At 67.9% G+C, this 113,675-nt stretch carries 99 protein-coding genes and 1 pseudogene (1 of these 100 running past the window's edge); 45 read left to right on the forward strand and 55 right to left on the reverse strand.

Annotated features, from left to right (window positions below; translation table 11 throughout):
- The 4 genes and pseudogenes from J8I82_RS38525 to J8I82_RS26465 form a co-directional block, all read left to right on the forward strand.
- Positions 1-165 (forward strand): annotated as a pseudogene (locus tag J8I82_RS38525) (allantoinase); the annotation flags it as partial.
- An 89-nt stretch (positions 166-254) separates the two neighbouring features.
- Positions 255-1,061: a GntR family transcriptional regulator gene (locus J8I82_RS26455; RefSeq protein ID WP_209761804.1), complete on the forward strand. Its 807-nt coding sequence runs from the start codon at positions 255-257 to the stop codon at positions 1,059-1,061.
- 100 nt (positions 1,062-1,161) lie between these two features.
- Complete coding sequence (locus J8I82_RS26460) at positions 1,162-1,581, forward strand: cupin domain-containing protein (RefSeq protein WP_209761805.1); 420 nt, start codon at positions 1,162-1,164, stop codon at positions 1,579-1,581.
- Between the two features lie 8 nt (positions 1,582-1,589).
- Positions 1,590-1,943: a hypothetical protein gene (locus tag J8I82_RS26465; protein WP_209761806.1), complete on the forward strand. Its 354-nt coding sequence runs from the start codon at positions 1,590-1,592 to the stop codon at positions 1,941-1,943.
- A 14-nt stretch (positions 1,944-1,957) separates the two neighbouring features.
- Here the strand turns inward: J8I82_RS26465 and J8I82_RS26470 are convergent, their stop codons facing one another.
- The 5 genes from J8I82_RS26470 to J8I82_RS26490 form a co-directional block, all read right to left on the reverse strand.
- Positions 1,958-2,344, reverse strand: coding sequence for a DUF427 domain-containing protein (locus J8I82_RS26470; protein WP_209761807.1), 387 nt, complete (start codon positions 2,342-2,344; stop codon positions 1,958-1,960).
- Positions 2,345-2,438: 94 nt separating this feature from the next.
- The gene (locus J8I82_RS26475; protein WP_209761808.1) at positions 2,439-2,963 is read right to left on the reverse strand and encodes a gamma carbonic anhydrase family protein; all 525 of its coding nucleotides are present in this window, start codon (positions 2,961-2,963) and stop codon (positions 2,439-2,441) included.
- 94 nt (positions 2,964-3,057) lie between these two features.
- A complete protein-coding gene (locus tag J8I82_RS26480; protein WP_209761809.1) occupies positions 3,058-4,047 on the reverse strand; it encodes a tripartite tricarboxylate transporter substrate binding protein in 990 nt (329 codons plus the stop codon).
- Positions 4,048-4,117: 70 nt separating this feature from the next.
- Complete coding sequence (locus J8I82_RS26485; protein WP_209761810.1) at positions 4,118-5,275, reverse strand: CaiB/BaiF CoA transferase family protein; 1,158 nt, start codon at positions 5,273-5,275, stop codon at positions 4,118-4,120.
- A gap of 8 nt (positions 5,276-5,283) precedes the next feature.
- Positions 5,284-6,237, reverse strand: a complete 954-nt coding sequence (locus tag J8I82_RS26490; RefSeq protein ID WP_209761811.1) for a hydroxymethylglutaryl-CoA lyase — start codon at positions 6,235-6,237, stop codon at positions 5,284-5,286.
- Positions 6,238-6,451: 214 nt separating this feature from the next.
- Between J8I82_RS26490 and J8I82_RS26495 the strand changes: the two genes are divergently transcribed.
- Together J8I82_RS26495 and J8I82_RS26500 are read left to right on the forward strand one after the other, a co-directional pair.
- A complete protein-coding gene (locus tag J8I82_RS26495; protein WP_209761812.1) occupies positions 6,452-7,420 on the forward strand; it encodes a LysR family transcriptional regulator in 969 nt (322 codons plus the stop codon).
- A 188-nt stretch (positions 7,421-7,608) separates the two neighbouring features.
- Complete coding sequence (locus J8I82_RS26500; RefSeq protein WP_209761813.1) at positions 7,609-8,301, forward strand: SDR family NAD(P)-dependent oxidoreductase; 693 nt, start codon at positions 7,609-7,611, stop codon at positions 8,299-8,301.
- Between the two features lie 48 nt (positions 8,302-8,349).
- Here J8I82_RS26500 and J8I82_RS26505 read toward each other — a convergent pair whose 3' ends face one another.
- The gene (locus tag J8I82_RS26505; protein WP_209761814.1) at positions 8,350-9,261 is read right to left on the reverse strand and encodes a LysR family transcriptional regulator; all 912 of its coding nucleotides are present in this window, start codon (positions 9,259-9,261) and stop codon (positions 8,350-8,352) included.
- Between the two features lie 114 nt (positions 9,262-9,375).
- Here J8I82_RS26505 and J8I82_RS26510 point away from each other — a divergent pair, with 114 nt between their 5' ends.
- Entirely contained in the window at positions 9,376-10,053 is a 678-nt protein-coding gene (locus J8I82_RS26510) for a type 1 glutamine amidotransferase domain-containing protein (protein WP_209761815.1), read from the forward strand.
- 124 nt (positions 10,054-10,177) lie between these two features.
- Here J8I82_RS26510 and J8I82_RS26515 read toward each other — a convergent pair whose 3' ends face one another.
- From J8I82_RS26515 to chrA, 7 genes are all read right to left on the reverse strand, one after another.
- Positions 10,178-12,616 carry a penicillin acylase family protein gene (locus J8I82_RS26515; protein WP_209761816.1) on the reverse strand — a complete coding sequence of 813 codons (2,439 nt, stop codon included), beginning with the start codon at positions 12,614-12,616 and terminating at the stop codon, positions 10,178-10,180.
- Between the two features lie 115 nt (positions 12,617-12,731).
- Complete coding sequence (locus J8I82_RS26520) at positions 12,732-14,351, reverse strand: sulfite reductase subunit alpha (protein ID WP_209761817.1); 1,620 nt, start codon at positions 14,349-14,351, stop codon at positions 12,732-12,734.
- Positions 14,348-15,367 carry an FAD:protein FMN transferase gene (locus J8I82_RS26525; RefSeq protein ID WP_209761818.1) on the reverse strand — a complete coding sequence of 340 codons (1,020 nt, stop codon included), beginning with the start codon at positions 15,365-15,367 and terminating at the stop codon, positions 14,348-14,350. Before J8I82_RS26525 ends, J8I82_RS26520 begins: the two co-directional genes overlap by 4 nt.
- Positions 15,368-15,394: 27 nt before the next feature.
- Positions 15,395-16,261 carry a DUF4198 domain-containing protein gene (locus J8I82_RS26530; RefSeq protein WP_431831580.1) on the reverse strand — a complete coding sequence of 289 codons (867 nt, stop codon included), beginning with the start codon at positions 16,259-16,261 and terminating at the stop codon, positions 15,395-15,397.
- Positions 16,262-16,280: 19 nt separating this feature from the next.
- Positions 16,281-16,805, reverse strand: coding sequence for a DUF2271 domain-containing protein (locus J8I82_RS26535; RefSeq protein WP_209761819.1), 525 nt, complete (start codon positions 16,803-16,805; stop codon positions 16,281-16,283).
- Positions 16,806-16,880: 75 nt separating this feature from the next.
- On the reverse strand, positions 16,881-17,537 hold the full coding sequence (locus J8I82_RS26540) for a PepSY-associated TM helix domain-containing protein (protein WP_209761820.1): 657 nt from the start codon (positions 17,535-17,537) through the stop codon (positions 16,881-16,883).
- Positions 17,538-17,826: 289 nt separating this feature from the next.
- The gene (chrA, locus tag J8I82_RS26545) at positions 17,827-19,050 is read right to left on the reverse strand and encodes a chromate efflux transporter (protein WP_209761821.1); all 1,224 of its coding nucleotides are present in this window, start codon (positions 19,048-19,050) and stop codon (positions 17,827-17,829) included.
- A gap of 335 nt (positions 19,051-19,385) precedes the next feature.
- Between chrA and J8I82_RS26550 the strand changes: the two genes are divergently transcribed.
- Both J8I82_RS26550 and J8I82_RS26555 read left to right on the forward strand, forming a co-directional pair.
- The gene (locus J8I82_RS26550; protein WP_209761822.1) at positions 19,386-20,942 is read left to right on the forward strand and encodes a methyl-accepting chemotaxis protein; all 1,557 of its coding nucleotides are present in this window, start codon (positions 19,386-19,388) and stop codon (positions 20,940-20,942) included.
- Positions 20,943-21,063: 121 nt separating this feature from the next.
- The gene (locus J8I82_RS26555; protein ID WP_209761823.1) at positions 21,064-21,315 is read left to right on the forward strand and encodes a GlsB/YeaQ/YmgE family stress response membrane protein; all 252 of its coding nucleotides are present in this window, start codon (positions 21,064-21,066) and stop codon (positions 21,313-21,315) included.
- Here J8I82_RS26555 and J8I82_RS26560 read toward each other — a convergent pair.
- Positions 21,288-24,545 carry a transglycosylase domain-containing protein gene (locus J8I82_RS26560; protein WP_209761824.1) on the reverse strand — a complete coding sequence of 1,086 codons (3,258 nt, stop codon included), beginning with the start codon at positions 24,543-24,545 and terminating at the stop codon, positions 21,288-21,290. The two genes, J8I82_RS26555 and J8I82_RS26560, sit on opposite strands and share 28 nt — an antisense overlap.
- A gap of 258 nt (positions 24,546-24,803) precedes the next feature.
- A complete protein-coding gene (locus J8I82_RS26565) occupies positions 24,804-25,838 on the reverse strand; it encodes an aldo/keto reductase (RefSeq protein ID WP_209761825.1) in 1,035 nt (344 codons plus the stop codon).
- Positions 25,839-26,127: 289 nt separating this feature from the next.
- Here J8I82_RS26565 and J8I82_RS26570 point away from each other — a divergent pair, with 289 nt between their 5' ends.
- Together J8I82_RS26570 and fabG are read left to right on the forward strand one after the other, a co-directional pair.
- On the forward strand, positions 26,128-27,357 hold the full coding sequence (locus J8I82_RS26570) for an NAD(P)/FAD-dependent oxidoreductase (protein ID WP_209761826.1): 1,230 nt from the start codon (positions 26,128-26,130) through the stop codon (positions 27,355-27,357).
- Positions 27,358-27,402: 45 nt separating this feature from the next.
- Entirely contained in the window at positions 27,403-28,134 is a 732-nt protein-coding gene (gene fabG / locus J8I82_RS26575) for a 3-oxoacyl-ACP reductase FabG (protein ID WP_133095610.1), read from the forward strand.
- Positions 28,135-28,253: 119 nt separating this feature from the next.
- Here fabG and J8I82_RS26580 read toward each other — a convergent pair whose 3' ends face one another.
- From J8I82_RS26580 to argG, 3 genes are all read right to left on the reverse strand, one after another.
- Positions 28,254-28,907 carry a glutathione S-transferase family protein gene (locus tag J8I82_RS26580; protein ID WP_209761902.1) on the reverse strand — a complete coding sequence of 218 codons (654 nt, stop codon included), beginning with the start codon at positions 28,905-28,907 and terminating at the stop codon, positions 28,254-28,256.
- A gap of 38 nt (positions 28,908-28,945) precedes the next feature.
- Positions 28,946-29,899 (reverse strand): prolyl aminopeptidase, encoded by a 954-nt coding sequence (gene pip, locus J8I82_RS26585; protein ID WP_209761827.1) that lies wholly within the window; start codon positions 29,897-29,899, stop codon positions 28,946-28,948.
- Between the two features lie 186 nt (positions 29,900-30,085).
- A complete protein-coding gene (gene argG / locus J8I82_RS26590; protein WP_209761828.1) occupies positions 30,086-31,411 on the reverse strand; it encodes an argininosuccinate synthase in 1,326 nt (441 codons plus the stop codon).
- A 303-nt stretch (positions 31,412-31,714) separates the two neighbouring features.
- Between argG and J8I82_RS26595 the strand changes: the two genes are divergently transcribed.
- Genes J8I82_RS26595 through J8I82_RS26605 form a run of 3 tightly spaced genes read left to right on the forward strand, consistent with a single transcriptional unit; the run spans position 31,715 to position 34,719 of the window.
- On the forward strand, positions 31,715-32,878 hold the full coding sequence (locus J8I82_RS26595; protein ID WP_209761829.1) for a CaiB/BaiF CoA transferase family protein: 1,164 nt from the start codon (positions 31,715-31,717) through the stop codon (positions 32,876-32,878).
- A 59-nt stretch (positions 32,879-32,937) separates the two neighbouring features.
- A complete protein-coding gene (locus tag J8I82_RS26600) occupies positions 32,938-33,909 on the forward strand; it encodes a Bug family tripartite tricarboxylate transporter substrate binding protein (protein ID WP_209761830.1) in 972 nt (323 codons plus the stop codon).
- Positions 33,910-33,942: 33 nt separating this feature from the next.
- Positions 33,943-34,719: an enoyl-CoA hydratase gene (locus J8I82_RS26605; protein WP_209761831.1), complete on the forward strand. Its 777-nt coding sequence runs from the start codon at positions 33,943-33,945 to the stop codon at positions 34,717-34,719.
- 20 nt (positions 34,720-34,739) lie between these two features.
- On the opposite strand, the gene J8I82_RS26610 is transcribed toward J8I82_RS26605, so the two are convergent.
- Positions 34,740-35,675, reverse strand: a complete 936-nt coding sequence (locus tag J8I82_RS26610) for a LysR family transcriptional regulator (protein WP_209761832.1) — start codon at positions 35,673-35,675, stop codon at positions 34,740-34,742.
- A gap of 268 nt (positions 35,676-35,943) precedes the next feature.
- Between J8I82_RS26610 and J8I82_RS26615 the strand changes: the two genes are divergently transcribed.
- The 3 genes from J8I82_RS26615 to J8I82_RS26625 all read left to right on the forward strand — a co-directional run bounded on the left by J8I82_RS26615 (position 35,944) and on the right by J8I82_RS26625 (position 37,350).
- Entirely contained in the window at positions 35,944-36,369 is a 426-nt protein-coding gene (locus tag J8I82_RS26615) for a VOC family protein (RefSeq protein WP_209761833.1), read from the forward strand.
- A 97-nt stretch (positions 36,370-36,466) separates the two neighbouring features.
- On the forward strand, positions 36,467-36,670 hold the full coding sequence (locus J8I82_RS26620; RefSeq protein WP_209761834.1) for a SlyX family protein: 204 nt from the start codon (positions 36,467-36,469) through the stop codon (positions 36,668-36,670).
- 110 nt (positions 36,671-36,780) lie between these two features.
- The gene (locus J8I82_RS26625) at positions 36,781-37,350 is read left to right on the forward strand and encodes a DUF1439 domain-containing protein (RefSeq protein ID WP_209761835.1); all 570 of its coding nucleotides are present in this window, start codon (positions 36,781-36,783) and stop codon (positions 37,348-37,350) included.
- On the opposite strand, the gene J8I82_RS26630 is transcribed toward J8I82_RS26625, so the two are convergent.
- The 5 genes from J8I82_RS26630 to J8I82_RS26650 all read right to left on the reverse strand — a co-directional run bounded on the left by J8I82_RS26630 (position 37,347) and on the right by J8I82_RS26650 (position 40,441).
- Positions 37,347-38,261 (reverse strand): DMT family transporter, encoded by a 915-nt coding sequence (locus J8I82_RS26630; RefSeq protein WP_209761836.1) that lies wholly within the window; start codon positions 38,259-38,261, stop codon positions 37,347-37,349. The genes J8I82_RS26625 and J8I82_RS26630 overlap by 4 nt on opposite strands.
- Positions 38,262-38,667: 406 nt before the next feature.
- Positions 38,668-39,495 carry an NAD-dependent protein deacetylase gene (locus J8I82_RS26635; RefSeq protein WP_209761837.1) on the reverse strand — a complete coding sequence of 276 codons (828 nt, stop codon included), beginning with the start codon at positions 39,493-39,495 and terminating at the stop codon, positions 38,668-38,670.
- Positions 39,492-39,707 (reverse strand): oxidoreductase-like domain-containing protein, encoded by a 216-nt coding sequence (locus tag J8I82_RS26640; RefSeq protein ID WP_284183163.1) that lies wholly within the window; start codon positions 39,705-39,707, stop codon positions 39,492-39,494. The genes J8I82_RS26635 and J8I82_RS26640 overlap by 4 nt, the downstream gene beginning before the upstream one ends.
- Before the next feature lie 119 nt (positions 39,708-39,826).
- Positions 39,827-40,153 carry a hypothetical protein gene (locus tag J8I82_RS26645; protein ID WP_209761838.1) on the reverse strand — a complete coding sequence of 109 codons (327 nt, stop codon included), beginning with the start codon at positions 40,151-40,153 and terminating at the stop codon, positions 39,827-39,829.
- A 51-nt stretch (positions 40,154-40,204) separates the two neighbouring features.
- Positions 40,205-40,441, reverse strand: coding sequence for a hypothetical protein (locus tag J8I82_RS26650; RefSeq protein ID WP_209761839.1), 237 nt, complete (start codon positions 40,439-40,441; stop codon positions 40,205-40,207).
- Positions 40,442-40,680: 239 nt separating this feature from the next.
- On the opposite strand from J8I82_RS26650, the gene J8I82_RS26655 reads away from it, so the two are divergent.
- The 4 genes from J8I82_RS26655 to J8I82_RS26670 all read left to right on the forward strand — a co-directional run bounded on the left by J8I82_RS26655 (position 40,681) and on the right by J8I82_RS26670 (position 45,150).
- Positions 40,681-43,026, forward strand: a complete 2,346-nt coding sequence (locus J8I82_RS26655) for a patatin-like phospholipase family protein (RefSeq protein ID WP_209761840.1) — start codon at positions 40,681-40,683, stop codon at positions 43,024-43,026.
- A 269-nt stretch (positions 43,027-43,295) separates the two neighbouring features.
- Positions 43,296-43,730, forward strand: coding sequence for a YeeE/YedE family protein (locus J8I82_RS26660; RefSeq protein WP_209761841.1), 435 nt, complete (start codon positions 43,296-43,298; stop codon positions 43,728-43,730).
- Position 43,731: 1 nt separating this feature from the next.
- On the forward strand, positions 43,732-44,154 hold the full coding sequence (locus tag J8I82_RS26665) for a DUF6691 family protein (protein ID WP_209761842.1): 423 nt from the start codon (positions 43,732-43,734) through the stop codon (positions 44,152-44,154).
- A 147-nt stretch (positions 44,155-44,301) separates the two neighbouring features.
- Positions 44,302-45,150, forward strand: a complete 849-nt coding sequence (locus J8I82_RS26670) for an IclR family transcriptional regulator domain-containing protein (protein WP_209761843.1) — start codon at positions 44,302-44,304, stop codon at positions 45,148-45,150.
- A gap of 112 nt (positions 45,151-45,262) precedes the next feature.
- Here the strand turns inward: J8I82_RS26670 and J8I82_RS26675 are convergent, their stop codons facing one another.
- Both J8I82_RS26675 and J8I82_RS26680 read right to left on the reverse strand, forming a co-directional pair.
- Positions 45,263-46,030: a flagellar brake protein gene (locus J8I82_RS26675; protein ID WP_209761844.1), complete on the reverse strand. Its 768-nt coding sequence runs from the start codon at positions 46,028-46,030 to the stop codon at positions 45,263-45,265.
- 204 nt (positions 46,031-46,234) lie between these two features.
- Entirely contained in the window at positions 46,235-47,158 is a 924-nt protein-coding gene (locus J8I82_RS26680; RefSeq protein WP_209761845.1) for a LysR substrate-binding domain-containing protein, read from the reverse strand.
- 154 nt (positions 47,159-47,312) lie between these two features.
- Here J8I82_RS26680 and J8I82_RS26685 point away from each other — a divergent pair, with 154 nt between their 5' ends.
- Entirely contained in the window at positions 47,313-47,933 is a 621-nt protein-coding gene (locus J8I82_RS26685) for a LysE family transporter (RefSeq protein ID WP_209761846.1), read from the forward strand.
- Here the strand turns inward: J8I82_RS26685 and thpR are convergent.
- From thpR to J8I82_RS26700, 3 genes are read right to left on the reverse strand one after another with little or no spacing between them, the layout of a single operon-like run.
- Complete coding sequence (thpR, locus tag J8I82_RS26690) at positions 47,917-48,486, reverse strand: RNA 2',3'-cyclic phosphodiesterase (RefSeq protein ID WP_209761847.1); 570 nt, start codon at positions 48,484-48,486, stop codon at positions 47,917-47,919. The two genes, J8I82_RS26685 and thpR, sit on opposite strands and share 17 nt — an antisense overlap.
- Positions 48,487-48,495: 9 nt before the next feature.
- Positions 48,496-48,999, reverse strand: coding sequence for a methylated-DNA--[protein]-cysteine S-methyltransferase (locus J8I82_RS26695; protein WP_209761848.1), 504 nt, complete (start codon positions 48,997-48,999; stop codon positions 48,496-48,498).
- The gene (locus tag J8I82_RS26700; RefSeq protein ID WP_209761849.1) at positions 48,996-50,480 is read right to left on the reverse strand and encodes a DNA-3-methyladenine glycosylase 2 family protein; all 1,485 of its coding nucleotides are present in this window, start codon (positions 50,478-50,480) and stop codon (positions 48,996-48,998) included. Before J8I82_RS26700 ends, J8I82_RS26695 begins: the two co-directional genes overlap by 4 nt.
- Positions 50,481-50,651: 171 nt before the next feature.
- Between J8I82_RS26700 and J8I82_RS26705 the strand changes: the two genes are divergently transcribed.
- Together J8I82_RS26705 and J8I82_RS26710 are read left to right on the forward strand one after the other, a co-directional pair.
- Positions 50,652-53,501, forward strand: a complete 2,850-nt coding sequence (locus J8I82_RS26705) for a M16 family metallopeptidase (RefSeq protein ID WP_209761850.1) — start codon at positions 50,652-50,654, stop codon at positions 53,499-53,501.
- Between the two features lie 197 nt (positions 53,502-53,698).
- A complete protein-coding gene (locus J8I82_RS26710; protein WP_209761851.1) occupies positions 53,699-54,076 on the forward strand; it encodes a PHA-granule associated protein 4 in 378 nt (125 codons plus the stop codon).
- Positions 54,077-54,176: 100 nt separating this feature from the next.
- Here J8I82_RS26710 and J8I82_RS26715 read toward each other — a convergent pair whose 3' ends face one another.
- From J8I82_RS26715 to J8I82_RS26725, 3 genes are all read right to left on the reverse strand, one after another.
- The gene (locus tag J8I82_RS26715) at positions 54,177-54,746 is read right to left on the reverse strand and encodes a hypothetical protein (protein ID WP_209761852.1); all 570 of its coding nucleotides are present in this window, start codon (positions 54,744-54,746) and stop codon (positions 54,177-54,179) included.
- A 32-nt stretch (positions 54,747-54,778) separates the two neighbouring features.
- The gene (locus J8I82_RS26720; protein ID WP_209761853.1) at positions 54,779-55,936 is read right to left on the reverse strand and encodes an acyl-CoA dehydrogenase family protein; all 1,158 of its coding nucleotides are present in this window, start codon (positions 55,934-55,936) and stop codon (positions 54,779-54,781) included.
- 119 nt (positions 55,937-56,055) lie between these two features.
- The gene (locus tag J8I82_RS26725; protein WP_209761854.1) at positions 56,056-57,852 is read right to left on the reverse strand and encodes an OPT/YSL family transporter; all 1,797 of its coding nucleotides are present in this window, start codon (positions 57,850-57,852) and stop codon (positions 56,056-56,058) included.
- Between the two features lie 192 nt (positions 57,853-58,044).
- On the opposite strand from J8I82_RS26725, the gene J8I82_RS26730 reads away from it, so the two are divergent.
- Genes J8I82_RS26730 through J8I82_RS26740 form a run of 3 tightly spaced genes read left to right on the forward strand, consistent with a single transcriptional unit; the run spans position 58,045 to position 60,427 of the window.
- Positions 58,045-59,754: an FAD-dependent oxidoreductase gene (locus tag J8I82_RS26730; RefSeq protein WP_209761855.1), complete on the forward strand. Its 1,710-nt coding sequence runs from the start codon at positions 58,045-58,047 to the stop codon at positions 59,752-59,754.
- On the forward strand, positions 59,744-59,923 hold the full coding sequence (locus J8I82_RS26735; RefSeq protein ID WP_209761856.1) for a hypothetical protein: 180 nt from the start codon (positions 59,744-59,746) through the stop codon (positions 59,921-59,923). The genes J8I82_RS26730 and J8I82_RS26735 overlap by 11 nt, the downstream gene beginning before the upstream one ends.
- Before the next feature lie 33 nt (positions 59,924-59,956).
- Complete coding sequence (locus tag J8I82_RS26740) at positions 59,957-60,427, forward strand: MarR family winged helix-turn-helix transcriptional regulator (RefSeq protein WP_209761857.1); 471 nt, start codon at positions 59,957-59,959, stop codon at positions 60,425-60,427.
- Positions 60,428-60,433: 6 nt separating this feature from the next.
- Here the strand turns inward: J8I82_RS26740 and J8I82_RS26745 are convergent, their stop codons facing one another.
- Positions 60,434-60,889 carry a YccF domain-containing protein gene (locus tag J8I82_RS26745; RefSeq protein ID WP_151070132.1) on the reverse strand — a complete coding sequence of 152 codons (456 nt, stop codon included), beginning with the start codon at positions 60,887-60,889 and terminating at the stop codon, positions 60,434-60,436.
- Between the two features lie 399 nt (positions 60,890-61,288).
- On the opposite strand from J8I82_RS26745, the gene J8I82_RS26750 reads away from it, so the two are divergent.
- Positions 61,289-62,224 carry a 2-hydroxyacid dehydrogenase gene (locus J8I82_RS26750; RefSeq protein WP_209761858.1) on the forward strand — a complete coding sequence of 312 codons (936 nt, stop codon included), beginning with the start codon at positions 61,289-61,291 and terminating at the stop codon, positions 62,222-62,224.
- A 37-nt stretch (positions 62,225-62,261) separates the two neighbouring features.
- Here J8I82_RS26750 and J8I82_RS26755 read toward each other — a convergent pair whose 3' ends face one another.
- The 5 genes from J8I82_RS26755 to zwf are packed head-to-tail and all read right to left on the reverse strand — an operon-like array spanning position 62,262 to position 67,514.
- Positions 62,262-63,590 (reverse strand): sensor histidine kinase, encoded by a 1,329-nt coding sequence (locus tag J8I82_RS26755; RefSeq protein WP_209761859.1) that lies wholly within the window; start codon positions 63,588-63,590, stop codon positions 62,262-62,264.
- Positions 63,590-64,285, reverse strand: a complete 696-nt coding sequence (locus J8I82_RS26760) for a response regulator transcription factor (protein ID WP_209761860.1) — start codon at positions 64,283-64,285, stop codon at positions 63,590-63,592. The genes J8I82_RS26755 and J8I82_RS26760 overlap by 1 nt, the downstream gene beginning before the upstream one ends.
- Positions 64,286-64,287: 2 nt before the next feature.
- Complete coding sequence (gene glk / locus J8I82_RS26765; protein ID WP_209761861.1) at positions 64,288-65,322, reverse strand: glucokinase; 1,035 nt, start codon at positions 65,320-65,322, stop codon at positions 64,288-64,290.
- A gap of 29 nt (positions 65,323-65,351) precedes the next feature.
- Positions 65,352-66,032 (reverse strand): 6-phosphogluconolactonase, encoded by a 681-nt coding sequence (gene pgl / locus J8I82_RS26770; RefSeq protein WP_209761862.1) that lies wholly within the window; start codon positions 66,030-66,032, stop codon positions 65,352-65,354.
- Between the two features lie 15 nt (positions 66,033-66,047).
- A complete protein-coding gene (gene zwf, locus J8I82_RS26775) occupies positions 66,048-67,514 on the reverse strand; it encodes a glucose-6-phosphate dehydrogenase (RefSeq protein WP_209761863.1) in 1,467 nt (488 codons plus the stop codon).
- 197 nt (positions 67,515-67,711) lie between these two features.
- Here zwf and edd point away from each other — a divergent pair, with 197 nt between their 5' ends.
- Positions 67,712-69,547, forward strand: a complete 1,836-nt coding sequence (gene edd, locus J8I82_RS26780; RefSeq protein WP_209761864.1) for a phosphogluconate dehydratase — start codon at positions 67,712-67,714, stop codon at positions 69,545-69,547.
- Here the strand turns inward: edd and J8I82_RS26785 are convergent.
- The 3 genes from J8I82_RS26785 to J8I82_RS26795 all read right to left on the reverse strand — a co-directional run bounded on the left by J8I82_RS26785 (position 69,544) and on the right by J8I82_RS26795 (position 73,168).
- Positions 69,544-70,506, reverse strand: coding sequence for a mechanosensitive ion channel family protein (locus J8I82_RS26785; RefSeq protein WP_209761865.1), 963 nt, complete (start codon positions 70,504-70,506; stop codon positions 69,544-69,546). The genes edd and J8I82_RS26785 overlap by 4 nt on opposite strands.
- A 284-nt stretch (positions 70,507-70,790) precedes the next feature.
- Positions 70,791-71,681 carry a helix-turn-helix domain-containing protein gene (locus J8I82_RS26790; protein WP_209761866.1) on the reverse strand — a complete coding sequence of 297 codons (891 nt, stop codon included), beginning with the start codon at positions 71,679-71,681 and terminating at the stop codon, positions 70,791-70,793.
- A gap of 239 nt (positions 71,682-71,920) precedes the next feature.
- Entirely contained in the window at positions 71,921-73,168 is a 1,248-nt protein-coding gene (locus tag J8I82_RS26795) for an MFS transporter (protein ID WP_209761867.1), read from the reverse strand.
- A 324-nt stretch (positions 73,169-73,492) separates the two neighbouring features.
- Here J8I82_RS26795 and J8I82_RS26800 point away from each other — a divergent pair, with 324 nt between their 5' ends.
- Positions 73,493-75,646, forward strand: a complete 2,154-nt coding sequence (locus J8I82_RS26800; protein WP_209761868.1) for a TonB-dependent receptor family protein — start codon at positions 73,493-73,495, stop codon at positions 75,644-75,646.
- 65 nt (positions 75,647-75,711) lie between these two features.
- Here the strand turns inward: J8I82_RS26800 and J8I82_RS26805 are convergent, their stop codons facing one another.
- Together J8I82_RS26805 and J8I82_RS26810 are read right to left on the reverse strand one after the other, a co-directional pair.
- Positions 75,712-77,325 carry a peptide chain release factor 3 gene (locus J8I82_RS26805; protein ID WP_209761869.1) on the reverse strand — a complete coding sequence of 538 codons (1,614 nt, stop codon included), beginning with the start codon at positions 77,323-77,325 and terminating at the stop codon, positions 75,712-75,714.
- A gap of 115 nt (positions 77,326-77,440) precedes the next feature.
- Positions 77,441-78,457, reverse strand: coding sequence for a YihY/virulence factor BrkB family protein (locus J8I82_RS26810; protein WP_431831581.1), 1,017 nt, complete (start codon positions 78,455-78,457; stop codon positions 77,441-77,443).
- Positions 78,458-79,708: 1,251 nt separating this feature from the next.
- On the opposite strand from J8I82_RS26810, the gene J8I82_RS26815 reads away from it, so the two are divergent.
- Positions 79,709-80,116: a hypothetical protein gene (locus J8I82_RS26815; protein WP_209761870.1), complete on the forward strand. Its 408-nt coding sequence runs from the start codon at positions 79,709-79,711 to the stop codon at positions 80,114-80,116.
- Between the two features lie 160 nt (positions 80,117-80,276).
- Here J8I82_RS26815 and J8I82_RS26820 read toward each other — a convergent pair whose 3' ends face one another.
- From J8I82_RS26820 to J8I82_RS26830, 3 genes are all read right to left on the reverse strand, one after another.
- The gene (locus J8I82_RS26820) at positions 80,277-81,644 is read right to left on the reverse strand and encodes a sigma-54 dependent transcriptional regulator (protein WP_209761871.1); all 1,368 of its coding nucleotides are present in this window, start codon (positions 81,642-81,644) and stop codon (positions 80,277-80,279) included.
- A 119-nt stretch (positions 81,645-81,763) separates the two neighbouring features.
- Positions 81,764-82,120, reverse strand: a complete 357-nt coding sequence (locus tag J8I82_RS26825) for a hypothetical protein (RefSeq protein WP_431831582.1) — start codon at positions 82,118-82,120, stop codon at positions 81,764-81,766.
- A 924-nt stretch (positions 82,121-83,044) separates the two neighbouring features.
- A complete protein-coding gene (locus J8I82_RS26830; RefSeq protein ID WP_209761873.1) occupies positions 83,045-84,409 on the reverse strand; it encodes an NCS2 family permease in 1,365 nt (454 codons plus the stop codon).
- A gap of 414 nt (positions 84,410-84,823) precedes the next feature.
- Between J8I82_RS26830 and J8I82_RS26835 the strand changes: the two genes are divergently transcribed.
- Both J8I82_RS26835 and J8I82_RS26840 read left to right on the forward strand, forming a co-directional pair.
- Positions 84,824-85,027 (forward strand): cold-shock protein, encoded by a 204-nt coding sequence (locus J8I82_RS26835; RefSeq protein WP_010811149.1) that lies wholly within the window; start codon positions 84,824-84,826, stop codon positions 85,025-85,027.
- 1,643 nt (positions 85,028-86,670) lie between these two features.
- On the forward strand, positions 86,671-87,765 hold the full coding sequence (locus tag J8I82_RS26840; RefSeq protein ID WP_209761874.1) for a replication protein RepA: 1,095 nt from the start codon (positions 86,671-86,673) through the stop codon (positions 87,763-87,765).
- 104 nt (positions 87,766-87,869) lie between these two features.
- On the opposite strand, the gene J8I82_RS26845 is transcribed toward J8I82_RS26840, so the two are convergent.
- Positions 87,870-88,073, reverse strand: a complete 204-nt coding sequence (locus J8I82_RS26845; RefSeq protein WP_029045138.1) for a cold-shock protein — start codon at positions 88,071-88,073, stop codon at positions 87,870-87,872.
- 382 nt (positions 88,074-88,455) lie between these two features.
- Here J8I82_RS26845 and J8I82_RS26850 point away from each other — a divergent pair, with 382 nt between their 5' ends.
- Positions 88,456-89,115, forward strand: a complete 660-nt coding sequence (locus J8I82_RS26850; RefSeq protein WP_063237647.1) for an AAA family ATPase — start codon at positions 88,456-88,458, stop codon at positions 89,113-89,115.
- A 3-nt stretch (positions 89,116-89,118) separates the two neighbouring features.
- A complete protein-coding gene (locus J8I82_RS26855) occupies positions 89,119-90,132 on the forward strand; it encodes a ParB/RepB/Spo0J family partition protein (protein WP_209761875.1) in 1,014 nt (337 codons plus the stop codon).
- A 155-nt stretch (positions 90,133-90,287) separates the two neighbouring features.
- Here J8I82_RS26855 and J8I82_RS26860 read toward each other — a convergent pair whose 3' ends face one another.
- Positions 90,288-91,991: a phage integrase family protein gene (locus J8I82_RS26860; protein ID WP_284183167.1), complete on the reverse strand. Its 1,704-nt coding sequence runs from the start codon at positions 91,989-91,991 to the stop codon at positions 90,288-90,290.
- Positions 91,992-92,560: 569 nt separating this feature from the next.
- Between J8I82_RS26860 and J8I82_RS26865 the strand changes: the two genes are divergently transcribed.
- The 7 genes from J8I82_RS26865 (at position 92,561) to J8I82_RS26895 (ending at position 100,595) form a co-directional block, all read left to right on the forward strand.
- A complete protein-coding gene (locus J8I82_RS26865) occupies positions 92,561-93,382 on the forward strand; it encodes a helix-turn-helix transcriptional regulator (RefSeq protein ID WP_209761876.1) in 822 nt (273 codons plus the stop codon).
- A 320-nt stretch (positions 93,383-93,702) separates the two neighbouring features.
- The gene (locus J8I82_RS26870) at positions 93,703-94,167 is read left to right on the forward strand and encodes a response regulator transcription factor (RefSeq protein ID WP_209761906.1); all 465 of its coding nucleotides are present in this window, start codon (positions 93,703-93,705) and stop codon (positions 94,165-94,167) included.
- A gap of 157 nt (positions 94,168-94,324) precedes the next feature.
- A complete protein-coding gene (locus J8I82_RS26875) occupies positions 94,325-94,603 on the forward strand; it encodes a hypothetical protein (RefSeq protein ID WP_209761877.1) in 279 nt (92 codons plus the stop codon).
- Between the two features lie 695 nt (positions 94,604-95,298).
- Positions 95,299-96,282 (forward strand): DUF1839 family protein, encoded by a 984-nt coding sequence (locus tag J8I82_RS26880; protein WP_431831583.1) that lies wholly within the window; start codon positions 95,299-95,301, stop codon positions 96,280-96,282.
- The gene (locus J8I82_RS26885; protein ID WP_209761879.1) at positions 96,279-97,058 is read left to right on the forward strand and encodes a hypothetical protein; all 780 of its coding nucleotides are present in this window, start codon (positions 96,279-96,281) and stop codon (positions 97,056-97,058) included. The genes J8I82_RS26880 and J8I82_RS26885 overlap by 4 nt, the downstream gene beginning before the upstream one ends.
- A gap of 297 nt (positions 97,059-97,355) precedes the next feature.
- Positions 97,356-98,078, forward strand: a complete 723-nt coding sequence (locus J8I82_RS26890; protein ID WP_209761880.1) for a Crp/Fnr family transcriptional regulator — start codon at positions 97,356-97,358, stop codon at positions 98,076-98,078.
- Between the two features lie 87 nt (positions 98,079-98,165).
- Positions 98,166-100,595 carry a polysaccharide biosynthesis tyrosine autokinase gene (locus J8I82_RS26895; protein ID WP_209761881.1) on the forward strand — a complete coding sequence of 810 codons (2,430 nt, stop codon included), beginning with the start codon at positions 98,166-98,168 and terminating at the stop codon, positions 100,593-100,595.
- Between the two features lie 149 nt (positions 100,596-100,744).
- Here J8I82_RS26895 and J8I82_RS26900 read toward each other — a convergent pair whose 3' ends face one another.
- The 4 genes from J8I82_RS26900 to J8I82_RS26915 all read right to left on the reverse strand — a co-directional run bounded on the left by J8I82_RS26900 (position 100,745) and on the right by J8I82_RS26915 (position 106,422).
- Positions 100,745-102,292: a right-handed parallel beta-helix repeat-containing protein gene (locus J8I82_RS26900; RefSeq protein WP_245180145.1), complete on the reverse strand. Its 1,548-nt coding sequence runs from the start codon at positions 102,290-102,292 to the stop codon at positions 100,745-100,747.
- Between the two features lie 238 nt (positions 102,293-102,530).
- On the reverse strand, positions 102,531-104,768 hold the full coding sequence (locus J8I82_RS26905) for a polysaccharide biosynthesis tyrosine autokinase (protein WP_209761882.1): 2,238 nt from the start codon (positions 104,766-104,768) through the stop codon (positions 102,531-102,533).
- Positions 104,765-105,238, reverse strand: a complete 474-nt coding sequence (locus tag J8I82_RS26910) for a low molecular weight protein-tyrosine-phosphatase (protein WP_209761883.1) — start codon at positions 105,236-105,238, stop codon at positions 104,765-104,767. Before J8I82_RS26910 ends, J8I82_RS26905 begins: the two co-directional genes overlap by 4 nt.
- Positions 105,239-105,252: 14 nt before the next feature.
- Positions 105,253-106,422 carry a polysaccharide biosynthesis/export family protein gene (locus J8I82_RS26915; RefSeq protein WP_284183171.1) on the reverse strand — a complete coding sequence of 390 codons (1,170 nt, stop codon included), beginning with the start codon at positions 106,420-106,422 and terminating at the stop codon, positions 105,253-105,255.
- A gap of 607 nt (positions 106,423-107,029) precedes the next feature.
- Here J8I82_RS26915 and J8I82_RS26920 point away from each other — a divergent pair.
- Together J8I82_RS26920 and J8I82_RS26925 are read left to right on the forward strand one after the other, a co-directional pair.
- Complete coding sequence (locus tag J8I82_RS26920; RefSeq protein WP_209761884.1) at positions 107,030-108,283, forward strand: lipopolysaccharide biosynthesis protein; 1,254 nt, start codon at positions 107,030-107,032, stop codon at positions 108,281-108,283.
- A gap of 56 nt (positions 108,284-108,339) precedes the next feature.
- Complete coding sequence (locus J8I82_RS26925) at positions 108,340-109,521, forward strand: hypothetical protein (RefSeq protein WP_209761885.1); 1,182 nt, start codon at positions 108,340-108,342, stop codon at positions 109,519-109,521.
- A gap of 142 nt (positions 109,522-109,663) precedes the next feature.
- Here the strand turns inward: J8I82_RS26925 and J8I82_RS26930 are convergent, their stop codons facing one another.
- The 3 genes from J8I82_RS26930 to J8I82_RS26940 form a co-directional block, all read right to left on the reverse strand.
- Entirely contained in the window at positions 109,664-110,746 is a 1,083-nt protein-coding gene (locus tag J8I82_RS26930; protein ID WP_209761886.1) for an acyltransferase family protein, read from the reverse strand.
- Positions 110,747-110,812: 66 nt separating this feature from the next.
- Positions 110,813-112,126 (reverse strand): NAD(P)-binding domain-containing protein, encoded by a 1,314-nt coding sequence (locus J8I82_RS26935; protein ID WP_209761887.1) that lies wholly within the window; start codon positions 112,124-112,126, stop codon positions 110,813-110,815.
- The gene (locus tag J8I82_RS26940) at positions 112,123-113,331 is read right to left on the reverse strand and encodes a carboxylate--amine ligase (protein ID WP_245180146.1); all 1,209 of its coding nucleotides are present in this window, start codon (positions 113,329-113,331) and stop codon (positions 112,123-112,125) included. Before J8I82_RS26940 ends, J8I82_RS26935 begins: the two co-directional genes overlap by 4 nt.
- Before the next feature lie 321 nt (positions 113,332-113,652).
- Here J8I82_RS26940 and J8I82_RS26945 point away from each other — a divergent pair, with 321 nt between their 5' ends.
- On the forward strand, positions 113,653-113,675 hold the start of the coding sequence (locus J8I82_RS26945; protein WP_245180147.1) for a glucosamine inositolphosphorylceramide transferase family protein. The gene runs 1,570 nt beyond the window's last position; the window shows 23 of its 1,593 coding nt (coding positions 1-23); it begins with the start codon at positions 113,653-113,655; its stop codon lies beyond the right edge, outside the window.

Here is a 113,675-nt window from a genome sequence, read left to right on the forward strand (position 1 = left end):
TTCCGCGCGCTGCAGCGCTTCCTCGACTACGTGCAGGGCCATGACAAGGTGTGGATCTGCCGCCGTGTCGACATCGCGCGGCACTGGGCGCAGGCGCACCCGTTCCGCCCCGCGACGACTGCCGCTGCCGTTGCCAACCCGGCGCGGGAAGCCGCCACGGCCTGACCCGCGACGTCCGCGTCGCCATATTTGTGTACGATATAGCCGTGTTTCGTCGCCACTTCCGGCGACACCCCGACTGTCCGTACCCCGATATGGCAACCACATCGAAGAAGACGGCGCCCGGCGCGGCGGCGAAAACGCCGCGCCGGCCCGCATCCAAAGCCGCACCCAGGCCCGCCCCGCCAGACACCCCGGAGGAAGCGGCCGGCAACGAGTCCGCGGCCGGCGAGGCCTCCGCCACCGAGGCCATCTACCTTGGCCTGCTCACAGCGATCATGGAGCATCGCCTGCTCGCCGGCACCAAGCTGGTGGAGGAACGCCTGTGCGAGGTCACCGGCGCCAGCCGCGCCCGCATCCGGCAGGTGTTCGCCCGCCTTGCGCATGAAAAGCTGGTGACGCTGGTGCCTAACCGCGGCGCCTTCGTGTCGAGCCCCACGGTCGACGAGGCGCGCGAGGTCTTCCAGGCCCGCCGCGTGGTCGAGCCCGCGCTGGCCGCGGAACTGGCGCTGCGCGCCACGCCGGCCAAGGTCCGCAGCCTGCGCCGCCATGCCATGGAAGAAGACAACGCTCGCGCCCGCGGCGACCGCGCCGCGATGATCCGGCTGTCCGGCGAATTCCATATCCTGCTGGCCGAGATGGCCGGCAATGCGATCCTGGAGAAGCTGATCCGCGAGATGGTTTCGCTGACCTGCCTGATCATCACGCTGTACGACCGCCCCGGCGCACCCGCGTGCGCCGAGCACGAGCACCGCCAGCTGATCGATGCCATCGAGCAGCGCGACGCCGCGCGCGCGAGCGCGCTGATGGCCGAGCACCTCGAGCATATCGAAGGCTCGCTCGACCTGAGCATGCCCGACAGCGGCGCGCCGGACTTCTACAGCATCTTCAGCAAGGGTTGATTGAAGCACCGGCTGCGCCGGCCTGGTATTGCACTCGGCGCATGGCAGCCTAGACTGCCTGGATAACAACCCGCGCTTGCAATGCGCCGCAGGGGGTGCCATGGCCGCCACTGCCGAAACCGTCACAACCCAGCGTCCGCCGCTGGCCTTCGAGCGTCTCTATGCCGATGCCGAGGGCGAATCCCACTTCGGTCCTGTTTCCGCGGCCGTCACGGAGCGGCTGTTTGCCCCGCCCGCGCGGGCCTTCTGGGTATCGCCGCTGGACAAAGCGGCGCGGCAGGGGTTCCTGCTGGTGCCGGCAGGCTGGGTCGGTGCGCTGCACCCATCGCCGATACGCATGCGGATCTTCGTGCTGGCCGGTACGATGGAGTTCGAAGCCAGCGATGGCGAGCGCCGCCCGCTTTCTGCAGGCAGCGCGCTGTTGCTGGAAGACACCGCGGGCAAGGGGCACGTCAGCAGGGTCATTGGCACTGACGACGCCACGCTGGCCGCCGTGCAACTGCCGGAAGGCCGGGGCTGAGGCGCCCGATGGAACCTCCCGCCGAACCCGCTCCACCACCGACGCCCGTGCCGCCGGTGGTGCCCAGCGGCTACCGCCAGGGCATCATCACCGCCATCACGGTGTTGCTGGGCTTCTCGCTGGCGTTCTGGCGCTTCTGGGGCTTCGAAAGCCCGGGCCACTGGAACGTGCGCGCGGTGTTCGCTGCGATCTCGCTGCTGGCGGCGGTCTCGCTGCAGATCGTGGCCCTGTTCCGCGCGCTGCGCATCGAGGACGATGTGGTGGAGGAATACCGCAAGACCGTGCGGTGGTTTATCGCTTCCGCACTGGCGTTGCTGACGGGACTCGCCGTGGCAATGGTCGACGCGGCGCTGTCATCCTGACTCCGCCGGCACGTTCAGCCCCCTGCCTTGCCAATGTCGATGCTGTCGACGCGGTCCGGGTAGAAGGCCACGTGCGACGCAATCGCGGCGACCGCCTCGTAAGGCGCCTCGTAGCTCCACACCGCATTGCGCCCATGCTCGCCGGCGGCCGGGATAGAGAAGTAGCTGCAGTCGCCCTTGTACGGGCAGTAGGTGGGGTGCTCGCTGCGCGCGAGCTGCGCCATGTCGACATCGGCGCGCGGGATGTACTGCACCGGCGCGTAGCTGGCTTCCTGCAGCGTCAGCGCCGCGGTGCTGTCGGCGACAACGCGGCCCGCCGCCTTGACCACCACGCGTCCTTGTGTCGGCGTGATAGTGATGGGGTGGTCGGGGCCTGGGATCCTGACGGGCTTGCCTGACATCGTCGTGCTCCTGCATGGCGGGATGCAGGACATTCTAGGCGCTTGCCGGACAACCTGCCGGCGCGGCCCCCGGAGGGGCCGTGGCGCTTGCGGCTCAGGAGACCTTCTCCAGCGCCGTGCGATAGTGCACGGCACGGCGTGCATAGTCCTCCGCGTTGGCGCGCAGGTTCTTCACTTCGTCATCGGTCAGCTCGCGCACCGCCTTGGCGGGCGAGCCCAGGATCAGCGAGCGCGGCGGGAACTGCTTGCCCTCGGTCACCAGCGCCCCGGCGGCAACCAGCGATTCGGCGCCGATCGTCGCGTTGTTCAGGATCACGGCCTGGATGCCGATCAGCGCGCCGTCGCCCACGGTGCAGCCGTGCAGCATGGCCTGGTGCCCCACGGTCACGCCGGCACCGAGCGCGAGCGGGCAGCCAGGATCGGTGTGCAGCACTGCGCCTTCCTGCACGTTGCTGCCGATGCCAATGGTGACCGGTTCATTGTCGGCCCGGATCACGGCGCCAGGCCAGACCGACACGCGTTCGGCCAGTTCCGCGCGGCCGATGATGGTGGCTTCGGCCGCGACAAAGGCGCTGCCGGCGATGGCGGGCGCGAGCTCGCCAAGCTTATAGAGAGTCATGATGGATCTGGTGAGGACAAAAGGCCGCCACCGCGGCCGCCCTGGATAAGGCACAGGCCACGCTGGCAGCAGGAAAGCAGGAAAATCTTCTGGCTTATTCGACCTTGACGTTGGCCTTCTTCACCAGCGCGGCGTAGCGCGCGGCTTCGCTGCGGAAGAACGCTGCGGCAGCCTCCGGCGTGCCGGGCTCGACCACCGTGCCCTGCTTCTTCATCGCTTCCAGCACTTCGGGCGACGTGAAGGCCCTGGCAAAGGCATCGTGCACGCGCTTGACATCCGGCGCCGGCATGCCGGCCGGGCCGATGACAGCGAACCAGCCCGCGACGTTGTAGCGCGGCAAACCCTGTTCGGCGATGGTGGGGATCTCCGGCGCGGCGGCCGTGCGCTTGTCGCCGCACAGGCCGATCGCGCGCAGCGTGCCCGCCTTCAGGTGCGGCGCCACCGCATTGAGCGCGACCACACCCATTTCCACCTGTCCGGCAAGCAGATCGTTGACCATCGGGCCAGTGCCCTTGTATGGCACATGGCGTGCCGTCACCCCCGCCTCGTCCAGGAACATCTCGCCGGCCAGGTGGATGATGGTGCCGTTGCCCGACGACGCGTAGTTGTAGCCATCGGGCCTGGCCTTGAGCAGCGCCACCAGCTCTTTCACGTTCTTCGCCGGCACCTTGGGGTTGACCACCAGCACCAGCGGCGTGGTGCCGATCACGCTGATCGGCGTAATGTCCTTGATCGCGTCGAACGGCATCGCGCGGAACACGCTGGGGTTGATCACGTGGTTGTTCGATACCAGCCCCAGCGTGCTGCCGTCGGGCTGCGCCTTGACCACCGCGGCGGCGCCGGTGATGCCGCCGGCGCCAGGCAGGTTCTCGATCACCACCGGCTGGCCGAATGCCCTGCCCAGCGCGGGGCCCGCGGCACGGGCGATGGTGTCGACGCCGGAGCCGGCGCTGATCGGCAGGATCAGGCGCACGGGCTTGCCCGATCCGCCCTGTGCGAGCGCTTCGAAGCCGGGGGCGGCGAGTGCGGCGGCAAGCGTGGCGGAAAGTGCCAGCGCGGACTTGAGCAGGGTGCGACGTTGCATGCTTTGTCTCCGTTTCGTTATCGTCGGGCTTTGCTGGCGCCGCTGTAGCGCGGCTTGCCCGTCAGGCGCCTCAGCCGCGGCCTTTGCCGAGCTGCGCCAGGATCTCTTCGTTGTGCTCGCCGGCGCGGGGCAGCGGGCTGCGCACGCCGGGGCGGCGGCCGCCCATCAGCAGCGGCAGCAGCACCGTGGGCGTGGTCGAGCCGTCGTCTGCCTGCATCGGCACCAGTCCGCCACTGGCGAGCAGGTGCGGATCGTCGAGCAGCTGGTCCGGGCGCACGATCGGCGCATAGGGAATGCCGGCCGCTTCGAGCTTTGGCGCGAGTTCCGCGGAACGATGGTGGCGCAGGATCGCGCCCAGCTCTTCCAGCAGTTGCGGCCGCACGGCGACGCGCGAGGTGTTGCTGGCGTACTCCGGCTTGTCGATCAGCTCCGGATGCTCGAGCACGTGGCACAGCGTGACGAACTGCTTGTCGCTGACCGCGCCGATAAAGAGCTGCTCGTCCTGCGCCAGCGTGAACACGTCATACACGCTCCACGCCGACACGCGCGACGGCATCGGCGGCGGCGGCTCGCCGGTCATCGCGTACTGCTGCATGTGCTGCGAGGCCAGGAACACGCAGTTCTCGAACAACGCGCTCTGGATTTCCTGCCCCTTGCCCGTGCGGTCGCGCTCGCGCAGCGCGGCCAGCACGCCGATCGCGCCGAACATGCCGCCCATGATGTCGTTGACGGAGGTGCCGGCACGCAGCGGCCGGCCGCTCGGTCCGGTCATGTAGGACAGGCCGCCCATCATCTGCACGACTTCGTCCAGCGCCAGCCGGTTCTCGTACGGGCCGGGCAGGAAGCCCTTGTGCGACACATAGATCAGATGCGGATAGTCGCGCGACAGCGTGGCGTAGTCCAGACCCAGCTTCTGCATCAGGCCGGGGCGGAAGTTCTCCAGCAGGATGTCGCTCTGGCCCGCCAGTTCGGCCGCGGCGGCGCGGCCATCGTCGGTGGTGATGTCGAGCACCACGCTTTTCTTGTTGCGGTTGAAGGCGCGGAAGAAGCCGATGCCCAGGCCCGGCAGGTTGCGCGTCTTGTCGCCGCCGGGCGGCTCGACCTTGATCACCTCGGCGCCGAGGTCGGCCAGGATCATGCCGCAGGTGGGACCCATCACCATGTGCGTGAATTCCACCACGCGGACGCCGGCGAGCGGCAGGGAATTGCTGTTGCTGTCTTGGGGCATGTTCGTTCTCAGGCGGTGGCGGCGGCGTTGGCGCGCGGGGCCGCGAAGGTCTTGGGCAGGCCGGCGCGCCACAGCGTGCCGTGCAGGGTTTCGTCGCGCAGCCAGCCGGCCACGTCTTCACGCAGCGCCAGCAGGCGCCCGATATCGATGCCGGTATCGATGCCCATGCTGCCTAGCAGGTAGGCAAGATCCTCGGTGGCAACGTTGCCGCTGGCGCCGGGCGCATGCGGGCAGCCGCCGATGCCGGCCAGGCAGGCGTCGAAGCGGGTCACGCCGGCTTCGAGCGCGGCATAGGCATTGGCGAGGCCGAGCCCGCGCGTGTCGTGGAAATGGCCGCACCAGAAGCGCTCGCCGGCGATGGCGATGGCACGCGCAAACAGCTCGCGCACCATGGCCGGATCGGCGTAGCCGACGGTATCGGCCAGGCTGACGCGGTCGGCGCCGGCATCGAGCAGCGCCTGCATCAGCCGCAGCACTTCATCGGCATCGACATGGCCCTGCAGCGTGCAGCCGAATGCCGTGCCGACGCCGCCTTCGATCAGCGTCTTCGCGCCGCTGGCATCGCGCGCGGCGCGAATGCGCGCCACGTCGGCAACGACTTCATCGGGCGTCTTGCGCAGGTTGGCGAGGCTGTGCGCATGGCTGGCCGACAGCGGCACGATCATCAGGTCGGCGCCACACGCCAGCGCGTCCTGCGCGCCGCGCAGGTTGGGCACCAGCACCGACGTGAACATGCCGGGCAGCGTGCGCGCGAACGCGACCAGTTCGGCGGTGTCGGCCAGTTGTGGCAACAGGCGCGCGGGGACGAACGAACCGACTTCCAGTTCGCGCAGTCCGGCGGCGTGCGCGCCGCGGATCCACGCCAGCTTGCTGGCGGTGGGCAGGATGGTGCGAATGCTTTGCAGTCCGTCGCGCAGACCGACTTCGCGGATCACGGCTTGGCTGGGGAAGGAATGGGTCATGGTTCTCGGGGACTGGCGAGGCGTCCCGACGGGGGCGATGGAAGAACTCTATGAGTTTCTGCGGGCAAGCTGAAGCGATGATTTACGCATTCAGGCATGCCGAAACGGAAAGTCAGAAAGATGCCGCCCGCTGCGCTACGGGATTTCCCGGATGCGATGTCATGGGTCCTTCAACGAGCGTAGCATTCCAGTCCGGAAACATTGCGCCCCCGCCATGCGAGACCTCGACCTCACCACGCTGCGCCTGTTCGTCGCCGTCTGCGAAACCCGCAACATGGCGCGCGCGGGCGAACAGGAACACATCGTCGCTTCCGCCATCAGCAAGCGCCTGGCGCAACTGGAAGAGACCGTCGGCGCCACACTGCTGGAACGACGCCGCAGAGGCGTCATTCCGACTCCTGCCGGGGAAATCGTGCTGGCCCATGCGCGCGCGATGCTCGCCGCGGCCGATCGCGTAACGCGCGACATGGCCGACTACGGCTCCGGCGTGCGCGGGCAGGTGCGCCTGCTCGCCACGGTGTCGACCATGGCGGAATCGCTGCCGGACGACATCGCCGCCTTCATGCAGATGCCGGCGCACCGCGACGTGCGCGTGACCATCGAAGAGAGCCTGAGCAGCGAAGTGGTGCGCGCGCTGCGCGACGGCACGGCTCCGCTGGGCATTTGCTGGGACGCAGCAGACCTGGAAGGCTTCCAGACCCGCCCCTACCGCACCGACCATCTCGCCGCCGTCGTGCATGCGGGGCATCCGCTGGCGCGGGCGGATACCTGCCTGTTCGAAGACACGCTGGACTACGACCAGATCGCCATGCCGGCGCAGACGGCGGTGCAGATCATGCTGGCGCGCTATGCCGCGATCCTGGGCCGCCGCATCGCGCATCGCGCGGTGGTGTCTACCTTCGACGCCGCGCTGCGCTGCGTGCGCGCCGAACTTGGCATCGTCATCATCCCGGCGGAGATCGCCACGCTCGTCGCCACGGCCTTTGGCCTGCGCGTCATCCCGCTGCGCAACGACTGGGCGCGGCGGCGCTTTGCGATCTGCTGCCGCGACTTCTCGCTGCTGTCGCCGGCAGCACAACTGCTGGTGCAGTTCCTGGAGGAAGCCGCGGCGAAGGAAGCGACGGCTGCAGGCGCTGTGCCTGCGAAGACCCCGGCCCGGCCAAAGCGGTCAATCTCGCGTTGAGTCCCGCGCGCAACTTCCTGTGCGTTTCGAGGGTTAGCCCGAGGCGTTTTCGCAAGCTTATGTTGCGTGCCGTTGCGTAGACTGGCTTGCGTTTTTCGCTGCGGGCCACGATGGTTAATAAGAAAAAAAAAAGCCGGGCGAAGCCTGATCACGACAATGCGCGCCGCCACGGCGCAGGAGAGACGCAAATGAACTTTAACGGCAAGAACGTACTGGTCACCGGCGCACGCGGCAACCTGGGCCGCGCGGTCGCGCACGCCTTCGCGCAGGCAGGCGCGCGCGTGGTGCTGCTGGACCGCCATGCCGCACCGCTGCCTGAAGTGGGCAGCGGCCACCTGGCGCTGCAGGCCGACCTGCTCGACGCGGACAGCCTCGGCACGGCCATCGGCGCAGCCATGCAGGCGTGCGGGCGCATCGACGTGGTGTGCAACCTGGCCGGTGGTTTTGCGATGGGCACGGGTATCCACGAGACCAGCGCCGATGACTGGAACCGCCTGTTCGACATGAACGTGGGCACGGTGCTGAACATGGCGCGCGCGGTGGTGCCGCACATGCTGGCCGCCGGCGGCGGCGCCATCGTCAATGTCGGCGCCAATTCGGCGGCGCGCGGGCTGGCGCAGATGGGTGCCTACTGCGCATCCAAGGACGCGCTGGCGCGTGTCACCGAATCGATGTCGGCGGAGCTGCGCGACCAGGGCATCCGCGTCAATGCGGTGCTGCCCAGCATCCTCGACACCCCCGAGAACCGACAAGCCATGCCGGATGCCGATACCTCGCGCTGGGTCGGCCTGGACGCACTGGCCGACGTGATCCTGTTCCTCGCTTCCGACGCCGCCCGCGCGGTGCAAGGCGCACTGGTGCCGGTAGTCAACCGCGCCTGACCGCTCGCCGGGCCGGCTTGCGCTGCGGCTGCGGCCGCGGCCCCGCGCCTACAACGAGCCGGCCACTTCCTGGATCTGCTGGCGCAGCCAGCGCCGCAGCCGGTCGGCATCGGTGCGCGCGTGCCAGATCTGCATCATCTCCACCCTGGGCAAGGCGAACGGCACCGGCAGCAGCAACAGGTCCGGGTCGCGCGCGACCGCCTCTTCCGCCACCGAGCGCAGGCAGGTCAGCAGCAAGGCCGTGCCGCGCACCAGCCGGCTCGGCGCCAGGAAGCTCGACAGTCCCGCCACCACCGTGCGCTTCAACCCCTGCGCCGCCAGCGCGCGGTCAACCACGCCGTTGAGGTCGCCGGTCAGCGTCGTCAGCAGGTGCTCGCAAGCCAGGAACGCATCGAGATCGAGGCCGCGCGCCAGGTGCGGGTTGGATTTCGATGCCAGCACGACGAAGTCTTCGCTGCACAGGCGCTGCTGGTGGAAGGTATCCGGCAGGTCTTCGTAGAAGCCCGCGATCGCCAGGTCACAGGTGCCCTTCTCCAGTTCTTCGCGCGGCAGCTCGCCGCGGGTGTTGTGCGTGACCACGACCAGCCCGGGCGCATCGCGCCGCAACCGCGGCAACAGCGCGGGCAGCAGCAGTTGCTCCATGTAGTCGGTGGTATAGAGATGGACGGCCTCGCTGCGCGCCAGGAAGTCGCGGCCATCGCAGGCGTCGTAGAAGGCATCCAGTTCCGCGACCAGCCGTTGCACCTGCGGCGCCAGCTCATGCGCGCGCGGCGTCGGCGTCAGGCCGCGCGGCGCGCGCACGAACAGCGGGTCGCCCAGTTCGTCGCGCAACCGGTTCAGCTTGTGGCTCAGCGCCGGCTGGCTCAGCGCCATGCGCGCCGCCGCGCGCGAGGCGTTGCCTTCCTGGTAGAGCACATGGAAGACGTAGAGCAGATTCAGGTCCTTGCCCACGATATTCATTTTTTGGATGGCAGAAATCGAATATTCGAAGTTTTCGAATCATAGCCAGCTGCGTAGGATGTTGCCAATGCCGGGGCTGCCCCGGCCGACGTGGATGCAAACCGGAGAACGAACATGAAAATCCTGATGGTGCTGACCTCGCACGACCAGCTTGGCAATACGGGCAAGAAGACCGGCTTCTGGCTGGAGGAATTTGCCGCGCCCTACTACGTCTTCAAGGATGCAGGCGCTGACCTCACGCTGGCCTCGCCCAAGGGCGGCCAGCCGCCGATCGATCCCAAGAGCGACGATCCGGATGCACAGACCGATGCGACCCGACGCTTCCGTGCCGATGCCGCCACGCAGCAGGCGCTGGCCAGCACGCTGACGCTCGACCAGGTGAAGGCCGAGGACTTCGACGCACTGTTCTATCCCGGCGGCCATGGCCCGCTGTGGGACCTGGCGGAAGACAAGCGTTCGATCGCGCTGATCGAGCAATTCGACCGACTCGGCAAGCCGGTAGGCGCCGTATGCCATGCGCCGGGGGTGCTGCGGCACGTCAAGGGCGCGGACGGGCAGCCGCTGGTAAAGGGCAAGGAAGTGACCGGCTTTACCAACAGCGAAGAAGCGGCGGTGCAGCTGACCGAGGTGGTGCCGTTCCTGGTGGAGGACGTGCTCAAGGCCAGCGGCGCGCGGTTTACGCGCGGGGATGACTGGGCCAGCCACGTTGCGGTGGCCGGAAAACTGGTAACGGGGCAGAATCCGGCGTCGTCGGAGGCGGGGGCCGAGGCGGTGTTGGGGTTGTTGAGGTAAGACCCTGCAAATTCACACCGCTGCCGGTTTGCACCCCTCTCCCGCTTGCGGGAGAGGGGTGCGTTTGCCAGTGGCGTCAGCTTGCGGCAGACGGTCGAGCTTGCGATGCGCCGGTTGAAGGTTCTTACTGCGGCACCAGCTCCAGCCTCTCCCTGCTCGCCTTCTCCACCGCCTTGCGCGTATAGACCAGCGGGAAATACTCCCCCTTGGCCCACAACGGCGCCAGGTCGCGATAATGCGCGCTGGCCGGATTGCCTGACTGCCCCGGCGTGTTGATCACGCGCGAGCCATCCCAGTTGCCCACATCCAGCACCATGCGGAACGATGCCCCCGCGGTCAGCCGGAAATCGTTGTTGCGGTAGCTGGTATTCATCGGCGTAAAGGCCGAGCCGCCGATCGGGCCGGCGTTGACGTTGAACTGCTGCCGCTCGGCGTCATTCAGGATCGGGTCCATCGGGTGCGTGAACACCGCGGTGTGCAGCTTGCCCCATTGCCAGCCGCGCGGGTCCGGGCCGAGCTTGCCTTCCACCTCCGCCATCGCGGCCTTCAGCGATTCGAGCATCACCGCGTTGCGCTGCCCCACCGGCATCCACGGGTCGGGCTGCTCCAGCACCGCGACCACGCGCGCGGCATCGCCGGCGCCGACCAGCCGGGCGGCATCGGCGGGCAATGCCGCGCGCACCACTGCCGGGCGCAGGTGCTTGCTGAACCAGACCTCGAACAACGCTGCCGCGGCGCTGTCGGCGCGTTCGTTGCCGTCCCAGCCGCGCAGCAAATCCAGTCCCCGCGCCAGTTGCGCGTCATCGCTGCGCAGGTCGCGCAGCAGCGCCACCACGCGCTGCGCCGGCAGCGACACCGTGTCGTTCTGCCACGCCATCGAGTCCTGCACCGAGCTGCGCGCGTTGGCGCCCACCACCGCCTTCAGGCGCCGCGCGCGCGAGCTGTCGCTCCATTCATAGCCCACGCCCAGCTTCGCCGCCGGATGCTCGGGCGGGATGTTGTTCTCGTTGGCGGTGACGATATAGCCGGGCGCCGGGTTGTAGGCCCACGGCAGTTCATCCATGTTGCGGTAGCCTGCCCATTCATAGCGCCCATCGCCCGGCACCGGCGTCAGCCCGTCCCAGTTGGGGCGCTTGACGGTCAGGCCACCGGGAATCCAGCCGATATTGCCGCCGGTGTCGGCATAGACCTGGTTTTCGCCGGGCGCGCCCCAGCGGTTCATGGCGGCGCGGAACTGGTCCCAGTTGCGTGCGCGCATGTAGTCCATCGAGCCGAAGTACGGCGCCATGCCATAGTCGAGCCACGCCGCGCGCAGTACCCAGGCGCGTGCGGCGTCGGCGTGCAGCACGGGGCCGTGGCGGGTGAAATCGAGGGAAACCTTGCGCGGCGCGGACTCGCCCTTGACGACGATCTCCTCGGTGACGGTCTCCATCGGCTCCCAGCGGCCCTCGTACTTGTATTCGCGCGGGTTGGCCGGGTTGAGCTCGTAGCCGTAGAGGTCTTCCTGGTCCATGTAGAAGCGCGTCAGGCCGAACGCGATGGTGCCGTTGTGCCCGATCGAGATGCCCGGCAGGAACGGCTCGCCCGCGCCGATCACCGACATGCCGGGCGCGTTCAGGTGGCTGATGTAGCGCAGGCTGGGCGCGCCATGCGAGCGGTGCGGGTCGTTGGCCAGGATCGGCCGGCCGGTGGTGGTGCGCTTGCCGCCGATGACCCAGTTGTTGGAGCCGAGGCTGCGGCCGGTGTCGCTGTTGGGATCGACCAGTGCATAGAGCTGGTCGAGCGGGATGCTGGCGTTCTGGACGCCGCTCCATGCGTCCTTGGGAAAGCGCGCCGCGGCGGTGGCCAGCTCATAGGCGCGGCGCAGTTCGGCGGCGGGCACCGTGCAGGGATCGAGGCCGGCGCTGAGCCTGGGCTCCACCGGTGGGTCGAGCTCGCGCCGGATCCAGTCGGCGCGCACGGCATCGGCCTTGGCTTCGCAGAACAGCCGGGCGCGATCGATCTCACCGGCGAAGTTCAGCGTCAGGCCGTGGTGGCGGATGCGCACGATGTCCTCGGCCTGCCAGCGCGCGGGCTTGTAGTCGAGCTTGCGGAACTCGGGCGGCAGCAGTTCCGGCTTCTGCTCGGTCAGCGCCACGTAAGCGTTCACGCCCGCGACGAAGGCCTCGGCGACGCGCTTGGCGTCGGAGCCGTAGGCCAGCCATTCGCGGTACATGTCGCCGCGGAACAGCACCGCGCGTGCCATGCGGTCGCCGTCGGCGTAGGCGGGGCCGAAGTCCTTCGCCATCTCGCCGAGGCCGCGCTTGCGCCACAAGTCGATCTGCCACAGGCGGTCGCGCGCCGCCATGAAGCCCTGCACGTAGAAGGCGTCGTAAAGCGTGCCGGCGTAGATATGCGGCACGCCCCAGCGGTCGACCAGCACTGTCGCGGGTTTCTCCAGGCCGGGAACGGCGAGGCGGTCGCCGCGCGCGGGTGCCTCGGCCATGGCGGCGGGAATGGTGGTAGCGATGGTGGTGGCAACCAAAGCCAGCGCGGCGGCTAGGCGGCAGGGGGTGCGTCGCATCAGGTCTCCTCGGTTTTGTGTTTGCTGCAAATGCTTTGCAGTCCACACCGAAGATAGTGCATGCGCGGCCGGGGCGCGAGCCGCGTGGCCGATCTCCGCACGGCAGCTGGCGTAATCAGTAGACGTCGCGCCGGTAGCGGCCGTCGTCGGCAAGCTGGCGCAACGCGGATTCGCCGAGAATTTCCGTGAGGGCCTTGTTGACGCCGCCGGCCATGCCTTGCAGGCTGCCGCAGACATAGATCGCCGCGCCTTTCTGCACCCACTCGCGCACCAGCGCCGCCTGCGCGCGCAGGGCGTCCTGCACGTAGCGCGGCGTACCGCCGTCGCGCGACCAGGCGTGGTCGAGGCGCTGCAGCGTGCCGTCGGCCTGCCACGCGGCCAGTTCATCGGCGAAAAAAGCGTCATGCTGTGCCGAGCGCTCGCCGAACAGCAGCCAGTTGCGGCGCCGTCCCGCCGCGGCGCGCGCCTTCAGGTGCGCGCGCAGGCCAGCCAGACCGGTGCCGTTGCCGACCAGGATCAGCGGCCGGTCGTCGGCGGGCGGATGGAAGCTGCGGTTGGCGCGGATGCGCAGCGCTATGCGCACGCCAACGGCCGCATGCTCGGTCAGCCAACCGGAAGCCAGCCCCAGGCGGCCGTCGTCGCGGCGTGCCTGCCGCACCAGCAGTTCGAGGCAGCCGTCCTGCGGCAGCGAAGCGATCGAATACTCGCGGTGCGGCAGCGGCGACAGCGCATCGACCAGGTGCTGCGCCGGCACGCCCTGCATCGCGGCAAAGTGGGCATCGGGCAGTGGCATGCGAGTGGCCAGCGCCTCGGCCAGCGACAGGTCGCGGCCATCGCAGCGCACCGGCGTGGCGCCGTCCAGCGCGAGCCGTGCCAGCAGCCGCGCGACCTCGGCCGGCGCATGGCATGGGCCGACTTCGGCGATATCGCCCGGCTGCCAGTCGAGCACGCTGCGGTCCTGCGGCTCCAGCACCAGATGGAATGCCGGCGCGCCCTGGCTGCCGGGATTCAGGTGGCGGCGCCGGTCCAATACCCAGTCGCCGTAGCGCGGACGCTCCCAGTCGACAATCTCGGCGCCGCCGCTGAGCGCCGACAGGTGGTTCTGCCAGTGGCGCAGCGCGCCGGCATCGCCGTTGTCGACCTCGATCAGGTCGAACAGCGGCTGCGCGCGATGGCGCTGCAGCCAGTGGTCGAGCGCGTGGCCGAAAGCGCAGAAGCGCGCGTAGCTGCTGTCGCCGAGCGCAAGGATGCCGTAGCGCAACTCGCGCAGCCCGTCCGCGCGGCCCGCCAGCAGCCGGCGCGCAAACCCTGACGCGCTGTCGGGGGCGTCGCCCTCGCCGGTGGTGCTGACCACGAACAGTGCCTGCCGGCAGGCGGCCAGCCGCCCGGCATCGACCTCGGCCAGCGACAGCAATTGCACCGGCATGCCGGCGCCCTGCAGCGCGGTCGCGGTCTGCAGCGCCAGCTGCTCGGCAAACCCGGTCTGGCTGGCATAGGCAACCAGCGTGGCGCCGTCCGTGGTGTCCGTGGCATTGGCCAGTGCCGCCACGCGCGCGCGCCGCTGGCGGTGGTGTGCCAGCACCGTGCCGCAGAACCCGGCATAGGCGGCGACCACGCCGGCGGCGATGGCGCTGCGCGACGGCCCCGCCAGCGACAGCGCCACGCCGCCTGCCAGCGCGAGCCAGCTGGCGCCGGCGAAGGGTGAAACAAGGACTGAAAGCGTGGAGCGGCTCATGCCAGCATCGCGGCAAAAGCCGGGGAAAGATGTTCGTCGAAACCGCCCGGCGTGCGCACCAGAAAGCGCGCGGCAATACCGTGGCGGCGCGCGTGTGCCTTGCCGGCATCCGGTCCGAGCACGGTCAGCGCGGTCGACAGCGCATCGGCCAGCATGCACTGCGGGTGGATCACCGTGACCGAAGCCAGCGCGTGGCTGGCCGGATAGCCGGTGCGCGGGTCGATGGTATGGGCATAGCGCCGGCCGTCGCTGTCGAAGTAGCGGCGGTAGTCGCCGGAGGTGGCGACCGACAGGCCATGCAACGCCACCAGGGTCTGCCCTTCCTCATTGTCCTGTGCGTCGTTGCCGAGACCGGGCGGCGCTTCCAGCGCGACCCACCACGGCATGCCGTCAGGCTTGACGCCATGGCCGCGCAGTTCGCCACCGATCTCGGTGAGGTGATGGTCCACGCCCTGCGCGTCGAGGTAGCGCGCCACCGCGTCGACGGCAAAGCCCTTGGCGATGGCGCAGAAATCCAGTGACACGCCGCCGGGCTGGCGTGCGCGCAGTGCGTCGGCATCGAGTCCGATGCGCGACCAGCCGCAGCGGCCGCGTGCCGCCTGGACGGCGTCGGGCGACGGCGGCGCGCTGCGCCGCGGTGCCGGGCCGAATCCCCACAGGTCGACCAGCGGCCCGGCGCTCGGGTCATAGGCACCGCCGCTGTCGCGCGCCACCTGCAGCGCGCATTGCAGCACGGCAAAACAATCGGGCGGCAGCGCGTGCCAGCTGCCCGCCTCGGCGCGGTTGAAGCGGCTGATATCGGAACCCGATTCCCAGTTGCTCATCTGCGCGATCACGCCGTCGAGCACGGCGACGATGCCCGCGCCGATGGCTTCGGCGTCCGCCGCGGGCGGCAGCAACGCCACGACCGACCAGGTCGTGCCCATGCTTGCGCCGCCCCAGCGGTGCTGCCGCGCATCGCGCGCGGGCGGCACCGGGGGCGCTTGCAGCGCGACGGGGACCAGGATGCGGTTCAAACCGGATTCAGCCGAGCCAGGCGACGCTTATTGCGGCAGCACTTCCACTGTCACCGCGTAGGTCGCGCGGCGCGACTTGGCCTGCCTGAAGGTGGCCTTGTCGTCGCGGACCTCGGCTTCCATCCAGTACATGCCAGGCGCCGGCCACTTGACGCTGAACTTGCCGTCGGCGTCGGTGGTGGCGCTGATCTCCTGCAGCTTGTCGCGATAGCGGATGCCACCCGGCACCACCTCGACCTTCAGGTTGCTCGCGGGCTTGCCATCGAGCAGCAGGCGGAAGCTGGCGGTGTCGCCGGCAACCAGGTCGTTGGGATGCGTGATCGGCGCCAGTTCCAGGCCGCGGCCGGTGATGCGCAGGCCCTTGTCGCTGGGCTTGCCGGCGGTGACGAAGGACTCGACCCGGCCTTCGGCCTGCGTGACCGTCAGGTCCTGCGCGCTGGCCGGGACTTCTTTGGCGAAGTTGTCCGCCGAGCCGCGCCAGCGCTTGGCCTGGCCATCGACCTTGTAGCTGGCGAACAGGCCCTGGTTGACCACCGCCACGCGGTAGGTGCCCGCTTGCGTCAGGTGCAGGTCGAAGGTGCTGCGGTACTTGCCGGTCGCCGCGTTCTCGGCCTTGACGGCGCTGCCGTCGGGGGCGGTCACCTGCAGGTTGTCGAGGCGCAGCGGCACGTGCTCGAAGTAGAACAGGTCGTTGGAGACGGCGGCGTCAACGGTCACCCACGGGTCATTGCCCGACAGCACGGTGGCCGACGGCAGCAGCCACTGGCGGTGCGCGTGCGCGGCCAGCGGCGCCAGCGCGGCGAGGGCGAGCACGGCCATGTTTGTGGCCATGCGGGTGGCCATGCGGGAACGGGTGGGGGACACGATGGCAGACAGGATCGCGGCAGGTTTCATCGTCAGGCTCCGGGAAGGATTACGGCTTCAGGTCGACGGTGACACCGCCGAGTTCGTGGTCGCCCCTGGCGCGGGCGGTCTGTGCGGATTGCGGCGGCCAGGTGAACGGCACGCGCACCAGTTCGCGCCCGCCGACTTCACGCGCGGCTTCGACCACCAGCTGGTAGTCGCCCGCCGGCAGCTTGCCCAGCGGGTTCTTGCCGTCGCGGAAGCTGACGTTGTGCTCGCCCGGCGCGCGGGTCGCGCCCGAGATGCCGTCGGCCGGCATGTTCAGGTCGCGGCCGGCCTTGCGCCACCACTGGCGCATGTCCTTGAGCCACTTGGTGCCCTCGTTTTCCTTGAGCTTGCCGTCGTACCAGACCGCCAGGGTCTGCACCGGGCCCTGGTCGGCGCGCTCGACCCACATCGCCACGTAGGGCTTGTGGTACTCGGCCACGTTGAGTCGCGGAATTTCCACCTTGACGTTCAGGTCGGCGGCCAGCGCAGGGCCCGCGAACGGGACCGTGGCCATGCCGGTCAGGGTGACGGAGAGCAGTCGGCGCATATTCGGAGAAACCTCGTCAGTGAGATGCAGCAGGAAAATCGTTCGGGATGCGGGCGTGCCTGGCGCGGGCCATGCTCAGTGAATGAACAACACCGCCAGCACCAGCGGCACCACCAGCCCCAGGCCGACCAGCGGCCAGGTCGCCAGGCGTCCGCCCGCGTGCAGCTTGAGCAGGAACAGGCCGGTGACGCTGAAGACCAGGCATGCGAATGCGAACAGATCCAGAAACAGGCTCCATGCCTGGCCGGTGTTGCGGCCCTTGTGCAGGTCGTTCAGGTAGGAGATCGCGCCGCGCGTGGTCTTCTCGTACTGGGCCTCGCCGCTGTCGAGCTCCAGGCTGACCCAGGCATCTCCGCCCGGGCGCGGCAGCGCCACGTAGATCTCGTCGGCCGACCATTCGGCCTCGCGTCCGCTGGCATCGACATCGAGCGCCTGTGCCAGCCATGCGGCCAGCGCTTCGGGCACCGGCGCCTTGCGCTCGCGGGACTTGCCTGTGGCGGCGGACTCCTGTTCACGCAGCGTGTCGAGCAGCGCGGCGGGCGCCGTGGCGTGGCGCGTCTCGACCGCGGGCTTTGCCTCGATCTGTGATGCGTGGTTAAGCGTGAAACCGGTCACGGCAAACAGCATCATCCCGATCAGGCAGATCGCGGAACTGATCCAGTGCCACTGGTGAAGGTGCTTGAGCCAGAACGCGCGGCGCTGCTGGCCGGAAGCTGGCTGGGATTCGGTCATTGCGGTGGTAGGCGGCTGGCCCCGGTCGGGCCGGCGGCCGGCCCTGCTGGGAATCCTGGGAAGCTGGAGCGCCGTCCCGCGCATCGGACGCGGAAGTTGTGCCATTGTCATCACAATGACCGACGCAGGAGAGAAGGATAATCGTTCGCATTTGAATGCGCAAACGGTTCCGTGGCGCTCCAGGTTACGGCGCATTACAAGGGTCAAGCTGCGGCCGCTGGTGTGCGCGCCGCTGCACGGATGCGCCCCTCCGATCGCTCCGATCGCTCCGGCCGCTGGCGCAGCGGCGCTACAGCCACACGCCTGCCAGCCACCCCGCCACGCCGCTGGCCAGCACCACCAGCCAGGGCGGCAGCTTCCACACCATCAGCGCCGCCAGCGCCAGCGCGACCAGCACGATATCGAGCGGCCCGCGCACCGCGCTGACCCACACCGGCTGCCACAGCGCCGCCAGCAGCAGCCCGACCACGGCTGCGTTGACACCGGCCAGCGCGGCCTGCGCCCGGCGGTTGCGGCGCAGGCTTTCCCAGTAAGGCAGCGTGCCGGCCACCAGCAGCGCGCCGGGCAGGAAAATTGCCACCGTGCCCAGCAGCCCACCGGCCCAGCCGGCCGGAGGCACCTGGGACGAGGCGCCCAGGAAGGCGGCAAAGGTAAACAGCGGGCCGGGCATGGCCTGGGCCACGCCATAGCCGGCGAGGAAGGTTTCCTTGCCGACCCAGCCGGGCGCCACCACTTCGGCGTCCAGCAGCGGCAGCACCACGTGGCCGCCGCCGAAGACCAGCGCCCCGGCTCGGTAGAAGGCGTCGAACAGGCGCATGGAAGGATCGGCGCTCAGTTGCGCCAGCACCGGCAGACCAGCCAGCAGCAAGGCGAACGCCACCAGCAGCAGCGCGCCGGCACGATGGCTGACCGGCAGCCCGAGCGGCTCATGCGTGCCAGCCAGCGCCGGCCGCAGCAGCAAGGTGCCGGCCAGCGCCGCAACGCCCATCACCGCCACCTGCGTCCACGACCCCGGCAGAGCCAGCACCGCGACTGTGGCAGCAACCATGATGGCAATGCGCACCGGACCACGGCACAGCGTGCGCGCCATGCCCCACACCGCCTGCGCCACCACTGCCACCGCGACCAGCTTGAGCCCGTGCAGCACCCCGGGTGCCGCCACCATGCCGTAGTGGGAGACACCCAGGGCGAACAGGATCATCAGCAATGCCGACGGCAGCGTGAAACCCAGCCATGCGGCGAGCGCACCGGCGTACCCTGCGCGCGCGAGTCCCAGCGCGATCCCGGTCTGGCTGCTGGCGGGGCCGGGCAGGCACTGGCACAGCGCGACCACGTCGGCATAGGCGGCCTCGCTCAGCCATTGCCGGCGCCGCACCAGTTCCTCGCGGAAGAATGCCAGGTGCGCGACGGGCCCGCCGAACGAAGTCAGCCCCAGCCGCAGGAACGTGAGAAATACGGCAAGCGGGCCGTCATGGCGGCGGCTGTCTTCGGAGGGACTTGGCAAGGTGGCCATACGTGTGTGCGACAGGCGTGAGGAGGGTTGCGTCGGTACAACGCGCAGTCTGCCCGATTTCAACGGTCAACGGCGTGACAGGAGTCGCCGGAATCACGTCCCGTACGCCAACGGCAGCCGTGAGGGACCGCTGCATCACTTTAGTTTCGGAGTTGTTAGAACCAATCAACCATATGCCCAGCATGGGCGGTATTACCCCAATCAAGTTAGTTTCCCGCCCCGCCGTTAGCCCGCAGACGCACACGCATGCCCGACAGGCGTCAGCCATGAATGACGCCGCAGATTGCGTGTCACCGATGTGCAATGCGCAATGCGCTGAAGGAGGAATGGAAAGCATGCTGGACAAACTGAGCCTGAAGAAAAAACTGCTGCTGCCGCTGGTGCTGAGCTGGGTCTGCCTGCTCGGCATCACGCTGTGGAACGCCTGGCACATACGCACGCTGCGCATGGATGAGCGCCGGCTCGACCTGGCTCACGTCACCGACACCGCGGTCTCGGTGGTGGCCGAGTACGAGGCGCTGGCCAGGGCGGGCAAGCTGCCGGCCGACGAGGCGAAGCAGCAGGCCATCGAGCGCGTGCGCGCCATGCGCTTCGGCGCCGACGGCTACTTCACGCTGATGCGTTCCGACACCGTGGTGCTGATGCACCCGTTCAAGCCGGAGATGAACGGTAAGGCGATGGAGGGGATGAAGGACCCCAACGGCGTCTACCTGTTCCGCGACATCGCCACGATCGGCAAGGGCGCCGGCAAGGGCTTCGTCGAATACCAGTGGCCCAAGCCGGGCGCCGAGGCGCCGCAGCCGAAGCTGAGCTACGTGGCCAACTTCCGCCCGTGGGACTGGAACTTTATCGCCGGGCTGTACCTGGATGACATCGAAGCGGCCTTCCGCGCCGAGCTGTGGAAGGCGCTGGGCCTGCTGCTGGCGGTCGGCGCGCTGATGTCGCTGGTGATGGTGCGCGTCTCCGCCAGCCTGCACCGCCAGCTCGGCGGCGAGCCGGCCGCCACCGCGCAGATCGCCGGCCGCATTGCCGAGGGCGACCTCGCCGGCCATGTCGAAGTGCGCCCGGGCGACGAGCACAGCGTGCTGTTCGCGATGCAGCGCATGCAGGCGCGCCTGACCGGCGCGATCGGCAGCATCCGCGGCTCGGCCGATGCAATCGCCGGCGCCGCCAAGCAGATCGCCGCGGGCAACGCCGACCTGTCGCGCCGCAGCGAAGAGCAGGCCGCCTCGCTGCAGGAAACCGCCGCGAGCATGGAGCAGCTCACCAGCACCGTGCGCCAGAGCGCCGACAACGCGCGCCAGGCCAGCCGCCTGGCCGAGGGGGCTTCGGACATCGCCGTGCGCGGCGGCACCATCGTCAACCAGGTGGTCGGCACCATGGGCGAGATCAAGCAGGCTTCGGGCAAGGTGGTTGACATCATCGGCGTGATCGAGGGCATCGCCTTCCAGACCAACATCCTGGCGCTGAACGCCGCGGTGGAAGCCGCGCGCGCCGGCGAACAGGGCCGTGGCTTCGCCGTGGTGGCCGGCGAGGTGCGCACGCTGGCGCAGCGCAGCGCCACCGCCGCCAAGGAAATCAAGGCGCTGATCGGCGACTCGGCGCAGCGCGTGGAAGACGGCGCGGTGCTGGTGGAAAACGCCGGCAAGGCGATGGACGAGATCGTGGAAGCGGTCAAGCGCGTCACCGACCTGATGGGCGAGATGCGGGCGGCCACCGAAGAGCAGACCGGCGGCATCGAGCAGGTCAACCAGGCGGTGTCGCAGATGGACCAGATGGCGCAGCAGAACGCGGCATTGGTGGAAGAGGCGGCCGCCGCGGCGGCGTCGCTGGAGGACCAGGCCGACATGCTGCACCAGGCCGTCGGCCAGTTCCGGCTGGCGCGCGCCTGACCCCGGCGGCGCGGTCACGTCAGCGTCATACGTTGCCGCCGGCTGCGTGTATCATGAAGCGCAGCTTGCTGCACCATGCAGCCGGCCCCCATCCTAAGCAGTCCACTACCGGGAGCGCACCATGATGGCATTCATCGGCACCGTGTTCGTTGGCCTAATCGTCGGACTGATCGCGCGGGCGGTGAAGCCCGGCGACGACAAGATGGGTTGGATCATGACCATCATCCTCGGCGTGCTCGGCTCGGTGGTGGCCGGCTACGTCGGCCGCGCGATGGGCTGGTACCAGCCAGGCGAACCGGCTGGCTGGTTCGCCTCGGTGATCGGCGCAATCGTTCTGCTGGTGATCTACGGCATGGTCCGCCGCAAGGGCTGACTGGCCTTGCGCACGATGGCATCGTTGGCATCGGCCAGGCTCGGCGCCTCGGGCTTGGCCGGCGCAGGCGCGGGCTGAGCCACCGCGTCCGCGCGGGGCGGCGCCTCCAGCCCTTGCGCCAGCGTGGCGCCCGGCACGGCTTCGGCCGGTGCTGCCATGGTCGGCATGCGCGGCGTGCGCAGGCCCGGCGCGGCATCGCGGCAGCGCAGCAGCGCGCGGTCGCCGCCCGGCGCCATTGCCGACACCTGTGGCGCAATCGCGCGCAGCACCCGCACCGCCAGCGCGCTGGTAAAGCTGTAGCGCACCGCGTACGGTTCGCGCACGTTGACCACCACGGTGCCGAAGAAACGCTCGCCCAGCGTGAAGACGAAAGTCGCCGAGCGGTTCACCGAGCGTGACGAGATCAGCCGCCCGCCCGGCCCGTACACCTGGAAGCGCTGGTCGCCGGTGCCGGTCTTGCCCGCCACCGTCAGCGTCGCGCCGTCGCGGCCCGGCACCGTGAAGGCGCCGCGGATCGACTTGGCGGTGCCGCGTTCCACCACGTCCAGCATCGAACGCCGCGCCAGCTCGGCCACCTCGGCCGGCAACACGCGCTTGCCCGGCCCCGGCTGCAGCACGTAGCGCGTGGCGTATGGCGTGCCGTCGGCAAAGGCCAGGCTGCGCACCGCGGCGCTCTGCGTGACCACGCCACCGGCCAGCAGGATGCCGGCCAGTTCTGCCAGCGCCGCCGGACGGTCGCCCGCCGCGCCGATCGCGCTGGCGTACGACGGCGTCAGCGAATCGAATGGATAGCCCACCCGCTGCCAGCGCCTGGCGATGCGGGTGAAGGCGTCCTGTTCCAGCAGCGTGCGGATGCGGTTGTCCTGGCCCGCCTTGCTGCGCGTCTTGAACAGCCACTTGTAGACTTCCTGGCGCTCCGCCGTGCTGGCGCGCAGCAGTTCCGTCAGCGTGGCGTCGGGGTGCTGGTCCAGGTACTCCACCATCCACAGTTCCAGCGGATGCACCCGTGACAGGTAGCCGCGGTCGTTCAGGTTGAACTTGTCCTTGCCGTACTTGCGGTACAGCGCCGGCAGGTCTTCCTTGGCTAGCTGCTTGTCGCCCAGGCGCGCGCGCATGATGCGGATATAGCTGTCCTCATCCAGGTACGGACGCGCGCTCAGCAGGGTCACCGACATGCGCACTGCATTGATGTGCGGGATGGTCATGCGCACGCGGCCCAGCAGCGTGTCCAGCCGCTGACCGGAGGTCTTGCCACGGTAGCGCTGGTAGAAGCTGACCATGTAGGCGCTGCCTTCCTGGTCGGCGAAGCGCTCCAGGTACTCGCGCCGGCCCGGGGCATAGCGGTCCTCGAACAGGTCGCCGATGTCCGGATTGGCGTGGAAGGTCTCGTAGCGCACGATGTCGCGCATCATGCGGATAAAGACCAGGTTGACTGAATGCTGGAACGCGATGCGCACCGTCATGTTGCGCTCGCCCGCCTCGCGCTCGAAGTTGGTGAAGCTCTGCAGCCCGCCGCCGGTGTAGAAGCCTTCGCCGGCGCTGCCGGAGTACTTGCGCTCCATCGCGGCCTCGAGCATCGCCATCAGTTCGCGCTCCTCTGGCTTCTTCGCCTTGGACAGGTAATCCACCGCCCAGTGGGCCAGCGCATCCTGCCGTGCCAGCCGCACCGCGGCCAACTCCGCGCGGCCCATGCCGGCGTACTGCGCATGCAGCTCGCTGATGATTTCCAGGTAGGTCACCAGCGTGCGCAGCTTGGCCGTCGAACCGAGGTTCAGCCGCGCGCCGCTGTTGATGTCGAACGGCTGGTCGATGTTGTCGGCCTGCACCCGTACCACGCTGGCGTTGCCGACACGCTCGAACAGCGTGAAGCTGGTCATCAGCTTCGACGGGTCGTCGTTGTCGCGCAGCAGGTTGTGGCCGTACAGGCCCATGGCGCGCGCATCGGCCTTGTTGTTCACGCGCTGCAGCGTCTCGGTGACGATGCGCTGCGCTTCGCGGTTGATGGTGCTGTCGACCGTCAGGTCGAGCCGGTCCATGTCGTAGCGGCTTTCCACCCCGGTCAGGCGCGTGACATCGGCGCGCACGCGGTTGACGGCCTTGCGCGTGACGAATGGCTCCTGCGGCCCGCGCTGCGGCGGCGCGGCCTTGTCCAGCGGCTGCGCCAGCGCCGCGTCGCGCAGCTCGGCGGTGATGACGCTGTTGGCGGCCAGCAGGCGCAGGTAGCTGGCCGTCAGCGCATCCAGGTTGGTGTCGTCGCGGCGCAAATGGTAAGACGGACGGCGCTGCGAGATGATCAGCGACAGGGCTCGCTTGAAGACCTGCGCCTGGCGCGGCTCGGGCGCGCGCTGGTCCATTTCCTTGAGCAGCCGGTTGACCTCGCCGAAGTCCTCGCCGTACCACACCCACAGCGCGTCGCCGATGCCGTTGATCTCGCCGAACCCCTCGCGCGCCGACAGCGGCACGGTGTTGAGGTAGTCGACCACGATGCGTTCGCGCGCGCGCTGCGTGTCGGGCCCGTCCAGGTAGGCGCGCAGCGACGCCGACGCCATCTGCCGGAATTTCTCGGGGATCGACGCGGTGCGACCCTCGGGAGAGTGGCGGTACTTCTCGATCTGCGTGGCCAGCGTGCTGCCGCCGGGTGCGTCGTGCGATCGGTCGGCCAGCCGGATGAACTGGTCGAGCACCGCGCGCGACAACCGGCGCCAGTCAAGCGCCGGATTCATGTTGGGGTATTCGGGGTTGAGCAGGCCCTGGTTCTCGACGTACAGCAGCGCGCTGACCAGCAGCGGCGGCACCGTGGCGAAATCGGGATACTGGCGCTGCGGATAGCGCTCGAACGCCAGCGTCAGCCCGTTGCAGTCGCGCAGCAGGATGCCGGCCTGGTTCTTCTCGCGGTAAGGCGCGAACAAGCCCTGATCCATCAGCCTGACCATGTCGGGCGACATGCGCGCCTGTTCGGCGGGAACGTAGCCGCGCTGCTGCAGCCGCTGCGCGAACTGCGGCAGCAGTCCGTAGCCCATGCGTGCATCATACGGACCGGAATGCGGGAAGCGGATGCTGTCGCTGGCGCCAGGCTGGATCTCGAAGGTCAGCCGCTGGCCGAGTTCGCCGATGAGCCGCGACTGCCAGTGCGAATTGCGCACTTCGCTCGCGACAAAGCTATACACGACGTAGACGCCCCCGGTGAGGGCGACCGCCAAGCCAGCGAAAATCCAGCCACGACGCGACACGTTTGGGCTTCCCTGTTTGGCCGGCGTTGCGCGCATCGGAATCCGCGCACCAGCTCGAAGCGCAATGTTCTCGCGGCACGCGCATAGCGCGTGCCGCCTGTCTTGATATTAGTAGGAGTCTGGCCGGCGTGCATCAACATGCGTGGAGTCGTCCCTTTATTGACCTCGCCGCGCATTGCGCCGTAGTTAACGCGCGTCATTCGGAGACGCGCTTGCGCCACATGCCGGCGTGCCCTGCACGGCCGGCGTGCGTCGTTGTCACGCCTTGTGCGCGCGTGCCACCGGCCTTCCCCCGAACGGGTAGCCCGGGTCGTTGTAGCCGTGGGTCGACGCATGGCCCGGCACGACCAGCGCATCGATCATCGATTCTTCCTCGGGCATGATCGCGGCCCCGAGCGCACCGAAGTAGTCTTCGAACTGCGCCAGCGTGCGTGGCCCGGCGATGACCGACGAGACGACGGGGTTGGCCAGCACCCACGCCGTGGCGAACTGCCCCGGCGTCAGGCCGCGCGCCTCGGCATGCGCCTTGAGTTGCTGCGCGATCACCAGCGATTCCTCGCGGAACTCGGTTTCCATCATGCGGCGGTCTGCGCGTCCGGCGCGCGTGCCCTGTCCCGGCACCTGGCCGGGCGCGTACTTGCCGGTCAGCACGCCGCGTGCCACCGGGCTGTAGGGCACCACGCCCAGGCCGTAGTGCTCGCAAGCCGGCAGGATTTCGACCTCTGGCACGCGGTTCAGCAGGTTGTAGTACGGCTGGCAGGCCACCGGGCGCGGCACGCCCAGTTCGCCGCACAGTCGCGCGATCTCGGCGATGCGCCAGCCGCGGAAGTTCGACACCGCCCAGTAGCGGATCTTGCCGCTGCGCACCAGGTCGCCCATCGCGCGGACCGCCTCTTCCAGGTTTTCGCCAGGATAGTCGCGGTGCAGGTAGAGAATGTCGATGTAGTCGGTCGCGAGCCGGTGCAGGCTGTCCTCGACCGCGCGCGCGATCCACACGCGCGAGTAGTGCGAATGGTTGGGGGCGGCCTGCATGGCGTTGCCGAGCTTGGTCGCCAGTACCCAGTCGTGGCGGTTGGCGGTCAGCAGCCGGCCGACCATCTGTTCCGACGCGCCCTTGGTGTAGACGTCGGCGGTATCGATGAAATTCACGCCGTGGTCACGCGCGCTGGCAACGATGCGCGCCGCCTCGGCTTCGTCGGTCTGGTCGGCAAACATCATGGTGCCCAGGCACAGCGCCGAGACGCGCAGGTTGCTGGCGCCGAGGCGGCGGTAGGGCATGGTGGTGTCTGGCATGGGTTCTCCGGAAAGGTTGTGTGACCACGGTCCCACATTTTGCCGGGAGTTCGTCCAGCTTGCCGGCAAGCACACCGGCCGGCGGCATACAGCGCAATAAACGCGGGTGCCACGCTGCTTTTATTGCGTGCTTTGCTGGACCTTTGCTGCACGCCCGATTCCGCGCGACAGCGGCCTGAAATGGTTTCAAGATGTTGCTGGCACGCCAACTGGGCGCGTTTTGCCGCCATATTCTTGCGTTTGCCGGCGCCCTCCCGCCGGCCTGACCAGAAACAAGGATCGGACACCAATGCAAACGGAAACCACGGATGTCGTCATCATCGGCGCAGGCCCTGCCGGCTCGGTCGCGGCGGGCTTGCTGCGCAAGCACGGAATCCCGGTACTGGTGATCGAGAAGGAAATCTTCCCGCGCTTTTCGATCGGCGAGAGCCTGCTGCCGCAGAGCATGGCCTATATCGAAAGCGCTGGCATGCTGCGCGCCGTGGTGGAAGCCGGCTTCCAGTATAAGAACGGCGCGGCGTTCTCCCGCGCCGGCCAGCACACCGCCTTCGACTTCCGGGAAAAATTCTCTCCCGGCTGGGGCACGACCTACCAGGTGCAGCGCGCCCGCTTCGACGATGTGCTGATCCGCGAGGCGGCACGCCAGGGCGCCGAAGTCCGCTTCGCGCATCTCGTCGAGAACGTCGATGTCGGCGGCGCGCAGCCGGAGGTGACGGTGCGCGCGCCGGACGGCAGCCAGTACCGGGTCCGCGCGAAATTCCTGCTCGATGCCTCGGGCTTCGGCCGCATCCTGCCGCGCCTGCTCAAGCTGGAGTCGCCGTCGGGCTTCCCGGTGCGCAGCGCGCTCTTCACTCATGTCGAAGACCGGGTCGCCCCGGGGGCCTTTGACCGCAACAAGATCCTGATCAGCGTGCATCCGCAGCACCCGGATGTCTGGTACTGGACCATCCCGTTCTCGGACGGCCGCTGCTCGCTCGGCGTGGTCGCCGAGAAGGCGTTCCTGGACAACTACACCGGCACCGAGACCGAGCGGCTGCGCGCGCTGGTGGCCGAGGAGCCCGGGCTGGCCAGCCTGCTTGCGGATGCCTGCTGGGACACCCCGGCGCGCCAGATCGCGGGCTACTCGGCCAACGTCAGTTCGCTGTGGGGCAATGGCTACGCGCTGCTGGGCAATGCCGGCGAATTCCTCGATCCGGTGTTTTCCTCCGGCGTCACCATCGCCTTCAAGTCGGCCAGCCTGGCCGCTGACTGCCTGGTGCGCCAGCTCGGCGGCGAAACGGTGGACTGGGAGAAAGATTTCGCGAAGCCGCTGCGCGCGGGCGTGGATTGCTTCCGCGTCTTTGTTGAAGCATGGTATGAAGGCCGCTTCCAGAAGCTGATCTTCCACCCCAATGCCACGCCTGAGATCCGCGGCATGATCAGCGCGGTGCTGGCCGGCTATGCATGGGACCGCAACAACCCGTTCGTCGCCGATCCGCGCCGCCGCATGGCGGTGCTCGAAGAATTCTGCAACGTCTGACGGCCGCCGCCGAGCCGGCACGGCTTTTCTGCAAGGACAACAAGCATGACCAATCCGACCGTACTGGTCACCGGATCGTCGCGCGGCATCGGCCGCGCCATCGCGCTGCGCCTGGCGCGCGACGGCTATGACGTGGTGGTTCATTGCCGCGCACGCCGCGACGAGGCCGAAGCCGTGGCCGACGCGGTGCGCGCCCATGGCAGCAGGTCGCGCGTGCTGTGCTTCGACGTCAGCCGCCGCGACGAGGCAGCGGCCACGCTGCTGGCCGACATCGCCACGCACGGCTGCTACTACGGCGTGGTCTGCAACGCCGGGCTGGCCCGCGACGCGGCGTTCCCGGCCATGACCGGCGCCGAATGGGACGAGGTGGTGCACACCAACCTCGACGCCTTCTACAACGTGCTCAACCCGGTGGTGATGCCGATGGTGCAGCGCCGCCAGCCTGGCCGCATCGTCACGCTGTCATCGGTCTCCGGACTGGTCGGCAACCGCGGGCAGGCCAACTACAGCGCCGCCAAGGCGGGCATCATCGGCGCCACCAAGGCGCTTGCCATCGAACTGGCCAAGCGCGCCATCACGGTCAACTGCGTCGCACCCGGCCTGATCGACACCGACATGGTCGAGGCGCACGTGCGCGAGGAAGCGCTGCGCCTGATCCCGGCGCGGCGCATGGGCACGCCGGACGAGGTTGCCGCCACCGTCGCCTTCCTGCTGTCGCCCGATGCCGGCTATATCACGCGGCAGGTGATTTCGGTCAACGGCGGGATGTTTGGGTAAGGCACCGTCATTCCGCCGTCCTTCCGCCGGCGCTGTCCCTGGCAGCGCCGGCAGCGACCCGCAAGGGCGGCGGCGTCCGGCGAGAGCAAGTGCTGGCTGACGCGGACGCGCGCTTGCTTTCAGTCCCGGTCCGGAGCGCCCGGCGGAAACAACGGGCGGTAGGGCCGCGCCTCGTCGACGGCCCGGCTGAAGGATGGCCGGGCCAGCAGCCGGGAGCGGTACGCGCGCACATGGGGACACGCCGCAGGAACGGGATGCACCCAGTCCGCATAGAACAGCGACGGTGCCGCCGCGCAATCGGCCAGCGTGAAAGCAGCCCCCGCAGCCCATTGGCGGCCGGCGAGCCTGGCGTCCAGCCAGGCGTAGGCGCTTTCCAGCAGCTTGTGCGCCTCGGCCACGCCATAGGCATCGCGGTGGTCAGCGGGGCGGAGATAGTCGAGCACGATGCGCTGCATCGGCGTCATCACGTACTGGTCAAAGAAGCGGTCCAGCAGGCGGACCTCGAGCGCGTCATCCGGCGCCTCGGGCAGCCAGCGCACTGCGCCCCGGTGATGCTGGTCGAGGTATTCGATGATGATGCTGGATTCGAATACCGTGCGCGGGCCATCGACCAGCACCGGCATCCGCTGCAATGGCCATAAGCGCGCATGTTCGGCTGCATGCTCGGGATGGTCGGGCGACAGCATGCGAAACTCGAACGGGATCGCGTTCTCGTACAGCGCAATCAGCGCCTTCTGGCAGTAGGAGGAAAACGGGTGGGCATAAAGCTGCATCGTGGGCTGCATTGCGGTCTCCTGTTGGCCCGCCCGGGCTACGCCGCGGCGAAGCGGTCGGTGGCGGCGAGCAGCTGATCCATGATCCCCGGTTCCGTCCACGCGTGGCCTGCCCCTTCGATCAGGTGAAAATCCGCCTTCGGCCACGCCTTGTGCAGGGCATGGGCATAGCGCACCGGGCACGGCATGTCATAGCGCCCATGCACGATGACGCCGGGGATAGCGGCCAGCTTGCCTGCATCGCGCAGCAGCTGCCCATCTTCCAGCCAGCAGCGGTGCGTGAAGTAATGGTTCTCCAGCCGCGCGAACGCCAGCGCGAAGTGGCTCTCGTCATGCCTGGCGCTGTTGCCGGCATCCGGCAGCAGCGTGATGGTCTCGCCTTCCCACACGCTCCAGGCACGCGCGGCTTCGATCTGCTTGTCCTTGTCCTCGCCGGTCAGCAGCTTGCGATAGGCCGCCATCATGTTGCCGCGCTCCGCCGCGGGCACTGGCGCCTGGAAGCGCTCCCATTTCTCGGGGAACATCTCGGACACGCCGTACTGGTAGTACCAGTCCAGCTCTGCCTGCGACACCGTATAGATGCCGCGCAGCACCAGTTCGCTGACGCATCGGGGATGCTTCTGCGCATAGGCCAGCGCCAGCGTCGAGCCCCAGGAACCGCCGAATACCAGCCAGCGCTGCACGCCGGCAAGTTCGCGCAGCCGCTCGATATCGTCGACCAGGTGCCACGTGGTGTTGTTTTCGAGCCCCGCATGCGGCGTCGATCGTCCGCAGCCGCGCTGGTCGAACAGCAGCACGTCGTAGCGCGCCGGGTCGAACAGCCGCCGATGGTCGGCCGAGATCCCGCCACCGGGCCCGCCGTGCAGGAACACCGCCGGCTTGGCGCCCGGCGTGCCGACACGCTCGTAATAGAGGACGTGGCCGTCGCCGACATCGAGCGTACCGGTGTGGTAGGGCTCGATTTCGGGGTAGAGGGCGCGCAGGGAGGACATGTGGTGGCTCCGGTGGTCTCGAGGCCACAGTGTACGACGCCAGAACGGAGGATCGCGTCTGCCGGCGATCAGCCTTGTTCCATCTTCGTGCCATCCAGCAAGCATCGCTTGAGGTGGCAAAAAAAATCGGCACCCAAAGGTGCCGATTCCTTACGTGGCAAATCGCGCCAACCGGCGCGGCCCCGCTCAGTCTTCCAGCTTCGGCAGCGAAGCGCTCACTTGCGTCGACAACAGGCCCGTCTTCGCATACGTCTGCAGCTTCTCGCGCGTATCGACGATATCCAGCGTACGCATCGTCAGCTGGCCGATGCGGTCCAGCGGGGTGAACATCGACTCGCCCTTTTCCATGGTCAGCCGTTCCGGCTTGTAGGTCAGGTTGGGCGAGGTGGTGTTCACGATCGAGTAGTCGTTGCCGCGGCGCAGTTCGATGGTGACTTCGCCGGTGATGGCGCCGGCCACCCAGCGCTGGGCGGTTTCGCGCAGCATGATGGCTTGCGGGTCGAACCAGCGGCCCTGGTACAGCAGGCGGCCCAGGCGGCGGCCGTTGTCGCGGTATTGCTCGATGGTGTCTTCGTTGTGGATGCCGGTGATCAGTCGCTCGTAGGCGATGAACAGCAGCGCCAGGCCCGGGGCTTCGTAGATGCCGCGGCTCTTGGCCTCGATGATGCGGTTCTCGATCTGGTCGCTCATGCCCAGGCCATGGCGGCCGCCAATGCGGTTGGCTTCCATGAACAGGTCGACGGCGTTGGCGAAGGTCTGGCCGTTCAGCGCGACCGGCTGGCCTTCCTCGAAGCGCACGGTGACTTCCTCGCGCTTGACTTCGACGTCATCGCGCCAGAACTGCACGCCCATGATCGGCTGCACGATGCGGATGCCCGAATCCAGGTGCTCCAGGTCCTTGGCCTCGTGGGTGGCGCCCAGCATGTTGGAGTCGGTCGAGTACGCCTTTTCGGCCGACATCTTGTAGTCGAAGCCGTTCTGGCGCATGAACTCGGACATCTCGGCACGGCCGCCCAGCTCGTCGATGAACTGCTGGTCCAGCCACGGCTTGTAGATCTGCAGGCCGGGGTTGGTCAGGAGTCCGTAGCGGTAGAAGCGCTCGATGTCATTACCCTTGAACGTGCTGCCATCGCCCCAGATGTTGACGCCATCTTCCTTCATCGCGGCGACCAGCATGGTGCCGGTGACGGCGCGGCCGATCGGGGTGGTGTTGAAGTAGGTGATGCCGGCGGTGGAGATGTGGAACGCACCGCACTGCAGGGCGGCGATGCCCTCGGCCACCAGCTGCGTGCGGCAGTCGACCAGGCGGGCTTCCTCGGCGCCGTAGGCCTTCGCGCGGCGCGGGATGTCGTCGTAGTCGGGCTCGTCGGGCTGGCCCAGGTTGGCGGTGTAGGCGTAGGGGACGGCGCCCTTCTGGCGCATCCAGAGGAGTGCCGCGCTGGTGTCAAGGCCGCCGGAGAAGGCGATACCGACGCGCTCGCCGGTAGGAATGTGCTGCAGGATGGTAGTCATCGCCAGAAATCTAAGTGAATTTGTCGGCTCTTGGGCGGGCTTCCGCCACGTTGCCCGGAAAGGCGCCAGCGCGCGCGGAAGCACGGCGACGCGGCCGGCCGAGTCACGGGCCGAGTCAGTGCCAAACGCGAATTGTGACACGGCAGCGCCCACGCGCCAAACGGCCGCCGCCGCCGGGCCGTTGGCGGCACCCCGGCGCAGCGTTGAAATGCCGCGAACGCGCCCTTCAAAACTCTCGACTGGTTCGCTCCCGGGACCCCTCCCTATACTGCGCCGCATCGTTGTTTTGAGAGCGGAATCGTCATGCTGCATCGCGCCCTGCAAGGGATCCGGGTCCTGGACCTGTCGCGCATTCTCGCCGGTCCCTGGTGTACCCAGAACCTGGCCGACCTTGGCGCCGAGGTGACCAAGGTCGAACATCCCCGGCGCGGCGACGACACCCGCGGCTGGGGCCCGCCCTACCTCGACGCGCCGGCCGACACCGAAGGCGATCCGCGCCTGTCGGGCTATTTCATCTGCTGCAACCGCGGCAAACGCTCGGTGGCGATCGACTACAGCACACCGGAAGGTGCCGCGCAGGTGCGCGAGCTGGCGCGCGAAGCGGACGTGCTGGTCGAGAACTACAAGGTTGGCACCCTGGGCCGCTACGGGCTCGACTACGAAACCCTCAATGCGATCAACCCACGCCTGGTCTACCTGTCGATCACCGGCTTCGGCCAGGACGGGCCGATGGCCGACAAGCCCGGCTACGACTATGTGTTCCAGGGCATGGGTGGCTTGATGAGCTATACCGGCCAGCCCGACGGCGCACCGGGCGCGGGGCCGCTGCGCACCGGCGTGGCGGTGGTCGACCTGAGCACCGGCATGTATGCGACCTCGGCGGTGCTGGCCGCGCTGTACCAGCGGCAGTCGACCGGAGCCGGCGCACACCTCGATATCGCGCTGCTCGACGTGGCCGTGGCGATGAACGCCAACCAGGCCGCCAACTACCTGGTCTCGGGCCAGAATCCGCAGCGCAGCGGCAATGCGCATCCCAACTGCGCGCCGTATGAAGTGTTCCGCTGCGCCGACGGCCACCTGATCCTGGCGATCGGCAATGACGGCCAGTTCGCGCGATTCTGCGCGGTGGCCGGCATGCCCGAGCTGGCGCAGGACCCGCGCTACGCCACCAATTCGGCGCGCATCGAGCACCTGCCGGCGCTGCGCGCGCTGCTGACCGAGCTCTTCCCCACGCGCACGCGCGCCAGCTGGACTGAAGCATTCGACGCCAACGGCGTGCCGTGGGGCCCGATCCACACCATGGACGAAGTCTTCGCCCATCCGCAGGTGCGGCACCGCGGCCTGATGCGGGTGGCGGAGCACCCCGTCATGGGCCGCGTGCCGATGGTGCGCAACCCGATGCTGGCGGGCCACGACGGCCCGCTGATGCCGCCGCCGCTGCTGGGCGAGCACAGCGTCGCCAGCTGATGCCCTGCCCCCTGCAAGACTCCTACCAAGACTGATAAACCCTGCTCCGGAGACACCCGATGAAGCCAGTCCTTTCCACCGTGGCCCTGTTCGCCGCGTTCGCCACTGCCGGCGCCGCGCAGGCCAGCGCCTACCCCGACCGCCCGATCAAGCTGATCGTGCCCTACGCCGCCGGCGGCACCACCGACATCATCGCCCGCATCGTCGGCACCCATCTGGGCCCGGTGCTGGGCCAGCCGGTTGTGGTCGAGAACCGCCCGGGTGCCGGCGGCGCCGTGGGCAGCGCCTATGCCGCCAAGCAGCCTGCCGACGGCTACACGCTGGTGATGGAGGTGGAAAGCTCGCATGCGGTCAATCCCAACGTCTACGTCAAGACCGCGTATGACCCGGTCAAGGACTTCGCGCCGATCAGCAACCTCGCCGACGTCCCGAACGTGCTCGTGGTCAACCCGTCGTTCCCGGCCAGCGACCTGCAGTCCTTCATCAAGCTGCTGAAGGCCGATCCCGGCAAGTATTCGTTCGGCTCGTCAGGCAACGGCGGCCTGAGCCACATGAACGGCGAGCTGTTCATGAACGCCACCGGCACGCGCATGCTGCACGTGCCCTACAAGGGCCTGGGGCCGGCGCTCAACGATGCGGTCGCGGGCCAGATCCAGGTCGTGTTCGACAACATCCCGTCGTCGTCCGCGCTGATCCAGGGTGGCCGGCTGAAGCCGCTGGCGGTTGCGGCGAAGCAGCGCCTGAAGGTGCTGCCCAACGTGCCGACCTATGCCGAAGCTGGCCTGCCGGCGATGAACAATCCGTCCTGGTTCGGCCTGGCCGCGCCGGCCGGCACGCCCGCCCCCATCCTCGACAAGCTGAACCAGGCCGTGCGCAAGGTGCTGGCCGAACCCGACGTGATCGCCGCGATCGAGAAGCAGGGCGCAATCCCCGCGCCCACCTCGCGCCAGGCCTTCTCCGAACTGGTGCGCGGGCAGAATGCGCACTGGAAGAAGGTCGTCGACGATATCCAGTTCACCAGGCTCCAGTAAGCAAGCCACAACATGCAAGCCACAAGGAACGACATGAGCGAAACCATCCGGGAACAGCACGCCGGCGTCGACATTGACGCGCGCGGCATTGCCACCGTCACCATCCGCGACGCGGGTTCCCTCAACATCCTCGGCACGCCGGTGATCGCCTCGGTGACGCGCGCGATCGAGGCGCTGGCCGCCAACGATGCCGTGCGCGTGGTGGTGCTGCGCGGCACCGGCGACAAGGGCTTTATCGGCGGCGCCGATATCAAGGAAATGGCCGCGCTGGACCGCACCAGCGCACAGGCATTCATCAGCGGCCTGCGCCGCCTGTGCGACGCGGTGCGCCATTGCCCGGCGCCGGTGATCGCGCGCATGCCGGGCTGGTGCCTGGGCGGGGGGCTGGAGCTGGCGCTGGCGTGCGATATCCGCATCGCCGCCGACAATGCGCAGCTCGGCATGCCAGAGGTCAAGGTCGGCATTCCGTCAGTGATCCACGCGGCGCTGATGCCGCGCCTGATCGGCAATGCGCGCGCGTCATGGCTGCTGCTGACGGGCGAGATCGCCAACGCCGAAGACGCGCTGCAGTGGGGACTGGTCAGCCGCGTGGTGCCGCTCGATGCGCTGGATCAGGAGGTCGAGCGCGTGGCCGCGCTGCTGGCGGGCTTCGGTCCCGTTGCCGTGCGCCAGCAGAAGCGTTTGCTGCGCGAGTGGGAAGACGCGCCGATCGATGTGTCGATCAACAACAGCGTGGCGGAATTCGGCAGCGCGTTCGACACCGGCGAGCCGCAGCAGCATATGGCCACGTTCCTGAACCGCAAGCGCTGAGCCGCGCCTTTGGTTCGCTATTACGGCGCCGTACTGGCCACGGCGCCACCCTCGCGTGTGGCCACCACGCGCGGATCGTTGAGCAGGAACTGCGCGAACGCCTCGGCAAATGACGGCAGCTTGCCGTCGGCGCGCACGATCAGGTTGAGTTCGCGCAGTGCCCAGGGCTCGGCCAGCCGCACCCCCACTACGCGCGCCTCGCGCAGTGCCTGTGCCGCCACGCTGCGCGGCACGAGGGCCACCCCTACCCCCGCCTCGGCCAGCGACAACACTGCGTCGAAGCTGTGCGCATGCAGCCGCACGTTCGGGCTCTTGCCCGCGCGCTGCGCCATGTCGCGCAGGAACAGAAAGTTGCTGCTGGTGCGGCTCATGCACACGAAGTCGAAAGCCAGTGCCGCGCCGAAGCGGACCTCCGGCTCGCGCGCCAGTGGATGCTCGGCCGCGACCGCCAGGATCAGTTCGTCGCGCGCATAGCGCACCGAGCGTACCCCGCTGGTCTCGAAGTCGCCGGCGAGAATGCCCACGTCGGCCTCGTGCGCCGCGACCGCGGTCAGGATCGACTGGCTGGCGCGTTCTTCGAGGTCGATGTTCACGTCCGGGTTGGCCAGCAGAAAGCGGCTCACGCTCGGGATGATGAAGCCGTTGAGCGAGCTGCTGTTGGCCAGCAGCCGGATATTGCCTTTCAGGCCCGCCGAAAAACGGCCCACCTCGCCGTGCATGCGCTCGACGCCGAGCAGCAGTTCGCGCACATGGACCAGCAATGTCTCCCCGGCCGGCGTCAGCTCCATGCCGCGCGCGGTGCGCACGAACAGCGGCGTGCCCATCGCATGCTCGAGGTTCTTCAGCCGGTAGCTGGCCGCCGATGCGGTGATATGCGTGGCCGAAGCGCCCCCGGAGAGACTTTGTGCATCGGCGATCGCCTGGAACAGGCGCAGGTCGGTCAGTTCGTAACGCAAGGCAGCCCCGGGTGTCTAAGTGGTCAGGCGAGAGCCGGCTAGCGACGGCTCGCGGGCATTCTAGTGCAGGCCGGCACACGCCTTCGCCGAAGGCGGCCCCGGATTCATGTGGACACCATTCACTTGGTTTGCTATCGTATGTGTACGGCGTACACAAAAGCGCCTGGCCGTTGCCGGATCCCGGAAGCTATCGTCTGACGACGGTCCGGACGATGGCTACGTTTTTCCTGGTTGCCCCGCCCGGGCAGCCCTCTCTACAGGAGTTGTCATGCAAGTCCAGCCCTATCTCTTTCTTGAAGGTCGTTGCGATGAAGCTGTCGAGTTCTACAAGAAGACCCTTGGCGCCAAGGTCAATATGCGGATGACGTTCAAGGAGAACCCCGAGCCCGAAAAGGCCGACCCCAGCTGCCAGGCGCCGCCGGGAACGGAAGACAAGGTCATGCACATGGAATTCCAGATCGGCGACAGCGTGATCATGGCTTCCGACGGCCGCTGCTCGAACCAGCCCAAGTTCGAGGGCTTCGGCCTGACGATCAGCTTTGCCGACAAGGCCGGGGTGGAAAAGGCCTTCAACGGCCTGAAGGAAGGCGGCCAGGTGGTGATGCCGCTGGACAAGACCTTCTTCGCCGAGCAGTTTGGCATGGTCAGCGACCGCTTCGGCGTCATGTGGATGCTGATCACCGAGCAGAAGTAAGCGCGGCGCGCGCGGTTTCGCCGGCGGCAGCGGCATACGGGATTACAATGCGCGCCGCCAGCCGGAGAAACCGGCGAACCCACGACAGCCACGCGCCATGGACGAACGCATCACGGAACTCGAAATCAAGCTCGCCTTCCAGGAAGACCTGCTCGAAACGCTCAACACCACGGTGGCGCGCCAGCAGCAGCAGATCGACCTGCTGCAGGAGCAGTTCCGCGCGCTGTACCAGCAGTTGCGCAGCGCCACGTCGACGGCGTCAGAGTCCGATCCCCTGCAGGAAATCCCGCCGCATTACTGATGCCGCGCGCATGCGCGCCGGCGCAATGTGACGGAACGCCATCCCGCGCGCGCGGTCTGACTGGCTGACTCCATCCACGGCGCGCCGGCGAGGCGCGCACCATCCGCCACATGCGCCTGCGCCCCTCCCTGCTCCTTGCCGCCGCGGCCGTCCTTGCGACCGTCTGCACGGCCGCCACGCCCGCGCTGGCCGGCTACAACGTCTGGACCGGCGAATACACGCTGACCCGCCAGGAACTGCAGGCCGCGCTGGAGCAGCGCTTTCCCGCCACGCTGCGCTATGCGGAAGTGGTGACCGTACAGCTGAGCCACCCCCGGCTGGTGCTCGACGAGGCCAGCAACCGGCTCATCACCCATGTCGACGCCCGCCTGACCAATGCGCTGCTGCCCTCGCCGCCGGTTGACGGCAAGCTGGCACTCAACAGCGGCGTGCGCTACGACTCCGGCAAGCGCGCCGTGCTGCTCGACAACCCCACGGTGCAACAAGTCGAGGTTGCCGGCATGGCCCAGTACCGCGAGCAGCTCAATGCCATTGGCGCGGTCGTTGCGCAGCAGCTGCTTAAGGACTATCCGGTCTATACCTTCAAGCCCGAGGAACTGCGCTTCGGCGGCAAGGAGGTCGAGCCGGGGACGATCACGGTCGGCAAGGACGAAGTGCGTGTCGAAGTGAAGAACCGCTAACGCTGCAGCGTATCCCGCTTGCCGCGGAACACCAGCGACAGTCCCGCCAGCACCGCCGCCATCCCTGCAATCGCCAGCGGCGCCATCCGGTTGCCCAGCAGCAGGTAGTCCAGCACCGCGGTGCCGGCAGGCACGAGGTAGAACAGGCTGGTCACATTGACCAGGTTGCCCGCTTGGATCAGCCGGTAGAACAACAGCGTGGCGCCGATCGAGATGCCGAGCGTCAGCCACAGCAGCGGCAGCGCGAACGCCAGCGATACCTCGAAAGCAAAGGGCTGGAACGGCAGGCACAGGAGGCATGCCGCGAGGCTGGCGCCATACTGCAGCGGCAGCACCTGCGCCGGCTCGCGCGTGATGCGCTTCTGCAGGATAGCGCCGACGGTCATGCAAGCCAGCGATGCCAGTCCGCACAACACGCCCGCCACGGAAAGCCGTGCCAGCAGCAGGCTGTCCGCGACCACCAGCGCCAACCCGGCGAGCGCGAGCGCCAGACCCGCCATGCGGGTGGTGCTGTAGCGTCGCTCGGTCAGCAACAGGGTCAGCATCGGTTGCGCGCCCAGCACGGTGGCCAGCACACCAGGCGTCATGCCATGGTCAAGTGCAAGGAAGTAGAACACGGCGTAGCCGCCGATCAGCAGCAGGCCGGTCAGCGCCACATGCAGCCGTTCGCCGCGCGGCGGCAGTAACTGGCCCCGTGCCAGGCCGATGGCGCCGAGCACCGCCAGCGTCATGGCAAAACGCAGCGTCAGCAAGGCAAAGGGCGTGGCATGGTCAAGCCCGAGGCGTGCCGCGATGGCGCCGCTGCTCCACAGCAGCACGAATAGCGGTGTGGCCCAGAACGCGGCGGATACCGCATGCCGGGAGTCGGTCGCGGCGCCCAGTTGCGCCGCGCAATCTTTTTCGGTAGTCATGGATGTCATCTGTCGAAGGCATGGCAGACCCCGGCGCGCAGGCACGCGCATCGACTGGCAGCGGTGCGCGCGACGCGCGGCTACCGTGCCGTCAGGCACGCGCAGGCGTGAATACCGGGGACGAGAGTGCCGAAGTGCGGTCCAGGTACGGGCCGCGATGCGCGCCCGTCAGCCGCGTGGCGGCGGGGGCGGATGCGCGCCGCCGGAGAACGGCGGCGGCGGTGCGACAGAGACGAACGCAGGCTGGCGACGCACGCACGGCAACGCGTCGCACGGGGGCGCGGCGTTGACGGGGCGATGGCGGTCTGCGCTCATGACGAAATCGGGAATTGGATGCGAAGGTCTGGCGATGCTATGCCTGTGCGGCGGTCGCGTCAACGGGTGGCTTGCATGATGCGGCCAATGCTCACTTTGCAGCGCCTGAATCCAGCTGCGCCACCAGCGCCTGCAGCGCACGTGCGCAGCCGGCTTCGACCTTCAGCGCCAGCATGTCGTCCGCGCGCGTGGTGCCGAGATTGAGCGCCGCCACCGGCTTGCCCATCTGGCCGGCCCAGACACAGAAGCGGTAGCCCGAGTAGACCATCAGCGACGAGCCCGCCACCAGCATTGCATCGGCGGCCTCGAGCGCCGCGCGCGCGGCATCGACGCGTGTGCGCGGAACCGACTCGCCGAAAAAGACCACGTCAGGCTTGAGGATGCCGCCGCAGCGCGCGCACTCGGGCACGCGGAACTGCGCGAACAGCGGCGATTCGAAATGCACGTCGCCATCGGCGGCAGGCTCGGCAATCACGTCGCGCAGCGCGGCGTTCCGGTCCAGCAGCCAGTCCTGCAGGCCGGCGCGGTCATGGCTCGCGCCGCAGTCGAGGCAGATGGCGCTGGCGAGGCTGCCGTGCAGCTCGATCACGTCGCGGCTGCCGGCACGCTGGTGCAGCCCGTCCACATTCTGCGTGACCAGCGCGCTCAGGCGGCCCTGCTCACCCAGCCGGGCCAGCGCATGGTGCGCGCCGTTGGGCCGCGCCTGCCACGCCACCGGCCAGCCCAGCATGCTGCGCGCCCAGTAGCGCTGGCGCCCGGCGTGCGAGCCGAGGAAGGCCTGCAGCGTGATCGGCTGCGAACGCTGCCACTGGCCGCGCGCGTCGCGATAGCCGGGGATGCCGGAATCCGTGCTGATACCAGCGCCGGTCAGCACGAACAGGCGCGGGTGGCGCCGCACGAAGTCGAGAAGTTCGTTCAATTGGCCGGGTCCTCCGCGTGCCGCGCGGCCTGGCGCGCTTCCCACGCGCGCAGTTCCTCGCGGTAGCGGTCCAGCTCCTGGTAGTAGAAATCGAAGATGCACGGATCGCAGCCGGAGCCGCAGCATTCGTTGTCGCCGGGCCGCTCTGGCGGCACCGGGCGCGGGTCGTCGGCTGGGTTGGCGGCAGGGTTGACGGAAGACGCTTGGGACACGGACTGCACGCCGCTGCGGGCGCAATTGGCGGATCAGCCGCCAGTATATGCCGCCGGCGCCAACCACGTCGCCGACCCCGCTGCGTCGCTGCGTCGCTGCAGCGCCGGGGCAGTGGCGCTCAGTGACCCAGCAGCACGCTTCCGACCGGGATCACCAGCGCCGTGCCGGACAGGCAGGCGATGTCATCGTCGGCAAGCCAGCGCGCCACCAGGTCGGCCAGCCGTGCACCGATGCGGGCCAGCTCGGCCGGGTCGGCCAGGTAGACGGCGTCGATCACGTCCTGGTCGAACGCCAGCGACGCGCTGATGCGGCAGCGGCCGGGCGAGCCGGGCGGCTCGGCCTGCCAGCTCACCTGCACCTCGGTGCCCCCGGTACGATGGTACTCGGCTGACATCGGGAACAGCCGGCAGGTATGTTCGCGGGTCCACTCCACCAGTGCGGTCATGGCGATTCCCCTCTGTGCGGGCTGCGCCGCCGAGTGCGCCGCTGAGCTGCTTCAGCGGCTCAGTACATGGTAGAGCCAGTCGTGCGCGCGTGGCGGCACGCCCAGAGCGCTGGCGTCGATACGCCGGCCCTGCACGCATATCGCGCCGTCGAACAGGGCGTCCACCGCTGCCTGGGCATTCGGGTACCGCCCCATCACGCCATTGCCCAGCATCAGCATCCAGTCCCTCTCACGGGGAATCAGCGTCAGTTGCCCCGCGGCGGTCTGACAAAAGAAATAACCGTACATGCTCCCCACCCGCCTTGGCCTGCGTTCATCTTAGTCACTGCACGCGGCCTGCGCAGTGCGCTCCGGCAGCGGATGCCGATCTGAACGCTTCCGAAAGGCGTGATGAATTGTTTTGCGGCGCGCGCGGCAGCCGGCCCGTGCGCCGCGTTTTGCCCGAAGATAAGCCGACGCCCATCCCGGCCGCGCACAGACCGGGCAACCGGCGCCGCATTGCGGCTGCCTGCTGAACGGACGACGACATGAAGGCAGCCACACCCCTGGGGTTGCGGATCCTGCGGCTGGCAGCGCTTGCGCTGGCGGCTTGCCTTGCCGTTGGCGCCCCTGCCGCGCCCGGTTCGGCGCCAGGTTCGGCGATGGACGCAGCGCCCATACCGGCGATCGCGGCACCAGCGATCGCGCCCCCGGCTCCCGCCGCGATCGACACGCCCGCCGCCACCGCCACCGCCGCCACGGCCCGCGGCACGCGTCCGCGCATCTGCCTGGTGCTGTCCGGCGGCGGTGCGCGCGGCGCCGCGCATATCGGCGTGCTCAAGGTGCTGGAGGAATTGCGCGTGCCAGTGGACTGCATCGCCGGCACCAGCATGGGTTCACTGGTCGGAGGGGCCTATGCCACCGGCATGTCGCCCGCCGAGATGGAGCGGCTGGTGAGCGGGCTGAGCACCGAAAAGCTGTTCAAGGAACGCCCTCCGCGCAAGGACCTGACCATCCGCCGCAAGCAGGACGACTTCACCAACCTGTTCACGCCCGAGATCGGCGTGCAGGCGAGCGGCCTGCTGCTGCCCAAGGGCGCGGTCTCGGGCGTGCAGCTGGAAACGGTGCTGCGCCAGCTGGCGCGCACACCCGGCTACCGCGACTTCGACAAGCTGCCGATCCCCTACCGCGCCGTCGCCACCGATCTGGTCGCCGGCACGCCGGTGGTGTTCAACGCCGGCGAGCTGGCCAACGTGATGCGCGCCAGCATGTCGGTGCCGGGCGCGGTGGCCCCATCGGAATACCAGGGAAAACTGCTGGTCGATGGCGGGCTCACCGACAACCTGCCGGTCGGCGTCGCGCGCGCGATGGGCGCCGATGTCATCATCGCCGTCAACCTCGGCACGCCGCTGATGAAGCGCGAGGAGCTGACCTCGGTCATCGGCGTGACAGGCCAGATGCTCAACATCCTGACCGAGCAGAACGTGCGCGCCTCGCTGACCTCGCTGGGCCCTGCGGACGTGCTGATCGAGCCGGCGCTCGGCGATTTTTCCGCGACCGATTTCGACCACCTGGCCGCCACCATCCCCATCGGCGAAGCCGCTGCGCGCAAGGTGGCCGAACGCCTCGCACCGCTGGCGCTGCCGCCGGCGCAGTACGCGCAGCTGCGCGCGACGCAGCAGGCGGTGCCCCCGCCGGACACGCGGCCGGTCGATGCGATCGAGATGGCGCCGCTGCACCGCGTCAACCCCGAGTTTGCCACGGCGGTGATGGAGACCAAGCCGGGCGAGCCGCTGCACCAGGCCACGCTTGACCAGGACATGCGGCGGCTGTTCGGCACCGGCGACTTCGAGCACGTGAACTACGGCATCATGGAAGAGCCGGGCAAGCGCATCCTGGTGGTCAATGCGGTCGAGAAATCGTACGGGCCGGATTATCTGCGCTTCGGCCTCGGGCTCAGTACCGACTTCCGCGGCGATGCATTCTTCAATCTGGTCGGCAGCTACCGGCGCACCTGGCTCAACTCGCTTGGCGCCGAATGGCGCACCGATGCCCAGGTGGGCCAGACCACTTCGCTGATGAGCGAGTTCTACCAGCCGCTGGACACGCGCCAGTTTTTCTTCATCGCCCCGCGCGTCGAGCTGGAACGGCGTCCGGTCAACGTGTTCCAGGGCAGCACCCGCCTGGCCACCTATGACCTGCGCCGCTTTGACGTAGCACTGGACGTAGGCAGCCAGTTCACCAAGTACGGCGAGCTGCGGGTGGGCGTGCAGACCGGCACGCTGGACGCCACGCTGAGCACCGGCCCGGAGGCGCTGTCGCCAGGCCCCGGCAGGATCAAGCGTGGCGCCATTACCGGCCGGCTCTTCTTCGACCAGCTCGACAGCGTCGACTTCCCACGCTTCGGCTATTCGGGCTCATTGCGCGTCTATGCCTCGCAACCGGGGCTCGGTGCCGACGATTCCTATGTCAAGGCGCAGGCCGAAGCGGTGTACGCGCATTCGTTCGGCAACCATACCGTCTCGTTCGGGTTCAAGGCCGGCACCAATATCGGCAACCCGCTGCCGCGCTATGACCTGTTCCAGTGGGGCGGCTTCCTGCAGCAATCCGGCTATGCGACCGGGCAGCTGCTGGGCGGCAACCTGCAGTTTGCGCGGCTGGTCTACTACAACAAGCTGGCGCGGCAGACGCTGCTGCAAGGCATCTACGCCGGCTTCTCGCTGGAGGCGGGCCGCATGGGCGCGCCGCTGGTGCCGGGCAGCCCGACCGGGCTGCTCAAGTCGGGATCGCTGTTCCTGGCGCTGGACAGCCCGCTCGGGCCGCTCTACTTCGCCTATGGCCGGGCCGCGGCCGGGACGTACAGCTTCTACCTCTACCTCGGCAAGCCGTTCTGAGGCGCGAGGCCTCCGCAGCGAGAAGGCCGACATGTGCTGCATGCGCACCCCACCAAAGTTGTATGCAATGTCTTAATTCAAATGTCTATACTTTGCCTGTCAGCAAGACCCCTCTTGATTGACAGACCCTTCCCCGGTCGCCGCCACCCCAGCGGCGACTTTTTTATGGCCGGTCGCCGCATCCTGGCAATGACCGCGAGTGCATGAGCGCACGACTCCTATAATCCCCGCCTCGGGCCGCGCTGCCGGCCGCCATCGCGGAGATGTCCATGCAGATTGATTTCACCCATTTCACGCCGTGGCTGTCGCTGGCCGGCGGGCTGGTCATCGGGCTGGCCGCGGCGCTGATGATCCTTGGCCTGGGCCGGATTGCCGGCATCAGCGGCATCGTCGGCGGCATGCTGTCGCTGCCGCACGGCGATACCGCCTGGCGCGCCGCCTTTGTCGCCGGGCTGTTGCTGGCGCCGTGGCTGGCCGGCGCCTTCGGGGCCATGCCGCAGGCGCGCATCGACGCGGGCTGGGGCACGGTGCTGGCCGCGGGGCTACTGGTAGGGATCGGCACGCGCTATGCCGGCGGCTGCACCAGCGGCCACGGCGTATGCGGCTTGTCGCGCGGTTCGGTGCGTTCGCTGGTGGCCACGCTGACCTTCATGGCGGCGGGTTTCCTGACGGTGCTGGTGCAACGCCACCTGCTCGGAGGCTGACATGACTGTCTGGTTTGCGCTGCTGACCGGGCTGGTGTTCGGCATCGGGCTGATCGTGTCTGGCATGGCCGATCCGGGCAAGGTGCTTGGCTTCCTGGACCTGGCGGGTGCCTGGGATCCGTCGCTGGCATTCGTGATGGCTGGCGCCGTGCTGGTGGGCACGCTGGCGTTTGCGCTGGCGCGCCGGCGCTCGCGTGCGTGGCTGGGCCAGGCCATGCAGTGGCCCACTGCGTCCGCGATCACGCCGCGGCTGGTGCTGGGCAGCGCCGCGTTCGGCGTGGGCTGGGGGCTGGCCGGTTTCTGTCCCGGCCCGGCGCTGGTGGCGCTGGGCGCGGGCTATGCCAAGGCGTGGGGTTTCGTCGGCGCGATGCTGGCCGGCATGGCGTTGTTCGAGGTGGCGGAGCGGATACGCTGCCGGCGCTAAGCCAAAAGCTTCAGGCAAAGCATCGATCACAAAACTGGCGTCGTGCCCATCGGGACACACTTGGATGCACGCAATGCTGGCCCGTTGCGGCAACCCGGTTTAAGATTGCGCGATTATCGAACAACGAACCCGGACAAGCACAGCACCATGGAAGTCCTCCGCCCCATCGGTCTCGGTCATGCACAGGCCGACACCGTCCGCGTCGCCCGGCCGCACGCCGATTTGCTGAGCAGCTTTGCCGGCGATCCCAATTTCATGCTGTCGCTGGCGCGCGGGCTTACCGTGCTGGAGGCCTTCTCGGAACGCAAGCGTCCGCTGACCATCTCGCAGGTGGCACAGCGCACGCAGCTGTCGCGCGCGTCGGTACGGCGCTGCCTCTATACGCTGGAACAGCTCGGCTATGTCAGCCAGCAGGACGGCCAGTTCGCGCTGCGCCCGCGCGTGCTGCACCTGGGGCATGCGTATTTCTCTTCGACTTCGCTGGTGTCGCTGGCGCAGCCGATCCTGGACAACCTGAGCGCGCGCATCCACGAGACCTGCGCACTGGCCATCCTCGACGGCACCGACATCCTCTACCTGGTCCGTTCCGAAGTGCAGCGCGTGCTGAACTACTCGCTGGGCATGGGCAGCCGCCTGCCGGCCTACTGCACCTCCAACGGCCGGCTGCTGCTGGCGCACCAGCCGGCCACGGTGCTCGACGGCTTTTTCGAGCATGCCGAACTTCGTCCGCGCACGCTGCAGACCAAGGTGTCGCGGCAGGAGCTGGAGGCATGCTTCGAGCGGGCGCGCGAAGTCGACTACGTGATCGTCGATGAGGAGCTGGAGCCGGGCCTGCGCGCGATGTCCGTGCCGGTGCGCTCGGCCTCGGGCATCGTGCTGGCCGGCCTGAGCGTGAGCGTGCGCGCCGCACGCGTGTCGGAAAGCGATATGGTGACGCGGCTGCTGCCGCCAATGCGCGAAGCCGCCGCGGCGATCGGGCGGCTGATCGGCTCCTAGGGGCGCGGCGGCGCCGGGCTGGGCATGGCCGCGATCACGCCGTGGTCGGCGCTATGCCGCGGCGCGGCCGTCCTTGCGCCAGCGCGGCACAGTCCGCCCCGGCGGGAGCGCTTCAGCCCCGGTGTGCCAGTTCCAGCGCGAACACCAGCCGCTGCAGGAAGTTCTCCATGCGGCCGTCCGGATTGATAAAGGCGCAGCCGAAGTGGTGGATGGCGTTGCCGTCGTGGCCGACCAGCCAGTGGCCGACCACCTGCAGGTCGAGCTCGACCTTGCCCAGCTCGCGGAAGTCGAGTCGGCACCTGGCCACGGTGGTGCCGACCGGCAACTGCTCCTCGGTGACGCTCTTGGAGCGCAGCCCGACGCCGGACAGCGACAGGTCGGCAATGTCCAGGCACAGCAGCGCATTGTCGACGCTGCGGATCTCGCAGCGGTAGCCCTTGGTCACCAGCGTGCGCGCGCGGAAATGGCGGCGGCGCTGGAAGTGATAGAGCTTTTCCGGAAATTCGACGACGAAGGCCGGGCCTTGCTCGAAGCGGGTCGCGGCCGGCTGCCCGACCGTAAAGTTCACCGGCACGCCGCGCAGCAAACCCGAGAACGCATTCTCTTCCGAGGTCATCAGCGACTGCCGCTCGGCGTCGGCATTGCACCAGTCGAACACGAAGGTCCGGTTGACCGGATCGACATGCAGGATCGAGGTGACAAACTGGTGTCCGGTTCGGGTACGCACGCTCAGCATGCACTTCTGCCACGACAGGTCGCGCAGCACGGTGCCGATCTGGGAGTTGTGCGTGAGGCGGTAACGATCATCCGCCGGCGTGGCGGCGGCGACAGTGTCGGTATCGGTTCCGGTGCCGGCCCCGGTGGCTTCGTGCTGATTCATGGATTCACGCAACGTCTGGTATAGCGGGATGCTGCCGGGTCATGAGTAGTGCGGTGTGGGGGCGCGGCAGCCAGTCGGCCTGCCGGCCGCGCGCCGCATGTTAAGCGCGTGCCCCCGCGTCCGGCAAGACTCATGGCGACACCTTCGGCAAAACTGTGGCAGAACTTGAGCACAGACTTACGGGGGGTAGCGCCTGCGCCGCTTTCAGGCGTCCTTCGGCTCCAATGGGGAGACTTCAGGAGATGCGGCCGGCGCGGCCAGGGTAGCCTGCGCCTCTTCGCGCAGCCACGCGAGCAGCAGCTGTCGGCGCGAGTCGTGCTCGAACGGCGCCGGCGACAACAGATGGTACGCCGATCCGTCTGGCGTGAAGCCGAATGGAGCAACCAGGCGCCCGTCGGCGATCTCGTCGGCGGCCATCAGCCGCGAAGCCATGGCCCAGCCGAGACCCGCCGCGGCGGCCTGCAGACTCAGGTAGAAGTGCTCGTACCAGGCATCGCCCTCGAAGCGGGCGGCATGGGCAGCATGGGCGTCCGGGCCGGCCGCGGCCAGCCAGCGCTGCCAGGCATCGGGCCGGGTGCGCGTATGCAGCCGTGCCGGAACTGCGGCGGCACCCTGGGCCAGCAGCGGGCGGCACACCGGCCCGACCCATTCCTGCGCCACCTCGCGCGCGTGCCAGCGCGGCTCGAAGGCGAAGTCATTGCGCCGCAGCGCCAGGTCGGCGCCGCTGCGCGCGAAATCGATCGGCCCGCCCGCCGCCATCAGATGCAGCGGGATATCGGGGTGGCGCGCGGCAAAGCGCGGCAGGCGCGGGATCAGCCAGCGCATCGCCACGGTCGGCTCGCAGGACAGCACCAGTGCCCGCCCGGGCGGCAGGGTGCGTATGCGCGCGGCGGCACCGGCCAGCATCTCCATCGACTGGGAGGCGGCGGCGAACAGCGTGCGCCCCGCCTCGGTCAGGAAGACGCCGCGGTTGCGCCGCTCGAACAGTGCCACGCCGAGCGTGTCCTCCAGCTGCCGGATCTGCCGGCTGACCGCGCCGTGGGTCAGGTGCAGCTCCTCGGCCGCGCGCACGAAGCTCTCGTGGCGTGCGGCAGCCTCGAAAAAGCGGATCCAGCCCAGCCAGTGCATCGGGGTTTCAGTCAGTTTTTCTCACGGATTTGCGCGAGTATATATCGGTTGTGGGCCCCCGTTGCTGGCACGCAGAATTGGGTACGCTGTGCCGCGCCGGCCCAGTCCGGAGGCGGCGATCCGCCCCACCAGCCACAACGTAATCTCACACAAGATGATTCCCTTCGCCGAATCGCTGGCGGTCGCCGCTGTGACCGTGCTTGCCGTGGTCAGCCCCGGCCCGGACTTCGCCATGGTGACCCGCAACAGTTACCTGTACGGCCGCCGCGCCGGGCTGCTCAGCGCCCTCGGCATCGCGCTGGGGGTGCAGGTCCATGTGCTGTACACGATGTTCGGCGTGGCGCTGATGGCGCATGCGCACGGCGTGCTGACGGTGGTGAAGGCGCTGGGCGCGGCCTACCTGGTGTGGATCGGCCTGCAGACGCTGCGCCGGCGCGCGGCGCTGGCAGTCGACCTGCACGGGGCACCGGCACTGCGGCCTGCCGCGGCCTTGCGCATGGGCTTCCTGACCAATGCGCTGAACCCGAAATGCACGCTGTTCGTGGTCAGCACCTATACGCAGGTGGTCGATGCGCACACGCCGGTGCCGGTGCAGTTCGGCTATGGCGCCTTCATGTCGCTGGCGCACCTCGCGTGGTTCAGCCTGGTGGCCTGCGTGTTCACCGCGCCGGCGTTGCGGGCGGCGATGCTGCACCGGCAGCGGCTGCTGGACGGCGCCATCGGCTCGGCACTGTGCGGGCTTGGGGTCGCCCTGGGGCTCAGCAACCTGGCGTAGCAGCGGGCCGCGCAAGCGGCCACGCCTGCAGCACAAGGTGCTCCGCGCCCTGCGGTCCCAGGCGGCTTTCGAACAGCACCAGCCGCTGCACCGGCCAGGGATCGCTGGCGAGCATGCGTTGCGCGTCGAGCCAGGCGCGCAACATAGCCTCGGGTACCATCGGGCGGCAGCGTGCCAGCGTCAGGTGCGGGTGGTAGCGGCGGCGCTCCGGCTCGATGCCGGCGGCCTGTGCCAGGGCCTGCCCCACCGCCGCGTGCAGCGCGCGCAACGCGTCAAGCCCGGGACCCGGCGCAAGGCCCGCCCACAGCACCGACCCCTGGCCGGTGCGGAAGCGGCCAGTGCCTGCGGCCTGCAACGTGAAGGCTGGCGCCGCGAGTCCGTCGAGCGCGGCATTCAGTTGCGCCTCGGGCACGCCGCATTCGCCGAGGAAATGCAGGGTGAGATGAACCTGGGTGGCCGGCACCGGGCGCAGGCCACTCGCCTGCGGCAGGGTCGACAGCAACCGCGCCGCCTGCGCCGGCGGGACTTCCACGGCGAAAAACAAACGCGGCATGACGCCGGCTCAAACGCCCGCCGGGCCGACGCCCTCGCGCCGCAGCAGCGCGCGCTTGCGCTCGATGCCGCCGGCGTAGCCGGTCAGCGCGCCGGCGGTGCCGAGCACGCGATGGCAGGGCACGATCACCGACAGCGGATTGCGTCCCACCGCGCCGCCGACCGCGCGCGCGTGCGTCGGCGGCAGGTCGAGGGCACCTGCAAGTTCGCCGTAGGACGCGGTTGCGCCGCATGGAATGTCCCGCAGCGCCTGCCACACGCGCTGCTGGAACGGGCTGCCCGCAAAGCGCACCGGCACGGTAAAGGCGTCGCGCTTGCCAGCGAAGTATTCGGCCAGCTCCAGCGCGGCGCGTTCGAGCACGGCCGCTTCCTGCGGCGATGCCTCGCCGCTGTTTCCAGTCACGTTGGCGGGATAGTACTTCTGCCCCGCGAAGAACACGCCGGTCAGGTGCATCCCTTCCGCGCGCAGCAGCATGGTGCCCAGCGGGCTGTCGATCTGGCGATAGCTGCTCATGTCATGGTCTCCGGTACGGACGCGGCGGGCGCGTCCTTCATGGTCTCATAGCGATGCCACAGGTGGACCGCCGCATAGGCACGCCATGGCGCCCATTGCGCGGTGCGCGCGTGCATCGCACTCACGGTGTCGACGCCCAGCACCTTGCGCAGCGCATAGTCGGTGCCAGGGAAGGCATCGGGCCAGCCGAGCGCGCGCATGGCGACGTACTGCGCGGTCCAGTCGCCGATGCCGTCGATGGCGCGCAGCGCGGCGACGGTCGCTTCGGGCGGCGCGTGTGCGTCTAGCGCAAGTGTGCCGTCGGCCACGCGCTGCGCCAGCGCCTGCAACGTATGCGCCTTGCCCGCTGGCACGCCGGCATCGCGCAGGTCCTGCGGCGGCATGGCGGCGATGGCGGCGGCGCTCGGGAACAGGTAGCGCAGACTGCCCGGCAGGGTATCGGGCAGCGTCGTCGCCGAATCCGTCCGCTGTGCCAATGTGGCCAGGATGCGGCGCGCATGCACGACCGAAATCACCTGGCCTACTACTGCGCGCACGGCAATCTCGAAGCCGTCGACGCTGCCCGGCAACCGCATGCCCGGCACGGCCTGCGCGAGCTCGCCGAGATGGCGGTCGACCACATCGGGACGGCAGCCCAGGTCGCACAGCCGTCGCACCTTGCCCAGCGCCTGCGGGATCGCGCGCGCCAGTGACGCCGACAAGGTCACGCGCAGCACCGTGCGGCGCGGCACATGCTCGATGCGGACCCAGCCGTCATGCACGGTGCCACCCGCTTCCACGCGCAGCGTGCGCGCATAGGCGCCGTCGCGGATCTCTTCGATGCCATCCACCGCACGCGCGGCCAGGAAGCGCAGCAGTGCCTCCCACGCCAGCGGCGGCCGGTAGCCAAGCTCGAACACGAGCCGGTCGGCCACGCCGTCGGCGGCGCGCCGGCGCAGCGCGAGCGGGGTCAGGCCGTAGCGCGTCTTCAGCACATCGTTGAAGCGGCGCACGCTGCCGAAGCCCGCCGCCAGCGCCACCTCGGTCACCGGCAGCGCGGTGTCGGCCAGCAGGCGCTTGGCGAGCAGCAAACGCTGTGTCTGCGCGTATTCGAGCACCGAGACGCCGAACTGCGCATCGAACAGGCGCCGCAAATGCCGCTCGGTCACGCCGATGCGCGCGGCCAACGTGGTGACGCTGCCTTCGGCCATGAAGCCTTCGTCGATCAGCGTGGCGGCGGCCTGCGCAAGCCGGCCGGAGATATCGGCGAGTCCGTGCCCGGGCGCCAGTTCGGGGCGGCAGCGCAGGCAGGGGCGGAAGCCGTGCTTCTCGGCGGCGGCGGCACTTTCGTAAAAGGTGCAGTTCTCGCGCTTGGGGGTGCGTACCGCGCACACCGGCCGGCAGTACACTCCGGTCGAGGATACGCCCACGAAGAAGCGCCCGTCGAAGCGGCGGTCATGTGATGCCACGGCCTTGTAGCAGGTATCGGGATCGAGGTTCATGCCGGCATGCTACCGCTTCGGCCGACCGGGCACCGGCTGGATTCGGACATTTCCCTCTGGCATGCAGAGGTGGGCTGCGGCACAGTTCCGGATAGGGGCGGCGGCTAGAATTGCGCTTTGCGCCACTGCCCCTAGCTCATCACCCGGCAGCCAGCCCATACCGGAGACGCCATGCGCCGTTTTGTCCTGCACCTGTCGCTGCTTGCCTCGCTGGCCCCGCTGCCCGCGCCGGCGCAACCCGTGCAGCCCGTGCCGGCGGCATCGCCTGCGCTGGCACGGCAGGTCGCCACCGTGGAAGGCATCACCGAATACCGCCTGCCCAACGGCCTGCGCATCGTACTGGCGCCGGATGCGGCCAAGCCCACCACCACGGTCAACATCACCTACCTCGTGGGCAGCCGCCACGAGAACTACGGCGAGACCGGCATGGCCCACCTGCTCGAGCACCTGCTGTTCAAGGGCACGCCTTCGCTGCCGGGCAAAGCCATCCCGACCGAGTTCGCGCGGCGCGGCATGAGCGTCAACGGCACCACCACGCAGGACCGTACCAACTACTTTGGCACCTTTGCCGCCAGCGACGAAAACCTCGACTGGGCGCTACGCATGGAAGCGGACCGCATGGTCAACAGCGTGCTGTCCAAGGCCGACCTCGACAGCGAGATGACCGTGGTGCGCAACGAGATGGAAATGGGCGAGAACAGCCCGTCGCGCATGCTGATGCAGCAGACCATGTCGGTCGCGTACCGCTGGCACAACTACGGCAAGGCACCCATCGGCGCGCGCAGCGACGTCGAGACCGTCAGCATCGACAACCTGCGCGCCTTCTACCGGCGCTACTACCAGCCCGACAACGCGGTGCTGGTGGTGGCGGGCAAGTTCGATCCCGCCGCCACGCTGGCACGCATCGAGCGCTACTTCGGCCCGATCCCGCGCCCCACGCGCGTGCTGCCGCCCGAGCATACGGTCGAGCCCGCGCAGGAAGGCGCGCGCGAACTGGTGATCATGCGGCCCGGCGACAACAGCCTGGTAGCCGCGCAGTACCACGTCAGCCCCGGCGCACATCCCGACACCACGGCGCTGTCGCTGCTGACGATCATCCTCGGCGACACGCCTGGCGGGCGCCTGTACAAGGCGCTGGTCGAGCGCGGCCAGGCCGCTTCGATCGGCAGCGCGTTCTATGCGATGAAGGATCCCGGCACGCTTCTGTTCATGGCGGAGACGTCCAGGGACCAGTCGCTGGCCGCCGCGCGCGCAGGCCTGATCACGCAGGTCGAAGGCTTTGCCGAGGCGCCCGTGACCGAAGCCGAGCTGGAACGCGCACGCGTGCGCATGCGCAATGCCTACGACCACTACATGAGCGACCCGGGCGCGCTTGGCATCGCCCTGTCGGAGGCCATTGCAAAAGGCGACTGGCGGCTGTTCTTCCTGAACCGCGATCGCATCGAGACCACCACGCTGGCGGACGTGCAGCGCGTGGCACGGAACTACCTGCAGTCGTCGAACCGCACCGTGGGCCTGTTCATGCCGTCCGCCCAGCCAGCCCGCGCGCAGGTACCCGCTACGCCGGACGTGGCCGCGATGGTCAGCGGCTACCAGGGCAAGCCGGCGCTGGCGGCGGTCGCGCCATTCGACCCCAGCCCCGCCAATATCGAGGCACATACCACGCGCCAGACGCTGGCCAACGGCATGCAGCTGGCCCTGCTGCCCAAGCCCGCGCGCGGCGAGGTGGTGCATGGCGTGCTGGTGCTGCGCATGGGTGACGTGCAGAGCCTGCAAGGGCTGACCACGGTGGGGTCGATGACCGCGTCGATGCTTCGGCGCGGCGCTGGCGGCATGAATCGCGAACAGATCGCTGACCGCATCGAGGCGCTGCGCGCGCGTGTCGGCATCGGCGGCAGTTCAGAGCGCGTGACCGTCAGCTTCGAGACACGCCGGGCGCAACTGCCCGAGCTGCTGGCACTGCTGCGCGAGATCCTGCGCGCGCCCGACTTTCCGGAAGCGGAATTCGAGACGCTGCGCAAGACCAGCATCGCGGATATCGAAAGCGTCCAGAGCCAGCCGGGAGTGATGGCGTCGAATGCACTGAGCCGTCACGGCGATCCCTATCCCGCGGGCGATCCGCGCCACGCGCGCAGCTTTGCCGAGAACATCGCCGACCTGCGCGCGGCCACGCTGGCGCAAGTGCGTGATTTCCACGCGCGCTTCTACGGTGCGGGCAATGCGCAGCTGAGCCTGGTCGGCGACTTCGACGCGCCGGCCGCGGCGGCGCAGGTCGCGCAACTGTTCGGCGACTGGACCGCAGCGCAGCCGCATGCGCGCGTCGACCGGCCGTTCGTGCCGATTCCGCCGGCAGAATTCACGCTGCCCGCGCCGGGCAAGGCCAACGCCGTCTACGTGGCCGCCGCGCCGATCGACCTGACCAGCGACTCGCCGGACTATGCGCTGATGATGATCGCGAACCGCGTGCTGGGTGGTGCCAGCCTGCGCAGCCGGCTGGCCGACCGCCTGCGCCAGCAGGAAGGGTTGAGCTATGGCGCCAGCAGCTGGGTACAGGTGGGCGCGCTCGACCGCGCCGGCCGCTTTGGCGTGCAGGCGCAATACGCGCCGCAGAACCTCGCGCGCTTGCAGCGCGCGGTCGCCGACGAGCTCGAGCGCTTCACGCGCGACGGCATCACCGCGCCGGAGCTGGCAGAAGCGGTCAGCGGCCTGCTGCAGCAGGGCACGGTCAGCCGCAGCAATGACGCGGCGCTGGCCGGTACGCTTGCCAACCAGCTCTACCTGGGCCGCACCATGGCCTACACCGCGGACCTCGAGGCGCGGCTGCGCGCGGCCACGACGGAATCGGTCAACGCCGCGATCCGGCGCTATATGCAGGCGGGCGGAATGTCCCGCGTCTATGCGGGCGACTTCAGCGGCGCGCCCGCGCCGCAGCCGACCCAGGCACGCGATGCGGCCAGCGGCCAGGCAGGCGGCGGAGCGAACACCGAAGCCGCCGGCGCCACGCCGGCCGCGCAGCCCTGACATACCAGGGAAACAAAGTTCGGCTGCACTGGCGGGAAGCGCAAGACCGGCCAGGCAGCGTCATGCTGCATGGATACGGCAAGGCTAACGGCCGGGGTGCGCAAGGTAGCGGGCAGGCACCGACGCGGTGCGGGCTCTTGCCGCGACCCCGGGTTGACTGTATATTCGTACAGTATAAGTCGATACAAGAGGTGTGGATGTCAATCGTGCGAGCTGGCAGCAAGGCAGAAGCGCTCCGGCTTCTGGCCTCGGAAGACGTGCTGGCGCTGGAGCTGGACTACGAGACGGGCTGGCAGGATGCGGTCGAACTCGGCAGGCTCGGAGAAAAGCGCGGTATCAAGGTGCAGTATCGCGGGCAGGAAAGCATTGCCGTCCGCTCCCGCGAAGCCCTGATCGAAGGGCTTGCCAAACCCAAGGGCACGTTCCGCCAACGCAATCTCTATTGCCAGTTCGATCTCGGCACGCTGGCGGATCATGAACTGCTCGACCTCGAGGCCAAGGCCACGCGGCTCGGGGACTATATTCTCGCGGGCCACCTGCTGCGCGATGTCGATGGAGTGTGGCCGCAGCAATAGGCATTGCGATCAACTAAGCGCTGCGATCGGAGCAGCGCTGCAAGCAAAATTAAGGCCGCCATGCCGGCGGCCTTCGACCTTCTGACCGCACGCAGTGCGATCAGTGCCAGACGCGCGTCGCGTTGGCCCATCGCGCCGCGCACGATTGCGTGGCGGCAGCAGCCATCGCCGCGGCTGCATCATCGGCTTCGGCGAAGTGGCCGGCATCGGCCAGCGACGCCTGCGCGGTGCTGTCCAGTGCCGTGCGCCACATGACTGCCGTCACCAGCGTCTTGAATTGGCGGCGTTCGCCATGCGCCAGCGCCAGCAGGCGTTCGTAGCCCTCCATCACGATCAGGCGGTCGCCGCGGCACGGCTGCAGTTGCAGCGTGTACAGGTGATCGCATTCGCAATGCAGGCTACCGCCGCTTACCGCCAGCACGATCGCACCAGGCAGCGCGATGCCGCTGGCCTGCACCTCGCAGCGCAAGCGCGCCAGGTGCGCCTGCGCGCGCGGGTCGCTGACCTGGGCGATGTTGGCCGGCACCGCGCCCAGCGCCATCAGCTCCGCGGGCGATACCGCCAGCGTGTACGCCTGCAGCGCACTGCGATAGGACGCCACCACCGCGCGCAGGCGGTGCGGCGCGTCAACGTCATGGCCTGCCGGCCCGCGATCCTGCCAATCGTTCATGTCGACTCCTGCCGCACCTGGCGGTTGCATGGTCAGTCGCGCAGCAGTTGCTTGGCGATGATCAACTGCTGGATCTGCGTGGTGCCTTCATACAGGCGCAGCAGGCGCACGTCGCGGTAGAAGCGCTCGGCCTTGTACTCGGCGATATAGCCGGCGCCACCGTGGATCTGCACCGCGCGGTCGGCCACGCGGCCCACCATCTCGGAACAGAACATCTTGGTACAGGAGGCCAGCATGCTGACTTCCGGGTCGCTCTTGCCGGCGGGCTTGGCGTCGTAGCGCTGTGCGCAGTCGCGCACCATCGACAGGCCGGCGTAGAGCTCGGCCTGGCTGTCGGCGAGCATCGCCTGGATCAGCTGGAAGTCGCCAATGGGCTTGCCGAACTGCTTGCGCTCCTTGGCATAGGCCACGGCGTCGGTGATCAGGCGATGCGCCATGCCGCAGGCCAGCGCCGAGAGATGCAGGCGGCCGCGGTCGAGCACCTTCATGGCGGTCTTGAAGCCCACGCCCGGCACGCCGCCGATGATGTTGGCGGCGGGCACGCGCGCGTTCTCCAGCACCACGTCGCAGGTCTTGGTGCCGCGCTGGCCCATCTTCTTGTCCGGCTTGCCCAGCGAGATGCCCGGGGTGTCGGCCGGCACGATGAAGGACGAAATGCCCGAGGCACCCGCACCGCCGGTGCGCGCCATCAGCGTAAAGGCGCCGGCGCGCGGTGCATTGGTGATAAAGCGCTTGGTGCCGTTGATGACATAGTGGTCCCCGTCCAGCTCTGCCCTGGTCTGCAGCGAGGCGGCGTCGGAGCCGGCATTCGGTTCGGTCAGCGCAAACGAGATGATCAGGTCGCCGCTGGCGATGCGCGGCAGGTAAGCCTGCTTTTGCTCTTCGGTGCCATCCATCAGGATGCCCTGCGAGCCGATGCCGACGTTGGTGCCGAACACCGAGCGGAAGGCAAACGCGGTGTGGCCGAGGTCGTACACCACATCGCATTCCTGCGACATCGACAGGCCGATGCCGCCGTAGTTCTCGGGAATGGAGATGCCGAACAGGCCCATCTCCTTCATGTCCGCGACGATATCGGCGGGGACGTCGTCGGTCTCTTCCAGCGTGTCCTCGGCGGGCTTCAGGCGTTCGTCGATGAAGCGCTGCACCGAGGCGCGCAGCAGGGCAAAGGATTCTTGGTCAAGGGCCATGAGGATTCTCCGGGTCAGGCGATGCGTCTGTCTGGCCGACATGGTACGCCGGCCGCGCGATTTGACAATCCACGGCAGATTGAACAGAAGCGTCAATGAAATTTGACAATCCGCCGCTGTCAGCTCCACGTCACAGCGAACAGCCCCGCCAGCCCGAGGGCCAGCGCCGCCAGCGCGTCACCGGCGATCAGGCCGCCGCCCAGCAGCGATGCGGTGCTCATGTCCTCGGGCAGCGCCTGCCGCTCACGCCTGGCCCCTGGCTTGCGCCCGGCCATGGCGCCGCCGACGCTTGCCACCACGCCGCCAGCGGCCATCCAGCCGGCCGCCGCCAGGTTGACGAAGCCGCCGAAGGACGACGCATAGGGTGACGGCAGCATCACTGCATCAAGCAGGAAGTCCGCCACCCTGCCCCGCCGGCCTGACTGCGCGAAGCGCCGCCATGCCGGCCCGCCCAGGATAACCTTGCGCAGCACCGCCGTTGCCAGCCCCAGTGCCAGCCCGAGCGCCACCGCGGCATGCTGGGCGGCGCGCGGCTGCGCCAGCCCGTGCAGCACGCCGACGATCTTGTAGGTCATGGCCGAGGCCCAGCGCGCCGGCTGCTGGTCCGCCGGCAGCCGGGTCTGGTCCAGCGCCAGCACGGGATATGCCTGCATGAACAGCCGCGCCATCGCCACGGCCACAAGGGCGCCTACCACGATGCCTGCGACCTGGTAGCCGAACTGCACCATGCGGTCGCTGCCCAGGCGCCAGCCGGTGGAGCGGTCCTGCTGCATGTCGCTGGCTTCGGCGGTCGCCACCAGCAGCACGGTCGCCGCGATCAGGCCGACATGCGGCGCGCGCAAGCCGGCCGCGGCCATCAGGATCACCGTCAGCACGAAGGCGGACGAGATCGGGTTCTGGTCGACCATGCCGACCGAGATGCCGTTGACCAGCGCGAACACCAGCACCAGCAGCACCGCCATCAGCTGGAAGCCCAACGGCTGGGCGAACCATGCCACGCCCGCCGCGACCGTGGCGGCGCCCCACAGCAGCGCCCACGCGGCCACCCAGGCCATGCCAGGCCCACGCCGTGGCTGCGCCGCGCGCGGAGCGCGGCTGCGCCATTGTCGCCACGCCTTCGCCAGCAGCAGCGCGACGTCGAGCACGGCCGCGCCCATGATCATGCCCAGCGCCACCAGGAAGGTGGCCTTGCGATACGGTTCGCCGGGCGCGAGCCACCCCACGGACACGAACCACGGCGTCAGCGCCCAGCCGGCAAGTCCGCCCATCAGCGCCGCAATACCGATACGCGCCCCGACGATCATGCCGGCGCCGAAGGTCGCCGCCGACAGGTCCAGCGCCGCCAGCCACGGCACGCGCGCGGCGCCCAGGCCGCTGGCCAGCCCCAGCGCCATGCCGCCGCCCAGGCGCGCCACCGAGCGCCTCAGTAACGCCGGGTCGGTCAGTGCGCGCAGGATATTGGCAACCGCCAGTCCAGACGGGAACGTCAGCTGCATCCGGTCCACCAGCAATGGCGTGTACAGCATGCCGATGCCCACGCCGTACATGCCGATGCACAGCATGTAGAGCACCAGCTGCCACAGCGGCGGCTGCGCCAGGCCAAGCCAGGTCATCGCCTGCAGCACCACCGCCATGCCGCCCATGCCAGCCACCGATGCCGCCGCCGTCTGGATGTAGTTGGCGCCATGCCGGCCCGGTGCGCCGTAACCGGCCGTCACCACCGAGCCAAGTATGCCGGCCAGCACCTGGCCACCGACAAAGAAGCCCAGCGAGAAATTCATGTACGCCGCGGCAATGCCGCCGAGCGGCCCGAGCACCAGCATGCCGGCGGCGCCCAGCAGCGCGTGGTAGCGCCAGCTGCCGGCTGCGGGCAGCCAGCTGGCGCGGGGCACGGCGTCGGTGGGCAAGGTCGGCATGGCGAAGGCTCGGGGCAAGCAGTGGCAGGTTGCGCTCTGCGAAGCATAGGCCACGGCACCAGGTGGGCGATGTGCGACTTGTCTTCCTTTGCAGGCAGAGCCGCCGAGCCAAGCGGGTAAACACTAGTTTCGTGCGCAACCATCTGCGATATAGTTGCGCACGAAACCAATTGCACCCGAGCGAGACCAGCCATGACAGACTCCACCGCCCCGCACGCGGCCGTGCCCCCGGCACCGCCTTCCGCTACCCGGCGCCCCTGGCCGCGAAACGTACCCGTGCTGATCGCCGGCGGGGGCCCGGTCGGGCTGGCGCTGGCGGCGCTGCTGGCGCGCTACGGCATCGCCACGCTGGTGGTCGAGGCCGACGATGGCTACTGCGCCGGCAGCCGCGCCATCTGCATGTCGCGCCGCTCGCTCGAGATCCTGGGCTGGGTCGGCGCGGACCAGCAAACGGTCGAAACGGGGCTGCCCTGGGTGGGCGGCCGCAGCTACTACCGCGACGCCGAGGTGCTGCACTTCCGCATGCCAAGCGAGCCGGACGAGCGCTTCGCGCCGATGGTCAATATCCAGCAGTACTACCTCGAGGCGTTCGCCCACGAGGCCGCGCTGCGCGGCGCCACGCCGGCCAACGTGCGCTTCGGCGCGCGCGTGCGCACGGTGCGTCCGCATGATGGTGGCGTGATCGCGGAAATCGAAAGCGCCGACGGCGTGGTTCAGGTCGACGCGCAATGGCTGGTGGCCTGCGACGGCGGCCGCAGCACGGTGCGCGAGCAACTGGGCCTGCGCATGGAAGGCACCCAGTACGAAGGCCGCTACGTGATCGTCGACATCGTGCAGAAGACCCGGCGCGAGGTGGAACGACTGGCCTGGTTCGACCCGCCGTCGAATCCGGGCTCGACCATCCTGATGCACCGCCAGCCCGACGACGTCTGGCGCATTGACTACCAGATCCGCGACGACGAGGACCCCGAGGAAGCGGTCAAGCCGGAAAACGTGCTGCCGCGCGTGCAGAGCCACCTCGACATGATCGGCGAGACCGAACCCTGGCAGCCGCTGTGGATCTCGATCTACAACGCCAAGTGCCTGACGCTGCAGGACTATCGCCACGGCCGCGTGCTGTTCGCCGGCGACGCCGCGCACCTGGTGCCGATCTTCGGCGTGCGCGGGCTCAACTCTGGGCTGGATGATGCCGGCAACCTGGCGTGGAAGCTGGCCGCGGTCGTGCGCGGCCAGGCCGCCGACAGCCTGCTCGATTCCTATTCGGCCGAGCGCGTCCACGCCACCCGGCAGAACATCGCCTACGGCGCCAAGAGCACCGAATTCATGGCGCCGCCTGACTTTGCCTTCCGCCTGATGCGCGAGGCCACGCTGCGGCTGTCGCAAGGCGACAGCCCGGTGCGTTCGCTGATCAATCCGCGCCAGTCGGCACCGATCGCCTATGCCGGTTCGCCGCTGAACGGCGCCAGCGACTTCGGCGACGACTGCCCGGGCGCCGCGCCCGGATTGCCCGCTCCGGAGGCGCGCGTCGCCAGCGCGGAAGGTGTCGGCCACCTCACGCAATGCTTCGGGCAGCGCTTCACGTTGCTGTACTTCGGTGATTCGCCCGCGCTGCCCGCCCCGCTGGCCGCACTGGCGCAGGCCCATCCGCATACGCTGCAGGCACGCGTGATCGTCGACGGTACCGCCGCCCCCGCGCAGGGCGCGCTCGCCGATGTCGCCGGCCAGGCGCGCGCGCGCTACGGCGCCCGGCCCGGCACGCTCTACGCGATCCGCCCCGACGGGTACGTGCTGTCGCGCTGGCGCGCGCCCGCATGGGACGACGTCGGCGCAACCCTCGCCTCCCTGATGCAAACCCCGCAATCCCCGCAACCCCAACCGGCCGGAGCCCGCCATGCAAGCTGATGACCTCGACCTTGCCTATACCCGCCTGTGCGAAGCCATGGGCCGCGTTGGCGAAGAACGATCCCCGCTGCTGCTGGCGATGATGTGCCTGGGACTGATGAGCCGGCAGGAATCGCTGGCGCCGGTGCTTGCATTGATCGACGAGGCGGAGGCGCGCAGCCAGACGTAGGCATACAATGCCGACGCCCGACCGGACATCGCCATGAAACCACTGCCACGCCTGGACCAGTTCCTGACCTACCGCCTGCACCAGGTCAACAAGCTCAGCGACAAGGACAGCGCTGCCGCCTACCTGGAGCAGTGCGGCCTGCTGCTGAGCGAAGGTCGCTGCCTTGCCGCGATCGGCGCGTTCGCGCCGCTGTCGGTCAACGCACTGGCGCACCGCGCCAACCTGACCAAGGGCCAGGCCAGCCGCTCGGCGCAGGCGCTGGTGGAACGGGGGCTGGTCAGCAAGGAAACCAGCGCCGCCGATGGCCGCGGCGTGGTGCTGTCGCTGACCGCGCGGGGCAAGCCGCTATACCGGCAGGCGATCGCCATGATTGCGCGGCGCAATGACGAGATCTTCGGCTGCCTGAGCGAGGAAGAGCAGGCCCTGCTCGGCAGCCTGCTCGACCGGCTGGTCGCGCACGCCGCCGCGCAGGACGGTGCAGCGGACAGCGAAGAGGCCTGGTGACTGGGCCTAGCGACGCAAGCCGTCTACGTGTGCGCGCGCACCGTCGCGGCGGGCGGCTTCAGCTATCTCATTGGTGACCACGGTCTGGCCGATCGGCGCCAGCGCGATGCCGGCCAGCTTCAGGTGCTGGATCGCGAACGGGATGCCGATGATGGTGACGAAGTTGGCGACTGCCGCCATCACGTGGCCGATCGCCAGCCACACGCCTGCAAACACAAACCACAGCACATTGCCCACCAGCCCCAGCGCGCCGGTGCCGACATCGTCGCGCCCGGTCAGCTCGCGCCGGCTGATGGCCTGCTTGCCGAACGGGAAGAAGGTGAAGCTGCCGATCACGAAGCAGGCCTTGCCCCACGGGATACCGACGATCGAGATAAAGCAGAGCAGCCCGGCCAGCCACCAGGCCAGGCCCATCACCACGCCGCCGAGGATGAACCAGAGGAAGTTGCCGATTGCGCGCATGCGAGCCTTTTGTATGTGAGCAGCAGAGGACTCCGATGATACGCGCGGCGCGGAAGCGTACCCGTTTCTGCGTGCCGCGCCGGGATGCACAACAGGCATCTGAACAGTTCATGCGCGCCCGTCCAACATGCCGCTTTTGCAGGCCTAATCGCTGCCGCCAGCAGCGTCCGGAGCTACCCCGCCACGGCAAAGCGTACCCGTTTCTGCGTACTCCATTCGGCATGAGCGTGGGCCGCCGTGGCCGCCTCCGGCAAGCTCGCGATGGCCGCGCTAGAATGTGATGCCCGCCGGCCATCTGCCCGGCATCCCGCGATCCGGGAATGCCGGGCGGCACGGCGCGGCCATCCCCCATCGCAACCCACGCCTCACGCCGCACAGCGCGTCAGACCGTTCCCCGCCATGAAGCCCTCGCTGCTGATCCTGACCCAGGTCGCTCCGCACCACCGCGACGCCATCTCCAGACAGTTCGAGATCGCCTACGCCCCGGATGCCGAAAGCCGCGCCGCGCAGATCGCCACGCATGGCGCGCGCATCCGTGCGGTGCTGACGATCGGCTCCGCCGGCCTGGCCGCGGCCGAGATCGACGCGATGCCGGCGCTGGAACTGGTGTGCGCGCTCGGCGCCGGATTCGAGAACATCGCCGTCGCCCACGCCCGCGCGCGCGGCATCGCCGTTGCCAACGGCGCCGGCACCAACGACAGCTGCGTCGCCGACCACGCGCTGGCGCTGCTGCTGGCGACGGTGCGCGGGCTGCCCCAGCTTGACGCCGCCACGCGCGCCGGCACCTGGCGCACGGCGCTGCCACTGCGGCCCAATGTCTCCGGCAAGCGCATGGGCATCGTCGGACTGGGCACCATCGGCCGGCGCATCGCGCGTCGTGGCGAGGGCTTCGACCTGGAGATCGGCTACCACAACCGCAAGCCGCGCGAAGATGTGGGCTTCCGCTATTTCGACAGCATCGGCGCGCTCGCCGACTGGGCCGACTACCTGGTGATCGCCACGCCGGGCGGCGGCGCGACGCGCCACCTGGTCGGCGCCGGCGTGCTGGCGGCGTTGGGGCCGTCGGGCTTCCTGGTCAATATCGCGCGCGGCAGCGTGGTCGATACGCAGGCGCTGGCAGCGGCGCTGCGCGCCGGTACGCTCGGCGGCGCCGGGCTGGACGTTTATGAAAGCGAGCCGGCGCCGCCGGCGGAGCTGTTCGACTGCCCCAACGTCGTGCTGACGCCGCACGTGGCCGGCTGGTCGCCCGAAGCGATCACGGCGTCGGTGGTGCAGTTCCTGGAGAATGCGCGGCGGCATTTTGCCGGCGAGGCGCTGCTGACACCCGTGGGTTGATGTCGGCAGACTGACGTCGGCAGCCTGACGGCCGGGCTCAGGCGGCAGGAAACGCGACCCTGACGCGCAGCCCCGGCCGCGCGTCTTCCAGCGCCACGCGCGCCCCGTGCGACTGCGCAATCTCCCCCACGATCGCCAGGCCCAGTCCGCTGCCGCCGGTGGGCGCCTCGGGCAGGCGGTAGAAGCGGTCGAACACGCGTTCGCGTTCCGCAGCCGGAATGCCGGGGCCATTGTCGCTGACCACCAGCTCGACCGATCGCCCGTCGCTGCCACGTGCCACCTGCACGTCGATGCGGCTGCCGGCCGGAATATAAGCCAGCGCGTTATCCAGCAGGTTGGTCAGCAGGATGCGCAAGGCATCGGCATCGCCATGCACGATGGCCGGCGCCGCGCCGGCGTCGCCATCCACGCCCAGGTCGATGTCGCGATCCAGCGCGGCCTGGGCCAGCTCGGCCACCACGCCGGTGGCGAGCGCGCGCAGCTCGACCGGCTCGCGCGGCGGCGTGGCAGCACCGGGCTCCTGCCGCGCCAGCGTCAGCAATTGCGTGACAAGATGGGTCAGCCGCTCCAGCCCCTGGCGCAGCTTCGCCACGGCCTCGTCGCGCGCCGCGCCGTTGTCGGCACGCTCGACCAGCTGGGCCTGCAGCTGCAGTGCGGCCAGCGGCGTGCGCAGCGCGTGGGCGGCGTCGGCCACGAAGGCGCGCTGCGTGTCGATGGCATGTGAGAGCCGCGCCAGCAGCTGGTTCAGCGCGGCGCTGAGCGGCGCGATCTCGTCCGGCATCTGCCGCACCGCCAGCGGTGCGAGCGCGGTGGCGTCGCGCGCGCGCACTTCAGCGGCGATCTCGCGCAGCGGCCGCAGCCCGCGGCCCACCGCCATCCACACCAGCCAGCCCAGCAGCGGCAGCAGCAACAGCAGCGGCGCCACGGTGCGCAGCGCCATGCGCGCGGCCAGCGTGCGGCGCGCGCTCATGGGCTGCGCGATCTGCACCACGGTGGGCCCGAGCTGCATGCTGTACAGCCGCCATTCGCCTTGCTGCGTGGTCACGTTGGAGAAGCCCAGCTCGGCACGCGCGGGCAGCGCCGGGTGCGAGTGCGACAGGTACAAGCTGCGCCCGGAGCCGTCCCAGATGTGGATGACGACGTCCTCGTCGGCATGCGACAGGTCGCCGGGCGAGCCGATGAAGGGTGGCACCACCGGGTCGGCAAACTGGCTCGGCAGCGCCGCGGCCATCTGCTTCATCTGGTAGTCGAACAGCGCATTGGCTTCCTGGCGCGCCTGGCCGTAGATCAGCACGGTGGCAATGGCAATGCCGGCGAGCAGTCCCGCGGCCAGCCACCACAGCAGGGTTCGCTGGATGGAGCGCATCAGCCGGGCTCTCCCTCGCCATCCAGGCGCGGCACCACGTAGCCCACGCCGCGGATATTGCGGATCAGCGCCGCGCCGAGCTTCTTGCGCAGCGCGTGGATATAGACCTCGACGGTATTGCTGCCGACCTCGTCGTCCCAGCCGTACAGGCGCTCCTGCAGCTGCGGCACCGACCACACCTTGCCCGGCCGCGACATCAGCGCCGACAGCAGCGCAAACTCGCGCGCCGACAACCGCACCGGCTCGCCGCGCTGCGTGACCTCGCGCGTGGACGGGTTGAGCACGATCTCGCCATAGGTCACCAGCGGCTCGGCCCGCCCCGCGGCGCGGCGCGCGAGCGCGTGCATGCGCGCGGCCAGTTCCTGCAGGTCGAAGGGCTTGACCAGGTAGTCGTCGGCGCCGGCGTTGAGACCGGCGACGCGGTCGGCGACCGCATCGCGCGCGGTCAGGATCAGCACCGGCGTCGGCACGCCGCGCGTGCGCAGCGCATGCAGCACGTCCAGCCCCGAGCGGCGCGGCAGGCCGAGGTCGAGCAGCACCAGGTCGTAGCAGGCTTCGCCGTCCTGCGACGAGGTCGCCGCAGCCAGGCCCGCTTCGCCATCGCGTACCCAGTCTACGGTGAAGCCCTCCTGCCGCAGTGCCTGCCTGACGCTGTCGCCGATCATGGCGTCGTCTTCCACCAGCAGGACGCGCATGACTAGGCGTTCCCGGCTTCGCGGTCCAGGCGCCCGGCCAGCGCCCGCGCCAACCCGGGCAGCGCTGGGTGGCGCGCGGTGACGACATGGACCGGCACGTCTTCGAGCCAGCCGCGCATGCGGCCCTTGGCGACAAAGCGCTCGGCGAAGGAAGAAGCCTGCAGCGCCGGCACGAAACGCGGCAGGATGCCGCCGCCCAGATAGACGCCACCGCGAGCGCCCAGCACCAGCGCGATATCGGCCGCGACCGAACCCAGCAGTCCGAAGAACACCGTCATGGTGCGCTGGCACAGCGGGTCGTTGCGCTGGAAAGCGCCGTCGGTGACCTGCTCCGGCTGCAGCGGCGCGAGCAAAAGCGTACCCGTTTCTGCGGCGAGCGCGGCATGGATCTGCGACAGCCCCGCGCCCGACAACAGCCTTTCCGCGGACACCCGTCCGAGCTGGCGATGCGCCGCCCGCCATGCCACCCATTCATCGTCGGTGGCGGGCATTAGTTCCATATGGCCACCCTCGCCGGCCAGCGCCACCATCTGCCCGCCCGGTGCCGGCACCAGCCCCGACACGCCCAGGCCCGTGCCCGGTCCCACCAGCGCCAGCGGCGCCAGCGGCGGGTTCAGGACCGCGGTGCCGGCGCGCACCCGCGCCAGGCCGTCCGCCGGCAGGTGCGGCAACGCCAGCGCCAGCGCGGTGAAGTCGTTCAGTGCCACCAGCGTCTGCAGACCGAGCGCGCGGCGCATGCCCTCGATCGAGAACGACCAGTTGTGATTGGTCAGCTTGACCTGGTCGCCTGTGACCGGATTGGCCAGCCCGATCGCCGCATGGCGCGGCACGGGCTGCCCGGTGGCCGTCAGGCCGTCCAGGAACTGGCGCAGCGCGGCTTCGAGCGAGGGAAAGTCGGCGACCTTGAGCGCGGTCACCGGGCCGATCTGCATCGGCGCGGACTCGAGCGCGAAGCGCACGTTGGTGCCGCCGACATCGCCGAGCAGCCGCGGGAAGCTGGCGGTGGCGGTCGCGGAAGTGGAGGCGGTGTCAGCCATGGCGTCGGTCACGTCCCCTTAATCAGAATTCAGGCCTTGAACACGTCGAATCCGTGCCGGTGGCGCGACGCCACCAGGCTCACCGGCAGCGTGGGCGTCGGCTCCTGCAGCGCGCGTTCGAGCACCTTGGCCTTGGCTTTGCCAGTGACGGACAGGAATGCGCGTTCGGCCGCCAGCAGCGCGGCCAGGTTCAGCGTGATGCGCGCATGCGGCGCGGTGCCCGGATGCGTCAGCAAATAAGCTGGCTGCGGATCGCTCAGCGCGTCCTGGAGTTCGGGCGCGTCCGGGAACAGCGACGCGGTATGGCCATCCTCGCCCATGCCGAGTATCACCACGTCAGGCTGGCGGAACGCGCGATTGGCGCGCGCCGTCGCTGCGGCCGGATCGGCCACGTCCTGTGCATCCGCCACCAGCGGGATAAAGGCGGCACTGCCGGCGGCCTCGCGCAGCAAGTGCGCGCGCACCAGCGCGGCATTGCTGTCGGGGTGGTCGGGCGGCACCACGCGTTCGTCAACCAGCGTCACTGTCACCGCGTCCCAGCGCAGCGGGCGGTAGCGCAGCCGCTCGAACATCGGCACCGGCGAGCGTCCGCCGGACACCGCCAGCACCGCCCAGCCGTTGACGCGGATGGCGAGTTCGAGCGCATTGCTGATCGAGATGGCCAGGGCCTCGGCCTGGTCCATTGGGGTGGGATGTTCGAACAGGCGCATATTGTTTCCTCTGGTTCAGGCTTCTTCGTGCCACAAGCCGCCGTCGCGCGACATCAGCGCCGACGACGCGGCCGGGCCCCAGGTGCCGGCGGTGTAGGGCTTGGGCGGTACCGTGCTGGCTTCCCAGGTATCGATGATGGGCTCGACCCAGCGCCACGCCTGCACCTGCTCGTCGCGGCGCACGAACAGGCCGAGCCGGCCGCGGATCACATCGAGCAGCAGCCGCTCGTAGGCGCCGGCGCGGCGTACCTTGAACGAGTTGGCGAAGTCGAGGTCGAGCGAGGTCGGCGTCAGCTCGAGCGTGTCGCCGGGCTGCTTGACCAGGCAATACAGCCGGATGCTTTCCTCGGGCTGCAGCTGGATCACCAGCCGGTTCTGCGGCGACAGCGTCAGCGGGCGCGGGAAGATCGCATGCGGCACGTCGCGGAAGTGAATCACGATCTCGGCCACGCGCGCCTGCATGCGCTTGCCGGTGCGCAGGTAGAACGGCACGCCTTCCCAGCGCCAGTTGGCGATCTCGGCCTTGATCGCGACAAAGGTCTCGGTGCGGCTGTCTGGCGCGATGCCGGCCTCATCGGTGTAGCCCGGCACCGGCTTGCCGCCGATGGCGCCCGCGCGGTACTGGCCGCGCACGGTTTTTTCGGCGACGTCGTGCGGCGTGATCGGCTTGAGTGCCTTCAGGATCTTGATCTTCTCGTCGCGGATGGCGTCTTCCGAAAGGCTGGCGGGAGGCTCCATCGCGACCATGCACAGCAGCTGCAGCAGGTGGTTCTGCACCATGTCGCGCAGCGCGCCGGTCTGGTCGTAGAAATCGCCGCGCGTTTCCACGCCGAGCTCTTCGGCGATGGTGATCTGCACGTCCTGCACCCACTCGCGCCGCCACAGCGGCTCGAACAGGGCATTGCCGAAGCGGATCGCCATCAGGTTCTGCACCGACTCCTTGCCGAGGTAGTGGTCGATACGGTAGATCTGCTCTTCGGCGAAGAAATTCGCCACCGCCGAGTTGATCGCCTCGTTCGATTCGAGGTCGTGGCCCAGCGGCTTTTCCAGCACGATACGTACGTTCGGCACGTTGGGCGACGCGCGCGTATTGAGGCCCGTGCGCGCAAGCTGTTCGCAGATCGACACGAACAGGTGCGGCGCGGTGGCGAGATAGCACACCACCACTTCCGGCTTGCGCGACAGCACCTTGTCGGCGAGCGCGTCGAAATGCGCGGGCACGCGTGCGTCGGCCTGCACGTAGCTGATGCGCGCGCAGAACTTCTCCCATGACTCCGGCGGCGCATGGGCCAGCGCGGGCCGCACGGTCTGCTCCAGTGACGCGAGATAGTCGGCGGTCGACAAGGGCTGGCTGCCCGTGGCGAGGATGCGCGCGGCCGGATGCAGCAGGCCGGCGTGGTGCGCGTCGAACAGGGAAGGCAGCAGCTTGCGCCGCGCCAGGTCGCCGGTGCCGCCGAACAGCACCATGTCGAAATCAGGCATGCTCACCCTGCGCTCCTTGAGGATTCGAGTTGTCGCGGCCAGCGCGCGATGGCGGGCCGGGTTGCGGCCAGTTTACGTGAGTCGCTACGGCTTGGCGAGGCAAGCGTACCCATTTCTGCGTGGGCCGCTGGCAGGCATCCGGCGTGCAGCGTCCGGCAAAGTGCGCTAGGCTGAAAGCTCCCCCGCAGGAGAACCCCATGCCACGTCATCCAGTGCTCGAGCGGGTCACCGCCCGCATCGTCTCCCGCAGTGCCGCCACGCGCCAGGCGTATCTGGACCGCACCCGCGCCATGGCCGGGCAGAAAGTGGAACGCGCCCAGCTCTCTTGTACCAACCTGGCCCACGCGGTGGCCGCGATGCCTGACGAAGCCAAGATCCGGCTGAAGGCCGACGAGCGGCCCAACCTGGCGATCGTCTCCGCCTACAACGACATGCTGTCGGCGCACCAGCCGCTGGCGGCCTATCCCCAATGGCTCAAGGAGGCGGCGCTCGAGGCGGGCGGCACCGCGCAGTTCGCCGGCGGCACGCCGGCGATGTGCGATGGCGTGACGCAGGGCCAGGACGGCATGGACCTGTCGCTGTTCTCGCGCGACGTGATTGCGCTGGCTTCGGCCGTGGCGCTGTCGCACCAGATGTTCGACGCCGCGCTGTACCTGGGCGTGTGCGACAAGATCGTGCCCGGCCTGGTGATGGGCGCGCTGTCGTTCGGCCACCTGCCCGCGGTGTTCGTCCCGGGCGGGCCGATGACCACCGGCATCAGCAACGACGAAAAGGCGCACACGCGGCAGCTCTATGCGGAAGGCAAGATCGGGCGCGAGGCACTGCTCGAGGCCGAGACCCGCTCCTATCACGGCCCCGGCACCTGCACCTTCTACGGCACCGCCAATTCCAACCAGATGCTGATGGAAATGATGGGGCTGCACCTGCCGGGCACCGCCTTCGTCAACCCCGGCACGCCACTGCGCGAGGCGCTGACGCGCGAGGCCGCGCGCCAGGCGCTCAAGCTTGTGCATGGCGGCGAGCGCTACACGCCGGTGGCCGAAGTGCTGGACGAGCGCGCCTTCGTCAACGGCATCGTCGGGCTGCTGGCCACCGGCGGCTCGACCAACCATACGCTGCACCTGATCGCGATGGCGCGCGTGGGCGGCATCGTGCTGGGGTGGGACGACTTTGACGAACTGTCCGCGGTAGTGCCGCTGCTGGCGCGCGTGTACCCGAATGGCAAGGCCGACGTGAACCAGTTCCAGGCCGCGGGCGGGCTGCCGGTGGTGATCCGCGGGCTGCTGTCGCTGGGACTGCTGCACGACGACGTGACCACCATCTTCGGGCGCGGGCTGGAGGACTATACGCGCGAGCCGGTGCTGCGCGACGGCAAGCTGGGCTGGATCGACGGGCCGGCGGCGCCGCTCGACGACAGCATCGTGCGCAGCGCCGGCCAGCCATTCGCGCCGGACGGCGGCATCAAGGTCCTCGATGGCAAGCTGGGCCGCGCGGTCATCAAGACCTCGGCGGTCAAGCCCGAGCATCAGGTGGTGCAGGCGCCGGCGATCGTGTTCGCGCATCAGGACGACGTGCTGCACGCGTTCAAGCGCGGCGAGCTGGAGCGCGACTTTGTCGCGGTGCTGCCGTGGCAGGGTCCGGCCGCGTGCGGCATGCCCGAGTTGCACAAGCTGACGCCGGCGCTGACGGTGCTGCAGGATCGCGGCTTCCATGTAGCGCTGGTCACCGACGGCCGCATGTCGGGCGCGTCGGGCAAGGTGCCGGCGGCGATCCATGTCTGTCCGGAAGCGTTGCGCGGTGGCGCGATCGCACGCGTACGCACTGGCGACCTGATGCGCGTGGACGCGCCCGCGGGCGTGCTGGATGTACTGGTGCCGGCAGACGAATGGCGCGCGCGCGAAGCGGAGCATCCAGACCTCAGTGCCAACCGGCACGGCGTCGGCCGCGACCTGTTCGCGGCCTTCCGCAGCAACGTCAGCACGGCCGAAAGCGGTGCCTGCACGCTGTTTGCCGACGAGGACAAGACCGCCTAGCCGAGCCGCTGCACCGGCTGGCGCGGCGCGGCGCCGGCGGCGCGCGCATGCGCCGGGTTTGGCCCCGAGGTTTGGGCCGATGTCGGCGCGCCCTCGGACACCTTGACGGCGCCGGGCACCGAGCCCGCGCCCGGCACGTGCAGTTCCTGGATCGGCACCGCCAGCTTGCTGCCCGCTTGCTCCAGCACTTGCTTGATGCGCTCGTAGAAGGCAAAGCGCACGTTCCAGTAGTCGTCGTTCGAGGTCCAGTAGCGCACGTTCAGCGTAATGCCCTGCTGCGTATAGTTGACCACCATGGCCTCGGGGCGCGGCTCGGACAGCAGGCGCGACTCGCGCGCCAGCATCTGGCGCAGCGCTTCGAGGCTGTGCTGCACATCGCTGTCAAAGGTCACCGTGGCCTCGATATCGGCGCGGCGCGTGGCGTTCTCGCTGTAGTTGGTGATCGCGCTGCCCCACAGCTTGCCGTTGGGCACGCGCAGGCAGACGCCGTCGAAGGTAGTCAGCTCGGTCATGAACAGGCCCGTCTCGCGCACCGTGCCCGCCACGCCCTGCGCATCGATGTACTGGCCGACGCGGAACGGGCGCAGCAGCACCAGCATGATGCCGGCGGCGATGTTCTGCAGCGTGCCTTGCAGCGCCAGCCCGATGGCCAGCCCGGCTGCGCCCAGCATGGCGATGATGCTGGCGGTCTGCACGCCGAACTGCGACAGCACCAGCACGATGGTCAGCACGCGCACCATCCACTGCAGCGCATTGGCCAGCAGCGGCCGCATGGTTTCATCCACGTGCGTACCGCTCAGCGCGCGCCGGGCCGCATTGGCCACGCGCCCGGACAGCCACCAGCCCGCGAACAGGATCAGGATCGCCGCCAGGCAGTTCATGCCCTGGTTGATGGCGAACTGGACCAGATAGGCCCAGCCCGCCTCCAGTTTGTTGGCATCGATGAAGTTCAGGTCCATGAGGGTGGCTCCGATTGTTAGTGTTGGTTTGCGGGGTAGCGCGTTGCGTACCCGTTTCTGCGTACTGGCATCGGCGAGGCGGGCCGCGCAGAGAGTGGGCGAACCGCCAGAATTTCCCTTTAATTAGTGATTTTTGAGCGAGCGATGTCAGACGATCACCGACAAAGACATGGCGCACACCACAGTGAAGGGGACCATCGGGGCGTCAATTGGTTTCCCGTGCAATCCGCAAGGCGTGCGTACGCCGTCTCGCCAGCCCTTGCCCGGCAAGGGCTGGCGGCGAATTACGCGGAGCGCTGCAATCCCGCGCGCCAGGTGCCGGGCGTGACCCCAAACGTGGCACGGAAACGGTGGCTCAGGTGGCTGGCCGAGGCAAACCCGGCACGCGCGGCCACTTCGTGCAGGCCAGGCCGTGGCTCGGCCAGAAGCTGGCGGGCACGCTCGACACGCGCCCGCAGGATCCAGGCATGGGGCGGCATGCCGAACGAGACCCGGAACATGCGCGCGAAGTGGAATTCCGACAGGCCCGCCAGAGCGGCCAGTTCGCCGAGGGTCGGGTTGTGCGCGGGATGGCTTTCGATCCAGTCGCGCACCGTGCGCCTCGCCTGCGCCGACAGGCCGCCGCGCCAGTCCGTCGGCGCAGCGCGCCCCGCATGCTGCAGCACCAGGTGGCTGACCGCCTCATGCGCCAGAGCGTTGCAGGCCATGCGCGCCTCGGGCTGGCGCCAGTCGAGCGCGGCCAGCCGCTGGCCCAACGCGTACAGAAACGGATCGTCGGCAAAGGTCAGGTCGCGCAGCGCCACCGAACGCGGCTCGCGGTCGAGCAGGCGCACGCAGTGCCAGGCCAGCATCTCCGGCCTGAAATACAGATGAACGAATCGCTGCGGGCCGCCCACGTGCCAGCGCGACTCATGGTCCGCCGGCAACAGGCAGAGGCGACCGGGCGCGCCTTTATTGCCGGGCTGATCGCGCCGGTAGGTGCCAAGGCCGCCTTCCAGGTAGACCGAAACAGTGTGATGGCCGGGATGGGCGTAGGCGGTATCGTCGTCCCGGTTGCGCCATAGCGCCACGCCCAGCCCATCGCCCAGCACGGCCGCGCGCTCGAGCGACGCGCGCGAGCCGGTGAGCGCGGCAAAGACCGCGTGGCGCTGGAGCGGGTCGGACGGAGCGGCCATGTGGCGAAGACGGAGAGGGAGCTGCCGGGGGGCGACGTCAGGGGGGCAACTTTCAGCGACGAAAGTTGGGCCCGAAAGCCGCCGCACAGGGCAGGACTATACCGCCAGCCGTGCGCTGTCGGCTCATGCGGGAGCCAGACGGAGACTATGCAGAAGCCACACAGCAACACGCAGAAACGGGTACGCTTCGCGGCCCTGCCGGCCCGGACTTGCCTGGGGCGGCCACCGTCCTGCGATTGTCAGGTGGCGTGTTCATGCAGCTGGTCGCGCGAGGCCAGTGCCGGGAACAGCCGCATCCACACCGCCACCACCAGCAGCGTGCCGACGCCCCCAAGGATCACCGCGCCCACCGGGCCGAACAGCGCTGCGGTCACGCCGGACTCGAACTCGCCCAGCTGGTTGGAGGCACCGATGAATACCGAGTTGACCGCACCGACACGCCCGCGCATGTCGTCGGGCGTATCGAGCTGGACCAGCGTCGAGCGCACCACCACGCTGATCATGTCCGAGGCGCCCAGCACCACCAGCGCGGCCATCGACAGCGGCAGCCACGTCGACACACCAAACACCACGGTGGCAACGCCGAACAGCGCGACCGCGCCGAACATGATGCGCCCGGCGCGCCGGTTCAGCGGGTGGCGCGCCAGCCACAGCGCCATGACCAGCGCACCGACCGCCGGCGACGAGCGCAGCAGTCCGAGGCCCCACGGCCCGGTATGCAGGATGTCGCGCGCGTAGATTGGCAGCAGTGCCACCGCGCCGCCCAGCAGCACCGCGAACAGGTCCAGCGAGATCGCGCCCAGCAGCACCGGCCGGCTGCGGATATAGGCAAAGCCGGCAAACACCGTGCTCACGCTGACCGGCGCGGTCAGCCGCTGCGCGGCCTGGCGCAGCGTGATGCCGCTGACCAGCACCGCGGCGATGACGAACAGCGTCGCGCTCAGCGCGTACACCACGCCAGGGCCCGCCACGTAGGCGAAGCCGCCGATGGCCGGCCCGATGATGATCGCGGTCTGCCCGGCCGAGCTGGCCAGCGCCACCGCGCGTGGTAACTGGCGGGGCGTCACCACGCTGGGCAACAGCGCCTGCAGCGTGGGGTTCTCGAACGCGCGCGTGGCGCCGATCAGTGCGACAAAGACAAAGATGTGATGGCTGTCGATCCAGCCGGTGAGGCTGGCCACGGCCATGCCTGCCGCCAGCAGCGCTTCAATCGACTGGCAGGTGCGCACGATGCGGCGCCGGTCGAAACGGTCGGCGACGTGGCCGGACATCAGGATCAGCACCACCGAGGGCAGGAACTGCACCAGCCCGACCATGCCCAGCATCAGCGGGTCGCGCGTCAGGTCATACATCTGCCAGCCCACCGCCACGGTAAAGATCTGGTAGCCGATCGTGGTGCACAGGCGGGCGAACCAGTAACGGCGGAACACGGCGTCGCCGAAGACGCTATTCGGCTCGGCGGCCGGGACGGTGGCAGGGGAAGACATGAATGCGGGAGGGCGGGGTAGGACAGGGAAGGGGCGCCATGCAGGCGCCACAGCGATACCGGCGGCAACGCGACGGCATAAAGGCACGATTTTACGGTGCCCGCTGAATTAGTGCATACACATGCATGCGTTGCGATCTGGCGGACGGACGATGTTATTTTTTAGTCATTTTTCAGGGTCCAAATGTATCAACCGTGATGCATGGATGCGACAAACGTCCGCCTTTGGATCTGGCTAATCGCGTCTGAGAATCACTCGCACCTATAATCCGACCCCATTCGGCGCATCCGCCAGTGGACTGCGCTGCCTTTCAGGACCCTCATCTTGCAGCCCGCTTTCCGACTCACCGCCGGTGCCCTCGGCGCCGCCCTGCTGTTCGCCCTCCCCGCCCATGCCCAGACTGCCGCTCCGGCCACCGCCACCGGCAGCGCGGAAACCACCCTCAGCGCCGTCACCGTGGTCGGCAACTGGCTGGACGACGCCGACGAAGCCAAGGTGCTGGAGCACCCCGGTGCCCGCACCATCGTCGACCGCGTGACCTTCCAGGAAGCCGGCGCCAACAACGTGCGTGAGGTGCTGCGCCGAGTCCCGGGCGTGCAGGTGCAGGAGAACAACGGCACCGGCGGCAGCGATGTGTCGCTGAACGTGGGCGTGCGTGGCCTGACGTCGCGCCTGTCGCCGCGCTCGACCATCCTGATGGACGGCGTGCCGCTGGCAGTGGCGCCTTATGGCCAGCCACAGCTGTCGATGGCACCGCTGTCGCTGGGCAACCTGGAAAGCATCGATGTGGTGCGCGGCGCCGGTTCGGTGCGCTACGGCCCGCAGAACGTGGGCGGCATCATCAACTTCGCGACGCGGTCGATCCCGAAGACCTTCGCGGCCGATGCCTCGGTTTCGACCGACATCTACAGCCACGGCGGCAACGTCAAGACCAACCCGACCGCGTTCATCGGCGGCACCAACGACAATGGGCTGGGCGGTGCGCTGCTTTATTCGGGCATCCACGGCAATGGCTATCGCGAGAGCAACGACCACGTCAATATCGACGACCTGATGCTCAAGGGCAACTACCGGATCTCCAAGACCGACGAACTGAGCGCGGCCTTCCACTACTACGAGGGCAGGGCCGGCATGCCCGGCGGCCTGACGGCGGCGCAGTACGCGGCCGATCCGTTCCAGTCGGTGCGGCCCTACGACAATTTCGACGGCCGCCGCAACGACTTCAGCCTGAAGTACAGCCACAACGACAACAACCGCAAGTTCGAGGTGCTGACGTACTACACCGACAGCTTCCGCGGCAGCAACATCGAGCAGCAAGGCACGGGCGCATCGGCCAACCTGCGCCGGCTGACCTCGGCGCCGCGCAACTACCATACGTTCGCGATCGAGCCGCGCTATTCGCAGCTGTTCCGCGGCGAGAACATGAGCCACGAGGTCAGCGTCGGCTACCGCTTCCTGCGCGAAGCCAGCGACGAGAAGGCCTCGCGCACGGTGTTCTACACGCCGGGCGCCATCGATCCGACCACGCTGCCGTCGCCGGTGTATCAGTCGCGCACGGGCGGCACCACCGCCAACGCGGTCTATATCGACGACACCATCAACGTCGGCAGCTGGACCATCACGCCGGGCCTGCGCTACGAATTCATCCGTTCGTACGTGACCGACAACTTCACCGGCGCGCGCAACGATGTCTCGTCCAACGAGCCGCTGCCGTCGCTGGCGGTGATGTATCACGTCAGCGACCAGTGGAAACTGTTCGCCAACGCCGGCGTCTCGTTCGGGCCGCTGCAGTACTTCCAGATCGCGCAGACCACCAACGGCCTGACGCCCGAGAAGGCAAAGACGTACGAAATCGGCACGCACTTCAACAGCAACGGCTGGGGCGGCGAGCTGACGCTGTTCAATATCGACTTCGACGACGAACTGCAGCTGCGCGGCGGCACCGGCGGCGCGCCGGATGCGTGGACCAACCTCGGCGCCACCACGCACCGCGGCGTGGAATCGTCGCTGCGCTATGACTTCGGCGCGCTCGACAAGTCGCTGGCCGGCCTGTCGGCGTACGCGACCTACACCTTCACCGAAGCCACCTACAACCAGGGCAACTTCGCCGGGCGCGACCTGCCGTTCTATTCGCGGCATGTGGCTACCGTGGGCATGCGCTATGCGCGCAACCGCTGGGCATTCAATATCGACGGCTACGCGCAGTCAAAGCAGCATTCGCCGGGCGACCCGAGCACGTCGACCACGTACCAGACCGCGGAGAGCGCCAATGGCGCGCTGGGCGATATCCCTGGCTACGCATTGCTGAACATGCGGCTGGGCTACGACTTCGGCAAGTCGGCGCAGAACCTGAAGGTGGCGGTGGGGGTGAAGAACCTGTTCGACAAGCGCTATTTCACGCGCTCGACGGACAACAATGCGGGCAAGTATGTGGGGATGCCGCGCACGTTCTATATCCAGGCATCGCTGGCCTATTAAGCCAGCTTCAGAAAAAACGGCTCGCCAAGGCGAGCCGTTTTGCTTGTTGCCGCCTGGGTACGCGATCAGACGATCTCGCGCGTCTCCAGGAACTGCAGCTCCGGGAACCGCTCCTGCGTCAGCCGCAGGTTCACCATGCTCGGCGCCAGGTAAACATGGTCGCCCGCGCCGTCCAGCGCCACGTTATGCCCGGCCTTGGCGATCAGCTTCTCGATCTCCGCGGGCGAACCCTTGAGCCAGCGCGCCGTGGCGCACTCGTGCGACTCGAAGATGGCATCGACGCCGTACTCATGCTCGAGCCGGTGCGCCACCACGTCGAACTGCAGGATACCGACCGCGCCCAGCACCAGGTCGTTGGAGACGAGCGGACGGAACATTTGCGTCGCGCCCTCTTCCGCCAGCTGCTGCAGGCCCTTCTGCAGTTGCTTGACCTTGAGCGGGTTGTTCAGGCGCGCGCGGCGGAAGAATTCCGGCGCGAACGACGGGATGCCGGTGAACTTCAGCGGCTCGCCTTCGGTGAAGACATCGCCCAGGCGGATGGTGCCGTGGTTGGGCACGCCGATGATGTCGCCGGCGTAGGCCTCTTCCGTCGTGTTGCGGTCCTGCGCCATGAAGGTGATGGCGTTGTTGATCGCCACGGTCTTGCTGGCGGAGACGTGCAGCAGCTTCATGCCGCGCTCGAAGCGGCCCGAGCATACGCGCACGAAGGCGATGCGGTCGCGGTGGCGCGGGTCCATGTTGGCCTGGATCTTGAAGACGAAGCCGGTGAACTTGCCTTCGTTCGGCTCGACCACGCGCGTGTCGGTGCTGCGCGCCAGCGGCGGCGGCGAGAGCTCGCACAGTGCGTCCAGCAGCGACTGGACGCCGAAGTTGTTGATCGCCGAGCCAAAGTAGACCGGGGTCTGCTTGCCGGCAAGGAACGCTTCCTTGTCGAAGGTGTGCGACGCGCCGCGCACCAGTTCGATCTCGACGCGCAACTCCTCGGCCTGGCTGCCGAGGATGCGGTCCAGTTCCGGGTTATCCAGGCCGTCCAGGATCGCCGCGGTGCCCTTGTCGCCTTTCGGGTCGAACAGCTGCACCTTGTCGTCGATCAGGTGGTACACGCCGCGGAACTGCTTGCCCATGCCGATCGGCCAGGTCATCGGCGCGCACTGGATCTGCAGCACGTCTTCGATTTCATCGAGCAGCTCGATCGGCGAGCGGCCCTCGCGGTCGAGCTTGTTGATGAAGGTGAGGATGGGCGTGTCGCGCAGGCGGCAGACGTTGAGCAGCTTGATGGTCTGCGCTTCCACGCCGTTGACCGAGTCGATCACCATCACGGCCGAGTCGACCGCCGTCAGCGTGCGGTAGGTGTCTTCCGAGAAGTCCTCGTGGCCCGGCGTGTCGAGCAGGTTGACGATGTTCTCTTGCGCGCTGCTATCCGCGCCGTTGCTGGCATGTCCGCGGCGGTACGGGAACTGCATCACCGACGAGGTCACCGAGATGCCGCGCTGCTTTTCCAGTTCCATCCAGTCGGAGGTGGCATGGCGGTCGGCCTTGCGCGCGCGCACCTCGCCCGCGACCTGGATGGCGCCGCCGAACCACAGCAGCTTTTCGGTCAGGGTCGTCTTGCCCGCGTCGGGGTGGGAAATGATGGCAAAGGTGCGTCGACGCGCAATTTCGGATACGAGCGAGCTCACGGAATCTGGCTGGGAAAAGTAGAGGGTGCGGCATCAGCCGGCACCCGGACCGGCGCCGCCGCAGGCGGCACTGCGCCGGGCCCTGCGGGACTTACGGAAGGAATGGGGCGCTATTTTACCGGTTCGCGGGCCAGGCCGGGGTTTTGCCTTCGCGCTTGCCATCCCCCTCCCCTCCCATGCCCGGCACGCCGCGCAGGCTGCCGAACTGCAGCGCGTACTGGCGCGTCAGCTCGGCGCCAAAGAAGAAGATCTGCGCCGAGTAGTAGATCCACAGCATCAGCGCCACCACCGAGCCCGCCGCGCCGTAGGAGGAGGCCACGGCACTATTGCCCAGATAGAGGCCGATCAGCCGCTTGCCCACCGAGAACAGCAGCGCGGTAATGACGGCACCCATGGTGACGTCGCGCCAGGCGATGCGCGCGTTGGGCAGCATCTTGAAGATCACCGCGAACAGCGCAGTCACGACCGCAAAGGAAAACGCCGTCGAAATCACATCAGCCACCGGGGCGAACCAGGATTGCGTCCACAACTGGCCCCAGATGCGCTCGACCACCGCCAGCGCGGCATTGACGATCAGCGACACCAGCAGCATGAAGGCCAGCACCAGCACCAGGCTGAACGACAGCAGGCGCGCGCGCAGCAGCGTCTGCCAGCCTGCGGTCTTGGGTACCGGCACATGCCAGATGTCGTCGAGGCTGCTCTTGAGTTCGGCAAAGGCGCTGGTGGCGCCGACAAACAGGATGCCCATGGCAATCAGCGCGGCCATGCCGCTGCCGCCGGCGCGGTGCGTGGCGGCCAGGATCTGCTGGATCGCCGTGGCGCCCTGTTCGCCGACCAGCCCTTCGATCTGCATGAAGATCTCGCCGCGCGCGGCCTCGGCGCCGAAGAACAGGCCCGCGATCGAGATCACCAGTACCAGGATCGGCGCCAGCGAAAACAGCATGTAGAAGGACAGCGCCGCGCCCTTGCTGGCGGCGCGGTGGTCGAACCAGGAGGCCACCGCCGCGGTGACCACGCGCAGCGTGCGCGCGCCGGTGTGGCGGTCCGGCAGCCAGTGAGGGCGGTGGGGTCGCGGCTGCGGGGCGTCGCTGCCAGGGGACGATGCGGGTCGGTGTTCGGAGTTGTCGTTCACGGCCTTGGGTTTGCCCGGTTCGGGCGCCTGGTACGCTGTGACGGATAACCGGAATGCGTGGCGCGAGCGGGCCGCGGGACGCTCCGGCAGCGAGCGTGCTTGCGTTCATCATACTGCGCATCGCGCGGCTTGCCCAAGCAGGCACCCCCGGGCGACCTGCTACAGTAAGACCAGGCACACCTGCCGGCGCATCGGTGCCAGCGCGCCGGCGCAAGGAGGCATCCGTGATCCGTTTCCTCTCCGTACGCCCGGTGGCCGCCATGCTCGTGGTCGGGATGCTGGGCGTTGCCGGCTGCGAGCGCAGCCAGCCCGGCCCCAAACCCATCTCAGGCACTGCCACGACCTCATCCGCCGCGGCCGCTCAGCCGGCTGCCCCCAGCCCGCCGGGCCAGGCCCGCTGACACGTTGATGCGCCCTGCCCCGGAGGACGCCGCGTACCCGTTTCTGCGTACTGGGCCGTACTTCGCGACGGAGCCAGGCGGACAGCGCGCCCGCTGATCTCCAGGACTCGGCACTCTGGGTCCTGAACACCGGGCTCTCGTCATTCCGCCGTGTTCCCCGCTGTTACGCCAATGCAAGGCTGAAGTAACTCCGGTTTCAAAGATGCAACCCGGTGCAGTGCGAAGAATGCGCCGCTGCCCGGGCGCGCTATCCCGCACCCGGCGTGGGTATCAGGCGGCCATGCGCGCACATGCGCGGCGGCGGCCAGCGGTGGCGCTGGCCGCACGCGTTGCAACGACGAAACCGAATGGTCCCGTAGCGCCGCCGCCGCCGCGCGCGGCGCGGCCGGGCGGGCCGCAAACCCGCATGGCACAAGCCTTTGCGGCCATTGGCACACTTGTCGCTCAGCATTCGCAGGGGCGCTACGCGTCCGGACCATCAACCAGCCACTACTGCGGAGAGAGACCAGCCATGCGTCATCCGCCTTCACGCATGACGGCGCGCCGGCGCTCATACCGGTTGGCGGGGCCCCCGCCTACGGTGACGGACCTGCTTTCGCCGCCGCTGCTGCCCTACCCGCGCGCGCGGGTCGAGCCGGCACAGCTGGATACGGCCAGCGCACCGTGCCCCGGCGGTGCGCGCCGGGCCAGGGGTCCGTCCTGCACGCGCGCAGCCGCCAGGCGTCCTGCCGGGAAGCGGCGCGCCTGACCGGGAGCAGGTGCGAAATCAAGTGGCACGCGGGCCAGCGTGCCGGCGCGGATTTGTGCTCCGTCCCCCGGCGGGCACTTTTTTCCACGAGGAGAAGACACCATGAAAGCCGCAACCCCTGCCGCAGGCGTGCTGGCCGCCTTGGCGGTCTTCTCGGCCCCTGCCGTGGCAGCCAGCTATGCCTGGTTCGATCGTCCCGACGACGCCAGCGCCAACAGTCACGCGGCGGTCAGCAATGATGTTTATGTGCGCGGCTTCGGCTGGGCGTGGGGCGAACTGCGTATGCAGCAGGACACCTCGCCGGGCCCGGCCGCACCTGCGGCGCCGCAAGGCCGCCGGCAGGCGCGCGACTACCCGGACCGGCGCGACGCGCCGCCCTGGCTGCAACGGGACGACAACGGCCCGCCGCGCACGCCGCGCGGGAAGATCAGCATGAATCTCGCCGCCGTCCCGGCTGATGGGACCATTGGAGGAGGCGCGGCCGTCCAGCCTCGAGCGGTTGTGCGCTGACGTGCCACGGGCACGGGGAAAGGCGGAACCGGCGAGCGGACGTCGGCGGTTCCCCTTTCCTGTGGCGCGCAGCCTGGTGCTCGAAAGCGCGGCGCCCACCCAATAGCCGCTCAATCGCAACAAACAGTGGCAGCCGGCGCTGGCGCAGTGGCTTGCCGGCCTACTCCCCCGCGGCGGGCTGGCTCTCCACGCGGATATTGTGCTTGTGCATCAGCCGGTACAGGGTTACGCGCGATACGTTGAGTTCGCGCGCGGCGGGCACCACGTGGAAGCCATGGCTGGCCATCACGTTGCGGATCGCCTCGCGCTCGGCCTCCTCGCGGATCGCGTCGAGGGTCTTGCGCGGCAGTTCGGCACCGCCGTGCAGCTGCAGGTCCTCGGCCGTGATCTTGCGGTTGTCGGTCATCACGATGGCGCGGCGCACACGGTTGATCAGCTCGCGCACGTTGCCCGGCCACGCGTACTGCATCATCGCCTGGGTCGCGCATGCCGAGAAGCCGCGGATGCGCCGGTGCGCCTCGTGCCCGTGCTCGGTCAGCACGGCGTTGGCCAGCTGGAGGATGTCCTCGCCGCGCTCGCGCAGCGGCGGAATGCTCAGCGTCAGCACACACAGCCGGTGGAACAGGTCGGAGCGGAAGCGTCCGTCGCCCTGCGCAGCCACCAGGTCCACGTGCGTGGCCGAGATGATGCGCAGGTTCAGCGGGATCGACTGGTGCCCGCCGAGTCGCGTGATGGTGCCCTGCTGCAGAAAGCGCAGCAGCGCCACCTGGCTTTCCAGCGGCAGGTCGCCGATTTCGTCGAGAAACAGCGTGCCGCCCTGCGCCTGCTCGATCCAGCCGATCTTGCGCTGGTTGGCGCCAGTGAACGCGCCCTTCTCGTAGCCGAACAGTTCGGACTGCACCAGGTGCGAGGGGATGGCGCCGCAGTTGATGGCAATGAACGGCCCCTTGCGCCGGCTCGAGGCATCGTGGATCGCCTGAGCGGCCAGTTCCTTGCCGGTGCCGGATTCGCCGGAGATGAATACCGGCGCCTCGTTGTGTGCCACCTTGGCCAGCGAGCGGAACATGGCGCGCATGGCCGCGCACTCGCCGATCATGGTGCCGCGCGACGCCGTCTCCTGCACGCGCGCGCCATGCAGCGACGCCATGCCGTGCGCGTGCTTGAGCGTGTAGATCAGCTCCTGCACCGAGAACGGCGTGCGCACGTAGTCCACGCAATAATCGCGGATCAGCCTGCGCACGCGCTCGTCGGCAAGCATCGCGTCGCAGGTGATGGCCACCCAGGTGACATGCAGATGCTGCAGCGCGAGTTCGAGCTGGCCGAGCTCGGCATCGCTGTATTCCGCCTGCAGGTCGATCACGCCAGCGCTTGGCGGGCTCGCGCGCACCACGCGTTCGACGTCGCGGATCTGCTGCACGCGGCGCAGTTCCCATCCCGGTCCGAAGCTGGACGGGTCAAAACCAAAATCTTCATGACGCGACACGACCACGATCTGCGCAGTGCGTGGCGCCTTGCACAGTCGGTCCATCACGATCTCCCGGACGTTCGGCTTGTTCTTGGTTCCGGCACCCGGCGCCTGGGCCTGTGGCCGTGGCGCGGACTGGGGCTGGACTGGCTGCGGGTTGGCGCCCGCCAGCAACGTCGGTATCACGAGGTGGACAAACTGCGGGACGGCACTTCGGGCGCGGCGAGATAGCCGCTGCCCCCCTGGAGCTGTTCGCGGATGCGTCGCCGCACCGCCTCCTTCTCACGCATCAGCTCTACGCGCGGTGCCTCGGGCGTCTGTCCGGAGTACTGGTAGTAGAGCGACTTGTAGGTGAGCTGGCTCAGGATCCATTCCTGCAGCATGGCGCGCTGGCGTGCCAGCTCGCCCTCCAGCAGGCGATGGCGGCGCAGCAGGTTTTCCACCGCGGCACGGGCGCTCTCGCTGAGCGCGCTGTCATCAGCCAGCAGGGCCGCCACGTCGGCAGTGGCGCCATCGTGGCTGGCGTGGTTTGCGGGCATTTCGCCTGCGGCTTCCCCCAGAGCAGCCCAGGCGTGGTGAATGGATCGGCTAGTGGATCGGCTTATGGACTCCCTGACGGGCCCGATGGCGGGTCGCCGGATCTCTCCTGCGGTCATGATTATCCCCGTTGAACAACATCCCCCGGCACTACACGTCTGCGGATACCACTTGTCAGTCTTGGAATTATTTGTCTCTGCGTGGCGCACGTGTTTTCCGCACGCTCCCTGGTCGTGGCCCTGCCGCCTTGCCTGGCGGTCTCATCCGAGATGTCCACCGACTGGCGGACGGCGCCAACGCGCGCTCGGTGTGCTCCGGCAATCCAGCCGCATGCACCGGAGTCAAGAAGGGGCGCCTTGCCGCGCCCCTCTTTGCCACGCCTATAGTTCAGTGCATTTGGGGCGGTTTGTCCAGCCCTGCGTGGGTGACCTACACCCAATCTCATACTTTGGAATGAGCCGGCCTGCACACCGCCACTCCGGCCCGCCGGAGGCGGCTTGCGGACTGGTTCATGACAGATTTTCGACCGAATTTCGTGCCAAATTTCGGACCGAATTTTGGACTAAATTTCGGACTGGGCTGGTGCTGGCCTGCACGCCCGCATGGTACGCAGAAACGGGTACGCTTTCGCACCCCGAACGGGTGATGGCAGCGGTCTGCGTGGCACGCGCGGTCGGGGCGCGGCGCGGTATCGCCCGCGGCAAGGCACATCAGATCGCAGCCCGCAGAAACAGGTACGCTGCGAACGCTCACGTGGCGCGGACTAGCCTCCGGATGGGCTCCGGATGGGCCGCAGAAACGGGTACGCTTTTGCACGCGTTCCGACATTCCAGGCCTTGCGAATTGCGGCGAAGGACCACCTGGAAGCGCGCAATAAAGAATGGGCGGCCTGTGCCGCCCATGGCTGCCCTTGTCGCCAGGAACGTTCAGTGTCCCGGCAGGTAGTAGAACTTGAAGACAAAAACCGCGGCGATGATCCAGACCATCACCGGCACGCTGCGCGCGCGCCCGGTCAGCAGCTTGAGTACCGCGTAGCTGATGAAGCCGAACGCCACCCCGTTCGCGACCGAGTACGTGAAAGGCATGCCCAGCGCGGTCATGACCGCCGGCACGACTTCGGTGACATCGTTCCAGTCAATCTCCAGCAACTCGCGCAACATCAGGCAGGACACATACAGCAGCGCCGGCGCGGTGGCATAGGCCGGAACCGTGCCCGCCAGCGGCGCGATGAACAGCGCCGCCAGGAACAACACCGCCACCGTCACTGCGGTCAGCCCCGTACGCCCGCCGGCCTGCACCCCGGAAGCGCTTTCGATATACGCAGTAGTCGACGACGTACCGAGGAACGAGCCGGCCATGATGGCGGTGCTGTCTGCCATCAGCGCCTTGTTCAGCCGGTCCATGCGGCCCGCCTTGAGCAGGCCGGCGCGGTTGGCCACGCCCATCAGCGTGCCCGTGGCATCGAACAGCTCGACCAGGAAGAACACCAGCACGACATTGATGATGCCGATCGACAACGCCGCCGAGATATCGAGCTTCAGCAGTGTCGGGCTCAGCGAAGGCGGCGCGGAAAACACGCCGTGGAAGGTATTGCCGGCAAAGGCGAAGCTTAGCAGCGTGGTCAGCAGGATACCGATCAGGATCGCGCCCTTCACGCGCAGGTGGTCCAGCGCGACGATCACGAAAAAGCCGACGATGGCCAGCACCGCCGGAGGCTGGTGCAGGTCGCCGAGGGTGACCAGCGTTGCCGGGCTAGCGGCCACGATGCCGGCATTCTTCAGCGCGACGATCGCCAGGAACAAGCCGATGCCCGCGGTAATCGCCACGCGGATGGAATGCGGGATACCGTTGACGATCATCTCGCGCACGCGGAACAGCGTCACCAGCAGGAACAGGCAGCCCGAGATAAAGACCGCGCCCAGCGCCGCCTCCCACGGAAAGCCCATGCCCTTCACCACGGTGTACGCAAAGTACGCGTTCAGGCCCATGCCGGGTGCCATCGCGATCGGGTAATTGGCATAGAACCCCATGATCAGCGTACCGATCGCCGCGGCCACGCAGGTGGCGACGAATACCGCTTCCTTGGGCATGCCGGCATCGCCCAGGATCGACGGGTTGACGAAGATGATGTACGCCATCGTCAGGAAAGTGGTGATGCCGGCGAGGATCTCCGTGCGGACATCGGTCTGATGCTCGCGCAGCTTGAACAGGCGCTCGAGCAGCGTCGGCTGGCCGCGCGAGGGGTTGACGGAAGGCGTACCCGGCTTGGAAGCGGGTTCCGGCATCGACATGACTGAGTCTCCTGGTATCGTTATCGTGTTCGCGTCAGGCATCCCGACGCGGCCGGGACAGCGTCGCGCGCCACCATGCGGCAAGCGTACTCTCGTCCAGCGTGGGCCCGATACGCCACGGCGCACACGAATAAGCGATATGCAAAAGGCGTGATGATCCCATAGCGGATGGGCGCACAGGGGCGACGCGCGGCGCCGGCCCGTGAGGGAATGGCCGGGTCGGGGCTGGCCCCAACTTGACGCTGGCTCCAATCCCCCGTATAAACCCGGCTAGATTCAAGCGACGAGGCAACAGTTCATTCGTTAGCCACCGTCTGGTACTTCGGTTGTCCATGGTGTCCTTTCCTTGAGTTCCCCTGTCGGATGGCGCATGCGTCGTGCGACGTTTTATATCCTTTTTCTGGAAAGCAAATCATGCAAACCGGTATCGTCAAGTGGTTCAACGACGCCAAGGGTTTTGGCTTCATCAAGCCGGACGCAGGTGGTGACGACCTCTTCGCCCACTTCTCGGAAATCCGCGCCGACGGCTTCAAGTCGCTGCAGGAAAACCAGCGTGTGCAGTTCGAAGTCAAGAACGGCCCGAAGGGCCTGCAGGCAGCGAACATCACCCCGCTGTAAGTGTTGCCCGCGGCGCGCCACGTGCGCGCCACGCAACGGAAGAACCCCGCCCCGGCGGGGTTTTTTGTTTTCTGGTGGCTGCGTTGGCGGCGGGCCGTGGTGACCCGCCGGAGGGGACTGCCGCCTTGCCGCCGCCCAGGGCTCGCTCCCCTGCTCAACCGCCTCCCCCGCCTCACTGCTTCCCCGCTTCCCCGCCCTTCCCCGCCTTCCCCCCCTTCCCCGGCCCTGGCGCACACTTCGCGACCGCACTCCTTCCGCAGAAACGGGTACGTCTCGCTGCGTTGCAAGCAGAGTTGGCAATCGCCGGCATACGCAGAAACGGGTACGCCCCTCACCATGAAGCCTCGCCCCGCAGGCCGGCGCGTACGCAGAAATAGGTACGGTTGGCGCAAGCGCGATCCCATGGGTATTCATAACCGTCCGCAGAAATAGGTACGCCTCGTCGCGCCACGTTGCCTGGCTTGCCGGGACCAAGGGGGCCCGGATAGCGGCCGGACACTGAGATATCCACACGACCAGAGCGCGGACGCCACGCAGAAACGGGTACGCCCCGTATTGCAGCGCACAAGACGCTTGCCCCTGGACGTTCGAAGCGCCGCCTACGCAGAAACAGGTACGTCCGTAGGTTTTCGGCCCCCGCGTTGTCGCGCAGAAATGGGTACGGCGTCCAGGGTGACCAGCCTCTTCGACTTGCAGGGGGCGAAGCGCAGTCCCGGCCGGCTCGCAGAAATTGGTACGCGAGTTCAAATGGCGGCATTCTTACGTATACGTTGAGTGTGAGCGCTAGCTTTTTCTAGCATGCTGGTGTAGAATGGAAACTTGGCAGTGCGTCTATCCGTCTGCCCGACCCATTCAGCGCAGAAACAGGTACGGGTGCAGCCAACGCTTCCAGGGGTGCTCCGCAGAAACAGGTACGCGGACCATGGTTTGGCGTACAGCTGCAGGGACGCAGAAATAGGTACGCCGCAGAAACGGGTACGCTGAGGCAAAAGCGAGCACGTTTTTCCTGGCCACGCAGAAGCGGGTACGGTTTTGGGTCATCTTCCGCAGAAATGGGTACGCTGCCGGCGCTGGTCGGCTCGAGGCAATCCGGGCTTTGAACCCTTTTCTGCGTGGATAACCCGCGCCGCAGGCCTCGTGACGGCGCAATCCGGCGGTAAACCGGGCGTAAACGGCGTATACCGGCCCGACCCACGCAGAAACGGGTACGCTTTGCACGGCATCCGTTGTGGAAAAGCCTGTGGAAACACGAGGTTATCCCCGCAGAAACCAGTACGCGCGGTCCGCAGATACAGGTTCGGGGCGCCGCAGATATGGGTTCGGCCGTTCGCAGAATCGAGTACGTTTGTCCGCAGATTCGGGTTCGCAAGGGTAGTTTTTTCCCTTACGAATCAAGGCGCTGAACTTCTCGTATACGGTTTACAAGTAGTTAACCCGTATCGGTATCGTTTACTGGTAGTCACAAGGTTGCGCACCGTGGACAACCCTCCCGGGTTGCCCACCGTCCGCACCCTCGCTACCAGTCGTGAGAGTCCCCGCATGGCAAAAACCCGGCAAGCAGGGCCAAACCTTGCCGTACCTGTTTCTGCGTGACAACTTTTGCGGCTTCGAGTACAAAGGCGGGTAATCCGAAGCACGCCAATATGCCCATCAAACGCTCCCCGGCCGCCACGGGGGATCGAAGTGTCCTCGACATGGATACCGAGCCCTCCCGCATCATTGTTCCCGGCAACGAGAACAGCCTGGTTCCGTCCGAGAAATTCCAGCGTCTGTTCGACGAGGCGCAGGCCATGGAACGCCAAGACGCCTGGCAAAGCGGTGAAGTCGGCTTCCTCAGCCGTGCCAGCGTCCAGGTCACGCTGCCATATCGGGCACCCAAGGGCGCACCGCCAGTATGGACGCGCACCAGCGGCAATATCTCGCTGATGATCCAGCCCGGCTACTTCACGCAGCAGCGATCCGAGCGTGCCGCCAACGGCCGCCAGAAACTGGTGTCGGAAACCGTATCGCTGGGCTATCCCTACGGCTCCTATCCGCGCCTGATGCTTGCCTGGATCGGCAAGGAAATCATGGCGAAGAAGAAGCGGGGTGAATTCACCGGGACGGTGGAAGACCGGCGCATCTCGCTGGGCAATTCGCTGTCCGAATTCATGTACAACCTCGGTATCCCGATGGCCACCGGCGGCAAACGGGGCACCATGACACTGGTGCGCCAGCAGATGATCCGGCTGTTCTCCGCGACCATTGCGATCGTGCAGAACAAGTCGACGCCCAGCCAGAACCAGAACCCGAACCACGAGCCGTTATCGATCGACCGTGTGGGCTACCTGCTGGCCGACCAGTTGTCGACCTGGTGGGACCCGATGCAGCCGGGGCAGGGCTCGATGTTCGAGAGCTTTGTGGTACTGTCCGAGCCTTTCTTCAACGAACTGGTCAACCGGCCGGTACCGGTGGACATGCGCGCATTGAAGGCGCTGAAGCAATCGCCGTTCGCTCTGGACGTTTATTCCTGGCTGACCTACCGGTTTTTCACGATCCAGCGGCGCACCGAGATCCCTTGGGAAGCACTGCAAATGCAGTTCGGTACGGAAACCGAAAGCGAGCGCAAGTTCCGCGCGTTGTTCCGCAAGGCGCTGAAGGACGTTCTGGTGGTCTATCCTGGGGCCAAGGTCGACGCCGATTCGTCCAAGGCGCTGATCCTGCAGCCGTCCCGTACCAGCGTGCGCAAGCTGGGCTGAGTCCTTCCTGGCCAACGGCCCAAATGCAAAAAAGGCAAGCGTTGAACGCTTGCCTTTTTCTTTGTCCGCCGCGGCAGGTAGCTGCAGCGGGCAAATCAGCTGGATCAGGCCGGCTTGATGCCCGAAGCCTGCAGGCCCTTCGGACCCTGCTTGACTTCAAACGTCACGCGCTGCCCATCCTTCAGGGTCTTGAAGCCCGAACCCTGGATTTCGGAGAAGTGCGCAAACAGATCTGCACCGCCGTCATCCGGGGTAATGAAGCCGAAGCCCTTGGTCTCGTTAAACCACTTGACCGTACCGGTTGCCATAAGAATTTCCTTTTCGAAGCAAGTTCTAGTACACCACGCAAACAACCGTTCAAGCACGTTTAGTTCTCGTAGATACCGAACGGAAGCCGACGAGGTTGACACGACTTGACTCGACTGTAGCGCGCATCATAACCACTTTGGATTGCGGTGTCATGTGCGGCGTAATGCGCACTACAAATACTTTAGACACAGGGACAGGCGCATTTCAAGCAAATTTATTGTCGAAGCGGGGCCTCCTCCTAAAAAGAGGCCGCACGACGTGTTCCAGAGCATAGAAATAAAATATTTGTAGATTAGTAAAAAGGTTGAAGCACCACCTCGTTTTGGCTACAGTTGCGCCTTAAGAGTCAATTGCGCTTTCAGCGCTGAAAGAGAGGTCGCAGTGGCAGCCAAAATCATCACCGTCTTCAACCAGAAAGGCGGTTGCGGAAAGACCACGGTCAGCATGCATCTGGCGGGAACACTTGGCTTGCGGGGTGCCCGATCCATGCTGGTCGACATGGACGAACAAGGCACCGCCACGCGCTGGGCTGCCCAGGCCAGCGATGAGCGTCCGTTTCCCGCGTCGGTGATTGGCCTGGCGCCCTCTGGCGGCGCCATGCACCGGGAAGTTCGGAAGTTCGTGCAAGACTACGATTACATCGTGGTCGATTGTCCGCCTGCGGTCCATTCGGCGGCGCCGTCCAGCGCGCTGCTGATATCCGACCTTGCCATCATCCCGGTGGTGCCGTCACCGCCGGACCTCTGGGCGGCGGTGGCTGCGAAAACGCTGGCACAGCATGCGCAAGTCCAGAACGAAACCCTGCTGATCCGGGTGATGGCCAATATGGTGCAACGGCGCGTGTCGATTGCACGGCAGGCAATCGAGATCCTGGGAGACGATGGCGAGGTGCCGCTTTTGAATTCGATGATTGGCTCGCGCTCGGCCTTTCGCGAATGCCAGGCGATCGGCTGTACCGTTCATGGCGTTGCCGGAGCGCGCGAGGCGGTGCAAGAAGTCGACATGATGGTCGACGAAGTGTTGTCTTTGATTGAGCAATAAGGCATGGCTACAAAACTGAAAAGCCTCAAGGCCGGCATGCTTGCCGGCATGGTGGCGGAGAAGCACCGCAATGACACGCTGGACCGGTTTGCGCGGGCCGAAGCAGCGATTTCGCAACATCCGAACGGACTGCTGCAGGGCAGGGCCAATGATGCCGCTGCAGTTTTCAGCGCTGAAAGTGCTGGCGACATGACGTCCGGCCGGCAGTTGGTGCGGATCCCACTGGCGCAGCTTCACGACAATCCACTGAATGCCCGGCGAATCTATGATCCCGCGGTCGTGCAGGAGCGCGCGGCGTCGATCGCCACGCATGGGCAGAAAACCCCCGGCCTCGCTGCACCCGACCCGTTGCGCCCCGGCCACTACATCCTGATCGACGGTCACTACCGTAAACGAGCGCTGGCGTCAGCCGGGAAGCTCGAAATGGAGTGCTTTGTCGAGGACGACCTGAGCGATCTGGACTTTTACCGGCTGTCGTTCATGCTCAACGAGCAGCGTTCGGACCAGTCGGCGCTGGACAATGCAATGGCCTGGCGCCAGCTGCTCGACGAAGGCAAGGTCCAGAAGGAAGAAGAAATCTGCGAACTGACCGGTATGTCCGCCGGAACGGTCAACAAGACGCTGGCGCTGTTGCGCCTGCCAGACTCCGTCCTTGGCGTGATGCGCGAGCGGCCGAGCGCGATCGGCATCGCCGCGGGCTATGAACTGACTTTGTACTGCAAGCTGGCGGGGGAGGAACGGACCCGCGAGCTGGCGGCACGGATCATCAACGATGGCCTGTCGAGCCGCGAAGTCGAGGCGATCCGCAAGCAGGCGCAGGAAGGCAAAGCGCGCAAGGTCAAGGAAATCAGCCGGCAATACAAGATCCGGACCGACAGCGGCCAGCTGCTCGGAACCATCAAGGAGTGGGATTCGGGCCGCGTCGTCCTCGATGTCCAGCTGGGCGACCGCAGCGCGCGCGAGGACCTGGTCGAACTGCTCAAGGCTCGCTTCGGGCTGGACAAGACCTTGCTCTGAATGAGGCAGATGCCGGGAAAGGCGGGCTACGACCACCGCACTCCCTGGGCATCAGAGCGTCCCCGGATGTGGCAGGAGCGTTCGGCAAGATCCCGCTAGCGTACCCAGTTCTTCGCTGGCGACCTTGCCACCCATCCGTTCTGCACCGCCTGTCCTCAGGGCGACTCTCCCTCCGTACCAACTTCTTCGATCGACACCAAAGCAGTCCGACAACGCCGCACCTCGCGAACGAGGTCGCGCGGCGACCAGGCCGGGAAGGCGGGATCCAGCTCCCGATAACGGGTAATTGCCGCCGACAGCAGGGCATGCAGCCCGCGCACCGAGTAGGGCGGGTAGTGCATGCTGGCAAGCTTGCGCTGCGCCCGCCGGGTGGGCGGCGCAGCGGGCGGGCCGAGCAAGGGCACATCCGCCGCAGCGGGCACGACCAGGTCCAACCCCCGGTCTTGCCAATGGCGGCGTAGCGCGGCCAGCGCCGTCTCGCTGAGCGCAAGCCGGTGGTCGACCGGTGCTTCGTCCGCATTCGTTTCCGGCACCCGGTCGAGGAGCCGCAGGTCATTCCAGCGCAGCGCCACCAGCCCGGCAAAGCGCGGCCGGCATTCACGCAGCAGCGCGACCGCCGCGGCCGCGGCCCGGTAGCGGCTGCCGTCCGGCCGGGCGCATTCGTTTTCCAGCCATGCAGTGAAGCGCGCCAGCGCTATGTCGCCGACAAAGCCCTCCCCGGCAGCAGTGCGGGAGTCCAGTCCAGAGGCCTCATCCCCTGCCGCGGGCACCACGCCCATAGCGACCGCTCCACGCCTGTCCGATCCGCCCGTTGGCAGCCACCGAGCGGTGGAGTCGTACCCATTGCGCCCCATCCAGGCCCACAAGGCGGCCAGGACACGCATGCTATGGCGCCGGCTGGCTTCGCCCAGCGGGCCGGTAAATGGCCGCCAGGCCCCGACCTGCCGGGGAGCCCGCGGTCCGCACCAGCGCGCCGCCGGCTGCGGGTCTGCAAGGAAGGCCAGGTATGCCTCGCGGTCCTGCTGGTCCAGCGCTGCGAGACCCTTGCGGCGCTCGATCGCCGACCACAACAGCAACCGTTCGGCCTCCTTGCGGTACGCCGCAAATGTGGCGCCGGCAGGGGGCGCGCTGGCATGCAGCCACTTGCGCACCACGTCTAGCCCGCGGGCAAAGGGGCAGGGGGGCGCTGCCCCGGCGTCACCGGCGAGAAGTTCCAGCGGCAGGAGGTGCGGCATGTCCGGTGCCAGCGCGCCTCGCGCCAGCGGCGTGCGGTTGCCTACATGCGCGGCCAGCATGGGCTGCCCGCGGGGGTTGCGGACCAGTTCGCGATGCTCCGCCAGCCAGCGGTTGATGGCCAGGCCGGCAAGGGCGCCGATACGCGGCACGCGCCGCCACCATCCTGTGCCGCGGACGTTGATCAATGCAATAAGTGCGCTAATAGTAATAATTTCCGCGCTGCGCAGGCGGCGTGCCAGGGATGGCCCAAACCATAGTTCCACGCCATGCTCCGCCCGCGGCGCCGCGGTACCGAGCCGTTCCAGTTCCGCCAACGCGTCCACCCGACGATCCATGCCGCGGTTGGAGCGGCCCGGACCGGCCACCAGCAGTTCGGCCAGATCGGCGCGGCCATGGAGATGGGCGAGCTGGACCATGCGGTCGCGCAGCTCCAGCAGCGTGCGCAGCGCCGATTCAACGGCATCGTCGTCGCCGTCGTCGGCAAGATAGCGACCGACGACCATCGCTGCCGGCATGCCCTGGACATAGGCGCGCACCGCCGCGAATTCACTGCGAGTCAGGCTGACGGAGTGCGATCCGGAAAACATGGCCAGCGGCGCGGGATGGTCGGTGGGGGAGGGCACATAGGCTACCGTAACTCCTTGATTTATAAAGCACTTGAACTCAGCCCAGATCTATCCGGCCGGAAATGCACAGCAAAGAGCAATGCCGATAATTTTATGCGAGGTATGCGGCATTCCGCCAGTCCCGGAGCCCCCCGAACGCTGATTTCCCGATCTAAGCTCCTTGGCAGGGTCGCAGCGCGTCGCCCGTGAAAGAGGTCCGGAGCTAAGGGAACCCTCTTCGGGAATACCCGCTGCAATGCAACAGAGGCTTGCTTTCGACGCCCCTGTTTCATAAGCTGAAGATCAGAATTAGATTCTGTTAAATTTGATCGGAAAGTTACTAAAGCGTCAGTCATGAACTGCGCGGTCCGGCGTCAGCCGGCCAAACACGGTTCGAACGGCGCAAACGGGGCGATTCGGCACTCCAAGGGAAGGGACAGGCACGGCAACCGACGGGACGCCGTACCAGGCCAGGAACAAGCCGGATCGTATGGATTGACGAGCCGCAGCATAGCGGAAGCCGGTCCAACAGCAAGAACGGGTTTGTCGCAGGGCCTGGGCTTGCCGCAATAAGAAGGAGAGCGGCCATGGCCAGCATCCTCTTGATCGAACACCATCCACTGCTGCGCCTGGGTCTTCGCCACCTCCTGGCCCAAGCGCATCTCCCGGGCGACCTGATCGATATCGATCCGGCCGCGCCGATCGACCCCGAGCTCTGGCTGACCGACGCCGACTTGCTGGTCTACGGGCTACCGTCCGACGCCACGGCAGGCTGGGCGCAGCTCGACGACCTGTGCGAGCGCCTGCGGCCCCGACGCGTGCTGCTGCTGACCGAGCGGCCCGCCGCGGCACTGTCGCGGCCGGCGCTGCCTGAGTCCGTACGTGGCTGCCTGCACAAGGCCGCCAGCGCCGAAGCGCTCGACGCCGCGGTGCGGCTCGTGCTGGCTGGTGGGGAGTGCTTCCCGTCGGTGCTGCTGTCCGAGCCGGCCGGCGGACGCGGCGATGACGCCGGCACGCTGGCCATGCCCGCACCGTCCGCGCCATCCATGCCGTCCGCTCACGCTGCCGCACCGGTGGTGGTGCCGCTGCATGCGTTGCGCGGCGAAACACCGGCCACGCCGCCTGCGCATACGAACGAAACGCCGTCGAGCGGCGCGCATCTGCTCAATATCACCGAACGGCAATACGAGGTGCTGGCCCTGCTCGCGCGCGGCTATCCGATCAAGACCGTCAGCCGCATGCTCAATATCTCCGTCGCTACGGCCAAGACGCATGCCTGCACGCTGTACCAGCGCCTCCATGTCCGCAACAAGGGCGAAGCCGTCTACGTGGCGCTGCAGCGTGGCGCCACGCTGGACTGGGCCGGCCCGCCGGCGGTGCGGCCGCTCGGCGCGTGCCAGGCCGCCTGAAGTCCCTGCATGACCGTTCCGGGGCGCATCGATTGCAGCCATGCCGGCGCCGGTCGGATCCGGTGCCGCGGTCATCCCCGCAGGTCATCCTTTTGACGTGGCGGCCTCCACCAAAAGCATGAGGCGGTGCCCGCGAGCGCTTGCTACGTTGACAGGGAGGCGTTCGCCGCCGCCTGCCGCACGCCATGCGTCAGGCGCCCATCGGCAGGGCGCGCTCGCCGCGAGGCCCGCCAGGTTCGCCACGGCGTGCCATCCGGTCAATTGACCTTCTGACCTGGGCCCATCGTGCCGCACCGGCCGTGGGCTCCATTGCCGATTCGATGCCGACCTACCTGATTGCCAGCAACGAAATGATGTGCCGCACCCTGGTGCGGCGCCTGGAAGCGCTGGGCCTGCCGCGCCCGATCCGGTGGCGCGCGCCGCAATGGCTGCAGGAGAGTGCTGCCGGCCGGCAGCGTCATGCCGATGCGGACGAGCCCGGCAGCGATCGCGCCGACGTCGCGCTGATCGATTGCAGCGGGATGGACGGCGACCCGCGCAAGCTGCTCGAACAGATGCAGGCCCGGCTCGCGCCGCGCCGCTGGCTGGTGTTGTCAGACCGGCTGGACCCAGCGCTGATCGTCCATGCAGCGTTGCTGGGCGCGAGCGGTTGCCTCGCGGTGCCGGCGCCTGCCGAGCTCGTCTGCGCCGCGACCGCGCTGGTATGGGCCGGCGGCCAGTGCTTCCCGCGCATGGCGCTTTCACTGATGCAGCCCACGCCCCACGACAGTGTCGGCGCCGCCTGAATCTGCCTGTCCCTCTCGCGCTTCCGTCCTTCGGCCACCACAGGATTACAGCCTGCGGATGAGGGCGCACTGTGCGCGCAAGCACTATGCTTGAGATGCCCGGCGTGCGAGCAGCCCCGTTCCAAGAGGCAGCCGCACCGGGATGCTAGGGGGTCGTATGGAAGGCGGGATGGATTACCTGGTCGTGCATGGCTTCGCCTTGCGCGAGGGCCGGGGCAAGTGGGCTTGCTGCTTCGAGATCCGGTTGGCTGGTGCGGGCGAGCAGCCGCTGCTGTACCGCGGAGAACTGCATGGTCGCCGCTTCGATTGCGAGCATGCCGCAGCGCAGGCCGCGCGTGAAGCAGGACAGCGTGAAGCGGTGTTGCGGGTGGAAAGCCTGCGCGCACTGATCCTGGCGCAGCATCGCCTGCGCCTGCCGGCAGCCACGCTCCCCTAAGCCAGGGCGCCGCGGCGACTTGCCGCTCTGTTCCGCATGCCTCGCCAGCGGCAACGCCAGGGCGAGGCGCGATGACTGCTGCCCTAGTGCCGCAGCAGTGCTGACTGCTACCAGTCCCCCTCGCCGACCTTTGCCCACGCAGCCACGCGCGCGCATGCCTGCTGGTCTGGCCCGCGCTGGCGAACGCCGTCGCGCGCGCCCTGCCACGCCACAAAAAAAGAAGCCCGCCGACCGGGGGACCATGCGGGCTTTGAAGACGTGCGGGCAATACTGCCCGTCCGCACGTCCTCTTGACGATATCCAATCGGCACGCACGCCTGTATCCACCAGAAGCACCATGCGCGTCACGCATGCGGCTGAACGCCACTCAACCGGCTCAACCGGGACTCAACCTCTGCGGCGATCACCACAGACGCGCTTCTCGCAGGCATGCGCGGCCTTGCACCGCGCAACAATGGCCGGACCCTGTGACCCGTGCAAGGTTTGTGCGCCGTCCAACAGACTGTTCTGAACCGTGCGCGCCAAGATCGCCATCACGACCGATGGCGCAAGCATTTGGCTCGGTGCAGGGAGAAGGCGGGCATGACGACGGACAGTCGATGCACGGCAGCCGGAACGCGAGCGCGAGGGCCCGCATCCGGAACGGGCCGTGCACACCCGCAAATGGATCGGCATGGCAGGCGCGGAGGTCTCTAGTGTACGGCGACACCAAGATGCGTGGACGTGGCGGGCCCGGGTTGCGTGGCGGCAACCCGGTGTGGTCGCACGTCAACTGCCATATCGACTTGTGGATCGAGTTGCTGCACGGACTAGAACTGCCACCGGTCGCCGCGCTGCCGTGCGCAGTGCGCCAGGATTTCGAGGCCGACCATTTCACGCAGTGCCGCTTTCCGGTGGCGGACCTGGAGCGGCTCTACGGGCTGACCGCCCATGTGCTGACACTGTACGACTCGCTCGAGTCCCACGTGGCGGCGCAGACCGCGCGGGGCCATCTCGTTGTGATCGAGCTCGACAGCAGCCAGCTGCCGCCACCGCCCGGCGCGGGCTACCAGCGCCACCGCACGCCGACCTGCATCGCCGTCGACGTGCTGATCCCCGAGGCGGGCGCCGTCGGCTATTACCACACCGACGGCTACCACACCGCCAGCGGCGAGGACTACGCGGCGATCTTCCGGCTGGCGCCGGGCACGCGCAATGCCGAGTCGTTGCCCTTCGTGCATGCCGAAGTGGTGCGCCGCGATGGCCGGCTGCGCGGGCGCGAGTCGCTGCTCGACGCTTCGCTGGCGCTGCTGCGCACGCATCTCGGCAACCGCCCGCAGCAGAATCCCGTGACACAGTTCCGCGCCGTGTTTCCCGCGCACCTGGAGCGGCTGATGGCGCGCGGCGAGCCGGGCTTCCACCACTATGCGTCGGGCGTGCTGCGCCAGCTCGGCGCCAATTTCGAGCTGCTCGCGCGCTACCTGCGCTGGCTGGTGATGCAGGGACAGGACGTTCCCGAGAAAGCGGCCGAAGCTTGCTACACGATGGCGTCGGAAGCGATGGTGATGCAGTTCCGGCTGATGCGCGCCGTGATCAGCCGCAAGCCGGATCGCTGCGAAGACTGCCTGGACCAGCTCGAGGCCTCTTACCAGGCCAGCGTGCCGGCGCTGGCCCGGCATTTCGGCGAGTATGCGCCATGACCGCCGATGCCGCGGCCACGGGCCGGCCAGCCGCTGTCCTCGTCCCGGCCGTCGGCGTCACACCCGTCGCGGTCTTCACCGACGCTGCGTCGCACGCGCCTTGCGGCCCCTGGCGATGGCTGCAGACGCTGCCCGGCGCGGCACCGTCGCCCGCGGTGCTTGACGACGACGCGTGCTGGCTGCCGGCGCCGGTGCCAGGTTCGGTTGCGATGGCCATGCACGCCGCGGGCCGCTTGCGCGAAGGCGTACCGGTGCCGCTGCACTGCCACGATTACTGGTACCGGCTGCGCTTTGCCGGACATGGGCCGCGGCTGTTGCGCCTGCGCGGCCTGGTGCGCGGCACCGAGGCGTGGTTCAACGGGCGCCGGGTGATTGCCGTGGATGACGCGAGCGGCCGTGGCACCGAACGGTACGAACTGCACGGGATGCACGCGCTGCCTCCGTTGCACGAAGCAGCGATCGAACTGTCGGGCATGAACACGATCCACCTGTGCTTCCGCGCGCCGCGCGTGCTGCATCCCGCCGCGGCGGATGTGCGTCGCTGGCACTGCACCGTGGTGGCCGCCGCCGGCCACCTGGCCGGCTTTCTTCCACGCGCCTTGCCGCTGGATGAGGTCGGGCCATGCCAGCCCGTCGAATTGCTGGCGCCCCCTGTGTCCCTAATGCCCCTTCCGGCGCCACTTGCCTGCGCCGCCCGCCCGGCGCTTCCACCCATCTCCGACTTTTGCAGGAGGGCCCGGCGCCTGCCTGCGCCGCTGCCGCGCGCTGCACGCTGAAGGCGCGCCACGGCCGGGCGTCCCGCTCGGCTTTCCGGCCAACCTCCCGATGGATGAGCGCTTCCCAACCATTCGCCTACTGTCGCAGCGTCTCGCCATGACGCTAAATAGAGTCACTGGCTTGCAGTCAGCGCCGCAGCAGGGTCAACGGCGCAGCCAGGCAGTCGGAAACCAGTCATGCCGGCCATGCCGGCGCTGAACGGGGACCGGCAAGGCTGAAGCCCGTTTTCCCGAGTGGCGTTCGCCGAGCCGGCTGAACGTTGTTCCCGAAAACGGGTTTGGACAGGGGTACGAAAAATGATTACGCATCGGTCGGAACTGCATGTCAATCACCTGCTCAGCGCGTTGCCGCGCGCCGAGTGGGAAGCGCTGGCCCAGCACTTCGAGCTGGTCCGGCTGCGCGCCGGGGAGCTGCTCACCGATTCCGGCCAGCGCATCGTCCACGTGTACTTTCCTACCACCGCGGTGGTTTCGCTGCTGTCGCTGCTCGAAGACGGCGCGACCGTCGAGATCGCCGCGGTCGGTCATGAAGGGCTGGTCGGCATTCCCGTGGTGACCGGCGGCGACACCATGCCCAGCCGCGTCGAAGTGCGCAGCCCTGGCCTCGCTTACCGCATTCCCGCACGCATGCTGCGCGCCGAGCTCCCACGCCTGCCCACGCTGCAGCGCGTGACGCTGCTGTACGTGCAGGCGATGCTGACGCAGATCGCACAGACCGCCGCGTGCAACCGCCACCACTCGCTGAACAAGCAGCTGTGCCGCTGGCTGCTGCTGGCGATCGACCGGCTCAGCTCCAACGAGCTGGTGATCACGCAGCAGGTCATCGCCAACATGCTCGGCGTGCGCCGCGAAGGCGTGACCGAAGCCGCGGGCAAGTTGGAGGACCTCGGCCTGATCCACCACAGCCGTGGCCATATCACGGTACTGGACCGCTGCGGCCTGGAGAAGCATTCGTGCGAATGCTACAAGCTGGTCAAGCGCGAATATGACCGTCTGCTGCCCGCGCTGGCCAACGCCTGAACGGCGCAGCCGGCTGCCCCTGGCGGCGTGCGGCTGACCACGCGCGGCGCAGGACGCCGCGCTGATCCCATTTGAGGAGCGGTACCCGTGAGCAGACTGTCATATGCCGGCGCACCGGCGGAAGGTGCGGCCCCCCGGCGCGAAGCCCAGCCCCCCAGCACGCGCCAGACGCGCGCGCTGATGGATCATATGGGCTGGATCGCCGCCGCGGGCGTTGTCGGCGCCGGCGTCGGCGCACTGGTGGCGTTGTCCGAGCCGCCGCAATACCGCGCGCAGGCGCTGGTGCAGGTCGAGGGCCGCGACGGCGGCGTGCGCAGCGTGGCGCAGACGCAAGGTGCCGCCGGCTTCGATGCTGGGCTGCTCAAGAGCCGCGCGGTGGTCGGGCCCGTGGTGGAGCGGCTGCGCCTGGATATCACCGCGCAGCCGCTGCGCGCGCCGCTGGTGGGCGCGCTGGTGGACCGCTTCTCCACGCCCGGCCACGTGCGCGGCACCTGGCCCGCAAGCCAGGGCTATGCCTGGGGCGGCGAACGCCTGGTGGTCGACACCATGAGCGTGCCCGAAGACCTGGTGGACCATCCCCTGCTGTTCGAGGCACGCCGCGACGGCGCCTACCGGCTCTTCGACCAGGACGTGCTGCTGCTCGAGGGCCGTGTCGGCGAGACTGCCAGCGGCAACGGCATCACGCTGCGCGTAGACCGCATCGAGGCCGCGCCCGGCACGCGCTTCGCGCTGACGCGGCATGACCTCGCACGCACTGCCGAGGCGGTGCGCAGAGGCCTGCAGGTCGAGAGCGAAGGCGCGCAGATGTCCGCGAGTCCTGGCGGCGCACCGGCGCAGCCGGGCGGCACGGTGCGCGTGGGCTGGCAGTATGCGGACCGGCAGCTTGCCGCCGAGCTGGTCAACGGCGTCACGCGCGCCTATATCGAGGGACAGACCACCAAGCGCCGCGAGGACGCCGCCGGCACACTGGCCTTCCTGTCCAACGAACTGCCGCGCGTGCAGGCCGAACTGACCCGCGCCGAAGAGGCGCTGACGCGCTACCGCGCGCGTACCGGCTCGCTGGCGCCCAGCCGCGATGCGCAGTCGTTCCTGAACAACAGCATGGAATACCAGCGCCAGATCGCCGCGCTGAAGCTCGAGCGTACGCGGCTGCTGCAGCGCTTCACCGCCGAGGCCAATGAAGTGCGCATGGTCGACAGCCAGATCCAGCAGATGACGCGCGAGCGCGCCGAGATCGATGCGCGCATGCAAAGCCTGTCGGCCTCCGAGCGCGAATCGGTGGCGCTGACGCGCGACGTCAAGGTGGCAGAGGACATGTACATGACCTTGCGCGGCAAGGTCGAGCAGCTGTCGCTGATGCTCTCCGACAGCTCCAGCCAGCTGCGCGTGATCGACGCCGCGATCGCGCCGGTGACGCCGGTCGGGATCGGCACCTGGCCGTTCGCTTCCGTGGGCGCACTGCTCGGGCTGTGCCTGGGCGTGGCCGGCGTCAACCTGCGCCAGCGCCTGCGGCCGTCGGTCGCGAGCGCGGCGGACGCCGAAGAGCGGCTTGGCATGGCGATGCTCGGCGACATTGCCTTCAGCAACGAGCAGTCCGAGCTGGAACGCCAGATCGAGACCAAGCGCCGCCTGGGCATTGCCGCGGGCTTCACGCTGCCGACCGAGGCGCGCCTGGGCTGGCCAGAGCCGGGCACCGAGGTGATCGATGCCGACACCGCGGCCGCCCCCGAGGACGAGCGCGCGCGCGCCGAACGGCTGCTGCGCCAGGGCCTGCACGACCAGTACCTGCTGGCGCGGCGCGCGCCGCATTCGCTGGCGGTGGAGGGACTGCGCACCTTGCGCGCGGCGCTGCACTTCGCGCTGCGCGATGCGCCCAATTGCGTGGTGGCGGTCACCAGCCCCGCCAGCAGCGCGGGCAAGACCTTTACCGCGGTCAACCTCGCGGTGCTGTTCGCCGAGGCCGGCCAGCGCGTGCTGCTGATCGACGCCGACCTGCGCCGCGGGCGTGTGGCGGACTGGTTCGACCAGCCGGTCGAGCCGGGCCTGGCCGAAGTGCTGGCCGGGCGCGCCGCGATCGCCGATGCGGTCAGGCCGAGCGTGGTCAGCGGCCTGTTCCTGCTCAACCGCGGCGCGGCGCCGGCGAATCCGTCCGAGCTGCTGATGCTGCCGGCGCTGGCGGAAACGCTGCGCCTGTGCGCGGGCCGCTTCGACCTGGTGCTGGTCGATACCCCGCCGGTGCTGGCCGTGGCCGATGCCACGCTGGTGGCCAACCTGGCGGGCTCGACGCTGGTGGTCGTGCGCGCGGACGTGACGGCGGCGGGCCAGGTCGACGACACCCTCAAGCGCCTGGCGCATGCCAATGCGCGGCTGGCGGGCGGGATCCTGAACGGGGTCATGCCACGGCGCAGCAACCGGTCGGACTTCAATACGATCAATCCTTACCTGGGCATGCCGCTGCCGCTGGCGCAGGGCAAGCACCTTGCCCTGGAAAAGGCGGAAGCGCCGAAGCGGTCCTGAGCGGGCCACGCGCGGGGTACCCCGGAGTACCCGCTTCTGCCTGCGGTCCTGCCTGCGGTCCGCGCGGGCGGGCTATCAGGGGATGAAGCGCACCGCCAGGAATGGAGGTGCGCTGGCCAATGGCGGTGCGCTGGCGGTTAGGCCAGGCGTTACGGCGCAAACCGGATGTGTGGGCCGACGTCGTTGTTCGCCGTATCGGTGCCTGCGCCGACCTTGATCGTGTAGTTGCCGCCGGTCAGGTCCGTGGTAATCGAGTTGTTCCTGAACGTGGATGCCTTGATGATGCCGACCACGGCCTTGTTGCCGAAGTTCTGCCGGGGGTAGGCGATCTTGTTGCCGGAGAAGCTGGCAACGCCGGCCCTGATATTGGGAAAATCGTCACGGTAGTCCGGCGTATGGGTGCTGATGAGCGTGTTGTTCTCGATCAGGACCCTGGCCCCGACATCGAGCGCCTGGAGCCCGACGCCACTGCTCCTGATGGTGTTGCCCCGGACGATGGTGTTCACCGTGTTCATGTCGCCGATCCCCTCTGAAAACGAGGGGTAGACCCCACCATCGACGGTATCGATCACGTTGTTCTCGATGACCGATCCCGGCGCCGACAGGATCATCACGTAGGGATGCTTGTTGCCGGCGCGTCCCACGATTTCCGAGTTCCGGATGGTGACGTTCTCGGTGTTTCTGCCATTGTCGCCGCCGACGAACTGCGAGCCCTTGTTGTTCACGAAGCGGCAGGCATCGAAGACGATATCGCCCGTTCTCGCCGTCACGCCTTCGGCTGGCGCGTCCGGCTCGATATCCACCCCGGCGGCGGGCGCATGCGTAGGGTAGGCCCCACCGGTGATGCCAGTGTCGCGGAACGAGGACTTGGTGACTCGCAAGCCCCTGGCCTGCATGATGCTCATCCCCTGGCGGGCATTGTTGTACGAGTCCACATTGTGGATGATGCCGTTGCGATCGGCGGTGAACTCGCCGCCGATGTACAGGCCGTCGCAGGCAAAGTGATGGACCTTCAGGTGGCTGAGTTCATAGTTGGAGCTCGCGTTCGTCTGGATGCCGTGTGAAGACGTTTCACTCAGCGGCCTGCCATCCGGCGACGGCGGCCGCGACATCTTGTCCACGTTGCCGTAGAGCTCCAGGCCAGAAATCTTGAAGTTGGTGGAATGCCTGATCTCGAACCCGAGCTGGTGCCGGTAGGAGTACCAGGACTGACCGCCGCTCTTGTCGTTGGTGATGGTGAAGTCCCCCTTGAAGGAAACCACGGAACCGGTGCAGCCGATCAGGCTGAAGTTGCTGGCTTTCGCCAGCCGGATATTCTGGATTCCGTTCGCGCCGGGGCCGCCGGCGATCGCGAAGCGATCGATGTTGTAGGTCCCCTTGGGGAAATAAACGATCTTGCGCTTGATATACCTGTAGTTGGAAATCTCTGCCGCCATTCTCTGGAAGGCGGCATAGTCGTCCGTCACTCCATCCCCCCTGGCCCCGTAGGCGGTGATGGACTTCACGATCGCGCCGGGATAAGCCCGCTTCTCGGCGGTCAGCAGCGGACAAGGATCTCCGGCTTCATTCGGGCTCCTGGCAGCAGCCTGGAATCCCGGCTGCGCATGGCCTGCAAGCGGCAGGCATGCACAGCAGACGGCTACAGCGATGGCAGTCCGGACCAGCTTCGGCTTGGTTCGCTTCGGCGAAGCAGACATGGCGCTCCCCTTTGAGTGACGCGGTGGATTTGCCAGCCTCGGCCCAGGGCCAGCATCGGCATGGCGGACCGGGCGACGCAAGCGCGCTCCCTGAGCCGGCTGCCGCATTTGCCCGCCGCCGCGAGTTCGAATGGCAAGCCCTCCGGTCCGGCGGCGGACGGGAGGGCAGCCAAGCCGGCAATCAAGCCGGCAACCAGGGCAGCAATTGCCGGGAGCGCGGCGACATTCCTTGCCGCACTCAGGCGCGCTTGGCCGGTTTCGCGCTGTATTCGCCGAGGTAACGGTACTTGCCGAAGTAGTAATGCGCGCGGTACCAGCGTCCCTCGATGCGCAGGCCGTTGAGCAGTACGCCTTTGACGTCCGCCCCGCTCTGCTGGAGCATCCGCTGGGATGCCTGAAGCTCGCTCACGGTAGTCTTCTCCGCGCGCGCCACCAGGAACACAGCGGCCGCCTTGCTGGCCAGGATGCCGGCGTCGGTCGCCGCCAGAATCGGCGGGGTGTCGATGATGACCAGGTCGTAACGCAGCGTGAGCGTGTCGATCAGGTTCTCCATCGCCGGGCTGAGCAGGACATCCGCGGCATGCGGCGGCTCGCTGCCCGTCGAAATGAAGTCCAGGCCGGGCGCCACTTCCCGCTGCACGACCTGCTCGAACGGCGCACCCAGCAGCAGTTCGGTGAGCCCCGGCGTGCGCCGGGCGCCAAAGCGGCGATGCAGGGACCCGCGCCGCAGGTCGGCGTCGATCAGCACCACGCGCTTGCCGCTGGCGGCGATCGCCGAGAAGTTCGCGCAGATGAAGGACTTGCCCACGCCGGGCGCGGGCCCGGTGATGACCACGGTCCGGTTCTTGTTCCCGGCCAGTGCGAACTGCAGGGCGGTGCGGAAGCTGCGCAGCGTCTCCACGGCGGGATCGTCAGGCTGCCGGCGCACCAGCAGCCCGCCGCCGTCGGTGTCGTCCTGCGTCTGTGGCTCCTGGGTGGTGAAGGGGATCGTGGTGTAGACCACCATGCCCGTGCGCCGCTCGATCTCATCGGCATCCGCCACGCCGCCGTTGAATGCGTGGCGCAGGATGACCCCCGCCAGGCCGGCGAACAGGCCGAGCACCACCGCCAGCGTGGCAATCACCTCGCGGTTCGGGCGGATCGGGTTGATCGGCACTTCCGCCGCGTCGACCAGGCGCGAGGTGCCGACCTTGCTCGCCTTCATCAGCTTGAGCTGCTGCATGTCGTTCAGCAGCGACTGGAGCATCTCGGTGCTGACCTTCACGTCGCGCATCAGGCGCAGTACGTTCTGCTCGACGTCAGGCAGCTTCTGGATACGGCCGGTCAGCCCGTTGATCTGCGCGTTGACGCTGGCGATCTGGCCGTCGATCAGCGAGATGATCGGATGGTTGGGCGTGAAGCGCGCGTCCAGTTCCTGCCGCTTTTGCCGAAGCTCCTGCAGCTTGGTCTGGAGCTGCACCGACTGGTTCAGCATCAGCCTGGATTCTTCGGGCAGGTCGACGGTGCCGCGCTGGTTGCGCATGGCGTTGTAACGGTTCTCCGAGGTTTCGACCTGCTGCCTGAGCTGCGGCAGCTGCTGCTCCAGGAAGGCCAGCGATTTCTCGGCTTCGGCGGCCTTGCGCAGCACGTTCTGCTCCACGTAGGCGTTGGCGATTTCATTGAGGGTGCCAGCCACCATCCTGGGGTCGCTGCCTTCCAGCGAGATGCCGATCACGCCGCTCTGCCGGCCGCGCTCGGTGATCACCAGCCTGCTCTGCAAGCTGGCGATAGCAGCGCTGCGCGGCACCCGGCGCAGTTCGAAGCGCACGCCGCTGCGCGCGTCGATCTTGCTGACCAGCAGGTGCACCGGACCAGCCGGGGTGGCGACAGAGAGAAGCTGGCCAACCTTGCCGTTGGCCTGGACCTCGCCGCCATTGAACGACACCGAGTAGCCTGCGTCGCCGGTCGCCGTCAGCAGGATCCTGCGATCCTCCATCGACTCCGGCACGTCGAGCTGCTGCACGGCAATCGCTTCGCGGCCCCAGGCGTAGCCACCCCATCCGAACAGGCCGGGCTCGGACAAGCCCTGGTTGAAGTGCGCGATGGCCGGTCCGACCAGCGGAAAGTAGCGCGGTCGCGCTTCGATATCGAGACGCAGTGTCGCAATGGCCTTGCCGACGACCATCCGGGAGCGCAGCAGTTCGATTTCCGCCGAGGCCTCCGGCTTGATGTCCAGCCCCGGCGATATCGACGTGGACAGCTTTGCGGCAGTGTTCACCGGGCTATTGCTCTCTTCCACCTGCACCACGACGTCGGCGCGGTAGACCGGCGAGGCGATCAGCGCGTAGAGCAGCCCCAGCGCGACGACGACGACGGCGGCGCCCAGGAACGTCCATCGGTAGCGGATCAGGATGTCGAGATACGAAGTCAGGTCGATGGATTTTTCGCGCTCGACGGGTTCCTCGAATGCCTCATCCCGCTTGCTTATCGCTCTCATGTCGGCTCCCTGTTGCTGTCAGCCGCGGCAACGGAGTTCTCCCGCTCCAGTTGCGACGACCACGACGAGATTCCCTGCTTGATCAATTCCAGGACGATACTGAACATCTGCTGCGAACAGCCGTACGGGTCGGGGATGTCGAGGTCAAGTCCTTCGCAAAGCCTGAAGGTCTTGCCGCGCGACTGCGGGAAGCGCTCCTCGAGCGTTTCGCGCTGGAGGCTTTCCATGACCAGCACCAGGTCCGCGGATTCCACCAGGGCATGGTCCACGGCGCGGGCGCGGTGCCCCGCCAGGCTGCAGCCTTCGTTGGCCAGCAGGCGCACGACGCGCGGATCCGCCGCGGCGCCGACCGGTGGCGCCAGCCCGGCGGAGGTCACCCTGCAGTCAGGCAGGGCGCGGTTGAGCAGCACGGCCGCCATCGGGCTGCGGCAGACATTGCCGAGGCAGACGACGAGGATGGTTCTTGGCATACCGGTTCACTCGCTTATTTGAGTCCTGACGCCGTGCCCAACAGCGATGTGGACGGCAGAAGCAGGTTCATCACCCGACTCCAGCGAACCAGGTCGCGGGCGTCGACATAGACCACGTCTTTCGGCTCCAGCTCAAAGCCTTCGGCGATAGCCAGCGCCGCCGGCGTGGTGCCGTCCAGGTGGAACACCTTGGGTTCGCCGTTCGGCTCCTTGCGGATGACGAAAATCTGCTCGGCATTGGCCGTGCCCGGATTGACGCCGCCGGCGTCACCCAGCGCCTCGTTCAGTGTCATGCGCCCGTTGCGCATCAGCAGGGACGACGGCTTCGCCACTTCGCCAGTCACGAAGATCTTGTTGTCCTCACGCTGCTCCACCCGCACGATGTCGCCGGAGCGCAGCATGATGCGCGCCGGGTCGACGCCCTTGGCCAGCAGCGCCGGGATATTGACGTACCAGCTGCGTTCGCCGCGCGTCACCCGTATGCGGCTGTTGTCGCCGGTCAGGTTCAGCACGCCGCCGGCACGGTTGAGCGCCTCGACCAGCGTCATCGGCGCGTCGTCGATGGCAAGCATGCCCGGGGTGCGCACTTCGCCGTCGACGTAGACGCGCTGGCTGCGGAAGCCCAGCACGCGCACGGTCATCTGCGGGTCGCGCACCACCCGCGAGAGGATGCGGGCCATCTCCTTGCGCACTTCGTTGGCGGTCCTGCCGGCAACCCTCATGACACCGGCATAGGGGAACTGGATGTCTCCCTGCGGGCTCACCACGTAGCCGGGCAGGTTGGAGCCACCGCTTGACTGCGGGATCTCCAGGCTGGCGGCGGGGCTGTAGGTCTGGGTCGGGAACACCAGCTCCGGGTGGTCCCAGACCACCACGGAAATGATGTCGCCCGGGCCGATCCGGTACGGCTCGGCCTTGGCGAACAGCTCTTCGACGCGCTCGTTGGCCGGCTTGCTCTTGCTGCGCAGCTCGCGCACGAGGTCGAGCGTGATCGGCGTCACGCTTGGCTTCGCGTCGGGCCCGACCGCCTTGACCGGGGCGTTGCTGTCGAAAACCATGCCGGGCGAGGCGGCGCATGCGGACAGCAGCGCTGCGCTCAGAAGCGGCAGCAGCAATGCCGCCGGGCCGCGGCGCCCGGCTTGGTTGGGACGACGCTGGATGTTACGACTGCAGATTGATCTCACGGCGATCTCCTCGCGAAGCGGGCAAGCACCCAAGCCGGCACTGCACCCACGATGCGCTGATCGTAGGAACGCAGGCTGAAAAGCTCGGTGCGCTGACACACACTGCATGTGGGTGGAGATGCCTCAAGGCTGCCGGAGCCAAGGCAGCACGGCACGGACCGTGATCCGGCTCCTCCATCAGGAGGAGATGGACCATCTGGACGATGCCGCTGCCAGGGCAAGGCTGTAATCTGCGGAGAAACACCGCCGGTACGGCGACATGTCTGGTCAGCGAATCGAGCATAGGCAATGGTCCGTGCCAGCGACACGGCAGGATGCCCGCCAATGTGCGGGGGGCAACAGTGCGCGCCGCGGCGGCGCTGACACAATGCTTGGAAGCGGTGCAGGCTTAGGGGGGCGGACCTTCGGAAGCAGGGCGCTGTCAGGGTGACACGGGCGGGGCACGTGGCCAGCCACAGCCAGCTGTGCAGGGCAGCGCCGCGTGACGATGCCTGATCGATGCCATTGCAGAAGGGTCCCGCCGAGCGCCGGCAAGACCGGCAGGGCACGGCACACCCGCCGGCCGCACCGGCAACGACGTTCGATCTTCTTTCGGGAGAAACCTGGCATGCGTATGCAGATTGCCCGCAACGTTCTCTGGCTGGTGCTGGAGCGAGGCCTGCAGGTGGTGTTCGGCATCGTGAGCGTGGCCCTGATCGCACGCGCCGTCGGGCCTGAAGGCTTTGCGGAATTCCAGTACGCGCAGTCCCTGGTGCTGATTGCCTCGGCGTTCGCGCTGATCTGCGGCAACGAAGTGGTCATCCCGCGCCTGGTGGCCGACCAGGCGCCGGCCGCGCAGCACAGGCTGCTGGCCCATGTCTTCGGCTTGCGCGAGCTTGCCGCGATCTTGGGCTATATCGCTCTCGTGGCGGTGGTTGCCATGACGGAGGATGACCAGGTCATTGTCGTGATCGTCATCATCGTGGGCATCCCCATGCTGTTCCGCGAACCGTTCGGCGCGGTGCGCTCATGGCTGCAGTCGCGTACCGACAGCCGCCCGGGCGTGATCTTCGGCATGGTCGGCCTGGCTTTCCGCATGGTTGCGGTCGGGGCGCTCTACCTGGCGGGCACGAATTCGGCGCCGGACTACGCCTGGGTGGTCGCCGTGGAATCCCTGCTGTTTGCTGTGCTGCTGAGCCGCTACTACCGCAAGCGCAGCCCCCGCATTGCGGTGCAGTTTGACTGGTCGCTGGCTCGCACGCTGCTGCGCGACGGCACGGTGTTCTGGATGGGCATGATGCTGATGCTTTGTGCGAAGCGCGTCGATCAACTGCTGCTCAAGCCGCACATTGCCCTGTCCGAGCTGGGCGCCTATGCGGCTTCCATGCAGGTGCTGGACAACTTCATGATGCTCGGCGCGATCGTCGCCAGTTCGGTGGCTCCGCTGATGATCTACGCGCAGCCGAATCTGGCGCTGGTACGGCGCAACGTCATGGTCGTGACCGCCGGTATGGTCGCGATGGGAGCGGTGGGAGGGGGGCTGCTGGCCTACTGCTCGCCGTGGATCATCTCCCTGATCTACGGCGAGCACTATGACGCCGCGGCCAGCCTGCTGCGCCTTTCCGCGATGGCATCCGGACTGGTGTTCGCCGATGCCGCACTGTCGCTGCTGGTGATCTACCTGCGCAAGCCGAACTGGCTGGTGGAAAAATGGCTGCTGGTGCTTTGCACCATGGTCGTGGTGGACCTCGTTGCGATCCCGGCCTACGGTGCCCGCGGCGCCGTCTACGGCTATATCGCGGGCAACGCGGTGGCCGTGCTAGCCGGCATCGGGTTCTTCCTTCGCTCCCGCGAGCCGGTCGCGGTGGAGCAGGCGGCGTGACGCCAGCGTGACCGCGACGCGCCTGCAGTGGCCAATTCTTGCTTGGGGCTTCGACCATGGAATACGCATCGACTGCGTGGCATGTAATCAGCGCGACGCTCGTGCTGCTGGCAGGCGCGCTGGTGGCGGTGAGCACGGGCAGAAAGTTCGGCACACGGCCGAAATGGGCGCTCCTGCTCTATGCCTGGCACACGATCTTCTGCATCGTCTACGCAAAGCTGGTGATGGAGACCGGCGGGGACGCAGCCGACTACTTCGAGGCTTCGCTGTTGCCGTCACCGGAGTTCGCCATCGGCACGCGCGCGGTGAGCTACTTCACCCATATTTTCTCGCAGTACCTTGGCATGTCGTACCTCGGGGTGTTTCTTGTCTTCAACATCTTCGGGACCATCGGCCTGCTGGCATTCGACGCGGTGCTGCGGACGGTGACGGCGGGCAGGAGCCGGTTCCTGCGGGGCCTGGCCATGGTGATCGTGCTGTTGCCCTCTGTCAGCTTCTGGACCGCCGCCATCGGCAAGGATTCGGTTGCCTTCATGGCAACCAGCCTTGCGATGTGGGCAAGCATGTCCATGCCGCGCCGCAGCTGGCTCATGATCATCGCGATCACATGCATGTTCCTGATGCGGCCGCACATCGCGGCGGTGATGATCCTGTCGCTGGCTGCCGCGATGGTGATCTCGGCGAAGATGAGCTGGAAGTGGCGGGTTGCGCTGGTCAGTGTGGCAATGGTTGCCACCGCGGCCATCGTGCCGTTCACCATGCAGTACGCGGGCCTGGGCGAGGCGAAGGATGCCGCCACCATCGAGGCGTATGTCGAAACGCGCCAGGGCTACAACCAGCAGGGCGGTGGCGGTATCGACATCGCCAGCATGTCGCTGCCGATGCAGCTCTTCACTTATGTGTTCCGGCCCTTGCCGTACGAGGCGAACGGCATCTTCGGCCTGGCGGCGTCGCTGGACAACGTGGTGCTGCTGGTGCTTGCGATGCTTGGGATCTGGGGCATGATCCACCGGCGCGGCAGCCGCGTGGTACTGAAGAACCAGGCCTTCCTCTGGATCTACTGCATCGGCGCCTGGCTGATCCTGGCGCCGATGACGGCGAACCTGGGCATCTCCGTGCGGCAGAAATGGATGTTCGTGCCGATGCTGGTGTGCCTGCTGATCTGCAGCATCAGGGAGCGGCAGGTCAGGCGCCGCGCTCCGGCGACGGCGTACGGGCCCCGCATCAGCAGCCGCTGAATACCAGCCGCAAATACCAACCGCAAATACCAGCCGCAAATACCAGCCGCAAATACCAACCGCAAATACCAGCCGCAAATACCAGCCGCAAATGCCAGCCGCCGGTCATTGGACCGGCGCTGCGCAGGAGCGGTCCAGCAGGTCAGCTGCTGGCCAATGTCTTCGCAAGCGGCATCTTCCCACCGATCCGGCGATTGATATAGGCGCGCATTGGCTTCTCGATGGCGAGATGCAGCAGGATGGCGATGCCGACCGTCAGCGCCAGCAGCAACGCTGCCTGCACGACCCCCGGCAGGGTGGCTACTGCCGCCACCTTGTCTCGCATGAGCTCGAACAGGTATTGGGGAATGCGCTGCACGATGTAGATGCAGTACGAGACTTCGCCGAGGAATACCAGGCCGCGCAGCGACAGCACGCGGGTCAGTGCATCCTTGGGATAGGACAGGCAGAACACCAGCCCGGCCGCACCCGCCACGAACAGTACATCCACGCCCAGGCCGACGCCCAGCAGGCAGACGCATAGCGACAGCATGCCGCCGGCGCGCAGGCCCTCATGGCGTGGCATCGCGGCACGCAGACGGCAGAGCAGGACCCCCAGCAGGAATTCGGGAACCAGCCGCGCTACGCCGCCGCTCAGGGACAAATGGTCGGGGGAGGTGGCTTCCACGGCTCCCAGTGCCGCCAGGGCGATGCCGCTGGCCAGCAGGATGCGGGTCCGGTGCAGCCGCGGCGCGGCCAGCAGGAAAAGCGGAAAGAATACGTAGGCGAACCACTCGGCACTGACCGACCAGCCGACGTCATTCCAGCCGAGGCCACCGGCATAGCGCCACGCACTCAGCATCAGCATTTCCTGCAGGAAGCTGGATGCGGTATAGCCGCCCGTGCCGACGTTGTGCGTGTGCAGCAGCAGGTCGCGGACGATCACGGCGATGGCCAGGGCAAGCAGGCAGGCAAGATAGACAGGGTAGATGCGGGCGATTCGCGCCACGATGAACCGCTTCCACTGTATTTCCCTGCCAGGCGCCGGGTCGTAGTTGTAGGCGAGGATGAAGCCGCTGAGGATGAAGAAGCCGTCGACGCCCAGGTAGCCGTGGTCGAACCAGGTACTGGTGAAGCCGATGTCGAAGAACGTGCCTTGCGCGCCGTAGGCATGGAACCAGTGCCTGCACATCACCCATAAGGCCAGGAACAGGCGCAGGCTCGTAAGAGGTTTGAATTGCTGCATGGCAGGTCTCTGTACGCTTTGCCAGGACCGCTGGCACCCGGGCGCGGGTGCCATGGCTGGCGCTTGCTATTCGGCCGGCATCTTGGCCTCCTGGAAGGCCGCCGGCGGGCGCTGCAACGCGCCGGGACCGCCTTCGGCATGGGCCTGTGGCACGCCCAGTGGCTCGAAGGGTCGGCTGCCACCCTCCTCCGCATGGCGAAGGCTGACATGCCGCGCAATGCGCGGCGCGGCAAACTTGGCGCCGTAGACGAAGCGCAGCACCGGGCCGAAGCTCATCGCTGCCGCGGGGCCAGTGACATAGAGGCCCGGCACGCGGGATTCGAAGTTGCGCGACACCTCGGGCCAGCCATCGACGAGCAATAGTCCCGCGACGATATCCGGCGACAGGAAGGAATGCCTTGCCAGATCGACCCTGAAGCCGGTGGCGACCACGACGTGGTCACCGGTGACAGTGGATGGGCCGCTGTCGCTGCTTACGTCCAGCACCACCTCGCCGTTGCGGACCGCGCCATGCCGGACGGTGGTCTGCATCTGGACATCGACCTTGCCGGCCACGCGGTCGCGCAGCCACCACGCGCCCGAAGGGCCGAACGAAGTCTCGGCGATGCGTTTGCGCAGCGGCTGCCCGAGCGGCCGGAACAGCTGGGGAAATTCCGACAGCACATAGGGATACCAGCCCTGGGCCAGCCCGCCCTCGGGACGCAGCGCCCGCGAGATCAGACTGCGGTCGACCTCCGGGTCCTTGTTCCAGGTAATGATGCTGTCGCGAACCAGTACACGGACATGCGCGCCCAGTTCGTTGAACAGCGCCGCCAGTCCGAGAGCCGACTGCCCGCCGCCGATGATCACGATGCGCTTGCCGCGCGCCCACATCAGGTTGCCGATCTCGCCGGAGTGCATCACATGCGGCTTGGGCAGCCCTTGCAGAAACGGCGGCATATGCTCGAACCCCTTGAGCCCGAGGGCAACCACCGCACGCCGCGCAAGCAGCGTGCCCCCGTCGCTCAGGGACGCGCGGAAGCCAATGTGCTGGCGGCGCAGCTCCGTGACTTCCACCGGGCGCACGTGGCTGACCAGCTGCGACTGGAACCAGAGCCCGTACTCGACAAACCTCTCCAGCGGCAAGCGCATGCCGATCGGGGCGTACGGCAGGTGCATGCGGCGGCTGTAATCCTCCAGCCGGTAGCCGGCGAGGGGCGCATACAGGTCCGAGGCAAAGGCCTCGGAGCGCATCAGCATCCCGGGCGGCATGAAATGGCGCCAGGCAAGCATCGGCTCGCCGAGCACCTGGTGGGGCACGCCAAGATGGCTGAGGTGGGCCGAGATCGACAAGCCGTACGGGCCGGCCCCGATGATCACGGTGTCTGTGGTCGAGATCATTGCTGTTCCTGTTGGACCTGCTCGCGACGATTGGAAGGAAACCAGCCGTTCCACCGCTGACGCAGGCGTTCGAGCGGCGGATTCAGGCAGTAGTGATGGATGGCCGGCAGCGGGTCATCCCAGCGCAGATAGCCGTCAAAGGTCTGTGCCCCGGGCGGCATCAGGCTGGCCGGCGCCCCGCGGATGAAGGTGGCGCGCCAGACGGCGTCAGACCTGACGGGAGCGCACGGCAGGTCCGGCAACTCCAGTTCGTGGCGATGCGCTGCCAGCGGGATGTTCACGCCGCACAGCGTGGCGATTTCTTCCTGCCAGTCGATGCGCCCGACGGTCGGCTCGATCATCACGAAGCGCCGGTGCTTGTCGTCCCACTTGTACTCCATGCTGCCCATGCCGTCGAAGCCGGCAGCGCTGGCGAAGTCGAGCGTGATCCGCTCCAGCTCCGCATGAGCTTCGGGCGCGCCGACGCAGACGGCGGTGCTGCCGATGTCGGGCGGCCAGCAGGCCAGCTTCCTGCCCGTAAACACCGCTGCCGCCTTGCCGTCCCTGCCGCGGTAAAAGAGGGTGAAATAGATATTGCTCTGCGGGCCGTCGATCCATTCCTGCGCGACGATGCCGCCCGGGGTGCGCAGCATGGCGCGGGCGTGTTCCTGCGCCTCGGCCAGCGATTCCACGCGGATGGCGCGCTCCTTGTCCCCGCTCAGCGCCTGGCGCTTGTCGTCGGGCTTGATCACGCAGGGAAAGCGCAGGGATGAAAGCTGAGGCACGTCGAACTGGCCATTCAGGATGACCGTGCGGGGTACCGGGAAGTCATGGTCCTGCGCAAAGCGGTGAAAGGCGGCCTTGCTGCTGAGCATGCGCACGCCCTGCGCGGATGGCAGGCGGAACCGGTACCAGCGCGACAACTCTTCGCGCGCTTCCGAGACACTGTGGACGGCATCCTCGTCAGTCAGGTACAACACCGGCCGCTGCCCCAGGCTGCGCGCCAGCGCAATCATGTCGTCGACAAAATCGCGCCCCACGAAGCCGCGGATGACATGCCGGCGGGCATGGCGGGACCACAGTGCGGCCGCGGCACGCTTCGTTTCCGCCACGATGACGGGAATCCCCTGGTTTCCCAGCGACCGCACCAGTCCAAGCCCGCCGAGCTGCCCGCCGACGACGACCGCCGCGGGCATCTCTGCCGCATCGAGCCTGCTTTTCATCATGATCTCCAGGAGGGAATAAGGCTGTCCGTGACAGGTGCGGAGAGGAATGCCGGATCTGGTCCGAGCGCCCGTCGGCCGACACACGCGGAAGGGTGTGCACCGGGCCGACACCGCAAATCTAGATCGACGCAAACGGGGTATCCGTACGGGGCCCCACATACGCCGGCTTCGCCACGGCAACACGCCGCGTGCGCGCCTTTGCCCGCGGCCTCCTACCTACCGAAGCATGAATGCGCCTCCACCCTAAGGCTACTGTCGGCGCCGTGCATGATGGTGCCAAATGCATGCAGTGGCGTTGCACAGGATCGCCAGGGGGAAGACATGTCCGGTCAGTTTCCAGAGGC

The organism is Cupriavidus consociatus, from assembly GCF_017814975.1.
Classification (GTDB): domain Bacteria; phylum Pseudomonadota; class Gammaproteobacteria; order Burkholderiales; family Burkholderiaceae; genus Cupriavidus; species Cupriavidus consociatus.

Bases quoted from the DNA above. Each gene is read 5' to 3' on its own strand.
- J8I82_RS26455 (WP_209761804.1), top strand. From the start codon at position 255: ATGGCAACCACATCGAAGAAGACGGCGCCCGGCGCGGCGGCGAAAACG.
- J8I82_RS26460 (WP_209761805.1), top strand. From the start codon at position 1,162: ATGGCCGCCACTGCCGAAACCGTCACAACCCAGCGTCCGCCGCTGGCC.
- J8I82_RS26465 (WP_209761806.1), top strand. From the start codon at position 1,590: ATGGAACCTCCCGCCGAACCCGCTCCACCACCGACGCCCGTGCCGCCG.
- J8I82_RS26470 (WP_209761807.1), bottom strand. From the start codon at position 2,344: ATGTCAGGCAAGCCCGTCAGGATCCCAGGCCCCGACCACCCCATCACT.
- J8I82_RS26475 (WP_209761808.1), bottom strand. From the start codon at position 2,963: ATGACTCTCTATAAGCTTGGCGAGCTCGCGCCCGCCATCGCCGGCAGC.
- J8I82_RS26480 (WP_209761809.1), bottom strand. From the start codon at position 4,047: ATGCAACGTCGCACCCTGCTCAAGTCCGCGCTGGCACTTTCCGCCACG.
- J8I82_RS26485 (WP_209761810.1), bottom strand. From the start codon at position 5,275: ATGCCCCAAGACAGCAACAGCAATTCCCTGCCGCTCGCCGGCGTCCGC.
- J8I82_RS26490 (WP_209761811.1), bottom strand. From the start codon at position 6,237: ATGACCCATTCCTTCCCCAGCCAAGCCGTGATCCGCGAAGTCGGTCTG.
- J8I82_RS26495 (WP_209761812.1), top strand. From the start codon at position 6,452: ATGCGAGACCTCGACCTCACCACGCTGCGCCTGTTCGTCGCCGTCTGC.
- J8I82_RS26500 (WP_209761813.1), top strand. From the start codon at position 7,609: ATGAACTTTAACGGCAAGAACGTACTGGTCACCGGCGCACGCGGCAAC.
- J8I82_RS26505 (WP_209761814.1), bottom strand. From the start codon at position 9,261: ATGAATATCGTGGGCAAGGACCTGAATCTGCTCTACGTCTTCCATGTG.
- J8I82_RS26510 (WP_209761815.1), top strand. From the start codon at position 9,376: ATGAAAATCCTGATGGTGCTGACCTCGCACGACCAGCTTGGCAATACG.
- J8I82_RS26515 (WP_209761816.1), bottom strand. From the start codon at position 12,616: ATGCGACGCACCCCCTGCCGCCTAGCCGCCGCGCTGGCTTTGGTTGCC.
- J8I82_RS26520 (WP_209761817.1), bottom strand. From the start codon at position 14,351: ATGAGCCGCTCCACGCTTTCAGTCCTTGTTTCACCCTTCGCCGGCGCC.
- J8I82_RS26530 (WP_431831580.1), bottom strand. From the start codon at position 16,261: ATGAAACCTGCCGCGATCCTGTCTGCCATCGTGTCCCCCACCCGTTCC.
- J8I82_RS26535 (WP_209761819.1), bottom strand. From the start codon at position 16,805: ATGCGCCGACTGCTCTCCGTCACCCTGACCGGCATGGCCACGGTCCCG.
- J8I82_RS26540 (WP_209761820.1), bottom strand. From the start codon at position 17,537: ATGACCGAATCCCAGCCAGCTTCCGGCCAGCAGCGCCGCGCGTTCTGG.
- chrA (WP_209761821.1), bottom strand. From the start codon at position 19,050: ATGGCCACCTTGCCAAGTCCCTCCGAAGACAGCCGCCGCCATGACGGC.
- J8I82_RS26550 (WP_209761822.1), top strand. From the start codon at position 19,386: ATGCTGGACAAACTGAGCCTGAAGAAAAAACTGCTGCTGCCGCTGGTG.
- J8I82_RS26555 (WP_209761823.1), top strand. From the start codon at position 21,064: ATGATGGCATTCATCGGCACCGTGTTCGTTGGCCTAATCGTCGGACTG.
- J8I82_RS26565 (WP_209761825.1), bottom strand. From the start codon at position 25,838: ATGCCAGACACCACCATGCCCTACCGCCGCCTCGGCGCCAGCAACCTG.
- J8I82_RS26570 (WP_209761826.1), top strand. From the start codon at position 26,128: ATGCAAACGGAAACCACGGATGTCGTCATCATCGGCGCAGGCCCTGCC.
- fabG (WP_133095610.1), top strand. From the start codon at position 27,403: ATGACCAATCCGACCGTACTGGTCACCGGATCGTCGCGCGGCATCGGC.
- J8I82_RS26580 (WP_209761902.1), bottom strand. From the start codon at position 28,907: ATGCAGCTTTATGCCCACCCGTTTTCCTCCTACTGCCAGAAGGCGCTG.
- pip (WP_209761827.1), bottom strand. From the start codon at position 29,899: ATGTCCTCCCTGCGCGCCCTCTACCCCGAAATCGAGCCCTACCACACC.
- argG (WP_209761828.1), bottom strand. From the start codon at position 31,411: ATGACTACCATCCTGCAGCACATTCCTACCGGCGAGCGCGTCGGTATC.
- J8I82_RS26595 (WP_209761829.1), top strand. From the start codon at position 31,715: ATGCTGCATCGCGCCCTGCAAGGGATCCGGGTCCTGGACCTGTCGCGC.
- J8I82_RS26600 (WP_209761830.1), top strand. From the start codon at position 32,938: ATGAAGCCAGTCCTTTCCACCGTGGCCCTGTTCGCCGCGTTCGCCACT.
- J8I82_RS26605 (WP_209761831.1), top strand. From the start codon at position 33,943: ATGAGCGAAACCATCCGGGAACAGCACGCCGGCGTCGACATTGACGCG.
- J8I82_RS26615 (WP_209761833.1), top strand. From the start codon at position 35,944: ATGCAAGTCCAGCCCTATCTCTTTCTTGAAGGTCGTTGCGATGAAGCT.
- J8I82_RS26620 (WP_209761834.1), top strand. From the start codon at position 36,467: ATGGACGAACGCATCACGGAACTCGAAATCAAGCTCGCCTTCCAGGAA.
- J8I82_RS26625 (WP_209761835.1), top strand. From the start codon at position 36,781: ATGCGCCTGCGCCCCTCCCTGCTCCTTGCCGCCGCGGCCGTCCTTGCG.
- J8I82_RS26630 (WP_209761836.1), bottom strand. From the start codon at position 38,261: ATGACTACCGAAAAAGATTGCGCGGCGCAACTGGGCGCCGCGACCGAC.
- J8I82_RS26645 (WP_209761838.1), bottom strand. From the start codon at position 40,153: ATGACCGCACTGGTGGAGTGGACCCGCGAACATACCTGCCGGCTGTTC.
- J8I82_RS26650 (WP_209761839.1), bottom strand. From the start codon at position 40,441: ATGTACGGTTATTTCTTTTGTCAGACCGCCGCGGGGCAACTGACGCTG.
- J8I82_RS26655 (WP_209761840.1), top strand. From the start codon at position 40,681: ATGAAGGCAGCCACACCCCTGGGGTTGCGGATCCTGCGGCTGGCAGCG.
- J8I82_RS26660 (WP_209761841.1), top strand. From the start codon at position 43,296: ATGCAGATTGATTTCACCCATTTCACGCCGTGGCTGTCGCTGGCCGGC.
- J8I82_RS26665 (WP_209761842.1), top strand. From the start codon at position 43,732: ATGACTGTCTGGTTTGCGCTGCTGACCGGGCTGGTGTTCGGCATCGGG.
- J8I82_RS26670 (WP_209761843.1), top strand. From the start codon at position 44,302: ATGGAAGTCCTCCGCCCCATCGGTCTCGGTCATGCACAGGCCGACACC.
- J8I82_RS26675 (WP_209761844.1), bottom strand. From the start codon at position 46,030: ATGAATCAGCACGAAGCCACCGGGGCCGGCACCGGAACCGATACCGAC.
- J8I82_RS26680 (WP_209761845.1), bottom strand. From the start codon at position 47,158: ATGCACTGGCTGGGCTGGATCCGCTTTTTCGAGGCTGCCGCACGCCAC.
- J8I82_RS26685 (WP_209761846.1), top strand. From the start codon at position 47,313: ATGATTCCCTTCGCCGAATCGCTGGCGGTCGCCGCTGTGACCGTGCTT.
- thpR (WP_209761847.1), bottom strand. From the start codon at position 48,486: ATGCCGCGTTTGTTTTTCGCCGTGGAAGTCCCGCCGGCGCAGGCGGCG.
- J8I82_RS26695 (WP_209761848.1), bottom strand. From the start codon at position 48,999: ATGAGCAGCTATCGCCAGATCGACAGCCCGCTGGGCACCATGCTGCTG.
- J8I82_RS26700 (WP_209761849.1), bottom strand. From the start codon at position 50,480: ATGAACCTCGATCCCGATACCTGCTACAAGGCCGTGGCATCACATGAC.
- J8I82_RS26705 (WP_209761850.1), top strand. From the start codon at position 50,652: ATGCGCCGTTTTGTCCTGCACCTGTCGCTGCTTGCCTCGCTGGCCCCG.
- J8I82_RS26710 (WP_209761851.1), top strand. From the start codon at position 53,699: ATGTCAATCGTGCGAGCTGGCAGCAAGGCAGAAGCGCTCCGGCTTCTG.
- J8I82_RS26715 (WP_209761852.1), bottom strand. From the start codon at position 54,746: ATGAACGATTGGCAGGATCGCGGGCCGGCAGGCCATGACGTTGACGCG.
- J8I82_RS26720 (WP_209761853.1), bottom strand. From the start codon at position 55,936: ATGGCCCTTGACCAAGAATCCTTTGCCCTGCTGCGCGCCTCGGTGCAG.
- J8I82_RS26725 (WP_209761854.1), bottom strand. From the start codon at position 57,852: ATGCCGACCTTGCCCACCGACGCCGTGCCCCGCGCCAGCTGGCTGCCC.
- J8I82_RS26730 (WP_209761855.1), top strand. From the start codon at position 58,045: ATGACAGACTCCACCGCCCCGCACGCGGCCGTGCCCCCGGCACCGCCT.
- J8I82_RS26735 (WP_209761856.1), top strand. From the start codon at position 59,744: ATGCAAGCTGATGACCTCGACCTTGCCTATACCCGCCTGTGCGAAGCC.
- J8I82_RS26740 (WP_209761857.1), top strand. From the start codon at position 59,957: ATGAAACCACTGCCACGCCTGGACCAGTTCCTGACCTACCGCCTGCAC.
- J8I82_RS26745 (WP_151070132.1), bottom strand. From the start codon at position 60,889: ATGCGCGCAATCGGCAACTTCCTCTGGTTCATCCTCGGCGGCGTGGTG.
- J8I82_RS26750 (WP_209761858.1), top strand. From the start codon at position 61,289: ATGAAGCCCTCGCTGCTGATCCTGACCCAGGTCGCTCCGCACCACCGC.
- J8I82_RS26755 (WP_209761859.1), bottom strand. From the start codon at position 63,590: ATGCGCTCCATCCAGCGAACCCTGCTGTGGTGGCTGGCCGCGGGACTG.
- J8I82_RS26760 (WP_209761860.1), bottom strand. From the start codon at position 64,285: ATGCGCGTCCTGCTGGTGGAAGACGACGCCATGATCGGCGACAGCGTC.
- glk (WP_209761861.1), bottom strand. From the start codon at position 65,322: ATGGCTGACACCGCCTCCACTTCCGCGACCGCCACCGCCAGCTTCCCG.
- pgl (WP_209761862.1), bottom strand. From the start codon at position 66,032: ATGCGCCTGTTCGAACATCCCACCCCAATGGACCAGGCCGAGGCCCTG.
- zwf (WP_209761863.1), bottom strand. From the start codon at position 67,514: ATGCCTGATTTCGACATGGTGCTGTTCGGCGGCACCGGCGACCTGGCG.
- edd (WP_209761864.1), top strand. From the start codon at position 67,712: ATGCCACGTCATCCAGTGCTCGAGCGGGTCACCGCCCGCATCGTCTCC.
- J8I82_RS26785 (WP_209761865.1), bottom strand. From the start codon at position 70,506: ATGGACCTGAACTTCATCGATGCCAACAAACTGGAGGCGGGCTGGGCC.
- J8I82_RS26790 (WP_209761866.1), bottom strand. From the start codon at position 71,681: ATGGCCGCTCCGTCCGACCCGCTCCAGCGCCACGCGGTCTTTGCCGCG.
- J8I82_RS26795 (WP_209761867.1), bottom strand. From the start codon at position 73,168: ATGTCTTCCCCTGCCACCGTCCCGGCCGCCGAGCCGAATAGCGTCTTC.
- J8I82_RS26815 (WP_209761870.1), top strand. From the start codon at position 79,709: ATGAAAGCCGCAACCCCTGCCGCAGGCGTGCTGGCCGCCTTGGCGGTC.
- J8I82_RS26820 (WP_209761871.1), bottom strand. From the start codon at position 81,644: ATGGACCGACTGTGCAAGGCGCCACGCACTGCGCAGATCGTGGTCGTG.
- J8I82_RS26825 (WP_431831582.1), bottom strand. From the start codon at position 82,120: ATGCCCGCAAACCACGCCAGCCACGATGGCGCCACTGCCGACGTGGCG.
- J8I82_RS26830 (WP_209761873.1), bottom strand. From the start codon at position 84,409: ATGTCGATGCCGGAACCCGCTTCCAAGCCGGGTACGCCTTCCGTCAAC.
- J8I82_RS26835 (WP_010811149.1), top strand. From the start codon at position 84,824: ATGCAAACCGGTATCGTCAAGTGGTTCAACGACGCCAAGGGTTTTGGC.
- J8I82_RS26840 (WP_209761874.1), top strand. From the start codon at position 86,671: ATGCCCATCAAACGCTCCCCGGCCGCCACGGGGGATCGAAGTGTCCTC.
- J8I82_RS26845 (WP_029045138.1), bottom strand. From the start codon at position 88,073: ATGGCAACCGGTACGGTCAAGTGGTTTAACGAGACCAAGGGCTTCGGC.
- J8I82_RS26855 (WP_209761875.1), top strand. From the start codon at position 89,119: ATGGCTACAAAACTGAAAAGCCTCAAGGCCGGCATGCTTGCCGGCATG.
- J8I82_RS26865 (WP_209761876.1), top strand. From the start codon at position 92,561: ATGGCCAGCATCCTCTTGATCGAACACCATCCACTGCTGCGCCTGGGT.
- J8I82_RS26870 (WP_209761906.1), top strand. From the start codon at position 93,703: ATGCCGACCTACCTGATTGCCAGCAACGAAATGATGTGCCGCACCCTG.
- J8I82_RS26875 (WP_209761877.1), top strand. From the start codon at position 94,325: ATGGAAGGCGGGATGGATTACCTGGTCGTGCATGGCTTCGCCTTGCGC.
- J8I82_RS26885 (WP_209761879.1), top strand. From the start codon at position 96,279: ATGACCGCCGATGCCGCGGCCACGGGCCGGCCAGCCGCTGTCCTCGTC.
- J8I82_RS26890 (WP_209761880.1), top strand. From the start codon at position 97,356: ATGATTACGCATCGGTCGGAACTGCATGTCAATCACCTGCTCAGCGCG.
- J8I82_RS26900 (WP_245180145.1), bottom strand. From the start codon at position 102,292: ATGTCTGCTTCGCCGAAGCGAACCAAGCCGAAGCTGGTCCGGACTGCC.
- J8I82_RS26905 (WP_209761882.1), bottom strand. From the start codon at position 104,768: ATGAGAGCGATAAGCAAGCGGGATGAGGCATTCGAGGAACCCGTCGAG.
- J8I82_RS26910 (WP_209761883.1), bottom strand. From the start codon at position 105,238: ATGCCAAGAACCATCCTCGTCGTCTGCCTCGGCAATGTCTGCCGCAGC.
- J8I82_RS26920 (WP_209761884.1), top strand. From the start codon at position 107,030: ATGCGTATGCAGATTGCCCGCAACGTTCTCTGGCTGGTGCTGGAGCGA.
- J8I82_RS26925 (WP_209761885.1), top strand. From the start codon at position 108,340: ATGGAATACGCATCGACTGCGTGGCATGTAATCAGCGCGACGCTCGTG.
- J8I82_RS26930 (WP_209761886.1), bottom strand. From the start codon at position 110,746: ATGCAGCAATTCAAACCTCTTACGAGCCTGCGCCTGTTCCTGGCCTTA.
- J8I82_RS26935 (WP_209761887.1), bottom strand. From the start codon at position 112,126: ATGATCTCGACCACAGACACCGTGATCATCGGGGCCGGCCCGTACGGC.
- J8I82_RS26940 (WP_245180146.1), bottom strand. From the start codon at position 113,331: ATGATGAAAAGCAGGCTCGATGCGGCAGAGATGCCCGCGGCGGTCGTC.